Below are 114,672 nucleotides of genomic sequence, written 5' to 3'. Positions count from 1 at the left end.
CCATGGCGTTGCTGTGTGTGAGCCTGATCGCGCCCCAGGCTACCCTGGCCGATACCGCGGCTCCCGACCAGCCGCCCGCGGTCAGTGCTCCCGCCGCAACGCCGGGCGTGCCGGCTGGTACGCCCGATACCATCGAAGCCGCCGACCCGCGGGAGGCGTCCCTAGGCCTGGGCCATGACCTCTCCCCTTGGGGCATGTACCAGAACGCAGACGTTGTGGTTAAGGCAGTCATGATTGGCCTGGCCATTGCGTCCATCGTGACCTGGACGCTGTGGATCGCCAAAGGGCTGGAGCTGCTGGGTGCCAAGCGCCGCCTGCGTCAGGAAATGGCTATCCTCAAGCGCGCCACCACCCTTAAGGCGGCCAGCGAAGCCACGCAGCAACCGGGCACCCTGACGCACCTGCTGGTACAGGATGCCTTAAACGAGCTGCAGCTGTCGGCCAACGCGCGTGACAAAGACGGCATCAAGGACCGCGTAAGCTTCCGCCTGGAGCGCTTGGTCGCCGCCTGTGGTCGCAAGATGAGCAGCGGCACCGGCGTGCTGGCAACCATCGGCTCTACCGCGCCCTTCGTAGGGTTGTTCGGCACCGTCTGGGGCATCATGAACAGCTTCATCGGCATTGCCAAAACCCAAACCACCAACCTTGCGGTGGTGGCCCCTGGTATCGCCGAAGCGCTGCTTGCCACGGCCCTGGGCCTGGTAGCGGCTATCCCTGCCGTGGTCATCTACAACGTGTTCGCCCGCTCGATCACTGGCTACAAGGCTCAAGTAGCCGATGCCAGCGCTGAAGTGCTGCTGCTGGTCAGCCGAGACCTGGATCACCAACCGGGCGAGCGCGCCAGCCAGCCCCACATGGTCAAGGCGGGTTAAGCCTTGGGCCTGCATCTTAAAGAAGGCGCCGACGAGCTCGCCGAAAACCACGAAATCAACGTCACGCCCTTTATCGACGTGATGCTGGTGCTACTCATCATCTTCATGGTGGCCGCGCCCCTGGCCACGGTAGACATCAAGGTGGACCTGCCCGCCTCGACCGCCAAGCCCGCGCCGCGCCCTGAAAAGCCGGTGTTCTTGAGCGTCAAGGCCGACAAGAGCCTATTCCTGGGCGAAGAGGCCGTGGACCGCGCCGCCTTGGGCCAGGTGCTGGACGCCCGTACCCATGGAAAGAAGGACACCACGATTTTCTTCCAGGCCGACAAAGGCGTGGATTACGGCGACCTGATGGAAGTCATGGACGCCTTGCGCGGCGCAGGCTATCTGAAAGTCGGCCTGGTGGGGCTTGAGACGGCAGGTAAGCAATGACCGCAGCCAGCCGTCCCTTGCCGGCCGCTGTTCGGTACGGCACCAGCCTGGCGGTGGTGCTGGCGGTGCATGCCTTGGCCATCGTAGTGGCGTTGAACTGGAAAAGCACCCAGCCAGTGCCGCCGCCACCGCCGGTGATGCTGATGGAGCTTGCGCCCTTGCCCGAGCCCGAGCCTGAGCCCGTGCCGCCACCGCCCGTGGTGCAGCCGCCCAAACCGGTGGAAGAACCGCCATTGCCCAAACTCGCCGAAGCGCCCAAACCTGTTATCGAGGTACCCAAGCCTAAACCCAAGCCCAAACCTCAGCCGCCCAAGCCCCAACCGAAGGTCGAGCCCCCCAAAGAGGTACAGCCTGTACAGGAGCCTGCGCCTGCTCGCCCGGCTGAACCCGTGAAGGCACCCACGCCGCCGCCTCCCGCACCCGCGGCAAGCAATACGCCTAGCTGGGAGGGTGAAGTGCTAGGGCGCCTGATGCGATCCAAAAAGTATCCGCAAGCGGCACGTAGCCGAGGTACCCAGGGTGAGGTAGTGGTGGCATTCACGCTGGACGGCCAAGGCCGTGTACTGGATGCCAATGTGGATAAGAGCTCGGGTAGCAACCTGCTGGATCGCGCCGCGCTGGCGGCAGTTCGGGCAGCACAGCCACTACCCGCCCCCCCCGCGAATAAACTGAGTAACGGCACTATCACCCTGCGGGTGCCCTTTAGCTTCAGCCTGACCAAGGGTTGAAGGGCCGCCGCCCCGGCAACTTATGTAACCGCCCGCATAACCCTTGGCGAGCACTGCCGCCAAGGGTTGCCGAAACAAGGTTGCGTTATCGATAACGTGCGTCTATGGGCGGCAGCCGCTATGCTGGGGCCGCAACCCCATGGACGCCCGTTATGACCCTCACAGAATTACGCTACATCGTCACCCTCGCCCAAGAGCAACACTTTGGCCATGCCGCCGAGCGATGCCACGTCAGCCAACCCACGCTGTCAGTGGGGGTCAAGAAACTCGAAGATGAACTGGGCGTACTGATTTTCGAGCGCAGCAAGAGCGCCGTGCGCCTGACGCCGGTGGGCGAAAGCATCGTGGCCCAGGCACAGAAGGTACTGGAGCAGGCCCAAGGCATTCGTGAGCTGGCGCAAGCAGGCAAGAATCAGCTCACCGCACCGTTGAAAGTCGGCGCCATTTATACCGTTGGGCCGTACCTGTTCCCGCATCTGATCCCGCAGCTGCATCGGGTTGCGCCGCAGATGCCGTTGTATATCGAAGAAAACTTCACTCACCTGCTCCGCGATAAGCTGCGCAACGGTGAGCTGGACGCGGTCATCATCGCCCTGCCCTTCAACGAAGCGGACGTGCTCACCCTCCCGCTGTACGACGAACCTTTCCAGGTGCTGATGCCCAGCGACCACCCCTGGACTCGCAAGGAAACCATCGACTCGGCCTTGCTCAACGACAAGAGCTTGCTGTTGCTGGGCGAAGGCCATTGCTTCCGCGACCAGGTGCTAGAGGCCTGCCCTACCTTGGGCAAAGGCGCCGAAGCCGCGCGGCATACCACGGTGGAGTCCAGTTCGCTGGAAACCATTCGGCACATGGTCGCTTCCGGGCTCGGGGTGTCGGTACTGCCGCTGTCGGCGGTACACAGCCATCATTACGCCCCTGGCGTGATCGAGGTGCGCCCGCTCACGCCGCCAGCGCCTTTCCGTACCGTGGCCATTGCCTGGCGAGCCAGCTTCCCACGGCCCAAAGCCATTGAAATCCTTGCTGATTCCATTCGTCTGTGCTCGGTGGTCAAGGCTCCAGCGGCACCGGCCAAAGCCTCGGTATGAGTGAACTCGCCAGCGTGCCGGTGACCGCCCTTAAAGGCGTAGGCGAGGCCATGGCGGAAAAGCTCGCCAGGGTGGGGCTGGAGACCGTACAGGACGTGCTGTTCCACTTGCCGCTGCGCTATCAGGACCGCACCCGTGTAATACCCATCGGCAGCTTGCGCCCTGGCCAGGACGCGGTCATCGAGGGGGTGGTCAGCGGTGCCGACATCGTCATGGGCAAGCGGCGCAGCCTGCTGGTGCGGCTGGGAGATGGCAGTGGCGTGGTCAGCCTGCGTTTCTACCATTTCAGCAACGCGCAAAAAGACGCCCTCAAGCGCGGTACCTCGCTACGCTGCTATGGCGAGGCGCGGCCAGGGGCATCGGGGCTTGAAATCTATCACCCCGAGTATCGCGCCCTGACCGGCGACGAGTCTCCCCCGGTGGAGCAAACCCTGACGCCGATCTACCCTCTGACCGAAGGCCTTACCCAACAGCGGTTACGGCAGTTGTGCCAGCAAAGCCTGGCCATGCTAGGGCCTAGCAGCCTGCCGGACTGGCTGCCTGACGAATTGGCCAAGGAATACCGCCTGGGCGGGCTTGGCGAGGCCATCCGCTACTTGCACCAGCCGCCTGCGGATGCCGATGTGGATGAGCTCGCCCTAGGCCATAACTGGGCCCAGGAACGGTTGATCTTCGAAGAGTTACTAACCCACCAACTGTCCCAGCAGCGGCTGCGCGAAAGCCTGCGAGCCCAACGTGCGCCGGCACTACCCGAGCCACGCACCTTGCCGGAACGCTACCTGGCTAACCTGGGCTTTGCCCCAACGGGCGCTCAGCGCCGTGTAGGCGCCGAAATCACCTACGACCTGAGCCAGGACGCCCCCATGCTGCGGTTGGTGCAAGGGGACGTAGGCGCGGGTAAAACCGTAGTGGCCGCGCTGGCGGCCTTGCAGGCAATCGAAGCGGGCTATCAAGTCGCATTGATGGCGCCTACGGAAATCCTCGCTGAACAGCATTTCGTCAACTTTCAGCGCTGGTTCGAGCCCTTGGGTATAGAAGTGGCCTGGCTCGCGGGTAAGCTCAAGGGCAAAACCCGCCAGGCAGCGCTAGAGCGAATCGCCAACGGCGCGCTGATGGTGGTCGGTACCCATGCGCTCTTTCAGCCTGAGGTGCGCTTTTACCGGCTGGCCCTTGCCATCATCGACGAGCAACATCGCTTTGGCGTTCAGCAGCGCCTGGCCCTGCGCCAAAAGGGCGTGGATGGCCGGCTCTGCCCTCACCAATTGATCATGACCGCCACGCCCATCCCCCGCACCCTGGCCATGAGCGCCTACGCCGACCTGGATACCTCGGTACTGGATGAGCTGCCCCCTGGGCGCACGCCGGTCAATACCGTATTGGTGGCCGACAGTCGCCGTATCGAAGTAATCGAACGGGTGCGTGCCGCCTGTGCCCAAGGGCGTCAGGCCTATTGGGTGTGCACGCTGATCGAGGAATCCGAAGAGCTTACCTGCCAGGCCGCTGAAACCACCTTCGAGGAATTGACCGGCGCCCTGGGTGAGCTGCGGGTTGGCCTGGTACATGGCCGCATGAAGCCCGCGGAAAAGGCCGAAGTGATGGCGCGCTTCAAGCAAGGCGAACTTCAGCTACTGGTGGCCACCACGGTGATCGAGGTTGGAGTAGACGTGCCCAATTCAAGCTTGATGATCATCGAAAACCCGGAGCGCCTTGGTTTGGCGCAGTTGCACCAATTGCGCGGGCGAGTGGGCCGTGGCAGTACCGCCAGCCACTGTGTGTTGCTGTACCACCCGCCCTTGTCGTTCATCGGGCGCGAGCGCCTGGGGATCATGCGTGAAACCAACGACGGGTTTGTGATTGCCGAAAAAGACCTTGAGCTTCGAGGCCCTGGTGAAATGCTCGGTACACGGCAAACGGGCCTGCTACAGTTCAAGGTAGCTGACCTGATGCGTGACGCCCACTTGTTACCCGCTGTACGAGACGCCGCGCAGCAATTGCTTGCACAATGGCCAAGCCATGTCACTCCGTTACTGGAGCGATGGTTGCGCCATGGGCAGCAATACGGCCAAGTTTAAGCAGGTTTCAGCTAACCACCCGCCAGTTTCCCGAAGATGCGTATACTGGCGCATTGTAAAATGTTCGGATACAGCCATGACTGAAGTTGCCCTGGAAGTAGCGACACCGCACGCTCCCGATGCCATCGAGCAATTGCTGCGCAAGCACGATATTCGTTACACCGAAGTCATTGAGCATCCTTTGCTCAACCCCGCGCGGCAAGTACAGGCGGTATTGCTTGGCGACGCGGTGGGCAACCTGCTGGTGCTGATACGCAAGGATGAGCTTCTCGACCTTACTCGCCTTGCTGAAGTCTGCGGGCGCACATTGACCGCCGTGCCAACCGATAAGCTTCGCCGCTTGCTGGACCCTTTGCGCCTGGGTGAGCTGCCTGGCCTGCCTTTGGCAATCAATGCGCCGTGCTTGTACGACGAACGTATTCTCGACATCGAGTTTGTGTTGGTGGCCTCCGGTCAGCCAGGGGTATTGCTGGAAATCTCCACCGAGCAGGATGGCTTGCGCAAAGCCCTGGTCAATGCCAGTTCGGCGCGGTTTGGCGAAACCATGAAGAACCCTTTGGTTCACGCAGGGCTTACCGGCCCGCTGGCAGCCATCTCTAAAGGCGTCCAAGCCTTCACTGCCCGCCGGATTCAACAGCGCCTCGAAGACACCATGGAAATCCCTCCGCTGGCGAGCACGGCGCAGAAGATCATCAAGCTACGGGTCGATCCGGATGCCAGTACCGACGACGTTACCGGGGTCGTGGAAACCGACCCGGCGTTGGCCGCACAGGTGGTGAGCTGGGCCGCATCGCCTTACTACGGCTCTGCGGGGAAGATTCGCTCGGTAGAAGACGCCATCGTACGGGTGCTGGGCTTTGACCTGGTCATCAACCTGGCGCTCGGGCTAGCGCTGGGCAAAACCCTTACCTTGCCCAAGGACAACCCGCAGCAGGCCACGCCCTACTGGCAGCAGTCACTGTACACCGCGGCAGTGGTCGAGGGCCTGACCCGGGCCATTCCTCGGGCGCAGCGACCTGAAGCCGGTCTCACCTACCTAAGTGGGTTGTTGCATAACTTTGGCTATCTGCTGCTGGCGCATGTGTTTCCGCCTCACTTCTCACTGGTATGCAGGCACTTGGAGGTCAATCCTCATCTGAGCCACTCCTACGTGGAGCAACACCTGCTGGGCATCAACCGAGAGCAGGTCGGCGCCTGGTTGATGGCCCACTGGGATATGCCCGAAGAGCTGGTCACCGCGCTGCAATACCAGAACGACCCCAACTACAGTGGCGAGAACGCTATCTACCCTAACCTGGTGTGCCTGGCGGTACGGCTGCTGCGCGGCCGTGGCAAAGGCTTTGGCGCTGAAGAGGACATCCCGGACGCCCTTCTGGAGCGTGTAGGCGTAACTCGGGAAAAAGCTCAGGACGTGGTCACCAAGGTTCTGGACGCGGAACAGCTACTGCGCGAACTCGCTCAACAATTTGGCCAGAGCTGACCATGCTCCACATGGGCGTGGATAGCCAACCAGGTTAGCCGCGCCATTGGCCTGTGGGGCCTGCGCCAACCTTTTTCAGGTTGGCGTCAGCGCTCCACATACTTTGCCTCCAACACTTCCAACCCTTATTCAGCCCAAGCTTTCACGAAGGTTTTTACCGGGTTTGAACGCAACCGTGTTGCTCGCCCTAATCCTGACCGGCTCGCCTGTCTGCGGGTTTTTGCCTGTGCGGGCACCGCGATGACGTTTTTCGAAGGTACCGAAGCCCACCAGGGTAACGTTCTCTTTGTCCACGGCCTGAGTGATCTGGTCCAGCAAAGCATTGAGCACGCGCTTGGCCACTTCTTGAGTGAGATCGGTCCGATCGGCGATAGCATTGGCGAGTTCAGATTTGCGCATATGATGTTGCCTCTTGTGTTTTATTGTTTTTATGCCCGGCCAAGCGAGCTGGCCAACCAGGTTAGATAGCCCAAGCCTAGCAGGCCCGCTAACGATGTGCGTGTGACCCCTGTCCACGCCGGGCTTATCGAGAATGGCACGCCCCAGGCACCTGCGCCAGAGGCGTGGACCGCTTTATCACGGTTATTTCGAGCTGATTGTGATGGATTCAGTGGCGAATCGGCCACAGCTCTAGCGCCGCAATATCGCCCTTAGATGATCTCGATCATCTCGAAGTCGGTTTTACCTACGCCACAATCGGGGCATAGCCAATCCTCAGGCACGTCTTCCCAGCGGGTACCGGCCGCCAAGCCTTCGTCGGGGCAGCCCAGTACCTCGTCGTAAATGAAACCGCAGACTACGCATTGCCATTTTTTCATACCGATCACCTTATCACGCGCCTAGATCGGGCCGACTAAAGCCCCTGACCTTCATGCTAAGCTCTAAAGCCTGCCAACCGCCATGCTCCCATACCGTGCCGCATTTCACACACGCTTCACATAAGCCTTCCTGGAAGGCCCACCTCGACTTCGCTGATTCTACCCAGCAGCGCTGGCTGTCCGACACCGGCTCGCTCACCCGCCGCCTTACGCACGTGGCTAACGGCAACTTCCAGGTGACGCCCATCAATGAAGGCTGGGCGGTGCTGCGCGACGATGAATGCGCAGCCCTGGGGCTGGCCTTGGGCGCGACAGGCTGGGTACGCGAGGTGCAGCTAAGGGGCAATGGTCGGCCTTGGGTCTTTGCCCGTAGCGTGGCGGGCCAGCAGGCCTTGGTACAGGATGGCTTCCCCATCGAGGCCTTGGGCACGCGATCCCTTGGAGAGCTGCTATTCGTGGACGGTGGTTTCAGCCGGGGCCCCCTAGAAGCGTGCTGTTATCCGCTTGCCTGGGTCCCAGGCTTGCCCCTGGAAACCGCCCCCCTGGCTCGACGCTCGCGCTTTGAGCGCGGCACGCTGAGCCTGCTGGTGACAGAAGTCTTTTTGCCTGAATTCTGGGCCACGCTGGCCGATCCGAAGGAAACCTACTGATGTACCTTCACTTGTTGCGCGCGCTCAATCGGCTACACCCTCGCGCCTGGGACTTCATCCAACTGAGCCGCATGGACAAGCCCATAGGTATCTATCTGCTGTTGTGGCCGACCCTGTGGGCCTTGTGGATCGCTAGCGAAGGCGCGCCCTCCTTGGGCAACCTGGTGATCTTCGTGCTGGGGGTGGTGTTCATGCGCGCCGCCGGGTGCGTGGTCAACGACTTCGCCGACCGCCACGTGGACGGCCATGTGCAGCGCACCGAGCAGCGGCCATTGGTCAGCGGCCGGGTGCGCGGGCGTGAAGCCTTGGTGTTTTTCGCGGTGCTGGTGACCTTAAGCTTCCTGCTGGTGCTGTGCACCAATGCAGCCACCATAGGGCTGTCGCTCGGCGGCCTGGCGCTGGCTGCCAGCTACCCCTTCATGAAGCGCTACACCTATTACCCACAGGTGGTACTGGGCGCGGCGTTCTCCTGGGGCATGCCTATGGCCTTTACGGCCGAGACCGGTCATGTGCCCTTGGCGGCGTGGTGGCTGTACCTGGCCAACCTGCTCTGGACCGTGGCCTACGACACTTATTACGCCATGACCGACCGCGAAGACGACCTGCGCATCGGGGTCAAATCCACCGCCATTCTGTTTGGCAATTCCGACCGCCTGATCATTGGCCTGCTGCAAGGCCTGGCTGTGGTAAGCCTGTTGTTGGCTGGTGCCCGTTTTGGCCTGGGAGGCTGGTTTTATACTGGCCTGGCCGTCGCGGTGGGTTGCTTTGCCTGGCAAAGCTGGCACGCCCGTCATAGGGAACGCATGGCCTGCTTCGAGGCGTTTTTACATAACCATTGGGCAGGGTTGGCGATCTTCGTGGGCATCGTGTTGGACTACGCGCTGCGCTAGGCTGTCATGTGACTGCAATATTTCCGTTATCTAATGCAGCGCAACATCCAGGACAGGCTTGAGGTAAACCATGGTTGGCAAAAGCATTCTGATCGTCGACGACGAAGCCCCTATTCGCGAGATGATCGCCGTCGCCTTGGAGATGGCAGGCTATGATTGCCTGGAGGCAGAAAACAGCCAACAGGCCCATGCGATCATTGTGGACCGTAAGCCAGACCTGATTCTGTTGGACTGGATGCTGCCGGGTACGTCTGGCATCGAGCTCGCCCGCCGGCTCAAGCGCGACGAGCTGACCGCCGCCACGCCCATCATCATGCTCACCGCCAAGGGTGAGGAAGACAACAAGATCCAAGGCCTGGAAGTCGGCGCCGACGATTACATCACCAAGCCTTTCTCGCCCCGCGAACTGGTGGCCCGGCTCAAGGCCGTGCTGCGCCGGGCAGGCGCTACCGATAACGAAACCCCCATCGAGGTCGGCGGCTTGCTGTTGGACCCGATCAGCCACCGTGTGACCATCGATGGCCGCCCGGCCGACATGGGGCCGACCGAATACCGCTTGTTGCAGTTCTTCATGACCCATCAGGAGCGGGCCTATACCCGTGGGCAGTTGCTGGACCAAGTATGGGGCGGCAACGTGTATGTGGAAGAGCGCACCGTGGACGTGCATATCCGCCGGCTGCGCAAGGCGTTAGGCGATGCCTACGAAAACCTTGTGCAAACCGTGCGGGGAACGGGGTACCGCTTTTCCACCAAAGCTTGACCCTGGCATGTGCGAAAGGATTGAACGCTAATTGAACCGGAACTGGCACGGCGTTCTGCTTCGCCATCTACTGCTGCTGGCTGCCGCCTGCCTGGTGCTAGGCCTGCTGACAGGCCACTATGGGCTGTGCCTGGCTGCGGGCCTTGGGGTTTACCTGGCCAATACCTTGCGCCACTTGCTGCGCCTGCAGTACTGGTTGCGCCATCACCCTGACCAGCCGCCCCCCGAGGGGCACGGCCTGTGGGGCGATGTATTCGACAACATCTACAATTTGCAGCGCCGGGACAACCGGGTGATAGCCAGGCTGCAAGGCGTTATCGACCGGGTTCAGGAATCCACCGCCGCCCTGCGCGACGCGGTGATCATGCTCGACAGCGATGGCAACCTGGAATGGTGGAATCGCGCCGCGGAAACGCTGCTGGGGTTGAAAACCCCTCTGGATGTGGGCCAGCCCATCGCTAACCTGGTTCGCCACCCGCGGTTCAAGGACTACTTTGACGCCGAGCATTATGCCGAACCGTTGGAAATGCCCTCCCCGCTCAACGACCGGGTACGCCTGCAGTTCATGATCACCCGCTACGGCAACAACGAGCATTTGGTGGTGGTGCGCGACGTAACGCGAATTCACCAGCTAGAGCAAATGCGTAAGGATTTTATCGCCAATGTTTCCCACGAGCTGCGCACGCCTTTGACGGTGATCACCGGTTACCTGGAAACCTTGCTGGACAATGCTGGCCACCTGAACCCCCGCTGGTTGCGCGCTTTGCAGCAGATGCAGCAGCAAGGCAGCCGTATGCAAACCTTGCTCAACGACCTATTGCTGCTGGCCAAGCTGGAAGCCACCGACTACCCCTCGGACAACCAGGCCGTCAATGTCACGGGCCTGCTGCGCAGCATCCTCAATGATGCCACGGCGCTGTCGGGCGAGCGCCATCACCAGCTGAGCCTCGACGCCACCCCAGGGTTGCGCATGAAAGGCAGCGAGCCAGAACTGCGTAGTGCGTTTTCCAACCTAGTGTTCAACGCGGTGAAATACACCCCGGACAACGGCCAGGTGCATGTGCGCTGGTGGCACGACGAGGCCGAGCTGCACCTAAGCGTTAAGGACTCGGGTATTGGCATCGAACCGCGACATATTTCGCGCCTTACCGAGCGTTTTTATCGAGTGGACTCGAGCCGCAGCTCCAGTACAGGCGGCACAGGCTTAGGGTTGGCGATCGTCAAGCATGTGCTGCTGCGGCATAAGGGCCGGCTGGAGATCACCAGCGTTCCAGGCAAAGGCAGTGTGTTCATTTGTCATTTCCCTATTGCCCAGTTGGCCTTGGCCGATGCTGACGACTGATCCGCTTTACTTCCTGTTTAGGGAATTGCCGCCCTCCGGCACTGGTCAATTCTCCAGCTAGTCGCTAAATTGCTTAATTCGCGCCGTTGTTGGCGCTTAACCTTTCCCTACACGGATCTCATACCTCTCCCAATGGACCCTTCCCCTGCTTTATCGCTGTCCGCCATATTCGCCGACTTCGGCATGATCCTTTTCGCATTCGTCCTGGTACTGCTCAACGGCTTCTTCGTTGCGGCGGAATTCGCCATGGTCAAGCTGCGCTCCACCAAAGTGGAAGCCATCGCGGAAAAAAACGGATGGCGTGGAAAAATTTTACGCACCGTACACAGCCAACTGGACGCCTACCTCTCGGCCTGTCAGTTGGGTATTACACTGGCATCGCTGGGCCTGGGTTGGGTCGGCGAGCCCGCCTTTGCCCACTTGCTGGAGCCATTGCTGGAAGCAGCGGGCGTGCAATCAGCTGAAGTGATTCGCGGGGCGTCGTTCTTTACCGCGTTCTTCGTGATTTCCTACCTGCACATCGTGGTAGGTGAATTGGCCCCCAAATCCTGGGCCATTCGCAAGCCAGAGCTGCTGTCGCTGTGGACGGCCGTGCCGCTGTACCTCTTCTACTGGCTGATGTACCCCGCCATTTGGATTCTCAACGCCAGCGCCAACGGTATATTGCGCATCGCCGGCCAGGGCGAACCTGGCCCGCATCACGAGCATCACTACAGCCGCGACGAGCTCAAGCTGATTTTGCACTCCAGCCGTGGCCAGGACCCTAGCGACCAAGGCATGCGTGTGCTTGCCTCTGCTGTGGAAATGGGCGAGTTGGAGGTAGTGGACTGGGCCAACTCCCGGGAAGACCTGGTTGTGCTCGAATTCAATGCGCCGCTGAAGGAAATCCTGGCGATCTTCCGCCGCCACAAGTACAGCCGTTACCCGGTGTACGACAGTGAGCGAGATGAGTTCGTAGGCCTGTTGCACATCAAGGACCTGCTGCTGGAGCTGGCAGCCTTGGACCACGTTCCGGCCTCCTTCAACCTGGCCGAGCTGACGCGCCCCTTGGAGCGAGTCTCTCGGCATATGCCCTTGGCCGAGCTACTGGAGCAGTTCCGCACCGGCGCCGCGCACTTTGCCTTGGTTGAGGAAGCCGACGGCAAGGTGATCGGTTACCTCACCATGGAAGACGTGCTGGAAGTACTGGTAGGCGATATTCAAGACGAACACCGCAAGGCCGAACGCGGAGTGCTGGCCTACCAACCAGGCAAGCTATTGGTGCGCGGCGATACGCCCCTGTTCAAGGTGGAGCGCCTGCTGGGCGTGGATTTGGACCATATCGAAGCCGAAACCCTGGCTGGGCTGATCTACGATAGCCTCAAGCGCGTGCCGGAAGACGAGGAAGTGATCGAGGTCGAAGGGCTACGCATCATCATCAAAAAGATGAAAGGCCCCAAGATCGTGTTGGCGAAAGTCCTGAAACTCAGCTGACGGTCACGGCTTGCCCAAGGCAAAATTCGGCAAGTGCTGCAATGGCTTGTCGAACGCATAAGGGATGGATTCCAGCCCCTGACCGTTGTTGCGTTGCACTACGAAATGCAGGTGCGGGCCGGTGCTGTTTCCGGTGTTGCCCGAGCGCCCAAGCGGTGCGCCTACGGCTACTCGGTCCCCTTCCTTGACCACGACAGAACCGCGCATCAGGTGCAAGTACACACCCATGGTGCCGTCTGCATGCAATATGCGCACAAAGTTGCCTGAGGGCTGAGCGCCACCGGCCCCTTGGTTATTCTCTATTTTCACCACTACCCCTGCCCGCGCGGCAATGATAGGCGTGCCCTCGGGCATGGCGATATCGATTGCGTAACGCCCTTTGAGGCCGGTGTGGCTGAAGGTGCCATTGGGCCCCTGGCTGATCCGGAAGGGGCCGCCTACCCAAGGAAAGGGATAGCGATAGGTTCCAGGGTTAAGAGAGGGGTCGCCCAGGGCGTAATGGAAGCTTGGCGTGCCGGCGATTGCTTGCCCGGCCTTGGCGGCCGTGAGGGTAATCAGGGTGACCTTGGTACGGGCCGGCACCAGGCGGCCAATGGTACGCGGTGGCACGCCAGCTACGTTGCGCATGCCTGACAAGCGCAGCTCTATCTGCACAGGTGCATACAGGTCGTTTTGTGCTTCATAGGTCACGGAGCCGGCCGCCCGGTGCGTATTCAAGCGTACATCGGCGGCCAGGGACTCGACCATGCGGTCTTCGAAGACCACTCGCCGCGCGCCACGGGTTACGCGGTCGGTGTAGTTGACCACGCCATTGGCGTCGACGAATTTATAGATAGCGGCGGCCTGCACGTGTGCGCAGGCTGCGGCGATCACGACAGCAAGGAAACAGCGCCAGCCCATCACGAGGGTTACCCCAGAAAGTTACCGCGGCCTAGCGTAGCAGCCACCGGCCCGCCACGCCGCTTGCAGCATCATGCCCCTGGTACGAAATGCTTCTGCGTGGTGCCACGGGCGATCAGGCGTGACAGGTAGTCGAGCTTTTGCGCGTCCTGGTCCACGAAGCGGAACGTCAATTGCAGCCACTCGCTATCGGGCTTGGTCTCCATGGCCACAATCGCATGCAGGTAGCCATTGAGCCGCGCAACGTCGTTATCGCCTTGTTCCAGGTCCAGCACCGCCTGCTCCAGTACCTGGGGCAAGGGCTCGCCGCGCTTGACCACCAGCAGAGCCTCTTTGAGGCTCAGAGCCTTGATTACACAAGACATATTGCCGCCGCCCGCCAGGCGCAGCTGGCCCTGGCCGCGCCCGCCCGTGGCGGTGGACGGAGGCCGCACCGGCGCCGAGGCCGCCGTCGCGGCAGGTGGCGCAGGCGCGGTACGAGGGGCTGGAGCCGCCGCGGGCGTGGCGACGCCTTCTGGCCGGTTGGCGGTCAGGGCAGCCAAGGAATCGTTGGCAAAGGCTGAAGCATTGGGGCGCGAGCCAGGGCCGCTCATCAACGACTCCAACTTGCCAGCCCGGTGCAGGGCTTTCTTGACCTTGGTCAACAGCTGTTCGTTGGTGAAGGGCTTGCCTACGTAGTCGGACACCCCCGCCTGGATCGCCTGGATCACGTTTTCCTTATCGCCCCGGCTGGTTACCATGATGAACGGAACGGTCTTGGTGCTTTCCTGTTCGCGGCACCACATCAGCAGCTCAAGGCCAGTCATTTCTGGCATTTCCCAGTCACACAGGATCAAGTCGTAAGTGTCCTTGGCAAGCATGGCTTGCGCCTTGCGACCGTGGACGGCGTCATCGATTTGCATGCCTGGGAAAGCGTTGCGCAAACATTTTTTAACCAGATCGCGGATGAAAGGCGCGTCATCCACCACCAGAACACTGACCTTGGCCATTAACGACTCCTGAAATTGGTCCAGACAGCATAGCTGGCGTCCACGCCACGATGCCTGTCTGGGCCCTGCACCTGCCAGGCAAGTGCCTAAAAATCTGTTCCCAGTATGAACGAAAACGCCCGGCGCGGGCCGGGCGTCGATCCTTGGGTAAACTTACTTATCGTCAGGACGGGGCAAAACATTAGCGCGTTCGGCATTGCGGCGAACTTCTTCTTTCATTCGCTCCAAGCCCAAGTGGCGCACATCGGTGCCTTGTACCAGGTAAATCACCAGTTCGGCGATGTTGCGGGCGTGGTCGCCGATACGCTCCAGCGAGCGCAACGCCCAGATCACGTTCAGCACCCGAGAAATTGACCGTGGGTCTTCCATCATGTACGTCACCAGCTCGCGCAACGCGGTCTTGTACTCACGGTCGATGGTTTTGTCGTATTGAGCCACGGCCAGGGCCAGGTCGGCATCAAAACGGGCGAACGCGTCTAGGGCATCACGCACCATCTTCAGCACCTGGTCGCCAATATGCCGCACCTCCACGTAGCCGCGGGGTGCTTCACCCTCTTCACACAGTTGAATGGCCCGGCGAGCGATCTTGGTGGACTCATCGCCGATGCGCTCCAGGTCGATCACCGACTTGGAAATACTGATAATCAAGCGCAGGTCCGAGGCCGCGGGTTGTCGACGGGCCAGAATGCGCAGGCATTCGCCATCGATGTTGCGCTCCATCTGGTTGATTTCGTCATCCAGGTCGCGCACTTGTTGGGCAAGGCCGGAGTCTGCCTCAATCAAGGCGCTTACCGCGTCGTTGACTTGTTTTTCCACCAGCCCGCCCATGGCCAGCAGGTGGCTGCGCACCTCTTCCAACTCGGCGTTGTATTGCTGGGAAATGTGATGGTTAAGGCTATGTTTATCGATCATGGTCAGGTCCTTGATTGCCGATGGAAGGGTTGGCGATAACGCTGGTGCTCCGCACGATCAGCCATAGCGCCCGGTGATGTAGTCTTCGGTTTGCCTTTTGCTGGGGTTAGTGAACATGCGGTCGGTGTCACCGAACTCGACCAGCTTGCCCATGTGCATGAACGCGGTGTAATCGGATACCCGGGCGGCCTGCTGCATATTGTGGGTCACAATGATGATGGTGAAGCGCGCCTTAAGCTCGTAGATCAGCTCCTCGACCTTAAGCGTGGAAATCGGGTCCAGGGCGGAACAGGGCTCATCCAGCAGTAGCACTTCAGGCTCTACCGCAATGGTACGCGCGATTACCAGGCGTTGTTGTTGGCCGCCCGAAAGGCCCAAGGCAGACTCATGCAAGCGGTCTTTCACCTCGTCCCAGAGTGCCGCGCCGCGCAATGCCCACTCCACGGCGTCATCGAGCATTCGTTTTTTCGTTACGCCCTGGATGCGCAGGCCATACACCACGTTCTCATAGAGGGTCTTGGGAAAGGGGTTGGGCTTCTGGAATACCATGCCTACACGGCGCCTGAGGTCGGCTACGTCTTCACCCTTGCGGTAGATGTCCTGCCCATGAAGGCTAACGGAGCCTTCCACCCGACAGCCATCCACCAAATCGTTCATGCGGTTGAAGGTGCGCAACAACGTGGACTTGCCGCAGCCGGATGGGCCGATGAACGACGTGACCCGGCGCTGCGCGATGTTCAGGGCTACGTCGAACAACACTTGCTGGGCACCGTAGTACAGGTTTAGCCCCCCCACGTCGAAGGCGATGTCTTCGTGGGCGATGTCCAGGCTCTGTTTCTTGCGGCCCAGTGCGGCCATGTCAAGGCGACGGCCTGGTGTGTGGTGTTGCATGGGAGGCTTCCTATGCTATCAACTGCTCATTGGCGGCCAAGCCGCCCAAGGCGTCAGGTATCGAGCGCGCGGTACTTCTCGCGCAAGTGGTTACGAATGGCGACGGCAGACACATTCAGCAAGGCGATGACCGCCACCAGCAGCAAGGCTGTGGCATAGACCAATGGCCGCGCCGCTTCCACGTTAGGGCTTTGAAAGCCTACGTCATAGATATGAAAGCCCAAGTGCATGATCTTTTGGTCCAGGTGCACGTAAGGGTAGTTGCCATCGACGGGCAGTGACGGGGCCAGCTTGACTACCCCGACCAACATCAGCGGCGCCACTTCCCCCGCGGCCCTGGCCACGGCCAGGATCAGCCCGGTCATGATAGCCGGGCTGGCCATGGGTAATACGATTTTCCAGAGGGTCTGCGCCTTGGTGGCGCCCAGGGCCAGGGAGCCTTCTCGCAATGAATGAGGTATACGCGCCAGGCCCTCTTCGGTGGCTACTATCACCACCGGCACCGCTAACAATGCAAGGGTCAGTGAGGCCCAGAGCAAGCCAGGCGTGCCCAAGGTGGGGGCAGGCAATGCTTCAGGGAAAAACAGCCGGTCGATGGAGCCGCCCAGCACGTAGACGAAAAAGCCCAGGCCGAATACACCATAGACAATAGCCGGCACCCCTGCGAGGTTGTTCACAGCGATGCGGATCAGCCGTGTCATCCAGCCCTGGTGCGCATACTCACGCAAGTACACCGCTGCCAGTACGCCAAAGGGGGTCACCAGCACCGCCATGATCAAGGTCATCATGACCGTGCCGAAAATGGCGGGAAACACGCCGCCCTCGGTGTTGGCTTCTCGAGGGCCGGTGCTAAGAAATGCCCACAGCTTGTTGAAGTAGAACCGGATTTTGGCCATTACGTCCATGGTGTTGGGGCGGTAGACCTGCACGATGCTGGCAAGGCTTACTTCCACCTGGCGCCCCATGGCGTCACTGAATAAAGCGCTGTCGCGATCGGCCAGGGTGCGCAGCTCATCAAGCCGCGCTTCCAAGGTTTGATAACGCGCATTAAGCGCGCCGCGCTCACTGGCAAGGTCGGCCTGGGCCGTGGCGGTCAGCGCGCCCTCCAGCTCCAGCTTGCGGCCATGCAGCCTGAGGCGCTCCAGGCTGTGGTTGATCCCGCCGACTTCGGTTTTTTGTAAATGCGTAAGTTCGGCCGCCAGGGCTTTGGTACGTGCCAAGCGTGCGTGCAGCGCCGACCAGGCACCCTCGCCTTCGGCGATCACATGCCCGGCTTGTTTGAGGCTCACCAGTCGCCCGTAGAAATTGCCCCATTCCCGGCGTTCTACCGTGATCACGTCCTCTGGGAACGTGGGGGCGGTCAGCCAGCGTTCGGCTACCCAGTGGAAATCCGGGCCGTTGAGGTCGCGGTTACCGGTCTTGAGCAATACCCGCGTATCAGCCTCGGAACTGCTTGAGGGCTTGTTAATAGCCTCTGGCTCAGGGCGGGGCCCTGGTTCGCGTTGTACTACTTCGCCAATCAAGCTCACGGGCGGTTGACCAGGCACTTGATAGGTCGCCTCAAGCACATCAGACGGCCAAAAGTGCCCCAAGCCACGGATGGCGATCAAGGTCAGCAGGCCCAGGGTCATGATCACCGCGACCGATACCGCGCCCGCGCTTAGCCATACACCCGGCGCGCCACTGCGCAGCCAGCTAGCCGTGGAGGGTTTGCTCACATCCCTGCCCCCGGTCATAGCGACGAGTACTGCTTGCGTAACCGCTGGCGAATCACTTCGGCCATGGTATTCATTGCGAAGGTAAACAGCAGCAGCACCAAAGCCGCCAGGAACAACACGCGATAATGACTGCCCCCAACTTCGGCTTCTGGCAGTTCGATGGCCACGTTGGCCGCCAGGGTACGCATACCCTCGAACAGGTTCATGTCCATCAGCGGCGTGTTGCCCGTGGCCATCAGCACGATCATGGTTTCTCCCACGGCACGGCCCATGCCAATCATCAAGGCCGAAAAAATCCCTGGGCTGGCGGTAAGCAACACTACGCGCACCAGGGTTTGCCAAGCAGTGGCACCCAGGGCCAGTGAACCAAACGTCAGGCTACGCGGAACGCTGAACACTGCGTCTTCGGCAATGGAGTAAATGGTAGGAATGACCGCAAAGCCCATGGCAGCGCCTACCACCAAGGCATTGCGCTGGTCGAAGTCGATGCCCAGGCGGCCGCTGAGCCATTGCCGCATGTCCCCGGCGAACAGGCAGCGCTCCAGCCAGGGGCTAAAGTACAAGGAAGCCGCGGCGATGAGCAGGATCACCGGCACCAGCAGCACGCTTTCCCACCCCTCGGGCAGCCGGTGTCGCAGGCTGGCGGGCAAGCGGCTCCAGCCCAACCCGGTAAGTAAAATGCCTAGCGGTGTAAGTGCCAGCAGGCTGAAGACTCCAGGCAGGTGGCCCTCTATATAAGGCGCCAGAAATAGCCCGGCGAAAAACCCAAGGATCACCGTTGGCAGCGCTTCCATCAGTTCGATGACCGGCTTGACCTTACGGCGCATGGCCGGGGCCATGAAGTAAGCGGTGTACACGGCGGCGGCCACCGCCAGAGGCGCGGCTAGGAGCATGGCGTAGAAGGCCGCCTTGAAGGTGCCGAACGCCAAGGGCGCCAGGCTGAGCTTGGGTTCGAAATCCGAGTTGGCGGCCGTGGACTGCCACACGTATTCCGGGCGGTCGTAATGCTCGTACCAGACTTTGTCCCAGAGGGCGCTCCAGGACACTTCCGGGTGGGGGTTGTCCAGCACGAACTTCAGCAAGGTACCGCCATGCTCGATCATCACCCGATTGGCCCGGGGCGACAGCGCAAGCACGCCACTGCCTTCGGCAACCTGCTCGGTCAATAAGGTGCGATGGGCCGTGGTATGGAATACCCCGAGCCGTCCTGTACGGTCGAGGGCCACGAAACCCTTGCGCCGCTGCTCGGGGCGGATCCGTTCGATCGGCGCCTGACCAAGCTGGAAGTCCCGGATGTGGCTTAGCCGCGGCTCGCCGTCCAGGTCGTGGCTCATAAACCATTGCCCCAAGCTGCCATTGGAGGCGCCGATCAGCAAAGAAACACCACCCACCAGTTGTGCGCTAGCGGTCACGCTGGCCTGGGCGTCTTCCAACAGCTTATAGCGACCATTGAGGGTGTGTTTTTCCAGGTCGAACACGTCCGCATGAGCGCGGCCATTGATAACGTACAACCAGCGCTGGCCAGGGTCTATATAAAGTGCCTGTACCGCCTCGGTCAGTTGCGGCAGCGCCACCCGCACAGGCAGTGCTGCGCGGGTGGTATCAAGCGGCGCGGCAATCAGGTTGAGCCGCGTGTTGTCCGACCCGGCCAGCAGCAGCCCGGTTTCGCTGGCGCTCATGGCGATGTGTTGCAAGGCGCCTCCTTGCTCATCGAGGGTGAACAACCGCTGGCCGTAAGGGTAATCCACCGAGGGTGTGACAGTTTTATGGTCATCGGGCCAAGCGGTCTGGTACAAGTGCCGGAAGACCAGTGCCTGCCCATTGGATAACCCCAGGGCCAATAGGCCCTTGCCAGGCTGATCTTGAGCCACGCTGGCTACAGTGGCGCCTGCGGGCAGTGGCAGGGTCAGGCGGCTAAGCACACTGCCATCCGTCGTGTCGAAGAACACGACCTCACCCTGGCGGGATATACGCATGGCTACCCGGTTCTGTTCTTCCAGTGTCAACAACACCGGTACCCCAGCGCTTTCAAGCCAAGCAGGGGTCAAGGCCGGACGCATCTGGAGGTTGGCCCCCTGAAACAGCGGGGCGACCACATAGGCCAGATAGAAGAAAATAAGGGTAATGGCACCCAGTACAGCCAGCCCACCAACCAATACATACCAGCGGGTAAAACGGTCGACGAGCGCACGTAGCCGGCGGTGGCGCTGCAAGGCCGGCGTGTTGAAATCAATGCGCGCCGGCGGCGTGCCTGACGTTACCTTGCGTACAGCCGGATCATTCATCCGCACACCCTAGCGGCGTTATATGACAGAAACATGACACCATCGTGACACTATCCCCCAGATTTTCGCAGCCAGTTCAAGGCACTTGAGGGTTAGCGGCGGCGCTTAACCCTATTCCAGCCAACACGGTATTGACCACACTTGCAGGCAAGGGAATGTAGCCATCTCTGATCACTATCTGTTGGCCGGTCTGGGAGAGCATCAGCTTGATGAACTCTGCTTCCAACGGCGGCAGGGGTTGGTTTGGCGCCTTGTTGACGTATACATAAAGGAAGCGCGCCAGCGGATAACTACCATTGACCGCGTTAGCCTCTGAATCCTCCACATAGGGGCCGTCCTCGGTTCGCGCCAGAGCAATGGTACGGATACTCGCCGTTTTGTACCCTACCCCGGAATAACCAATGCCATTAAGGGAGCTGCTGATGGCTTGCACCACCGAAGCAGAACCAGGCTGTTCATTGACGTTAGCCTTGAAGTCTCCTTTGCACAGAGCCTGTTCCTTGAAGTAGCCATAGGTGCCCGACACTGAGTTGCGGCCGAACAGTTGCAAGGGTTGAACGGCCAGGCTGCCCTGCACACCAAGGTCGCCCCAACGCCGAGCATCGGCTGGCGCGCCACACAGCCGGGTGGACGAAAAGATAGCGTCCAGCTGTTTAAGGGTCAGGCCCTGAATAGGGTTGTCCTTGTGCACGAACACCGCCAGGGCATCGATGGCCACGGCAATGGCCGTTGGCTTGTAGCCGTACTTCTGCTCGAACGCCTGCAGCTCCACGTCTTTCATCTTGCGGCTCATCGGCCCTAGGCTGGCGGTGCCTTCGGTCAACGCAGGCGGCGCGGTAGATGACCCCGCGGCTTGGATCTGCACGTTCACATTCGGGTAGACGCGTTGGAAGGCTTCGGCCCACAGCGACATCAGGTTGGCCAGGGTATCCGAGCCTACGCTGGTGAGGTTTCCCGATACGCCAGTGATTCGGGTATAGGCGCTCAACGCAGGGTCCACGGCAGCCTGAGCCTGGCTAGCCAACGCCACCGACAGCGTGAATACAGCCACCCGGCGCATAAAGCTCATGGAATGCTCCCGACGGCAGAACGCGCTCATTGGAAACCCGCCCTCATAGGCGGGGCGGCACACTTTATTAAAATCATGTTACAGATTAATGACGGCCCGCCTATCCCTGGTGCGCCTTAGCGACGTTGTGACTGCAGGTATAACCCCACGCAAAAGCCCAGTACGCACAGCCCGGCCACGTACCACGCCGCGCCCATAGGGTTGTTTTTCACCAGCAGGGTCACGGCCAAGGGGGTAAGCCCGCCGAAAATGGCGTAAGCCAGGTTGTAAGAGAACGACAGGCCGGTAAACCGTACCACCGCCGGAAAGGCTTTGACCATCACATAAGGCACGGCGCCAATCACGCCCACGCATAGCCCAGTGACCGCGTATAGCGGGAACAACCAGTCCGGGTGCGCCTGCAGGCTGTGGTAAAGCGTCCAGGAGGTAACGCCCAAGGCCAGGCTGCCCAGCATGAATACCTTGCCCGCGCCGAAACGGTCCGCCAACACGCCCGCGAGGATACAACCGAGGCTAAGGAACACGATTGCCAGGCTATTGGCCTGCAGTGCTACCTTGGCCGGGAAGCCATACAGGGTCTGCAGCAAGGTGGGCGTCATCAAGATCACCACCACGATGCCCGCCGACAGCAGCCAGGTCAGGAGCATGGACAACACTACCGCGCCCCGATGATCACGCAGTACACGCTGTAGCGGCAGTTCAGCGGCCAAGGCCTTGCGTTGCTGCAACTCGGCGAAAATAGGCGTTTCATGCAGCCAACGGCGCAGATACACCGACAGCAGCCCAAACACGCCACCCAAGATAAAGGGTATGCGCCAGGCGTAGGCCACTACTTCCTCAGGGGCGAACAGGCTGTTGATGGCCGTGGCTACCAGCGAACCAAGCAGTATCCCGGCGGTAAGACCGCAGGTCAGGGTGCCACAGGCATAGCCGATGTTACGCGCAGGCACATGTTCGGACACGAACACCCAGGCGCCTGGAACTTCACCGCCAATGGCCGCGCCCTGGATTACCCGCAGCACCAGCAGCAATACAGGGGCCGCAATGCCGATCTGAGCGTAGGTTGGTAATAAACCCATGCACAGGGTAGGGACTGCCATCATGAAGATACTCAGCGTGAACATCTTCTTGCGGCCCAACAGGTCACCGAAGTGCGCCATGACAATGCCCCCCAAAGGGCGCGCCAGGTAGCCCGCGGCGAAGATGCCGAAGGACTGCACTTGTTTCAACCACTCCGGCATGTCGGCAGGAAAGAACAACTTACCCACCACCACGGCGAAAAACACGAATATCACGAAGTCATAAAACTCCAGCGCGCCACCCAGCGCCGACAGCGATAAGGTCTTGTAATCATTACGGTTCAAGGGGCGCGTAGAAGGCGCGGCGCTAGAGGGCGCGAGGCTCATGTGGGGACTCTCTTATTGATCGCGGTCGGCAGCAGGCTTCGCCAGCCAGGAAAAGGCAGGCAGCATTGGAAGATAGCAAATTGCTTGCTGAATAAGATATATCTGTGATTGAACGGTTATGCACGAGCGGATGGGTCTATATACTGGGCTCAAAGGCGTTTACCGCCGATGCTCGCTACTTCAGTGCATCATCTTTTGAAGTCATGGGTCCGAGGCCCCCGGCATGATTGAACTCGAACAAGAAGATCCTATCCCCCAAGGCGACCTGGCCTTGCAAATTACCGCCCTACCTCGGGAAACCAATGGGTTCGGCGATATTTTTGGCGGGTGGCTGGTGTCCCAGATGGACCTTGCCGGTACTGCCATGGCCAGCAAGGTCGCCGGTGGCCGAGTGGCTACCGTGGCCATTGAGCGCATGGCCTTCCTCGTGCCGGTACCGGTTGGGGCGCAGCTTTCGTTCTATACCCAAACCCTGGAGATTGGCCGCAGCTCTATCCAGATGATGGTAGAAGTCTGGAGCGACGACCCGCTCTCCAGCGAATGGCGCAAGGTGACCGAAGCGGCTTTCGTGTTCGTGGCCATCGATGGCAGCGGCCGCACCCGTAGCGTGCCGCCACGTCGTTAAGGTAGCGCCCTAAAACTTGCGTAAGCGCTCGTGGTCCACGTCACACTCCCCCTTTTGATATCAAGGAAGCGATATGTCGACCCCCACGATCAAAATGCTCAAGCAAGGCGAGCTAGACATTTGGCAGATCGAAACCGCCACTGCCGAGCTGCTGGTTGCCGAACAAGGCGCCCAAGTGTTGAGTTATAAGCGCACCGGCGAGCAACCGCTGATTTGGCTAAACGGGCAGGCGGACTTCAAGCAAGGCAAACCGATTCGTGCGGGCGTACCTGTGTGCTGGCCATGGTTCGGCAACCTGGCGCGCAATCCAGAGCCCATCCAACAGATGCGCGAGAGTGACGACCCTGCCCCTTCCCACGGGCTGGTGCGCGCACGCACCTGGACCCTGGCCAAGCCTGAAGTCGAGGGTGACCAGGTCACCCTGACCTTCTCGCTGCCTGAAACAGACGGTCAATTGCCAGGCTGGCCGCACGCCGCGCGCCTGGAACTGAAAATCGTACTGGCCGATACCCTTAGCCTGGCACTGACCACCCTTAATCTGGGCGTCGAAACACTGCACCTGAGCCAGGCCTTGCACACTTACTTCGCGGTCAGTGACGTACGCCAGGTGGCCGTGGAAGAAGTAGCGGGCCTGGAATACATCGAAACCCTGGAGGACTGGGAACAGCGTAGCCAGGAGGGGCAGTTGGAAGTTACCGGCGAAACCGACCGAATCTACCTGCAAACGCCTCCGCGCCTAAGCATTGCCGACACTCAATGGAAGCGCCGCATTTTGATTGATGCCCAGGGCTCGGCCAGCACGGTGATCTGGAACCCCTGGATCGAGCGCGCGGCAGCATTGCCAGACATGGACAATGGCGGTTGGCAAGGTATGTTCTGCATCGAAACCGCCAACGTGTTGGGTGATGCCAAGGCACTGGGCCCCGGGGAGTCTCATACCTTGGCCGTGACCATTTCCAGCGAGGCATTGTAAGGATGCTTGCACCGCGCCCTGGGATGATTTACCGGGGCGCATGCTGCTTACAGGTCTTTGTCTTCCACCACGCGCACTTTATTGGCCTCCATGGCATAAGCCGCGTTGGCCAAGTCGTTGCTCACGTGTTCGACTTTCAAGGTCCCCATGGCCCACAGGGGCGTGTAGAGGTCGTCCAGCTTTAAACCCTTGGGGTAGCGAACGAGGATCAGCTGATTGGGAGGCGGTGGCGGAACATGGATGCAGGCACCAGGGTAAGGCACCAGGAAGAACAGCGTACTACGGCCTTTGGCGTCGGTTTCCAACGGTACCGGGTAGCCGCCGATACGGATCGTCTTGCCATCCATCGCAGCCACGGTTTTGGTGGAGTACATCACCGCCGGCAAGCCTTTGGGGTTCTTCAACCCACCTTTGGACGTGAAGGCGCCCGCGGACTCTGGGGTGTTGTGGTCGATTTCCGGCATAGCCTCCAGGGCTTTCTGGTCGGATGCGGGCATCAGGGCCAACCAGTCGGTTTCTGGTGGCTCTGCCCAGGCCAGGGCGCTGAGGGACAGTAAACACGCAAGTAACAAGGCGCGCATTAAAGCAGCTCCATGAACGGGGGCGCCATTGTAGGCGATGCAAGCATTATATCCACGCCCTGGGGTGTGGCGTTGCGCTGTCTGCCCCCGTTCGGCGAAGGTCAGTCCTTCTTGATCATGCCGTAGATCACCAGCAATACGATCGCGCCTACCAATGCGCCAAGGAAGCCAGCGCCCTCGCCTGCTCGGTAAATGCCCAGTGCCTGGCCACCGTAGGTAGCGGCCAGGGAGCCGCCGATGCCTAGCAGGATGGTCATGATCCAGCCCATGCTGTCGTCACCTGGTTTCAGGAAACGCGCCAGCAAGCCGACGATCAAGCCAATGATGATTGTTCCGATGATGCCCATGAAGTATCCCTCTCGATTGCAGGGCCGATGGCGTGGTCATCGGCGTCTTGCAATGAGAGGGCCGCTTGCGGCGTAGGTTCCGCTTCGCTCAACGTTCGATGAGCGCTTGCACCTGGGTAATGCCTAGTTGCAGAGTGGAACGGTCGGCGGCGCGCACGGTGGCGTGGCCCACTTTGCGGCCGGGCTTGAACGCCTTGCCGTAGTGGTGCAAGTGGCACCCTTCGATGACCACGGCCTGCTCCACGGGTGGAACCTCGCCAATAAAGTTGAGCATGGCGCTTTCACCTACCTTGGCGGTGGCGCCCAACGGCAGCCCGGCGATGGCACGCAGGTGGTTCTCGAATTGGCTGCACTCGGCGCCTTCGATGGTCCAGTGCCCGGAGTTATGAACCCGCGGGGCGATCTCGTTCGCCTTCAAGCCGCCGTCTACCTCGAAGAACTCGAAGGCAAGCACGCCGACGTAATCGAGCTTGTTTAATACCCTGCCTAGGTAATCTTCGGCGAGGCCTTGCAGCGGGTGATCGCTGCTGGCTACCGACAGCTTAAGGATGCCGGCTTCATGAGTGTTGTGAGAGAGCGGATAGAACCGGGTTTGCCCATCGCGGGCGCGTACCGCTACCAGGGAAACCTCACCGGTAAAAGGCACGAAGCCTTCCAGCAGGCAGGGTACGCTGCCCAGTTCGACGAAGGTACCGGCAACGTCTTCGAGGCGGCGCAGGACTTTCTGCCCTTTGCCGTCGTAGCCAAGGGTGCGGGTTTTCAGCACTGCTGGCAGGCCGATGCTCGCCACGGCGGCGTCCAGGTCTGCCTGGGATTGGATGTCTGCGAACGCCGGGGTGGGAATGCCCAATTCCTTGAAAAGGCTTTTCTCGAACCAGCGGTCACGGGCAATGCGCAGCGCTTCGGCGCTGGGGTACACCGGCACGAAACTCGACAGGAAAGTTACGGTTTCCGCGGGGATGCTTTCGAACTCGAAGGTCACTACGTCTACGGATTCGGCCAACTGGCGCAAGTGCGCCTCGTCGTGGTACTCGGCCTGCACATGCTTGCCTAGCACGGCAGCACAGGCGTCGGGCGCTGGGTCAAGAAACGAAAAGCGCATGCCCAAAGGCGTGCCGGCCAGGGCCAGCATACGGCCCAACTGGCCGCCACCGATAACACCGATCTTCATTGCGCTTATGCCTCGCGAGGGTCTGAGTTATCCAGCACGGTCGACGTTTGCTCGGTGCGGAAACGCACCAGCGCGTCATGGAACTGGGGATACTTGCCACCCAGAATGCTGGCGGCCAGCAAGGCAGCGTTGATCGCCCCGGCCTTGCCAATGGCGAGCGTGGCCACAGGTACGCCAGCGGGCATCTGTACGATGGACAGCAGCGAATCCACGCCCGAGAGCATCGAGGACTGAACCGGCACGCCCAGTACGGGCAAGTGGGTTTTGGCCGCGCACATGCCCGGCAGGTGCGCCGCCCCGCCCGCGCCCGCGATGATCACCTCAAGCCCGCGGCCTTCGGCTTCATCTGCGTACTGGAACAGCAGGTCTGGAGTGCGGTGCGCGGACACCACCTTTACTTCGTAGGGGATACCGAGCTTGTCCAGCATATCGGCGGTGTGGCTAAGGGTGGACCAATCGGACTTCGAGCCCATGATCACGCCAACCAGTGCACTCATCGTCGAGCCTCTTTATTTCGGGCGCCCATGGCGCGGCAGAAAACAAACAAGCCACGCATCGCAGCGTGGCTTGACTATAGGATCGCAGGCCGATCACCCACGGCCGGAGGCCGCGCAGTATAACCGAACACTTACCGATTGGGCTTATTTGTGACGGGCTACCGCTGTGCTCGATATGGCCGTTTCGCCGGCCTGAAAGCGCATTTTCCTTCAGACATGTTCGCGCCTTTGGTCTCACGGTCAATAAGCGGTTCTGGTTCGATGCTAGTGGGCGTCAACGCCCCCGACCAAGGATGGAAACTATGAAAACGAGCCTTATACGAACACTGGCTATCACTGTGTGCGGCGTGGCTGGGGCAACCTCTTTCAGCAGGCCAGCGCTTGCGGCCTTGCCCATTCGCCTGAACGTGGTGCTACATGACGACATACCTACGCCGCTTCGCGAACAGGTGGTGCCCGACTACCTGCAGCCGTGGATAGAGGAAATGCAAAACCAATTTGGTAGGCGCGTGGAGGTACAGGTCAGGCAGAACGTTCCAGGGGTTTCCGACCTGGATTACCGCAGTGAAGACCGGAAATCTTTGCTACGCGGCTTGAGCAGCTACTCTACCGTGTTTTGGCAACAACAAGGCACAGGCGAGTGGAACCACAGGCGGGACAAAACCTTATTGTTGGTCCGTGGTACTTACCTTCCAGACCCTGCTCAGGAAGAAACCGTGGGTGAGGCCCTTTTGCGAAATACCGCAGCCTGGGCCTCCCTCAAAACCTACTCCGCCGCTGGCCATGAGCTGGGCCATCTGTTTGGCGCCACTCATGAAAACGCCAAGGTGCTGCTTAACCCTTGGTTTTGCGAAACCTACGCCTACCCCTCTCGACACAACCTGCGTTCCAATTGCTATCGGTACAGCGACCAGAACCGCGAGGCCATCGCGGCCTACCTTTCAGAAGCCCCATGAGCCCCAAGCGCCGCTAAGCGGAGGCCTCCAGCTTTCGCCAAAGTAGCCGCACGCTGGCCTTGCGCACCAGTGAACAGCGGTACAGGCGGATTTCCAGGGGTACATGCCAATGGGCCGCCCCGCACACTACCAACTCGCCACGGTCGAGCTCGGCGGTTACGCTCAACCGTGGCACCCACGCCACCCCCAACCCTTGTAGCGCCATGGCTTTGAGGCTATCGGCCATGGCCGTTTCGTACACCGTGGTGTAACGCAGCCCACGCTGACGTAGCAAGGCGTTGACCGAACGCCCCAGAAATGCACCCGCGCTGTAGCCCAGCAGAGGCACGCTGGCCGCTTCGTCGAGGTTGTAGAGGGCACTGCCGTCGCTGGCTACCGAACTGACCGGTAGCATCTCGGTGGCCCCTAGGTGCAGGGAGGGGAAAATATCCGGGTCCATTTGCAGCGTGGCTTCCGGGTCGTAAAAGGCCAGCATGATGTCGCACCCCCCTTCCCGTAGCGCGTGGATTGCATCCCCCACGTTAGTCGCCACCAGGCGCGTAGCCATGGGCAGGCCTTCGTTGCGCAGGCGCGCGATCCAGCCAGGGAAAAACCCTAGCGCCAAGGAATGCGCGGCGGCTACTTGAATCACTTCACCCGGCCCACCCTCGAGATGGTGCAAGTGGCGCAATACTTCGCCTACCTGGTCCACTACGTTGCGCGCGGTGATCAGAAACAACTGCCCTGCCTCGGTTAGCTCCACTGGGGTTTTGCTGCGATTGACCAGGGTCAGCCCAAGTGCTGCCTCCAAGCTACGAATACGTCGGCTGAACGCAGGCTGCGTCACGAACCTGCGTTCGGCGGCCTGGGAAAAACTGCGGGTCGCGGCCAAGGCACTGAGGTCTTCCAGCCATTTGGTTTCAAGGTTCATGTCAGAGGCTTTCCTGTGGCTGGCATACGCTCGGTAGCGACCATTCGTCACACCCACCGTTATGCCGTTTGTGCATGGGCCAGCGAGCAACAGCATTGGCCCAGGTATGTTACCAAAGCGCAGTATTAGCAGCATTCCGGCGTTTGCCGGGTTCACTCAGAGCTGATCGCTATCATGTCCTGCGCTGCATCTTCACGGATCGAAAAAGACCTTCTTGGCACCCTGGAAGTCCCCGCCGACGCTTACTACGGCATCCAGACCCTACGGGCCGTGAACAACTTCCGGCTGTCTGGCGTGCCCCTTGCCCACTACCCCAAACTGGTAGTGGCGCTGGCCATGGTCAAACAGGCCGCCGCCGATGCCAACCGCGAATTGGGCCACCTGAGCGACAGCAAGCATGCGGCGATCAGCGAGGCCTGCGCGCGGATCGTGCGCGGGGACTTCCATGATCAGTTCGTGGTGGACATGATTCAGGGCGGGGCAGGTACGTCCACCAACATGAATGCCAACGAAGTGATCGCCAACATCGGCCTTGAGGCGATGGGCAAGCAGAAAGGCGAATACCAGTACCTGCACCCCAACAACGATGTGAACATGGCGCAGTCCACCAACGACGCCTACCCTACCGCGATACGCCTAGGGCTGCTGCTGGGCCATGACGCCCTGTTGGCCAGCCTGGACAGCTTGATCCAGGCCTTTTCCAGCAAGGGGCAGGAATTCGCCCATGTGCTGAAAATGGGCCGTACCCAGTTGCAGGACGCCGTACCCATGACGCTGGGACAGGAATTCCATGCATTCGCCAACACGCTGGGCGAAGACCTAGCGCGCTTGCGTACCCTGGCCCCTGAGTTGCTGACTGAAGTAAACCTGGGCGGCACCGCCATCGGCACGGGCATCAACGCCGATCCTCGCTACCAGCACTTGGCCGTGGCGCGCCTGGCTACCATCAGCGGCCAACCTCTGGTGCCGGCCGCCGACCTGATCGAAGCCACATCGGACATGGGCGCCTTCGTGCTGTTCTCCGGCATGCTCAAGCGCACCGCGGTCAAGCTGTCGAAGATCTGCAACGACCTGCGCCTGCTCTCTAGCGGCCCCCGCACCGGCATCAATGAAATCAACCTGCCCGCGCGGCAGCCGGGCAGTTCCATCATGCCCGGCAAGGTCAACCCAGTGATCCCTGAAGCTGTAAACATGGTGGCGTTCGAGATCATGGGCAATGACCTGGCGCTAACCATCGCCGCCGAGGGCGGGCAATTGCAGCTGAACGTGATGGAGCCGCTGATCGCCTACAAGATCTTCGATTCCATCCGCACCTTGCAGCGGGCCATGGACATGCTGCGTGAGCACTGTGTGGTGGGTATCACCGCCAACGAACAGCGCTGCCGCGAACTGGTAGAGCATTCCATCGGCCTGGTTACGGCCCTGAACCCCTATATCGGCTATGAAAATGCTACCCGCATTGCCCGCGCCGCCTTGCAAACCGGCCGTGGCGTGCTGGAGTTGGTACGCGAGGAAGCGTTGCTGGACGAGGCCATGCTGGCAGACATCCTGCGCCCCGAAAACATGATCGCGCCCCGGCTGGTACCGCTAAAGGCCTAGGCTTTGTACGAAAAGTCGGCGAGCGAAGGCTAGGCAAGGAAAAAACCGGCGAGGAAGCGGACTGGGCCCGCATCCGGGTTTACTGGGTGTAAATGAGCATTCCGAGCCGGTTTTTGACGCAGCATAGGCAAGCGCAGCCATTTTACGTACACAGCCTAACCCCTCACCAGGCTGAGGGACTAGACACCTCTCACCTTTTACGAGCCCCAGATTGGGGCTCTTTTTTTGCCAATAACACACACGCGAGATTGCGCTCGCGCCTACAGGTGATAGGCGCCGCGTAGCAGCGGGCCTTGGGCGCGACCGGGGCGCGACACAGTCGCGAGCAAGCTCGGCTGCTACAAAAACACCACCGTTCGGTTGATCTCGGAGCATTCCACTACCCTATTGCACCAAAGCTGTGCAGACGATTGCCGCTTTCGCGGGTATAGTTCGCCCTTTTTTTGCCGCGTGGCCTAGGCTGCCCGGTGGCACCAACACGAGGAAACAACATGCTCGGAGTCCTTAACGACTTTCTGTCCGGCAAAGTGCTGATCGTGCTGATCGTCGGCCTGGGTAGCTATTTCACGCTACGTTCGCGTTTCGTTCAGCTGCGTCACTTCCCTCATATGTTCAGTGTGTTCGCCGACAGTCTGCGCAACACCTCTAACCAGGTGAGCTCCTTCCAGGCGCTGATGCTCAGCCTGGCCGGCCGGGTCGGCGCGGGCAATATCGCGGGCGTAGGCGTGGCCGTCACCCTTGGCGGCCCTGGCGCGGTGTTCTGGATGTGGGTCACTGCACTCGTGGGAATGGCCAGCAGCTTCTTTGAGTGCTCGCTGGCGCAGCTGTACAAACGCTGCGATGAAAACGGCCAATACCACGGTGGCCCTTCTTTCTATATACAGCACGGGCTGGGCAAGCGTTGGCTGGGCATGGTCATGGCAGCGCTGCTGCTGCTGACCTTCGGCTTCGCCTTCAGCGGCCTGCAGGCCCACGCGGTAACCACCTCGCTCAACGATGCCTTTGGCTTCGATGTGATGTACTCGGGGGCAGCGATGGCCGTGCTGATGGCCTTGGTATTCATCGGTGGCATCAAGCGTATCGCCAAGGTAGCTGACCTGCTGGTACCCGTAAAAACACTGGCGTACATTGCCGTGACCGTTTACGTGATCGCAGTGCAGTTCGACCAGGTGCCCTTCATGCTGGCGACTATCGTCAAAAGCGCGCTAGGCATCGACCCAGTATTCGGCGGCCTGGTGGGCAGCGCCATCGTATTGGGTGTAAAGCGTGGCGTCTTCGCCAACGAAGCCGGCTTGGGCAGCGCGCCTAACGTAGCGGCGGTAGCCGAGGTGCATCACCCGGTGGCCCAAGGCGTGGTGCAGGCGTTCAGCGTATTCCTAGACACCTTCGTGATTTGCACCTGCACCGCATTGCTGATTTTGCTCTCCGGTGTGTACGGCACCAGCTTCGACGGCAATGGCATCGTTTTGGCGCAGGACTCCCTCGCCGCCGTGGTCGGCCCTTGGGGCAAGGTGTTCATCAGTGTGGCGCTGGCGTTGTTCGTGTTCACCTCCATGCTTTACAACTACTACCTGGGCGAAAACAACCTGCGCTTCCTCGGGGGCGGCAAGAAAATGATCATGGTCTATCGGGTGGTGGTGTTGGCCCTGGTGGTGTGGGGCGCGGTGGAAAACCTGGAAACGGTATTCGCCTTCGCTGACCTCACCATGACCCTGCTGGCCTTGGTGAACCTGACCGCGCTGTTCCTGTTATTCAAGGTTGGCCTGCGCCTGCTGCGCGACTACGATGCGCAACGCGCCGCAGGTGTGAAAACCCCCGTGTTCGACCCCCGTGCCTATGCCGACCTGGACCTAGACCCCAAGGCTTGGCCCGTTAACCCCGAGCCCACTTCCTCCGACAGGACCCGACCATGACCCACGCCCAGCCTGCCCGCCATATTCGCGTCCTGTACACCGGAGGCACCATCGGCATGCAGGCCACGGCTAATGGGCTGGTTCCCGCAGGCGGCTTCGAGGCACGCATGCGGGAGCGGCTCCACACCTCTGGGCTAGCCACTGCCACGTGGTCCTTCGAGGACATGCAACCGCTGATCGACAGTGCCAACATGTCACCGGCGTATTGGCAGCAGCTACGCCAGGCCATTACCCGGGCCGTGGACATAGACGGCAGCGATGCCGTGCTGGTCCTTCACGGCACCGATACGCTGGCCTATAGCGGCGCGGCCTTAAGCTTCCAGCTCATTGGCCTGCCAGCGCCGGTGGTATTTACCGGTTCGATGCTGCCAGTAGGCGCCCCCGAAAGCGACGCCTGGGAAAACCTTGAAGGCGCCATGAGCGCGCTCAGCGAGGGCATGGCCTCGGGCGTGTGGCTGCATTTTCACGGCCAGTCGATGCTGCCAACCCGTTGCGCCAAGGTGCGTAGCAGTGGCCGCAACGCCTTCGCGCCCCTCCAGCGTGACCAGGCTGAAGGCAGCGTAGCCCCATTGCCCGCGCAATTGCATTACCAGCAGCCCAAGGCATTGGCCCGCGTGGCAGCCCTGCCCTTGGTACCGGGCTTCGATCCTCAGTGGTTAAGCGCCTTGGTGGCCGATGGCGTACAGGCCATAGTGCTGGAGTGCTATGGCAGCGGAACCGGCCCCAGTGATGATCCGGCCTTTCTCCAGGCCTTGCGCGAGGCACGGGACCAAAGCGTGGTGATAGTGGCAGTTACCCAATGCCAGCAAGGCGGTGTAGAGCTGGGTGTTTACGAAGCCGGCAGCCGCTTGCGTGATGCTGGCGTAGTGGCCGGTGGCGGCATGACCCGTGAAGCGGCATTGGGCAAGCTGCATGGCTTGCTGGGCCTGGGCCTTAAGGCCGATGAGGTAGCGCGCTTGCTGGAAGTTGACCTGTGTGGAGAGTTGAGCGGCCTCACTCATCCTGTTTAAGGGGCAGGGAAACAGGCGCTTATTGGCTGGCGAGGATAGGCTGGATCAGCCCCATACCGCCCGCAGGCGCGCCAAGGCATGGGCGATTTCCACCTCGTTCACCCCCGCAAAACCCAGCACTAACCCGCTGGGCCTATCTACGGGCAACGCGCCATTCGCCGTCGGCTGATCGAACCAATAACTACTCAAGGGTTGGATGTCCACAGCCACCTCGGCCGCCAGGCTCACCAGCTCAGCCTCACGGGCACTATCGGCTACGTCTATCTTCACATGCAGGCCCGCGCTCACCTCGGGCATGGGCAAGCATCCGGGAATGGTCTGGGGCCATAGCGCTAGCAACGTGTCGCGGCGGCTGAGGGCTGCTTTGCGCATACGTCGTATATGCCGCTGAAAATGGCCACGCGCCATGAATTCAGCCATCACCCACTGGCTACTGACCTCTGAGTGGCGCATGTCCACGGCGCGGCGTTGCGCAAAGGCCGGGACCAAATGCCTGGGCAGCACCAAATAACCTAAACGCAGCGCTGGAAAAGCGACTTTCCCAAAGGTGCCGATATAGATCACACGCCCATTGCCATCGAGTGCCGCCAAGGGTGCCAAGGGGGCGCCTTTGTAACGGTATTCGCCATCGTAATCGTCTTCGAGAATCCAGGCCTCGTTAACCCGAGCCCACTCCAATAATTGAAGGCGCCGCGCCAGGCTCAAGGTCACTCCGGTTGGATACTGATGGGCAGGGGTGACATAAGCCAGGCGGCAATCCTTAAGAGCCTTTAGGTCATCGCAGCGTAACCCGTCCGCATCCACGCCTATGCCTACTACCTGAGCACCTACGCTGGCGAGTGCGTGACCGGCGGCCCGATAGCCAGGGTTTTCCATGGCGGCACAGTCGCCAGCCTGCAGTAGCAACTGTGCACAAAGGGTTATCCCCTGCTGTGCGCCGCAGGTGACTACTATCTGATCAGCTTCGCACGCCAGCCCCCGCGAGCTTCTTAGATAAGCGGCAATCATGTTACGCAGCGCTTGGCTGCCGACAGGGGCCTGATATCCGAGGGCGGACAGGTCGGGCTTGTGCCAGAAAGCGTTGTAAAGCTTGCCCCAAACGCTGAACGGGAACAGGTCGAAGGCAGGCAAACCCACTTGAAATGCCCGCGGCATGCCGGTACTGGGCAAGGCCAAAGAGGCTGCAAGGGCTTGCTTCAAGGCCGGTGTATAACTCAATGTACTGGATGGGCTTACAGCACTTTCTGTGGATAAGGCTGTGGGTAAGTACCCCTTAAAAGCTGTGGACAAACCTGTGGACGAATAGGGTCTGCGCTTCGGCTCTATCTCAGGGATAGCAGGCGTTATAAAGGTACCGTCGCCTACGCGGGCTTGCGCAAAACCTTCCGCCTGTAGCTGCTCATAGGCTTCGATCACGGCATTACGAGAAACGCCCAAGGCTCGAGCCAGATCACGGCTGGCCGGTAACCGGATGCCAGCCCCTAGCCGGCCATCAAGCACCCGTGCTCGAAGTTGCGCATAGAGTTGGCGAGCCAGCCCCTTACCTGTTTCAAGACGAATACCGGTAGGGTCGAACGGCATAGGCGTAGGCATGTATTGGCCCCTTCGAAAAGCTAGCTAATGGACCTTACAGCAGGCCAATACACACCCTAGCATGGCGACTTCTCGCTTATGCCCAACGGCGAAGGTTCATTGCCGATCAAGGAGCAACATTCATGAGCAGCATCGCAATACTTTCTCCCACAGCTAACGATCATGCTGCGTGGCATAGCTTGTGGCTGGCCTATCAAGGCTTTTATCAAGTCACTATCCCTGAAACCGTAAGCGAGGCCACCTGGAAGCGCATACTGGACCCGGCCGAGCCTATTCATGCCGCTTTGGCCTGGCGCGACGGGCAGGTTGTAGGCCTGGTGCACTGGATCTTTCACCGCTCCTGCTGGACGATTGAGAACTCCTGCTACCTTCAGGATCTAATCGTCGATGTGCGCCATCGGGGCTGCGGCATGGGGCGGCAGTTGATCGAGCATGTCTATGCCCAAGCCAGGGGTGCTGGCTGTACCAAGGTTCACTGGCTCACACATGAAACCAACGCCACGGCTATCGGGCTGTATGAGCAAATCGCCGAGCGGCCGGGCTTAATACAATTTCGAAAACCCCTTTAGGAGCCGCTATGGTTAACCCCGCAATGATATGGAAACCGGTCAAGGCCCCCATCGCTGAAACCACGGAAGGGGAATACATCCGCCTGGAGAAGCTGGTTCCGGCCCGCCACAGCGAAGACCTATGGAATGTACTGGTAGGGCCAGGCTCCGACCCGTTGTTCTGGGATTTTCTGCCCTATGGGCCTTTCAATGATCGGGAAACCTTCGACATCTGGTTGGACGGCTATGCGATCAGCAACGACCCCTTGGGGTTTTGCGTGGTGGACAAGCAAACCGGCAAAGCCGAAGGCGTACTTAGCTTAATGTCCATCGTGCCGGCCCATGGCCGTATGGAAATCGGTCACGTGGCCTTCGGCGCGACCATGCAGCGCTCGCCCAAAGGCACAGAAGCCGTTTACCTGCTGGCGCGCCAAGCCTTCGCGGCCGGTTATCGCCGATTGGAATGGAAATGCGACAACCGTAACGAGCGCTCTCGCCGCGCGGCTACTCGCTTTGGCTTTACCCCTGAAGGGGTGTTCCGCCAGCACATGATGGTGAAGAACCAAAACCGTGATACGGCTTGGTTTTCCATGCTCGACTCCCAATGGCCAGCCATCAAGGATGCCTTCGAAGCCTGGTTGGCGCCGGAGAACTTCAAGGACAGCAAGCAGGTAAAAACCCTGGAAGAACTGCGCGGGTAGGCATTCACGCCCGTAGGAGCGAGCGCTAGCTCGCGAATGGTCCGATCTGAAACGATGGGGTTGCCCTGCCCGCCCCATTCGCCAAATGGCGTTGGGTCCTACAGGGGTCAGGTCGGATAAAAAAAGGGAGCCGAAGCTCCCAGAGGTTAACTGCAAAGAAAGCCTTAGCCCTCGATTTCGATCAGCACGTCGCCTGGGGTCACGCGGTCCCCCTTGGCCACATGGACGGTACGCACGGTACCGGCCATGGGGGCCTGGATTTCAGTTTCCATCTTCATGGCTTCGGTAATCAATACGGCTTGCCCAGCCTTGACGGCATCGCCTTCCTTCACCAGCACTTCCACAATATTGCCTGGCATGGTGGTGCTCACATCACCTGGCGCGCTCGCTTGTTTGCGTTTGTTAGCGCCCCCGCCCACGAACTCATTGAGAGGCTCGAACACTACCTCTTCGGGCATGCCGTCGATGCTGAGGTAAAAATGCCGCTTGCCCTCGGCCTTAACGCCTACGCCGGTGATATCCACACGGTAGGTTTCCCCATGCACGTCGATCACAAACTCGGTAGGCACGCCCTCGCCTTGCGCCGATGCCACCGCCCCGGCTTCAGGAATGGGCAGCAGCACTTCTGGTTTCAAGGTGCCTGCTTTGCGTTCTTCGAGGTACTTGCGGCCAATGTCTGGGAACATGGCATAGGTCAGTACGTCTTCCTCGCTCTCGGCCAGCTCGCCGATTTCAGCGCGCAACTTGTTCATTTCGGGTTTGAGTAGGTCCGCCGGGCGTACGTCGATCACCTCTTCGCTGCCGATGGCTTGCCGCCGTAGTTTTTCGTTCACCGTGCCGGGCGCCTTGCCGTAACCGCCTTGGAGGTACAGCTTTACTTCGTTGGTGATGGTTTTGTAGCGCTCACCGGCCAGCACGTTGAAGAACGCTTGGGTACCGACGATCTGCGAGGTAGGGGTCACCAGCGGCGGGTAACCCAAGTCTTCACGCACGCGGGGAATCTCCGCCAGCACTTCATTCATACGGTTGAGCGCGCCCTGCTCCTTGAGCTGGTTGGCCAGGTTGGAGATCATGCCACCGGGCACCTGATTGACCTGAACCCGCGTATCCACTGCGGTAAATTCGCTTTCGAACTGGTGGTATTTCTTGCGCACGGCATAGAAATACAGGCCGATCTCTTGCAGCAGCGCAAGGTCCAGCCCGGTGTCGTATTCACTGCCCTTCAGCGCCGCGACCATGGACTCCGTACCCGGGTGGCTGGTCCCCCAGGCCAGGCTGGAAATGGCCGTGTCGATATGGTCCACGCCATTTTCCACAGCCTTGAGCTGACACATCGCGGCCAGGCCAGAGGTGTCATGGGAGTGGATAAACACCGGCAGCCCCTGCTCGGCCTTCAATGCACGGACCAATTCCCCAGTAGCAAAGGGCGTGAGCAGGCCGGCCATGTCTTTGATGGCAATGGAATCGCAGCCCATGGCTTCCATCTGCTTGGCCTGTTCGACGAAGGCCTGCACTGTGTGCACGGGGCTCGTGGTGTACGCCAGGGTGCCCTGGGCATGCTTGCCCGCAGCCTTCACGGCCTCGATGGCTACCCGCAGGTTACGGATGTCGTTCATGGCGTCGAAAATACGGAATACATCGACGCCGTTACCCGCCGCGCGCTCCACGAATGCACGCACCACGTCGTCGCTGTAGTGGCGGTAGCCCAGCAGGTTCTGCCCGCGCAACAGCATTTGCAAGCGCGTGTTAGGCAAGGCCGCGTGCAGCTGGCGCAAACGTTCCCAGGGATCTTCCTTTAGGAAGCGCACGCACGCATCGAAGGTGGCGCCGCCCCATACCTCCAACGACCAGTACCCCACGCTGTCGAGCTTGTCGCAGATCGGCAGCATGTCTTCCGTGCGCATGCGGGTGGCGAGCAAGGACTGGTGGGCGTCGCGCAGCACGGTATCGGTTACAAAGATTTTCTTGGGCATCTCTAAAGCTCCCTTGGGGCTTCAAGCTGCAAGTACAAGCTTCCCGTAAAAGCGCATCTGCTTTTACTTATGGCTTGTCGCTTACCTCTTGCAGCTTCTTATTTATAGGCCGGCGTGAGCGGCGATCGCGGTGGCAATGGCCAGGGCCAACTCTTCAGGCTTGCGCTTGATGGAGTACTCGGTGAGTTCCGGGTGGCTCTCCACGAAGCTGGTGTTGAACTCCCCGCTACGGAATTCCGCGTTGCGCAAGATCTCCTGGTAATACGCAGCGGTCGTCTTCACGCCCTGCACGCGCATGTCGTCCAACGCACGCAAGCCTCGGTCCAGTGCCTCTTCCCAGGTTAATGCCCACACCACTAGCTTCAGGCACATCGAGTCATAGAACGGCGGGATGGTATAGCCGGTATAGATAGCGGTATCGGTGCGCACGCCTGGCCCGCCCGGTGCGTAATAGCGGGTGATCTTGCCGAAGCTGGGAAGGAAGTTGTTTTTCGGGTCCTCGGCGTTGATCCGGAACTGCAGCGCGAACCCTCGATGCTGGATATCTTCCTGTTTGACCGACAGCGGCAGGCCAGACGCGATACGGATTTGCTCGCGAACGATATCCAGGCCTGTAATTTCCTCAGTGATCGTATGCTCGACCTGCACCCGGGTGTTCATTTCCATGAAGTACACCTCGCCCTCGGCGAGCAGAAACTCCACGGTACCTGCATTTTCGTACTGGACCGCATTAGCGGCGCGCACGGCCAGGGCGCCGATATAAGCACGCTGTTCGGGCGTGAGCTGAGGGCTTGGAGCGATTTCGATCAGCTTCTGATTACGCCGTTGAATAGAGCAGTCCCGTTCGAACAAGTGCACCACATTGCCATGGCTGTCGCCCAGGATCTGGGCTTCGATGTGCTTGGGATTGACGATGCACTTTTCCAGGAACACTTCAGCTGAGCCGAAGGCCTTGGTGGCTTCTGAAATCACCCTGGGAAACGCCTGCTCGAGTTCTTCACGGCTATTACAGCGGCGAATGCCCCGCCCACCACCACCGGAGGTAGCCTTAAGCATGACGGGATAGCCAATGCGCTCACCCTCGCGCAGCGCTTCTTCGATGTCCGCTACGTTGCCTTCAGTACCCGGCGTGACGGGAACGCCCGCAGCGATCATGGTGCGACGGGCTTCGGTTTTATCACCCATGCGGCGAATGACGTCTGCCGAAGGGCCAATGAACTTGATACCGCGCTGGGCGCAGATTTCCGCCAGTTCAGCGTTTTCGGATAAAAAGCCATACCCCGGGTGGAGCGCGTCACAGCCCGTTTCAACAGCGAGATTGACCAGTTTGCGTGGGTTGAGGTAGCCGGCCAGAGGCTCGGCGCCAATGTTATAGGCCTCGTCCGCGCGCTTTACATGCAGCGCGTGACGGTCAGCATCGGCATAGATGGCTACAGACCGAATACCCATTTCCGCGCAGGCCCGCACGATGCGAACCGCGATTTCACCCCGGTTGGCGATGAGGATCTTTTTTATCACTTGTATTCCCTCGTCCATTAGGCACGCCGTGCCCCATCGCATGACAGGCACGTTTTCACCCTAACGCTGTTCAGTGATAAATAATAATCAGAGTTTATTGGGTTACCCATTAGCAAAACCTTATAGTTATCGCCTGAGTGGAGAGGAACCCGGCCATGCGCAAATCACTTATGCGGCTCACACTGCGCCAATTACGGGTATTCAACGAAGTATGCGACCTGAAATCCTTTAGCCGTGCCGCTGAGGAAATGGCGCTTACCCAGCCTGCGGTCAGCCTGCAAATTCGCCAACTGGAAGAAGTGGTAGGCCAGCCTTTGTTCGAATACGTGGGTAAAAAGCTATACCTGACCGAAGCCGCGCAGGCCTTGCAAAGCGCCAGCCGGGATATTTTCGGGCGATTGGAGAGCTTCGACATGCAGCTCTCGGATTTACAAGGCTCCCTTCAGGGGCAGCTGAAATTGGCAGTGGAGTCCAGTGCTAAGTATTTCCTGCCGCATTTGTTCGCCGCATTCAAACGCAAGCACCCGGAAGTAAGCCTGGCCCTGAGCGTAGTCAATCGTGCTCAGGCGCTGCGGCGATTGGTGGACAACCGTGACGACTTGCTGATCATGTGTCAGGTGCCACAAGACATGGACTTGGACTTTCTACCGTTCTTGACCAATGACATCATTGCTGTAGCGCCACCCGGGCACCCGCTATGCGAAGCAAGGGCGTTGCACTTGCAGGCCCTGGAAGCCTGGCCGCTGCTGGTACGCGAGCAGGGTTCAGGCACACGCTTGGCGTGCGAAGCTTTTTTCAAGGAAAAACGCGTGCACTTTGGGCAAACGCTGGAGGTAGGTTCGGCAGAGGCTCAGCGAGAAGCCGTGGCCGCTGGGCTCGGGCTTGCCTTATTAGGCCAGCATGGAGTTGTAGGTGAGCTGCGCAGTGGTGCCTTAGTGGCGTTGCCTGTAGCCGAGTTGCCATTGCGGCGAAGCTGGTGCCTGGTGCGGGCAAAGGCCAAGCGGCCCTCGCCCGTGGCGGCGGCGTTCCTGACGTTCATCCGTGAGGAACGGGCCCAGGTTAGTAGCTTGGCTGAACGCTTCGCCCAGTCGTCATAGCCCCTGCATACAAGGTATGCAGTTCAGGAAAGTCGACGATTTCAGCCAGAAGCCGGCGCTCGTCGGTACGGCTTTCGATGGCGCGGCGAAACGCCATGCGCCGTGCATCTTCCTCTTGCCGCCGGGTTTTGCTGCTGCCAGGCCCTTCATAGGAACGCGCCATCCTGCCTTCTCCCAATGGTTTTTGCGGGAGCTACAGCATGGCAACAGGCCGTTACGCTTTTAGGGCAGCGCAATGACGGCCAGGTTACAGCGGTCAGCCCTCTTCAGGGTGCCTGATGGACTTGGAGGACAAGCGAAAGCCACGCAGGCTACGCTTGACGCTTTTGAGGTGATTGACCAGCGATGGCCCACGGGCCATGGCTACGCCCATGGCCAATACGTCGATTACCACCAAGTGGGCAATCCGCGAGGTTAGCGGCGTGTAGATGTCGGTGTCTTCATGTACGTCAACGGCCAGGTTGACAGTGGACAACTCGGCCAAGGGTGTTTGGCTAGGGCACAGGGTAATCAGCGAGGCCCCGGCCTCCCGCACCAGGTTGGCGGTGATCAACAGATCTTTGGAGCGGCCCGACTGTGAAATGCACACCGCCACGTCACCTGGCTGCAATGTGACCGCAGACATGGCTTGCATGTGCGGGTCCGAATAGGCCGCCGCCGTAAGCAGCAGGCGGAAAAACTTATGCTGGGCGTCCGCGGCCACTGCCCCTGAGGCGCCAAAGCCGTAGAAGTCAACCCGCCGCGCCTCGGCCATGGCCGTTACAGCCCGTTGCAAGGCGGCGGTATCCAGCCGTTCACGTACTTCCATCAACGTATGTAGCGTGGTGTCGAAAATCTTCAGGCTGAAGTCTGCGACAGCGTCGTTTTCATGAATGGCGAACTGGCCGAAGCTGGCGCCGGCGGCCAGGCTTTGGGCCAGCTTGAGCTTCAAGTCTTGAAAACCGGTACAACCGATGGCCCTACAGAAGCGCACGATGGTGGGCTCACTGATGCCCACGTGGTGAGCAAGGTCTGCCATGGAGCTATGCATTACGGCCGCGGGGTCGAGCAGTACGTGATCGGCGACCTTCAGCTCTGACTTGCGTAGCAGATGGCGGGATTGGGCAATGTGTTGCAGAAGGTTCAAAGGGCAAGACTCATTATGTGCGGGGCTAAGCCACGATTTTTTGTAGTTATACTACATGGGGTGCCACAGGCCCAGTCAAACAAGGGTCGTGCCCTCGCCCCGCTGGGTCAGCAACCAAAGTTGAAACTCCGCCGCCGGTGCGGGCCGCGCCAGCAGGTACCCCTGCACCTCGTCACAGCCCTGGGCCCTGAGCACCCGCAGTTGGTCCAGGGTTTCCACGCCTTCGGCGGTCACTTTTAGTCCCAGCCCATGGGCCATGGTAATCACCGCCTGGGTAATGGCGGCATCGGCGGTGCTGTCACCTAACTCCCGGATAAAAGCCTGATCCAGCTTCACGTAGTCCACCGGCAGGCGCTTGAGGTAGTTAAGCGCCGAATACCCCGTGCCAAAGTCATCAATGGCCAGCTTCACCCCCAGTTCGCGCAACTGCGCGAAGGTCGCGTGAATGGCGCTGGTGTTATCCAGCCATTGGCTTTCGGTAAGCTCCAGTTCCAGCAGTGGGGGTTCCAGGCCGCTTTCAGCCACTACCTGGCGGACCAGGCTTACCAGATTGCCGTAGCGCAGTTGTTGCCCAGAAAGATTCACCGACATGCGCAAGTCGCCCAGGCCTTGCCGCTGCCATTCCCGAGCCTGGCGGCAGGCGGTGCGCAACACGAATTCGCCGATGGCATTGATCTGGCCGGTTTCCTCGGCCAGCTCGATGAACGTATCTGGCGTGATCAGCCCTCGCTCCGGGTGGCGCCAGCGAACCAGTGCCTCAGCCCCCTGCAATACATCGCTGCCAAGGGCCAGCTTAGGTTGATAGAACACCTCCAGTTGCCCAAGGGCCAACGCCCGTCGCAGCTGGCTTTCCAGTTGCAGGCGATCATAAGCGTCAGCCTGCATTGATTGGGTGTAGAACTGAAAGCCATCCCCGCCCAGGCGCTTGGCCTGCTTCATGGCTACGTCAGCCTGGTTGAGCAACAAGGTCGCATCACGGGTGGTGTCAGGCAGCAGGCTGATGCCAATTGACGCGGTGATGATCAGTTCATGCTCAGCTACCCTTAGCGGCACGCGAATCTTGCTCAGCAGCCGGGTAGTAACCCTGATAAGGTTCGACAGGCTGGTATAAGCGTCGAACAACACAGCGAACTCATTGCCTGACAGCCGCGCAACGGTATCGGCTTCTGGTAGCGCGGAGCCGATACGTTTGGCCACCTTACGCAGCACTTGGTCAGCCGCGTCGTGACCAAAGCTTTCGTTAAGCAGCTTAAAGCGGTCCAAGTCGATGTGCAGCAGTGCCAGGCTACGGCCATTATGGCGAAGCCGCTGGGCGGCATCATGCAGCCGCTGCCGGAACAGGCCACGGTTGCCCAGGCCGGTCAACGCATCGTGGTAGGTCAGGTAGTGCAAACGCTCTTCGGACACCCGCCGCGAGGACAGGTCCGAGCAAAACACCACCACGCGGTTCACCATGCCCTGATCATCGGTGACCGCGCTCAGTTGAAGCCATTGCGGATACAGCTCCCCGTTATGCCGCGCCTCTATCACTTCCCCCTCCCAACCACCGCGCTCCAAGAGAGCCTGGTGGACCTGGGAAAACTGCCGACGCAGGTCGCGGCTACAGGGTAGCTCCAACAGAGGCGTGCCTAAACAACTTGAAGCCTGATAACCGGTTATACGGGTGAACGCGTGGTTCACCGCCAGCACTGAAAACTCAGCGTCCAGTACCACAATGCCTTCGCTCATGGCCTCGAACACCGTAGCGGCCAAACGCTGCTGCTCTTGCTGTTCTTTTAGTGGAGTGATCTCCCGACGGGTGCCTAGCATGCGTAGCACGCGACCGCCGGGCGTACGTTCTACCGCCTTGCCACGGTCTTCAACCCACAGCCAGCGGCCGTCACGGTGGCGTATCCGATATTCGACCCGGTAATCCTCGGTGCGGCCCTTGAGGTGGGCAATAAGCGTGCTTTTAAGCGTTGGTATATCGTCGGGGTGCAGGCGGGGCCTGAGGTGCTTGAGCAACACCGGCTGGCTTTGTTGGGCGATGCCGAACAGCTCTTCGAGCTGGGTGTGATGCACTTCATCGGTGCGAAGGTCCCAATCCCATAGCCCAAGCTCACTGGCCTCCAGCGCCAGGGCCAAGCGCGCCTGACTTTTGCTCAACGCCTGGTTGGCCTGGTCGAGCTGACGACTGCGCTGGGCTACATGTTCTTCCAGGTGGGCCTGAATGCCGCGCAGTTCTTGCTCGGCGGCACGCCTGCGTTCCATTTCGTCGGTCATTTCTCGATTGAGGCGGGAGATCACTGCCTGCTCTTCGCGCAGGCTGGCGATCAGGGCTTGGTTCTGGAACCGACGCAGCAGGCTACGCTCGATCAGCCGATTAACCTGCCACGCCACCACGCACAAAGAAGCCAGCAACATCAGCCCTAGCCACGCCCACCCTTGCTGATGCGCCCCGCCTTTGAAGTACAGCCAGAGTACGGGAGGCGCCAGGCAGGGCACCGCGAAACTCAGAAAAGCCGTGAAACTTACGGCATAAGCGATGCTGGCCGAAAGCGCGGCGGCACCGAGCAAGCCGAATATCCAGGCTTGTTGCAGAAAGCTTTCGAAGGGGGAGAGCAAAATGACTGCCCCGGCCAGGGTCAAGCCACTGGCGGCGGAACCCAACAGGAACATTCGCCGCCACACGGGTGCGGCTTGGCGGTTGGGCATGGCCGCGTCAAAGGCCGCCATTTGAATCACCCGTAAGGTAACCAGCGTCATGAGCCAGCCCAGCCACAGGCTGACCAACAGATGATAGCCCGGCGCCCACAGGATCCAGGAGCACACCAACCCGGTCAGCAGCATCAACAGCGTGGGCACCAGTGACCCCTGATAGAGCAGACGGGTACGTTCCCCCGTCAAACTGGCGGAAAAGTCAGTATCCAGCGCGCGCCGCACAGGCGCGAACCGCCCGGGCGAGCGGGGTTCGAAGGCCATAGGCATTTATTCTTGTTCAGACCTACTGATGCTTGGCAGCATACACAACATTTACCCGATTGCAGCTCATGGCGCTTTGCCCACCACGCCCCGCCATGCTCCGGGCCAATCTTTTGCGAACCAGTCGTAAGCGGCGTTTGCCCAAGGTCGGTCCGCACCCTAGAATGCCGCTATGCATGATGACCTCTCCCTTTTGCTTAATTCGCTCAACGATGCCCAACGCCAGGCGGTCGCCGCCCCCGTGGGCCGTCAGTTGGTCCTGGCCGGCGCTGGCTCCGGCAAAACTCGTGTGCTGGTGCATCGCATTGCTTGGCTGATGCAGGTAGAGCATGCCTCGCCGCATTCCTTGATGGCGGTGACCTTTACCAACAAGGCGGCAGCCGAGATGCGCCACCGCATCGAACAACTGCTGGCCATCAGCCCGGCCGGCATGTGGGTGGGCACTTTTCACGGCCTGGCGCACCGCCTGCTGCGGGCTCACTGGCAGGAAGCCAAGCTGCAGCAGAATTTCCAGATCCTCGATGGCGATGACCAACAGCGCCTGGTCAAGCGGGTGATCCGCGAGCTGGGCCTGGATGAACAACGCTGGCCCGCGCGCCAAGCACAGTGGTTCATCAATGGGCAGAAGGACGAAGGCCTGCGGCCAAAGCATATCCAGCCCAATGGCGATTTGTTCCTGGCTACAATGCGAGGCATCTATGAGGCTTACGAGGCTGCTTGTGAGCGCGCAGGGGTTATCGACTTCTCGGAATTGCTGCTACGCGCCCTCGACCTTTGGCGTGATAACCCCAGTTTGCTAGAGCATTACCAGCGCCGATTCCGCCATGTGCTAGTGGATGAGTTCCAGGATACCAACGCCGTTCAGTACGCCTGGCTGCGGCTTCTGGCCCAAGGCGGGCAAAGCCTGATGGTGGTAGGCGACGATGACCAGTCGATCTACGGCTGGCGTGGCGCCCGCATCGAGAACATTCGTCAGTACACCACGGACTTCCCAGACGCCGAGCTGATCCGCCTGGAGCAGAATTACCGCTCCACCGCAGGCATTCTTAATGCAGCGAACGCCCTGATCGCCAATAACAGCGGCCGCCTGGGCAAAGAGCTATGGACAGACGGCAGCGATGGCGAACCCATCAACCTGTACGCCGCGTATAACGAGCACGATGAGGCCCGCTATGTAGTGGAAACCATCGAAAGCGCGCTTAAGACCGGCTTGGCGCGTAGCGAAATCGCCATTTTGTACCGCTCCAACGCCCAATCCCGGGTACTGGAAGAAGGGCTGCTACGCGAACGCATCCCGTACCGTATCTACGGGGGCCAGCGCTTCTTCGAACGGGCAGAAATCAAAAACGCCATGGCCTACCTGCGCCTGCTGGATGGCCGCGCCAACGACGCGGCCTTGGAACGGGTGATCAACGTACCGCCCAGGGGTATTGGCGAGAAAACCGTAGAGGCTATCCGGGCACACTCTCGCCAGGCCGAAGTGTCCATGTGGGAAGCGATGCGCCAGCTGGTCGCGAACAAAGGGCTGACCGGGCGCGCGGCCAATGCGCTGCAAGCCTTTATGGACTTGATCGAAGACCTGGCCGCGCGTACCGAGCCAATGCCCCTGCACGTCATGACTCAAACCGTCATCGAGCAGGCGGGGCTTATCGTTTACCACCGAGAAGAAAAAGGCGAAAAAGGCCAGGCCAGGGTGGAAAACCTTGAAGAACTGGTCAGCGCGGCCCGTAACTTCGAACATGCCGACGGCGAAGAGGACCTCACCCCGCTGGCCGCCTTCCTTGGCCATGCCTCGCTGGAAGCTGGCGATACCCAGGCCGATGAGCACGAAGACAGTATTCAGCTGATGACCTTGCACAGCGCCAAAGGCCTGGAGTTCCCGTTCGTGTTCCTCGTGGGCCTGGAAGAAGGGCTGTTCCCTCATAAGATGAGCCTGGAAGAACCTGGCCGACTGGAAGAAGAGCGGCGCCTGGCTTATGTAGGTATCACCCGAGCCATGCAGCAACTGGTGATGACCTACGCTGAAACCCGGCGGCTGTACGGCAGCGAAACCTATAACAAGGTGTCGCGCTTCGTACGGGAAATTCCGGCCGAGCTGCTCAAGGAAGTGCGCCTGTCCAATAGCGTAAGCCGGCCTTTCGGTGGCACCGCCAAGCCCAACATCGGGAGCATCTTTGGCCAGGCAGGTATTCCAGAGACTGTCTTCAATCTCGGGCAGCGCGTACAGCATGCGGTGTTTGGCGAGGGTGTGATCCTCAACTTCGAGGGCGCCGGCGCACAGGCCAGGGTGCAGGTGAACTTCAGCGAAGGTAGCAAATGGCTGATGCTGGGCTATGCCAAGCTGGTGCCACTGGACTGATCGACGTCTCTCCTCCTCAAAACAAGGAAACTTCCTATACCGTGGTGGCCTCTTTCTTACAGAGTTCAGCCATGCGCTGTAGGACGTTTCCGTAAAAGCCGGAAACAATCTCCCGCTAGCTATCACCCCCACCCGCGTGCAACATGGTTCACGCTCTGTCCATAAAAGATGGGAATGCCTTCATGCAACGTTTTTTAAGTATCGCACTCGCGCTCTGCCTCAGCCTGTCGTTTAGCCTGGACGCCAGCGCGGCCAAGCGCTTCGGCGGCGGTCAATCCATGGGGGCCGCGCCTAGCCACCAAACGCGCCAAGCCGCGCCTTCTCAGCCCTCCGCTACCACCCCGGCACAGCCTGGCCGTGCCCCTGGCGCACCAAGCGGCGCTTCCCGCTGGTTAGGCCCACTGGCAGGTATCGCCGCGGGCGGCCTGCTGGCCTCCATGTTTATGGGCGACGGCTTCGAAGGCTTCCAGTTCCTGGATTTCCTGCTGCTGGCAGTAGTGGCGTTCGTAATCTTCCGCTTCATTTCGTCTCGCCGGCGCAAGCAGCAGCCGCAGGTCGCAATGGCGGGCCATCCAGCCTATCAACGTGAAGCGCAGCCCAACGCCATGCCTAGCTCGCCTTTCGGTGGCGCATCCGGGGCGGCACAGGTGCAGGCACCTATCCAGGCACCGGCCTGGTTCAACGAAGCCAATTTCCTGGGTGCGGCTCGCGAACACTTCATGGCCCTGCAAAAGCACTGGGATGCCAATGAAATGGATAAAATCGCCGAGTTCGTGACTCCGCAAATGCTGCAGTTCCTGCGCCAGGAGCGTGCGTCTTTGGGCGATGGCTACCAGTCCACTTATATCGAGAACCTTTCGGTACAGTTGGATGGCGTGGATGATCGCGCAGAAAAAACCATCGCAACCCTTACCTTCAGCGGCGTCTCCAAGGATTCGCGCTTCGACAAGGGTGAAGTCTTCAGCGAGAGCTGGAACATGGAGCGCCCTCAAGGCGAGAACCAGGCTTGGCTGATAGCAGGTATCCGCCAGAACGGCTAAGCTAGCACCGCTCGGCACCTAAACCCCGGATATTCTTATCCGGGGTTTTGCTTTTTGGGGTATGGATTAATATCGTGTGAGCACACCCGCCCTCGTTCTTAGGTAAAGGTCAGTCACCGTGGAAGAAGTCATTGAACAACTTCGGGAAGCCAACGAGCCAGTTCCAGTGCCCTTGGAGTTACCCGACGAAGATCAGTTGGTCGAGATCGAAGAGCAGCTGTTCATCAACATCCCCTTCGTGTTCAAGGAATTCCTGCTCACCGTTAGCGATGTGGTATACGGCAGCCTGGAACCCGTGACGGTCACAGACCCTCAGTCTCATACCTACTTGCCGGAAGTAGCGGCCACCGCCTGGGACCTTGGCGTTCCGCGGGAGCTGATCCCGATCTGCCAGGACGGCGATGACTACTACTGCGTGGAAGAAGATGGCACCGTAGTACTGTGGAGCGCGGAAGAAGAGCTGGTAACCGAAGACAGTTGGGAGTCGGTATGGCATTGGGCAAGGGACGTCTGGCTCGAGAGCTGAGCCAGACAGCCCCTTTGCGTGACTCAATGCTCCGCTGGCGTTCTCGGGCTGTCCAGGGTTTCCACCAGCGCGATTTGCATGCGTGCGTGAATCCTGATCAGCCACCGCCAGAACAGCGCCGCGAAGATGACCAACGCGGCGCCTACCACGATCAGCATTTCACGCGTGGGCAAAATACTGGAAGACAACGCGGCAAGCAGAAACAGTACCAGCCCCAGGAATACCACGGGGATGACTTGCGCCATTACCGATTGCAAGGCTTCGGTATATCGCCCGGCAACTTCCGGCTTCACGCCCGCCTGCACCAACAGCAACGACAACGCCCTGAGCTTGCGATACGCTGCAATCAGAAACGGCATGGACAACACCATGGCCATGGCACACAACACGCCCTTCTGGCCCTGTTCGCCTGACAGCCAGGGCGATAGCCACTGGCCTATAGGCACAGCGAAGTGCGCGCAGGTGAAGAAGATCGCTACCACCAAGGCCAGGTTAACGCTCACGTGCATCAGGATGCGCCGCACGATAGCCGCGAACGCTGCCCGCTGCCCCTGCAACCCGATGCTGCGCAGCCACTCGCCATAGGTGCCGAACACTCGGCTCAAAGGCGCGGGAATAAGGCGGCCCAAATGCACTGCCAGCGGGTCCGACGCCTTTATCAGGTAAGGCGTGAGCAGTGTAGTGATGGCCGAGACTGCCACGGCGACGGGGTAGAGGAAGTCACTGGTCACTTCCAAGGTCATGCCCAACGCGGCGATGATGAAGGAGAACTCGCCAATCTGCGACAGCCCCATTCCTACCTTGAGGGACGTGCGCCCGTCGTTACCTGCCAGGAACGACCCCAGGCTGCAAGAGATCACCTTGCCAAAGACCACCGCCGCGGTAATGGCAACGATAGGCACCGCATACTCCACCAACACGCGCGGCTCGATCATCAGCCCTATGGCCACGAAGAAGATCGCGCTGAACGTGTCCCGCAAGGGCTCGACCAGCCGTTCGATTTTACGGTGATGCCTAGATTCGGCCATGATCGCACCGATCAGGAACGCCCCCAATACCATGCTGTAGCCAAGCTTTACTACTAGCAGGCAGAAACCGAAACACAGCCCCAGTACCACTACCAAAAGCATTTCGTCGCTTTCAGCCTTGGCAACATAAGCCAGTAGTCGAGGCACCAATACAATGCCTATGACCAAGGCAACTACCATAAACAGCCCAAGCTTACCTACAGTCGCTAGCACTTCCCCAGAGCTTACGCTGCCACTGACGGCAATACCCGACAGCAACGCAATAATGCCAATACCCAGGATGTCTTCTACGATCAGCACCCCAAATATCAACTGGGCGAAGCGCTGATTCTTCATGTTCAGGTCATTAAGGGCTTTTACAATAATGGTCGTGGAGGAAATAGCCAGGATAGCGCCCAGGAACAACGCATCCATGGTGCCCCAGCCAAACGCTGTACCGATCTCGTAGCCCACCCAGATCATCAGGGTGATTTCCAACAATGCCGCCACAAAGGCTGTAGCCCCGACCTTGAACAGCTTGCCCAGGCTGAATTCCAGGCCAAGGCAGAACATCAGGAATATCACGCCCAGTTCAGCAAGAGTCTTGATAGTCTCTTCGTCGTGGATAAAGCCAAACGGCGGGGTATGCGGACCAATGATAAAGCCGGCTACGATATAGCCAAGCACTACGGGCTGTTTGAGACGGTGAAAAATCACCGTGACAATTCCAGCCACCAGCATGATCACGGCCAGGTCTTGAATGAAAGCGATAGCATGCACTTCCGTACACTCCGGTCGATAGGGAAAACCCCACCCTAACACCCCATGGAAGTTATCTACGGCTTAGCAATATGAGGAAACAGAAAGGCCGATAAAGCCAGCCAGTCTAGTTGTAAACGATAGTGACGTAAGCGCAGCGGCGCGCGTCTGCATTCAAACCCGAGCGGCTGTACCCGCGTTGCCGTTATCTCTAACTTACCCGTGAGCGCCCTATGGAACCTGGAAACGCCCAACTGACGATGACCGTTCTAATGACGCCCGATATGGCGAATTTCTCCGGTAATGTTCATGGCGGTACGTTACTCAAGTATCTGGACGAAGTGGCCTATGCCTGCGCCAGCCGTTATGCCGGCCGCTATGTGGTGACCCTGTCGGTGGACCAAGTGATCTTCCGCGAGCCGGTCCATGTGGGCGAGTTGGTGACCTTTCTGGCCTCGGTCAATTACACCGGTAATACCTCCATGGAAGTAGGCATCAAGGTGGTGACTGAAAACATCCAGCAGCGCAGTGTGCGGCACGCCAATAGCTGTTTCTTTACCATGGTCGCCATGGATGAGAACCGTAAGACGGTACCCGTCCCGCCCCGCACGCCACACACCAGCGAGGAAAAACGCCGCTTTGCCCAGGGGCGGCAGCGGCGTCAGATTCGGCAAGAGCTGGAACAGCGCTATCAGGACTTGAAAGCAGACGGCCTTTAGTTCGGTAACCGAATGGCCTCGAAGCGCACTCGCGGGTGCGCGATTCTGTCCTGGGCACGTACAGGCTGAAGCTCATAACTGGCACAGGCTTGGGTTTCAAGCATCACTTCGTGCACGGCCGCCGCGGTAAACTCGAAGGCGGCCACGGGCGGGTCACCCAACACCAAGCGAGACATAAACAACCCGGACGTAAGATCGCCTACCCCTACCGGTTGGCGCGGGAAGGCCAGCAACGGGCGGCGCAAGTGCCAGGTTTGCTCGGCGGTCACTAACAGCATTTCAAAGTGCTCTGGCTGCTTATCGCGATACGCCAGGTGCTTCACCATGACCATGCTAGGGCCCCGCTCGAGTAATGAGCGGGCCATGGCAACGCAGTTTTGCAGCGTGTCGGCGGTTTTCCCCAAAAAGGTATTAAGCTCCAGCTGATTCGGGCATAGCACGTCTGCCTTGGGTAGCGCTTCACGCAACAAAAAGTCCGTTACTTCCGGCGCCACTACGCAACCTTTTTCCGCATGGCCCATAACAGGGTCGCACAGGTACAGCGCACAGGGGTTGGCTGCCTTGACCACCCTCACGGCCTCCAAAATGGCATGGCCCTGCTGAGCGCTACCCAGATACCCACTTATCACACCATCACACTGGCCCAGCTCACCGATAGCGGCAATGCCGCGTACCAGCTCTGGTATCCGCTCAGCGGCCAGCACTTCTCCCGCCCACTGACCATACTGAGTGTGATTGGAAAACTGAACGGTGTTCAAAGGCCATACGTTCACTCCAATGCGCTGCATAGCGAAAACCGCGGCGCTGTTGCCCGCGTGGCCGAACACCACATGAGATTGGATGGCAAGTAAATGAGGGGTGCGTTTCATTAAATAGGTCCAGCGCATCAAAGGCAGTTACAGATGTCTAATAGTGCGTGAAAAGCGCGCTGTACGACAGACCGGGCAGGCAGTTAAGCTGATTGAGTCCAGATGGAGCGTTGTCGATGTTCACCCTTGAAAATCTTGCCGTGCTGTTGGTCATAGCGTGCGTTGGGGCCTGGTTTTGGCACAACCATGGGCTTAGAGAAAAAGCCTTGGTGAAAGTACGTAACCATTGCGGCAAGTTAGATGTGCTATTACTGGACGACAACGTGGCGTTCAGGCGCTTCGCTTGGGCCAGGGATGCCAACGGTCGCAAGCGTTTCGCCAGAATCTACGGCTTTGAATTTACGGTAACCGGTGAGCAACGCCACCCCGGCACCATTACCCAATTCGGCGCCCATTCGGCGCATATCGAACTGGCGCCCTACCCGTTCGAGATCAACACCCAGCCCACGGCCGAGATCATCGAGCTGAGTGAATGGCGTCAAACTCACAAGCGGACCAAGCCTTGATCACACTGCCCAGTAATAAAGCAATCGGCCCAGCCTTGTTCTAACTCGACCTGGTCTTGAGGCTGGGCAAAAATCAGCTCTAGCCGGTTGTCTTTGCGCCATTCACTGGCACGCCAGGCCAAGGGCTGGCCAGGCAGCAGGTTGGCGGACTTCCAGCCTTCCGAGGTGTGCAGGATAGCTTTTGCCCTGATCCAGGGCCAACCGAGTAGAAAGTGCTCTATCTTGCTCAGGTTCACTAAAGCCTGCGGAGGGACGTGCCAACTCGTCGCCCATTCTGTGGCAGCGGGAGCAACAGCAGGGCCTATAAGCGGTTGTCTACCAACCTTGTAGAGCGCGGATTGCGTTCTCGCTGCCTGCGCCACTTCAAAGCGTTCTGCCTGCCAGGGCAAGCGCCCTTGTGCTATCCACACAGCCGGGCGCTGAATCAGTGCCTCTACCTTGGCTCGGGCGCCTGCCGTTAAGTCGTCTGCCTTGTTGATTACCAAGGTACACGTCTCTTGCATGGCTTCGCGCACAAGGGGCGGAATGTCCGCTGCCTGGCTCAACGCCAAGCCGTCCAGCACCACGATAAACCCTTCAATTGATAACACTTTCGCCCAAGGCTCGGCCTTAAGCCGGTTCAGCAACGGCCGAGGGTGGCTTAAACCGGAAAGCTCTATCAACAACCGGTGCGGGCGCGCCTTACGCAGCAAGCGGCCAAGCGCTACCGTAAAAGGAGCGCCGTTTACACAACATACGCATCCGCCTGCTACCTCGGTGATGGTGACGGCGTCTTCGCCTGATGACAGCAACGCCGCATCTAACCCAAGGGCACCGAATTCATTCACCAGTACCGCCCAACGTTCATGGGGCGGGCGTTGCGTTAGCCAGTGCTGTGCGATACTGGTTTTGCCAGCACCTAAAGGCCCAGCGAGTACATAGGTAGGGATGTTTTCAAGCATGTTGGATTGGCGTAGACCGTCTCGTTTAGCAGCCATCGTTTGCTGCCTGCTTATACCAATGAAAGCCTGGGCACAGGCCTGCGTGGTGCATACCCAGGGCGAGCATGTGGATGTAAAGGTATGTCAGGAAAACCTCACCATACCGGAACGTCTGTTCAACGAAGGCTTCTGCCAGCCCCAGCTTAAAGAGCAAAAAACAGACGTCACCTACCGGGAACACTGCCCAACTGGCGCCTTTGGCATCTGCAGCGATGCGCATGTAGATAACATGCCGTACCGTCAGAATATTCATTACTACGGAGTGGTCTCAGACGGTCGCTATCTTAAACCCTTTTGCGAGCTACGCAGCCAAGGGCATTGGCAGGTCCCAGTGCCCTGATGTTCCACGTGGAACTATTGTCGAGGCTTCACGGAGCCACAGTTTGCGCCCAGCCATTTGGCCTGGGTATGCATGCTTCCGCGCTGGGTAGCACCTGTAGCGTTAAAGGTGCCTGCCACCTCCGTAGTGAATTCTCTATCGCTGAGGAAGGTTGCGGTGCCGGCACCCTGGGCTTTCGGGCAGGTGAACATAAATTTCCACACGTTGCCCGTTCTATCGGTAATACGCTGCGTGCAGCCGGATTTAGGGTCTTGCAGGGGGATGTCATTGGCTTTGACCTGCTCAGGCGTAAGGCACGAACGGATACCCTCCCCGCCGACGGTAATTCCCTGTTTAGCCAATACCTGTTCCATCATCGCGCGCTGCTCAGGGGGCAGCATCTGCAATTGACCAAGCATCTGTTTCATGTCCGGCATGGGTTTGCCCTCTACCTGCATGTTGCTGGTGGTCAGCTCCCATAAGCCAGGTTGAAGCATTTGTGCCTGTGCCGCCGAGGCCATACCCATCAGCCCAAGCAACGCGATGCGTCCGATAATTCTCATAACCTGCTCCTCAACTGTGCCTGGGTTAGACGCTATCAGCGTGGATACGTTGCAGCTTTGCGGGTGCACATTTACCGCAGCGGGCAGTCATAACACCATTACCGCCAGGATGCACAGGCTTTACATGGACACACATAGCACCGCGTTTTTTGGGTTCTTGCTTGCGATCATTCATAGCCTGGGGGCCATTGCTGCCATTCATGCGCTGCTTACCGTGCGCACGGCTCAGGGTGCGATCGCGTGGGCGATGTCGTTGTTCTTCATCCCCTATTTCACACTACTGCCTTACCTAGTATTTGGCCGTAGTACCTTTGACGAATACATTGCTGCCAGGCGCCAAGCGAACCGAGAAATGCAGGCTGCGATCGCTCATTTGAACTGGCGGCCCTGGGTCGAGGAAGCCATGGCCGCCAAGGCCTCGGAAGCCTACGCTGGCTTAAGGGCACTGCCCAGGCTTGGCCGTATGCCCTGCCTGGCCAATAACGCGGTGGGTTTGTTGATCAATGGCGAGGCCACCTTCCAACACATACTGGAAGCTGTCCGCGCTGCGGAAAAAGTCATTCTGATTCAGTTCTTTATTATTCATGACGATTTGATAGGCCGCCGCTTACAGGCCGCGCTGCTGGAAAAGGCGGCCGAAGGTGTAGCGGTACATGTATTGTTCGACCGTATTGGCAGCCATGCCCTGCCCCGCCGTTATGTGGACACCTTGAGGCGTGGTGGAGTCGAGGTCCATGCCTTCGCCGCGGGCCGCGCAGGCCTGAATCGCTTTCAAGTGAATTTCCGCAATCACCGCAAGATTGTAGTGGTGGATGGCAAGATCGGCTTTCTCGGCGGGCACAACGTAGGGGACGAATACCTTGGCGACCTCCCGCCCCTGAGCCCCTGGCGAGATACCCATGTGTGGGTAACCGGCCCAGCGGTGGCTTGCTTGCAGGAAAGCTTTGCTGAAGACTGGTTCTGGGCATCCCGAGAGTTGCCACCTTTATTGCTACCGGATGCTTACCCGGAAGAAGGCGCCTTGTGCCAAGTGCTACCTACAGGCCCTGCAGACCCACAAGAAACCTGCGCCTTATTCTTTATAGAAGCTATCAACAGTGCCAAGCGGCGCTTATGGATTACCACGCCTTATTTTATTCCAGACGAGGCCGTGTTCGCGGCATTGCGCCTGGCGGTGATGAAAAACGTGGATGTGCGGATACTCATCCCCTCCCGGCCAGACCACAAAATTGTCTATGCCGCCTCAAGCTTGTATGCCAGTGAAGCCGTGCGCGCGGGTATCAGGATTTTCCGCTACCAACCCGGGTTCTTGCATCAGAAGGTAGTGCTGGTAGATGACGACATCAGTGCCATCGGTAGCGCCAATCTGGATAACCGATCATTCCGGCTAAACTTCGAAGTGATGCTTCTGACCATCGACACCACATTTACGGCGCAAGTCGCCGCCATGCTGGAGCAAGACTTCGCTCAGTCTAACGAGATGACCATTGCCGATAGCAAGAATACCCATAGGCTACAAAAACTAGGCATGCGGGTAGCGCGGCTGATTTCACCGGTGCTGTAGCCTGCCTTTTATAGATGAAGCTGTACCGCCGCCAGCGCCGCGATCAAGGCCGGTCAAGAACAGGTACTCAACGTCACCTGCGCCCTTGGAATACACTAAAGCGCCCTCATAGACTGCTATATCCAACATCCCCAAGGGGTAGAACGACCATGACGACTCAAACCGAAACCGCCCTTCTCGCTGGCGGCTGCTTTTGGGGCATGCAAGACCTCATTCGCCGCTACCCGGGCGTGCAGCAAACGCGCGTAGGCTACACCGGCGGCGAAGTGCCCAACGCCACCTACCGCAATCATGGTAACCATGCCGAAGCCATCGAAATCATCTTCGACCCGGCAGTGATCAGTTATCGGCAAATCCTTGAGTTCTTTTTTCAGATCCACGACCCGAGCACACCCAACCGTCAAGGCAATGACCTGGGCCCCAGCTACCGCTCCGCGATCTATTACTTGAGTGACGAGCAACGTGAGGTGGCTGAAGACACCATCGCCGATGTGAATGCCTCCGGGCTATGGCCTGGCGCTGTGGTAACCGAGTTGGAACCGGCCGGAGCATTCTGGGAGGCGGAGCCTGAACATCAGGATTACCTGGAGCGCATCCCCAACGGCTATACCTGCCACTTCATCCGGCCGAATTGGAAACTGCCAAAGCGAGCCTAAGGCCTGGGCTACCGTTGTCACACTCCGGTAGCAGTAGCCGAGGTGTTCGCGGCTCCCAGCAACTCGACGGCACGCTGCCTGTTTGCTTCACCCGGGATCATGGGAATGATCATGATCTGGTTTGTTTGATAGGCGGCAGCAAGGTGTTCCAGCTGCTTGAACGCCGATGCCGCATCACCGATAACCACCCGCGTGCGGTTGATCGCAATGCGTTCCCGTTCTTCATAGCTATAGCCAGCCGTGTTGATACGTTCTGGTGGCAACAGCGCCTTGGCAGGCGCCATGGACTCCGCCCGCAGCAGCCATTCGTCAAAGCTGAGGGCTAAGGTGTGTGCCTCATCAGTAGTGTTGGCCACCACGGCAAACACCGCAACAATGACGCTCGGCGTAGCGTGCAAGGTCGAGGGCTTGAAGGCTGTACGGTAGTGCTCGGCCGCTCGGATCCCCTGCTCATGATGAGGGTTAATGAAATGCGCGAAGGTAAACCCCAGGCCTTCACTGGCCGTTAGCTCAGCAGTACTGCCACTGGCGCCCAGTACATGAAGTTCGGGAAGCTGCGAAATCTTCGGGAAGGCCTGGATGGCCGAGCCTGAATAATCCTCCTGCGAGCCATCACCGATCAAATAATCCTTGAGCCCTCGCAATTTCACCGAGAATGGCAGTGCGCGGCCCTTCTCGTCATTCAGCGCCTGATTTACCCGCTGATCCGCGCCTGGCGCGCGACCGACGCCGAGGTCGATCCGCCCTGGGTACAGGGCTTCTAGAACCCGCGCCGTTTCCGCGACTTTATAGGCGCTGTAATGGGGCAGCATGATGCCACCCGAACCTATCCGGATAGTCTGCGTGTGCGCAGCGATCTGCATCATCAGCAACTCTGGGTTGCTCCCCGCCTGAACGTAGGATTGGTGGTGTTCCGCTACCCAGTACCGCTCGTAACCTGCCGATTCCGCGGTGCGTGCCAAGCGAGTAGTGGCCCACAAGGCGTTACCGGCCGTGCCGCCCTCATCCACGGGAGAATGGTCCAGTATGCTGAGTCTCATGGCGTTACCTCTACGATAACGGCGGTAGCTCGAACGCAACTACCGCCGATGTGATTATTGGCGGCGCATCATCAGTAAGGCGACGATGATGGCAAGCCCGGCAATAAGGCTGGCAATAACGCCGATCGAGTTCAGGCCGAAGTGGCCGATGCCGATCCCGCCCAAAATCGCCCCCAAGCCTATGCCGGCGTTTGCCGCCGAGATGTTCAGGCTGGCCGCCAAGGCCTGAGCCTGCGCACCGGCCTGCATGACTCGCACCTGGCACACCACGAACAGCGCGGTGTAACCAATGCCCCACGCTGCCAGTGCAATGATCAGCCAAATGTGCTGAGAGGCCAACGGCACGGCCGCAAGCATCCCAAGGCTTACCACCACAAGAAACACCACCATCGCCAACAACGGCTTACGGTCTACCATGCTGCCGCCCAAATGGTTGCCGATCATGCCGACCGCGCCAAAGCCCATCAGCCACCAGCCAACTTGCCCACCCGCGATACCGCCCAGGCGTTCAAGGATGTCGGCCAAGTAGGTGTAAGCCGTGAACAAAGCGGTAAAGCTTAAAACCGACAGCAGCAGATGCGCCAAGAAGCGTGGCTCACGCAAGATCGCCGTTTGCTTTTGGTCAGGGTTTTTAGCACCGGAGCCTGGTAACTTGGGCATTACCACATGCATCAGCACGCCAATAAAGAGCGAAATTGCTGCCAGAATCCAGAAGCTGCCGCGCCAGCCCACGGAATCCGCAGCCAAGGTGCCTAGTGGTACGCCAAATACCAAGGCAGCGGTGATGCCCAGATAAACTCGCCCAACCGCTTTGCCTGACTGCCCAGGCCCTGCAAGCTGCCCAGCCGTCTCGCTGGCAGTACCCCAAAACACGGGTAGCGCCAAGGCAGGAATAAAGCGCGCCAATGCCAACACCCAGATATTGGTAGAAACCGCCGCCAACACGTTGGAGGCAGCGAACACCATCAAAATCAAGGTGAACAGCTTCTTACGCTCTACATGAGCGAGCTTGGCGGTGAGCACCGGCCCGAACAGCATTACCGTAAAGGCGAACAGCGTAACGACCTGGCCCGCCAATGCAATGGAGATGTTCAGCTCACGAGAAAGCGCAGGCAGCAGGCCTACGATCAAGAATTCAGTGGTGACGATGATAAAGGCTGCAACCGCCATGATCAGGATCTGTAGCCCTGACTTGGAGGTTTCGACCGGAGCCGTTAGGCCGCTTGCCGTGGAAAACTGCATAAAACGTACTCCAGAATATTTCCCCTAGATTATTAGAGAAATATCTACCTATCTGAGCTAGTTCCTACACAATGAATGGAAATTAATTCACTAATGGAGTAGCCGTGTTCTCTTCTGAGCGCTTAAAGGGCATCGACGTGTTTGTCATCGTGGCCGACCTGGGTAGCTTTACCGCAGCCGCTGACCGGCTGAACCTGACCAACTCCGCTGTAAGCAAAAGCGTGGCGCGCCTTGAAGGGCGATTGGGGGTGAGGTTGTTTCAGCGTACTACCCGGCGCCTGTCGCTCACCGAAGCAGGCGAGACCTTTTACCGGACCTGCACCGGTGTACTGGCAGACTTGGAAGAAGTCGAAACATCACTCACCTCGACCCACCCCGAGCCTCAAGGCAAGGTGCGTATCGATTTGCCGGCCTCCTATGGGCGCCTCCATGTGTTGCCGTTGATTCTCGAATTCATGAAGCAGTATCCACGGCTGTCTCCGCATATCTCGTTCGCGGACCGCTATGTGGACCCCGTACACGAAGGCATCGACATCGTTGTAAGGATCGGGGGCTCGGATGCCTGGCCAGCGGCAGTGGGCCACCAGTTTCTCGGCAATCCCAAGCTGATTTTCTGCGCCTCACCCGACTACCTTCGGCAATACGGGCAGCCTGAGTCGGAGGCGGACCTGGACGGCCATTTGTGCGTGGGTTATGGGCAGAATGACGGCATGGCAATCCCCTGGTTTTTCAAAGGCCGCCAAAAGGGCGAGATGGAGCGCAGGATCATGCACCCGCACATTGCAGTGGGTGATGGCGAAGGTGAAGTAATGGCGGTATTGGCCGGCATGGGTATCGCCCAATTACCGACCTGGTTGGTGCAGGCGCACCTGGATAGCGGGCGTTTGGTAGAGGTGCTGCCCCACCTGGCTACACCCGGCCTTCCCATCAATTTGCTGTGGCTCAAGAGCCGGGAGGCGCTGCCAAAAATCAGTGGATTGATCGCTTATCTGGGGGAAAATCTTACCCCTTCCGGCCGGCCCCCTGCTCCACTGTGAGAGGCAAAAATGCCCTGGCCGGTATCGCTAATACCTCGTGCACTCGTCTTGACCTGCACGGCTATGGGCGTAATAAAAACTTGAACGCCCGTGCCAGGTGGTTGCTCTCACTTGTTTCAAGAACCATTCTGAGAGGGCATCACCCGTGATCGAGATCAACAGTTACACCACCGTAAAACGACGGGCGCGCGTTCCGCATGAGATCTTCGCAACCTACTGGCGTGACGTGCACGGCCCGCTCTGCTCTCGCCTCCCCGGCCTTGGGTTATACATCCAACACCACTTCTCCAGGGCTCAGGATGCACACCTCTGGCCGCTAGCCGATGGCATTACCGAGATCGCTGACTACGAACTCGACGGCGGCGTGGAAATCGGTTTTGCCAACGCCAGCGACCAAAAGCGCTTCCAGGACGCGAGCCCGATTCTGTTCTCGGACGAACAAAACATGTTCGACGAAACCCTGGCGTATGACTTGCCGAACGGTTCTGCCACGGTCGTAAACACGTTAAGTGATCAAACCTTCAACGGCACCGACCGTATGGACCGCATTCACATCCACTTCAGCCCGCGCAACAGCCTTGAGCAGTTGAACGACTACCTGGCCAATGATCTGGCAAATGCCTTACGCCAGTCGGAAGCGGTGCTAAAGCTTCGCCTGCATTTGGGCATACCCTTCAACAACGATGGCATGCATCCGCCCGCGCCCAACGTTGCTCACTTCGCCAACCCCGCCCGTGCCGAGTTGGCCATGATGGAAATCGCCTTCGAAACCCCATTGGCCAGGCGCCAGTTCTTCGAAAGCCAGGCGTTCCAAGACACCCTCAACGGCCAGGCTGAACAGGTGGCCCAGCTCAAGGCATTTGCGGTGTCGGGGCTGTATACCTACGTGAACGAAGGGCAGCTCACCACCGCCGGGTTGCGCGGCAGCCGGGCGGCGGAATTGATTGATTATTTGGGGGCGGTTAACCAGCGCAAGGACGATGTTGAGCAGTTGATGTTGAAGGGCGCTTTGGCTAAGTGAGTTGGGACGAGTAGATTCTGCAGGGATGCAGATGTTCAAGCGAAGTTGGTCCTTCCTTGCCGATAGTTGGCAAACAAGGACCCTTCCCACCTCTCACTCCACCGTAACCGACTTAGCCAAGTTACGCGGCTGGTCCACATCGGTGCCTTTGAGCACCGCCACATAGTACGAAAGCAACTGCAATGGCACGGTATAGAGGATGGGGGCCAGGGCGTCGCTGACGTGAGGCATGGCAACTACCGTGGTGCCGGGGCCGTTGCTTAATTGGGCTTGTTCGTCCGCGAACACGACCAGTTCGCCGCCGCGGGCGCGAACTTCTTGCAGGTTGGACTTGAGCTTTTCCAGCAAGGCGTTGTTCGGCGCTACGGTGACTACCGGCATGTCGGCGTCTACCAGGGCCAGAGGGCCATGCTTGAGTTCGCCTGCGGGGTAGGCTTCAGCGTGGATGTAGGAAATTTCCTTGAGTTTCAAGGCGCCTTCCATGGCCACGGGGAATTGGGCGCCACGACCGAGGAACAGGGTATGGTGTTTCTCAGCGAATAGCTCTGCTACTTTTTCCACGGCGGCATCCATGGCCAGGGCTTCGCCCAGGCGTACGGGCAAGCGGCGCAGTTCTTCTACCAGGTGGGCTTCGCTACCGGGTTCCAGCGTTCCTTGAGTTTGCCCTAGGGCCAGCGTCAGCAGCATCAGGCCCACCAATTGGGTGGTAAAGGCTTTGGTGGAGGCCACGCCGATCTCAGGCCCGGCTTGGGTCAGCAGGGTAAGGTCAGACTCGCGCACCAGGGAGCTGATGCCCACGTTACAGATGGCCAAACTGCCTACGAAGCCCAAGGCCTTGGCATAACGCAGCGCGGCCAGGGTGTCTGCGGTTTCACCGGATTGGGAGATGGTCACGAACAGGGTGCCGTCCGGTACCACCACCTTGCGGTAGCGGAATTCACTGGCTACCTCCACCTGGCAGGGAATGCCGGCCAGGCCTTCGAGCCAATAGCGAGCGACCATGCCGGCATGGTAACTGGTGCCACAGGCGACAATCTGTACATTACGTACGCGCTTGAACAGCGCTGGCGCCCCAGGCCCAAAGGCTTCGACCAATACCTGCTCATTGCCCAAACGGCCTTCGAGGGTACGTTGCACTACCTTGGGTTGCTCATGGATTTCTTTAAGCATGAAGTGGCGGTATTCGCCTTTGTCCGCGGCTTCGGCGCCTTCGTGATATTGCACCGCTTCGCGCTCGACCGGTTCACCGCTCTGGGCCCATATCTGGATGTTGTCCTGGCGGATCTGGGCGATGTCGCCCTCCTCCAGGTACATAAAGCGGTCGGTGACCTGGCGCAGCGCGAGCTGGTCGGACGCCAGGAAGTTTTCCCCAAGGCCCAGGCCGATTACCAGGGGGCTGCCGCTGCGAGCGGCGACCAGCGTGTCCGGTTCGGTGAGGCTGATGGCAGCCAAGCCGTACGCGCCGTGGAGCTGGCGAACGGCGGAACGTAATGCTTCTATCAGGCTACCGCCGGTTTGCAGTTCCCGGTGCAGCAGGTGGGCGATCACTTCGGTATCGGTGTCCGAGGTGAATACATAGCCCTGAGCAGTCAGCGCGGCGCGCAGGGCTTCATGGTTTTCGATGATACCGTTATGGACAACCGCAAGGTTGCCGGAGAAATGCGGGTGCGCATTGCGTTCGTTAGGCGCGCCATGGGTGGCCCAACGGGTATGGGCAATGCCCAAGCGGCCGGTTATAGGCGCTTGCTGCAGCAGGGCTTCAAGCTCGCTTACCTTGCCGGAACGACGGCGCCGTTCCAGGCTGCCGGTGTTGGTCACCAGGGCCACGCCTGCGCTGTCGTAGCCCCGGTATTCCAGGCGCTTGAGGCCCTCGATCAGAATCGGGGAAATGTTACGTTCAGCGATAGCGCCAACGATGCCGCACATAGGTTCACTCCTGGCTAGGGGCCACGCAGATCAGCCGAACGCCGCGTGCCTGAATGAGATCGCGTGCCTCAGTGGGCAGGCGATCGTCGGTGATAAGGGTATGGATGCTGCCCCAAGGCAACTCCAGATTGGGAATGCGACGGCCGAGCTTGTCTGCTTCGGCTACTACGATCACTTCTCGGGCCGCTTCAGCCATTACGCGACTTAGCCCGAGCAGCTCATTGAAGGTGGTGGTGCCACGGTCTAGGTCCAGGCCGTCCGCACCGATGAACAGCTGGTCAAAATCGTAGGAGCGCAGCACCTGTTCGGCGACTTGCCCTTGGAAGGATTCTGAGTGTGGGTCCCAGGTACCGCCGGTCATCAGCAGTACGGGCTCAGGCTCGAGCTCTCTGATGGCCGTGGCGACTTGTAGGGAGTTAGTCATCACCACCAAGCCAGGCTGTTTGCCCAGGTGCGGGATCATCGCGGCAGTGGTGCTGCCGCTGTCGATAATGATACGAGCGTGTTCTTTGATCAGCGACACAGCCGTTTTAGCAATGGCTAGCTTATGAACCGAAACTTTTTGGCCGGTGTCGGCAATGAATTCTTGGGGTACGGGAACAGCCCCACCATAGCGACGTAATAACAAACCGTTGGCCTCCAAGGCACTCAGGTCCTTGCGAACCGTCACCTCGGAGGTTTGAAAGTGCTTGGCCAGGGCATCAACGGTAACCTCGCCCTGCTCTTGGAGCAACGCGAGGATCAAATGCCGACGCTGGGGCGTGTTACGTTTCGTCATGGGGCTTAAAGCTTTCGTTTCGAAAGTTAATGCGCGCATTCAACGTTCAAAATGATGGTCTGTCAACCCATGACCTTGGTAGCTTAGGTTTTTTTCTTCACTGGGCGCTTCCAGCCTTCGATATTGCGCTGGCGGCCTCGCGCTACACCCAACTGCTCGGCGGGGATGTTCGTGGTGATAGTGGACCCCGCCGCGGTAGTTGCGCCGTCGCCAATACTGACTGGGGCCACCAACGCACTGTTGGAACCGATAAACACATCCTCACCCAACTCGGTCCGCCATTTGTTGGCGCCATCGTAGTTGCAGGTAATGGTGCCAGCGCCGATGTTGGTACGCGCGCCTATGGCGGCGTCCCCTAAATAGCTCAAGTGGCCAGCCTTTGCCCCTGGGCCCATGTGGGCGTTTTTCAGTTCAACGAAGTTACCCACATGGGCTTTTTCCCCCAGCACGGTACCTGGGCGCAAGCGCGCGAACGGGCCGGCATCGGCACCCTCCCCAACCGTCGCGCCTTCCAGGTGCGTGAACGGTTTGATGATTGCCCCACGCTTAAGCACGGAATCCCGGATGACCACGTTGGCGCCGATTTGAACGTCGTTTTCGATTACTACCCGGCCTTCCAGCACCACGTTCACATCGATCAGCACATCACGGCCTGCGATGACCTCTCCGCGCACATCCAGGCGGGCCGGGTCTCGCAGGGTCACACCTGCAGCCATCAGGCGCTCGGCCTCGCGCTGCTGGTAGTAGCGTTCCAACTGGGCCAATTGACGGCGGTCATTGGCGCCCTGGACTTCCATGGGTTCGGCAGCGGTTTCGGTCACCACGTCTAAACCGTCGGCCACGGCCATGGCGATAATATCGGTCAGGTAATACTCGCCCTGAACGTTGTTGTTTGACAGCCGCGCCATCCAGCCTGCCAGTGCCTCAGTGGGCACCGCCAGAATGCCGGTATTGCCTTCACGCACCTGCCGCTGTGCATCAGTGGCATCTTTATGTTCGACGATGGCTTCGACCTTGCCTTGCTCGTTGCGAATGATCCTCCCGTAACCAGTAGGGTCGGCTAGCTCGACGGTCAGCAAGGCAACTTGAGTATTGCTTGCCTTGGCCAGCAGGGCTTGCAAGGTCGCGGGCTGAATCAGCGGAACGTCGCCGTAGAGCACCAGCGTGGTTGCCGACGCCAAGCCTGGCTGAGCCTGGGCAACGGCATGACCCGTGCCCAGTTGCTGATCCTGCAGTACGAAGTGGATATCTTCAGCCTTGAATGCTTCCCGTACTTTTTCTGCCCCATGGCCGATCACCACATGAATACCCACAGGCGACAGTTCGCGCGCGCTGTGGATAACATGCCCAAGCATGGAACGCCCGGCTACGGGGTGAAGCACCTTGGGTAGAGAAGAACGCATGCGCGTGCCTTGGCCGGCCGCGAGAATGACGATATCGAGAGACATGGATGCCTTGGGGATAAAAAAGAAAAAGGGTAGCCGAGGCTACCCTTTAACTCAATCGCGAAGAAAAACGATGAAGTTATCCACCGTACTTTTTGCGGATCTGTTGCACGGTACGAAGCTGAGCAGCAGCTTCGGCCAAGCGCGCCGCGGCTGCGCTGTAGTCGAAATCCGAACCCTGTTCGTGCAGTGCCTTTTCGGCTGCCTTCAAGGCTTCCTGAGCAGAGGCTTCATCAAGGTCGGCGGCGCGACGCACGGTATCGGCCAAGACCTTTACCACGTTCGGCTGCACTTCAAGGAAGCCACCGGAGATGTAGAACACCTCGGCTTCGCCACCTTGCTTGATCAAGCGAATCGGACCGGGTTTCAGGTCCGTGAGCAATGGCGCGTGGCCCGGGGAGATACCAAGATCACCCAGGTTGCCGTGCGCGATCACCATCTCTACCAGGCCGGAGAAAATTTCCCCTTCCGCGCTGACGATATCGCAATGGACAGTCATAGCCATCTACTTGCCTCAACCTTGAAGCGCCCGTTGCCGGGCGCCGGGATTACAGTTTCTTGGCCTTCTCGATCGCTTCTTCGATGCCGCCAACCATGTAGAACGCCTGTTCTGGCAGGTGGTCGTAGTCACCGTTGAGGATGCCTTTGAAGCCTGCGATGGTGTCTTTCAGGGAAACGTATTTACCCGAAGCACCGGTGAAGACTTCAGCAACGAAGAACGGCTGGGACAGGAAGCGCTGGATTTTCCGTGCACGGGAAACCAGTTGCTTGTCCGTTTCCGACAGCTCGTCCATACCGAGGATGGCGATGATGTCCTTCAGTTCTTTGTAACGCTGCAACACATACTGAACGCCGCGAGCGGTGTCGTAGTGTTCCTGGCCAATGACCAGAGGATCCAGCTGGCGAGAGGTGGAGTCCAGAGGGTCAACCGCAGGGTAGATACCCAGCGAGGCAATGTCGCGGGACAGTACCACGGTCGCGTCAAGGTGAGCGAAGGTGGTGGCTGGCGACGGGTCGGTCAGGTCGTCCGCGGGAACGTATACAGCCTGGATCGAGGTGATCGAGCCATTCTTGGTGGAAGTGATGCGCTCTTGAAGCACGCCCATTTCTTCCGCCAGGGTCGGCTGATAACCTACCGCCGATGGCATACGGCCCAACAGCGCGGATACTTCGGTACCGGCCAAGGTGTAACGATAGATGTTGTCGACGAACAGCAGAACGTCGTTACCTTCGTCACGGAATTTCTCGGCCATGGTCAAACCGGTCAGCGCAACGCGCAGGCGGTTTCCTGGTGGCTCGTTCATCTGGCCGTAGACCAAGGCTACTTTGTCCAGAACGTTGGAGTCTTTCATCTCGTGGTAGAAGTCGTTCCCTTCACGGGTACGCTCGCCCACGCCGGCGAACACGGAGTAACCACTGTGCTCGATGGCGATGTTACGGATGAGTTCCATCATATTTACGGTCTTGCCCACGCCGGCACCGCCGAACAGGCCAACCTTACCGCCTTTGGCGAACGGGCATACCAGGTCGATAACCTTGATACCGGTTTCCAGCAGTTCGTTGCCGCCAGCTTGGTCAGCGAACGATGGAGCAGCGCGGTGGATGGTCCAACGCTCTTCTTCACCGATCGGACCAGCTTCGTCGATGGGGTTGCCCAGCACATCCATGATACGGCCCAGGGTAGCTTTACCCACGGGTACCGCAATGGCCGCGTTAGTATCGACCACGTCCAGGCCACGCTTGAGGCCCTCGGTCGAACCCATCGCAATGGTACGTACCACGCCGTCGCCCAGCTGCTGCTGAACTTCCAGGGTAGTTTCAGCGCCTTGAACCTTCAGGGCGTTGTAGATGCTCGGTACGCTGTCGCGTGGAAATTCCACGTCGATAACGGCGCCGATGATTTGAACGATACGTCCGCTACTCATAGCTGGATCCTCTGAATATTTGAACCGTTAAACCGCGGCAGCGCCGCCGACGATTTCCGAGATCTCTTGGGTGATCGCAGCCTGACGCGCCTTGTTGTAGACCAGTTGCAATTCGCTGATCAAATCACCGGCGTTATCGGTGGCGTTCTTCATTGCGATCATCCGCGCCGCTTGCTCAGAAGCGTTGTTCTCCACCACTGCCTGGTATACCTGCGACTCCACGTAACGCACCATCAGGCCGTCAAGCAGCTCTTTGGCGTCGGGTTCGTACAGGTAATCCCAGTGATGCGTGAGCGCTTGATCCGGGGTTGCAACCAACGGTACCAACTGCTCCACCGTGGGCTTTTGCACCATGGTGTTCACGAACTTGTTGGACGCTACGCACAGGCGGTCGATACGGCCCTCTAGGTACGCATCGAGCATCACCTTGACGCTGCCGATCAGGTCGTTGATCGACGGCTCTTCACCCAGGTGGCTGATGGCCGCGACCACATTGCCACCGAAGCTGCGGAAGAACGAAGCGCCTTTGCTACCTACCACGCACAGGTCGATTTCCACGCCCTGGTCACGGTTGGCAGCCATGTCTTTGACCAGTGCCTTGAACAGGTTGGTGTTCAAGCCGCCGCACAACCCACGATCACTGCTCACCACGATGTAGCCGACGCGCTTGACGTCGCGTTCTATCATGAAGGCGTGGCGATATTCGGGGTTGGCATTGGCCAGATGACCGATTACCTGGCGGATGTGGTCCGCATAGGGGCGGCTAGCTGCCATGCGCTGTTGTGCCTTGCGCATTTTGCTGACCGCCACCTTTTCCATGGCGCTGGTAATTTTTTGCGTGCTTTTGATGCTCGCAATCTTGCCGCGAATCTCTTTTGCGCCTGCCATGTTTCACCTATCAGGTTAGCAAGCGGGGGCCTAAGCCCCCGCTGCGGCTTACCAGGTCTGGGTGGCCTTGAACTTCTCGATGCCCGCCTTGATACCGGCGTCGATCTCGTCGTTGAAGTCGCCCTTCACGTTGATCTTCGCCAACAGGTCGGCGTGATCGCGGTTGAAGTAAGCAATGAGCGCCTGCTCGAAGCTGCCGATCTTCGGGATTTCCACGTCAGTGAGGAAACCGCGCTCAGCGGCGTACAGGGACAATGCCATCTCAGCGATGGACATGGGCGCGTACTGCTTCTGCTTCATCAGCTCGGTTACGCGCTGACCATGCTCAAGTTGCTTACGGGTCGCTTCGTCCAGGTCGGAAGCGAACTGCGCGAACGCAGCCAGTTCACGGTACTGGGCCAGCGCGGTACGAATACCACCGGACAGCTTCTTGATGATCTTGGTCTGAGCGGCACCCCCTACACGGGATACCGACACACCGGCGTTCACTGCCGGGCGGATGCCGGAGTTGAACATGCCCGATTCCAGGAAGATCTGGCCGTCGGTGATCGAGATCACGTTGGTCGGTACGAACGCCGAAACGTCACCCGCCTGGGTTTCGATCAGCGGCAGCGCGGTCAGCGAGCCGGTTTTCCCAGTCACGGCGCCATTGGTGAACTTCTCTACGTACTCTTCGGAAACGCGCGATGCACGCTCCAGCAAGCGGGAGTGGAGATAGAACACGTCACCTGGGTAAGCTTCGCGCCCTGGTGGACGGCGCAGCAGCAGGGAGATCTGACGGTAGGCCACGGCCTGCTTGGACAGGTCATCGTAAACGATCAGAGCATCTTCACCGCGGTCGCGGAAGAACTCGCCCATGGTGCAGCCCGAGTAAGGCGCCAGGTACTGCAACGCGGCCGATTCGGACGCCGAAGCAGCAACGATGATGGTGTTGGCCAGTGCGCCATGTTCTTCGAGCTTGCGCACGATGTTGGCGATGGTGGACTGCTTCTGACCGATAGCCACATACACACAGAAGACACCGCTGTTCTTCTGGTTGATGATGGCGTCGATGGCCATGGCGGTCTTACCGATCTGACGGTCACCGATGATCAGCTCGCGCTGGCCACGGCCGACTGGAATCATGGCGTCGACTGCCTTGTAGCCGGTCTGCAGAGGCTGATCGACGGATTTACGCCAGATCACGCCCGGTGCGACTTTCTCGACCGCGTCGGTTTCGGTGTGGCCCAAAGGCCCTTTGCCGTCGACAGGGTTGCCCAAGGCGTCGACTACGCGGCCCAGCAGTGCCTTACCAACCGGCACTTCCAGGATACGGCCGGTGCACTTGGCGCTCATGCCTTCAGCCAGGGTGTTGTAGGGGCCCAATACTACGGCGCCTACAGAGTCCTGCTCCAGGTTCAGTGCCATACCGAACACGCCACCTGGGAATTCGATCATCTCGCCGTACATGACGTCGGTCAGACCGTGGATCCGCACGATACCGTCAGAGACGCTGACGACGGTACCTTCGTTGCGGGCCTGAGAGGTGACATCGAGTTGTTCGATGCGCCCCTTGATGATTTCGCTAATTTCGGACGGATTGAGTTGCTGCATTGCTCTGCTGCCCCTTCAAACTCAAGATTTCAGTGCTTCGGCAAGCTGCGCGATTTTCCCGCGCACCGAGCCATCGATTACCAGGTCACCGGCGCGGATAACGACACCACCGATCAGGCTGGCATCCTCCGCAGCGTGCAGTCGCACTTCCCGGCCGAGCCGTGCACTGAGAACCTTGGCGAGTTTGTCTTGCTGTTCTTGGTTCAATGCGAAGGCACTGGTGACTTCCACATCCACGGATTTTTCCTGTTCGGCCTTGTACAGGTCGAACAGCGCCGAGATCTCCGGCAACAGCTGGAGACGGTCGTTTTCCGCGGCAACGTGAATGAAATTACGTGCCTGTACATCAAACTTGTCACCGCATACCTGAATAAAGGCTGCGGCCTTTTCTGCGCTCGTCAGTCGCGGGGCCTTGAGCAATTGCCGCATGGTGTCGTCTTCCGACACCGTTGCAGCCAGGCCGAGCATGGCTGACCAATTGGCCAGTTGCTGGTGGGCCTGGGCATGCTCGAAGGCCGCCTTGGCGTAAGGTCGGGCCAACGTGGTCAGTTCTGCCATGATCGCCCTCGCTTAAATTTCAGCTGCCAGTTTATTGACCAGCTCCGCGTGCGCGTTTTGATCAACGGAAGATCCGAGAATCTTCTCGGCGCCAGTTACAGCCAGCAGGCCCACTTGGGCACGCAAGGCATCCTTGGCGCTGTTGAGTTCCTGCTCGATCTCCGCCGAAGCCTGTGCCTTCACACGGTCAGCTTCGACACGGGCCTGTTCACGGGCTTCGTCGACAATCTGGGTACCGCGTTTCTTCGCCTGCTCGATGATCTCGGCAGCCTGTGCCTTGGCATCACGCAGTTGTTGACCCGCTTTATCTTGGGCCAGTTCCAGGTCGCGAGCCGCACGGCTGGCAGCGTCCAGGCCGTCAGCGATCTTCTTCTGGCGTTCCTGCAGAGCCGCGATGACCGGAGGCCATACGAACTTCATGCAGAACCACACGAAAATGAAGAACGCAACGGACTGGCCTATCAGGGTTGCATTAATGTTCACGCCAACACCTCGCTCGTTCGTTGTACATCACACCACTCACTCGAAAAGGGAGTGATCAGCCGGCGATCTGACCAACGAAGGGGTTCGCGAAGGTGAAGAACAAAGCGATACCAACACCGATCATGGTTACGGCGTCGAGCAGGCCAGCGACGATGAACATCTTGACTTGCAGCATCGGAACCATTTCTGGTTGGCGAGCAGCGCCTTCCAGGAACTTGCCACCCAGCAGGCCGAAGCCTATAGCGGTACCCAGTGCGCCCAGGCCGATCAGCAGAGCAACAGCGATAGCGGTCAGACCAACTACAGTTTCCATCTTTCCTCCCGACTTTTTACGTCGTATTGGTTAGGTTTTCTTAGGTTTAAAGCAGTAAAGCAAAGTATCAGGAGCCGTCTCGGCACATGCCGGGGTGCGGCCCTCTCCCCCGGAAGCCTTCAGGCGACCGGAGAAGATATAAGACGCGCCAGACGAGCCTTAATGGTTATCTTCGTGCGCCATCGACAGGTAGACGATGGTCAGCATCATGAAGATGAACGCTTGCAGGGTGATGATCAGGATGTGGAATACCGCCCACGCCCACTGCAGCACCACACCCAGGCCACTGAGCCAGAGCAGGCCGCTACCGAACATCACCGCGATCAGGATGAACACCAACTCGCCGGCATACATGTTGCCGAACAACCGCAGTGCCAAGGAAATTGGCTTGGCGATCAAGGTGACGAATTCGAGCAGGAAGTTGACCGGGATCAGGAGGATCTGTACGGCAGTATTCTTGCTGCTGAACGGATGCAGGGTCAGCTCGCCGATGAACCCACCCAGGCCCTTGACCTTGATGCTGTAGAAGATGATCAGCGCGAAGACCGACAGGGCCATGCCCAAGGTCGCGTTCGGGTCTGTGGTAGACACGGCGCGGAAGGCGATTTCATGGTTGCCCGACAGCTTGGCGGCGATCTGTGGAATCCAATCCACCGGGATCAGGTCGATGGCGTTCATCAGGAACACCCAGGCGAAGATCGTCAGAGCCAACGGCGCAATCACGGCACTACGGCCATGGAAGCTGTCTTTCACGCTACCGTCGACGAATTCCACCAACACTTCGACGAAGTTTTGCAGGCCACCGGGTTGCCCTGACGTCGCCTTGCCCGCCGCGAGGCGGAACAACAAGACGAAGATCAAGCCGAGTGCCACGGACCAGCCGAGGGTATCGAGGTGGAAAGCCCAGAAGCCCATTGCCTTGGCTTCGGCGGCACTGTGGGCAAGGCCCCAGCTGCCGTCGGCCAGCTTGCCGAAGGTAAGGTTCTGAAGGTGGTGCTGTATATAGCCCGAAGCGGTTTCTGCTGCCATGGTTGCCTCAAACGCCCTAAGGTCTCGAAAATCTTGTTTTCATTAGCAGGGGTGCGAACCAATTGACCAACTGGGTCAAGAAGAACACGCCAAATAGCGCCAATGGCGCCAGTGGCTTTACCCCTACGAACGCCAGTGCGAACAGCACTGCCGTTAAAATCAGTTTGCCCGCCTCGCCGGCATAGAACGACCGGACGATGGCTTGTGCCGCTCGGGCTCCGCTAAAGCGAAAAGCCTTCGAGGCGAAATATATATTTGGCAACCAGCCAATCAGGCCCCCTATCAAGCCTGAATACCCACTAACCGCGCCGTGCCACTGCCAGAGCACCAAGGCCGCCACCAGCACTACGGCCAATTGGGCCAGCAGAACGGGGAACACTGGCCAGTGATGGAAGGGCATGCGGTTTGGCGTGCGGGTTTCCATCGATTTGCTCCTAGGGGTCGGCCGGCCGTACAACCACGACTTGGCATAAAATGTGCCGACAAAATGCGCGCAGAGTATAGGGGCGGTTCAGCCCCCGTTCAACTACCGAGGGCGCTTTTCCGACTGGCCGCTGAAAACTCAATTGTTTCAGCGAATGTGGGCGAGAACCCCCTGCAACTCATCCAGTGAGCTGTAGCGAATGACTAGCTGCCCTTTGCCCTTCTGCCCATGGCGTATCTGCACTGGAGAGCCCAGCCGCTCTGCCAGGCGCTGTTCCAGCCGAAGGATATCCGGGTCGGCGACGGGGGCGGTTTCAGACCGCTCGGTGGTGTTCAACCATTGGCGAACCAATGCTTCGGTTTGGCGCACGGTCAGGCCACGTGCGACAACATGTCGCGCGCCCTCAAGCTGTTTTTCTTCTGGTAGGCCAAGCAAAGCTCGCGCATGGCCCATCTCCAGGTCGCCGTGGGCCAGCATGGTTTTGATGCCTTCAGGCAAGGTAATCAGCCTGAGCAGGTTAGTGACCGTCGCCCGGGACTTACCTACGGCTTCGGCTACCTGCTGCTGGGTTAGCTGAAACTCTTGCTGCAAACGCTGCAAGGCAATGGCTTCTTCCAGAGGGTTGAGGTCTTCACGCTGAATGTTTTCGATCAAGGCCATGGCGATGGCGGTTTCGTCCGGCACTTCGCGGACCATGGCCGGGATACGTTCCTGGCCGGCCTGCTGGCTGGCACGCCAACGCCGTTCGCCTGCAATGATTTCGTAACGCCCCTCACCGATAGGCCGCACCACGATAGGCTGCATCACGCCCTGCGCCCGGATGGACTGAGCCAGTTCCTCAAGCGCTTGTGGGTCCATATCGCGCCGTGGCTGGTATTTGCCTCGCTGGATGATATCCAAGGGCAAATACTGCAGCTCTTTTTCGTTGAGCCTAACGGCCTGCGCTTCGAGCGCGGACGCGGTTGGGCCGCTCAGCAGCGCATCGAGCCCCCGACCGAGCCCTCGTTTCTTCACAGCCATTGGGTTTCCTTAAACCGCCGCAGCGGTACGAGCCTTGCGGCGTTGACGACGGACCATTTCGTTGGCCAGCTCCAGGTAGGCCACGGCCCCCTTGGACTGCTTATCGTACGCCAGTGCTGGCATGCCAAAGCTGGGCGCCTCGGCCAGGCGGATGTTGCGCGGGATCACGGTGTCGTACAACTGGTCGCCAAAGTGCTCCTTCAGCTGGGCGGACACGTCGTTGATCAAGCTCAGCCGCGGATCGTACATGGTTCGCAGCAAACCCTCGATCTTGAGGTCAGGGTTTATCTTCGCGCCAATGCGCTTGATGTTATCCACAAGGTCGCTCAACCCTTCGAGCGCGAAGTATTCGCACTGCATGGGGATAATTACCCCGTCGGCTGCAACTAGCGCGTTGAGGGTGAGCATCGACAGGGACGGCGGGCAGTCGATCAGAATGTAATCGTAGTTTTCGCGAACCGGTGCCAGGGCATTACGCAGTCGGCTTTCTTTCATCTGCATTTCAAGCAGTACCACCTCGGCCGCGGTGAGGTCACGGTTCGCGGGCAAAAGCTGGTAACCACCGTGCTCTGAAAACTGCATGGCCTCGTTCAGGGCGCATTCGCCGGTAAGCACGTCATAAACCGAGCGTTCTAACCCGTGTTTATCCACGCCGCTCCCCATGGTGGCGTTGCCTTGGGGATCGAGGTCGATCAACAGCACCCGCCGCCGGGTGGCGACCAGCGAGGCCGCCAGGTTGATACAGGTGGTGGTTTTACCGACCCCGCCTTTCTGGTTCGCGATTGCGAATACCTTAGCCATTGTCCCTCGTGTTCCCCGTCATGCCTTACGGCGCAGTATCAGTAGGTGCCTTTGGCCTTGGCAACCAGGTACGGCCAAGGCATGCGCGCTATCGATTTCAAAGTCAGGCGGCAATGCTACCAGTTCGTCCGCAGGATGCAGCCCCTTCATGGCCAACCAACGCGTATGGTTATCCCCAAGGTGGCGGGTCCAGGTACTGAAGTCTTCCAGGCTGCTGAACGCTCGGGACACAATCCCGTCATAGGGCTCAGCAGGCTGATACCCTTCCACTCGGCTGTGAATAACTTCAAGGTTAGCCAGCTTTAGTTCCAGTTTGACCTGGGTTTGAAAGCGGGTTTTCTTTCCGTTGCTGTCCAGGGTGGTCACAGACCTTTCCGGGAACAGAACCGCCAGCGGAATCCCAGGCATGCCCCCGCCGCTGCCCACGTCGAGCCAGCGCTTGGCGCTGCCAAGGTAGGGCACAATGCTTAGGCTATCGAGCAAATGCCTGGAAACCATCTCGTCTGGGTTACGTACAGCGGTCAGGTTGTAAGCCTTGTTCCATTTGATCAACAGCGCCAAATAACCGAGCAGTTGCGCTTCTTGGGTAGAGGTCAACTCGATACCCATTGCCTTGGCGCCTGTGGACAACTCCTGCCGCTGCCCGGCGGTAATTACTCCTGTCACAGGCTAGTCTCCACCTGACGAGCCGCGCCGCGTTTTTTCAAATGGATCATCAGCAGTGAGACAGCTGCCGGCGTTACACCTGGGATGCGCGAAGCCTGGCCAAGGGTCTCTGGCCGGGCTTGGCTGAGCTTGCTTTGAATTTCCTTCGACAATCCAGAAATGCTCAAGTAATCGATATCCACAGGCAGTTGTACGCTTTCGCTGGCTCGCAGCCGGTGGATATCTTCTTGTTGGCGCTCGATGTAACCCGCGTACTTGACCTTGATTTCGACCTGCTCGGCCACCTGTGGATCAATAGGTTCAGCGCCTGTCAGCTGGGTGAGGCTGGCGTAATCCACTTCCGGGCGGCTGAGCAGGTTAAGCAGGTGGTATTCGTGGGCAAGCGGGGTACCGTAATGCGCCGCTACCGCTTCACCCACTGCGGTACCGGGGCGTACCCAGGTAGTCTTGAGGCGCTGCTCTTCCCGTTCGATCGCCTCGCGCTTCGTGCAAAACGCCGCCCAACGGTCATCATCGACCAAGCCTAGGCGTCGGCCGGTTTCGGTAAGGCGTAGGTCAGCGTTGTCTTCACGCAGAATCAACCTGTATTCGGCGCGCGAGGTAAACATCCGATAGGGTTCTTGAGTGCCCAGGGTAATCAGATCATCCACCAATACACCAATGTAGGCCTCGTCGCGGCGCGGGCACCAAGCAGCTTCGCCCCTAGCCCGAAGCGCTGCGTTGGTACCTGCCAACAAACCTTGGGCACCGGCCTCTTCGTAACCGGTAGTGCCGTTGATCTGGCCTGCGAAAAACAAACCTTCGATAGCTTTGGTTTCCAGGCTGTATTTCAAATCCCGGGGATCGAAGTAATCGTATTCGATGGCATACCCGGGCCGCATGATATGGGCGTTTTCCATTCCACGAATCGAGCGCACGATCTGTAACTGAACGTCGAACGGTAGTGACGTTGAAATCCCGTTGGGGTACAGCTCGTGGGTCGTGAGCCCTTCAGGTTCGATAAATACCTGATGGCTATCTTTGTCCGCGAACCTGTGGATCTTGTCTTCAATGGACGGGCAATACCGAGGCCCGACCCCCTCGATCACCCCTGAATACATGGGGGAGCGATCAAGATTCGCGGCGATGATCTCGTGGGTGCGGGCATTGGTATGGGTAATCCAGCAACTCACCTGGCGAGGATGCAATGCGGCGTTACCCATGAACGACATCACTGGCGTGGGCGTGTCGCCAGGCTGTTCGGTCATTACCGAAAAATCCACCGACTTGCCATCGATGCGCGGCGGCGTACCGGTTTTCAAGCGGCCTACTCGCAGGGGCAACTCACGTAACCGTTTGGCCAGTGCAATGGACGGCGGGTCGCCAGCGCGGCCACCCGAGTAATTATCCAAGCCAATGTGGATAAGCCCACCTAGGAACGTGCCTGCGGTCAGCACTACGGATTCCGCTAGGAACCTTAGGCCCATCTGTGTCACCACGCCACGTACCTGATCCCCTTCGACGATCAAGTCATCACAAGCCTGTTGGAATATCCACAGATTGGGCTGGTTTTCCAGAATGTCGCGAATGGCTGCCTTGTACAACACACGATCGGCCTGAGCGCGGGTTGCCCGTACCGCTGGGCCTTTCCGGTTGTTCAGTACACGGAACTGAATCCCGCCCTTGTCGGTAGCCAGTGCCATGGCCCCGCCGAGGGCGTCGATTTCCTTGACCAAATGGCTTTTGCCAATCCCACCGATAGCGGGGTTGCAGCTCATCTGGCCCAAGGTTTCGACGTTATGGGTAAGCAGCAAGGTTTTGGTACCCATTCGCGCGGAAGCGAGCGCGGCCTCGGTACCGGCATGGCCACCGCCGATGACGATCACTTCAAAACGGGAAGGGAAATCCACCACGCACCTCGTGCCTGTTCATATGGGTAATTTGGGATAGCTGCGCAGTATAGGGAATGTAAGCCCTCGAATGAAACCGTCTGTGCAAAAAATAGCCAAGCCATGATCAGCGGCTGTTAACAAAAACATAAAAGAAAAGAGATTTATAAAAGCTTTGTTTTTATGTTTATTTTTAGTGGAGTCATCTTCTGTGGATAACTATCTCAAGCCCAGGCAGTATAAGGTTTCACGGGATGTGGAAAACTGTCGATAGGTAGGCTTGAGGTATCTGGGTAACCCCGAATAAGCTGTGCATAAATCGAAGGTTATACACATAGAGGTTTTATCTACCGGTATGAGGCCTGCTTATCCTGAGGGCTTAACCTGACTTTTCCACAGGGCTTATTTTTGCATTGGGTATAAAAAAACCGGCCAGAAGGCCGGTTTGAGATGAACTAACGTCGTTTATTTGCCGATGCAGAAGCTTGTAAAAATACGCCCCAGCAGGTCGTCAGAGGAAAACTCACCTGTGATCTCACCTAAGCACTGCTGTGCCTGGCGCAAATCCTCGGCCAATAGCTCCCCAGCAGCGGCCTGTATAAGCTGCTCGCGCCCATGTTCCAGGTAGGCCTGAGCTTGACGCAGTGCGTCCAAGTGACGACGGCGGGCACTGAAGCTGCCTTCTGCCGTTTGCTCATAACCTATGACGGCCTTCAGATGGTCACGCAGCAACGCCAGCCCTGACCCCGTGTCCAGCGCGCTCAATGTGAGCACGGCTTCTCCTGCGTCCTTCTGGAGCAGCCCAGGGGCTTCACCAGTCAGGTCGGCCTTGTTACGGACCACGGTAACCTTGCTCAAGGCTGGCGCGCTTTCCAGAAATTCGGGCCAGAGCACATGCGGGTCCACTGCCTCTGGGCTACTCGAATCCACTACCAGGAGAATGCGATCTGCATCCTGGATGGCTTTCAAGGCGCGTTCCACGCCGATTTTTTCAACCACATCTGCAGTGTTGCGTAGCCCAGCGGTATCGATAACGTGCAGTGGCATGCCGTCTATGTGGATATGTTCATGCAAGATATCCCGGGTAGTGCCGGCAATATCCGTCACGATGGCGGCTTCACGCCCTGCCAGCAAATTGAGCAGGCTTGATTTGCCTGCATTGGGGCGGCCGGCGATAACCAGGGTCATGCCATCGCGCACCAAGGCACCTTGACTGGCTTCGCGCAGCACCGTGGCCAGCGAAGCGCGAATCGTATCCAGACGTGACAGCACAAGCCCATCGGCCAGGAAGTCGATCTCTTCTTCCGGAAAGTCGATCGCCGCTTCGACGTAAATGCGTAGTTGGATCAGGCGCTCGGTCAGGGCGGTGACTTCCCTTGAGAACACACCTTGCAGAGAGCGCACGGCGTTGCGCGCTGCCTGTTCGGAGCTCGCCTCGATCAGGTCAGCGATTGCCTCTGCCTGGGCAAGGTCGAGCTTGTCATTGAGAAAAGCACGCTCGCTAAATTCCCCTGGGCGGGCCATACGGCAGCCAAGTTCGATACAACGGTTAAGCAGCATGTCCAGCACGACCGGCCCACCGTGGCCCTGCAGTTCTAGTACATCTTCGCCAGTGAACGAATGAGGCCCACGAAAAAAAAGCGCCAAGCCTTCATCGATTACGTTCCCCTGGCCTGTGTGAAACCCGCCATGGTGAGCGTAGCGAGGTTGTAGTTTGCGATGGACGATCTGATCTGCAATCGCTTCGGCGGCTGGCCCTGAGACCCGCACGATCCCTACTCCGCCTCTGCCTTGTGCGGTAGCGATAGCAACAATGGTGTCTTTGGAAAAGCTCATGAGTTATCCACGGCTAGGAGAAAGCAAAACGCCCCTATGAAGGGGCGTTTGCGTATAAGTGTAGCGGATCAGGCAGACGCTTTAGCGGTTGCCCGTTCGATGCTACGGGTAATGAACCACTGCTGCAGGATCGACAGCGTGTTGTTGGTGATCCAGTACAGCACCAGGCCGGCAGGGAACCACAGGAAGAAGAAGGTGAAGACGATAGGCATCAGCTTCATGACCTTCGCTTGCATCGGGTCCGGCGGCGCGGGGTTCAAACGCTGCTGAATGAACATGGTAGCGCCCATGATGATCGGCAGAATGAAGAACGGGTCCTTGATGGAAAGGTCGGTGATCCAGAACATCCAAGGCGCCTGGCGCATCTCGACGCTCTCGAGCAGTACCCAATACAGAGCGAGGAACACGGGCATCTGTACAACGATCGGCAGGCAGCCACCGAGCGGGTTGATCTTCTCTTTCTTGTACAGCTCCATCATCGCCTGAGACATTTTCTGGCGATCGTCACCGAATTGTTCTTTCAGTGTTGCCAGGCGTGGCGCAACGGCGCGCATCCGGGCCATGGACTTGTAACTGGCAGCCGACAGCGGGAAGAACAGAAGCTTGATCAATACCGTTAGGCAAATGATCGACCAGCCCCAGTTGCCCAGCAGGTTGTGGATATGTTTGAGCAGCCAGAAGATCGGTTGCGCAATGAACCACAGGAAGCCGTAATCGACCGTCAGTTCCAGGCCTGGGGACAGCTCTTTGAGACGGCCTTGGATTTTCGGGCCGGCATACAGCGTGGCGGTGGTTTCAACCTTGGCGCCAGGTGCGGCGGTCAGGGTTGGGCCGGTGAAACCTACGATGTAGTTACCCTGGCTGTCTTTGCGGGTCATTACGTTGTTGCTATCGCCACTGGCAGGAATCCATGCGGTTACAAAGTAATGTTGCAACCAGGCAACCCAACCGCCCTGCACCGTTTCCTTGAATTGGCCTTTATCGATGTCCTTCATTGGGACTTTCTTGTAAGGCTCGGAAGTTGTCCACAGTGCGGCACCTAGGTAGGTGGCGGTACCGGTGGCGGTGCTGGAAGACGGATCGGAACTCGCGTCGCGCTTAAGCTGAGCGAACAGGTTACCTACCCAAGCTTGATTGCTCTGGTTGTCGATCAGGTAGCTAACGGTGAGATCATACTCGCCACGCTTGAGGGTGAAACGTTTGATGTAGTTGACGCCATTCTGGCTGTACGACAGGTCTACGACCAAATCTTCCTGCCCTTCGGCCAGTTGATAACTAGGCTTTGCAGAACTGTACAACGGGCGACCGGACGCCTGAACGTCGGGACCATTGGCGCCAGTCAGGCCGCTTTGGGCAAGATAGGTGCGTTCTGAACCGTTATCAAACAGCTGGAAGGGTATTTCTGGATGATCCTGGCGCCGTGGATATTGAGGCAGCGTTAGCTGCACGATATCACCGCCTTTTGGATCGATGGCCAAGTCCAGCACATCGGTACGGACGCGAATCAATTCCTGGCTAGTGGCCGTGGTTGCGGGAGCAGTGGCCAAGGGGGCATTGGTATCAGGCACGTCGGACGTTGTCGCATTGGCTCCGGGTGCTTGAGGCAGATCCGAAGGAATGGTCGCCTGAGTCGCCACGCTCGGGGTCGGCAACGCCGCTTGCCCGTAGTCCTGGTTCCACTTCAACACCAGAACGTAGGCCACGACTGCCAGGGCGCCCATCAGGATCGTACGTTTTATATCCATGATTACTCGGCTATCGAATTATTACGAAGGGTGGACACGGGCGGGACCGGATCGAAGCCGCCTGCATTCCAAGGATGGCAGCGCCCCAGCCGGCGAACGGTCAGCCAGCCCCCACGCCACACGCCGTGTTCGGTGATGGCTTCTTGGGCATAACAGGAGCAACTGGGATAGAAACGGCAATGGCTGGCCATCAGTGGGCTAATGGCGTAACGGTAAAACTGGATCGGTAGCAGGACCAGTTTACGCATCTTGGCTGTGCTGTTCCTTGGGTTCGGTATGGACAACTGGCCGGTTTCGGGCCAGACGCTTCCAGAGCTTGACGAAATGCTGATGCAGCTCGGCGTTTTCGATGTCGCCCAGCCCCTTTCGGGCAACGATGACAAGGTCCCAGCCAGCCAGGGTTTCCTGGTGACGGCGAAAGGAATCACGAATCACGCGTTTTATGCGATTGCGCTGCACTGACAGCTTGACGCTTTTCTTGCCGATCACCAGCCCGAGGCGTGGATGATCGAGCTGGTTGTCCTTGGCAAGGATCAGGAGATGCTTCCCCGGGACCTTACCGGTCGGGGAGTCAAAGACTGCCTTGAATTGCTTCGGAACGAGCAGTCGCTTGTCCCGGCTAAAGTCCTGACTCACCTACCTGTGCCAGCAAATCAGACAGCCAGACGCTTACGGCCCTTGGCGCGGCGACGCGACAGGACTGCGCGACCGTTCTTGGTTGCCATGCGAGCACGGAAACCGTGGGTACGAGCGCGCTTGATGGTGCTGGGTTGGAAAGTACGTTTCATGGAAGGTTACCTGGTTGGCGGCCTGGGCCCCAATGGCCCGGTTTTCAAGAGACCGGCGATTCTAGTGAAAGCCTGGGCGTAGGTCAATTTCCGACCAGCTTTTCCTTACATATGGTAACGAGGTTTATGAAAGGCAGGGTGGTGCTGAAATAGAAATAAAAAAGAAGGCATATAAAAAGCTTTTTTGTAGAGCTTATAAAGCTTGAGGAGGCATTTCGTTGTGGATAACCTTTCCCAGCCCACCAACCACAAGGGTTTCAAGGCGCCAAAAGGTTGTCCACAACTCGCCTACAAGGTGTTAGGTTTGTGGATAAAACCTGTGCACAAGAGAAGTAGATATCCACAGGCTGCTTATCCACAGGTTTTAAGCTCAGGTAGTGCACTGCCCTTAGGTTGAGTTGTCCACAAAGCTTAAGAAGGTGGTTTACGCGAACAAGTGGGGTTTTTGAAGGTGGTGCGTGGGCTGTATTGCCCTATGGTGTGGATAACTTCTTAGGGGCTAGGTACAATGGCCCACGCTTCCTTGCCCATCGGGCTTATCTATCTCAGGGGATTCCTGTGTCAGTGGAAATCTGGCAGCAGTGCGTGGAATTGCTCCGCGAGGAACTGCCTGCTCAACTGTTCAATACCTGGATACGTCCGCTTCAGGCCGAAGTGGAGGGCGACGAGCTTCGTATCTACGCGCCTAACCGGTTTGTGCTGGACTGGGTAAATGAAAAATACCTGGGCCGTTTGCTCGAGCTGATGTCCGATCGTACAGAGGGCGCCGCGCCAGCGTTGTCTTTGCTGATCGGAAGTCGGCGTAGTTCTACTCCGCGTACTGCCGCAACCGCGCCCTTGGCGGCCTCCGCGGCGCCTCCAGCAACCGCGGTACCGGCGGCACAACCACCTGCTCCGCCTGTTGCCCTGGCTGCGGCTCCGGCTTCGAGTGATCCAGAACCGTCAAGAGACAGCTTTGATTCGATGACCGCGCCGGCCAGCACTCGTGGAGAATCGCGCAGCGTTCAGGTTGAAGGGGCGCTCAAGCACACTAGCTACCTCAATCGCACCTTTACCTTCGAAAATTTCGTTGAAGGTAAATCCAACCAGTTGGCACGGGCTGCTGCATGGCAAGTGGCGGACAACCCAAAGCATGGCTATAACCCCCTCTTTCTATATGGCGGGGTTGGCTTGGGTAAGACGCACTTGATGCATGCCGTGGGTAACCACCTGCTGAAAAAAAACCCCAATGCCAAGGTCGTCTACCTGCATTCGGAGCGCTTCGTTGCGGATATGGTCAAGGCGTTGCAGCTCAATGCAATCAATGAGTTCAAGCGTTTCTATCGCTCGGTGGACGCGCTCCTGATCGACGATATTCAGTTCTTCGCACGGAAGGAGCGTTCCCAAGAGGAATTCTTCCATACCTTCAATGCGTTGCTGGAAGGTGGTCAACAGGTCATCTTGACCAGTGACCGCTATCCAAAGGAAATCGAAGGGCTGGAAGAACGTCTCAAATCGCGGTTTGGCTGGGGCCTTACCGTTGCAGTCGAGCCACCCGAGCTGGAAACCCGCGTTGCCATTCTCATGAAGAAAGCTGACCAAGCAAAGGTAGAGCTGCCCCATGACGCAGCGTTCTTCATTGCCCAGAGGATCCGCTCCAACGTCAGAGAGCTTGAAGGTGCTCTCAAGCGCGTCATCGCTCACGCCCACTTCATGGGGCGGGACATCACCATCGAGTTGATTCGCGAATCTCTGAAAGACTTACTTGCCCTGCAGGACAAGCTGGTGAGTGTGGATAATATCCAGCGTACCGTAGCCGAATACTACAAAATCAAGATCTCCGATCTGCTATCCAAGCGTCGATCTCGATCCGTAGCCCGGCCCCGGCAAGTGGCCATGGCGTTATCCAAAGAGTTGACTAACCATAGCCTTCCGGAAATCGGTGATGTATTCGGTGGTCGAGACCATACCACCGTGCTTCACGCTTGCCGAAAGATCAATGAATTGAAGGAATCTGACGCGGACATTCGCGAGGATTACAAGAACCTGCTGCGTACGCTGACTACTTGACGCGCGCGCGGCCGCCACGAAAGGCCAGGAACTGACCCCCATGCATTTTTCCATTCAACGTGAGGCTTTGCTCAAGCCACTGCAACTGGTAGCCGGTGTAGTGGAACGTCGTCAGACACTGCCTGTACTGTCCAACGTGCTGTTGGTGGTTCAGGGGCAACAGTTATCTTTGACCGGCACTGATCTGGAGGTTGAGCTCGTAGGGCGAGTGCAGCTGGATGAAGCCGCCGAGCCAGGTGAAATCACAGTTCCCGCACGCAAGCTTATGGATATTTGCAAAAGCCTGCCTAACGATGCTTTGATTGATGTGCGTCTAGACGAGCAGAAGCTAGTCGTTAAAGCTGGGCGTAGCCGTTTTACGCTGTCTACATTGCCGGCAGATAACTTCCCTACCGTCGAGGAAGGTCCTGGTTCGCTGACCTGCACCTTGGCGCAAGGCAAGCTGCGTCGGCTCATCGAGCGCACTGGCTTCGCCATGGCCCAGCAAGACGTACGTTATTACCTCAATGGCATGCTGTTGGAAGTGTCCACAGGTGTGATTCGAGCAGTCGCCACGGACGGTCACCGCCTCGCGATGTGTTCAATGACCGCTGAGCTTGGCGAGGCCGATAAACATCAGGTCATAGTACCGCGTAAGGGTATCCTCGAACTGGCTCGGCTGCTGACCGATCCCGATGGAACGGTAAGCATCGTATTAGGAATGCATCACATCCGCGCGACCACCGGCGAATTCACCTTCACCTCGAAGTTGGTAGACGGTAAGTTTCCGGATTACGAGCGAGTACTCCCTAAAGGGGGTGATAAGTTCGTGCTCGGGGATCGCCAAGCGCTGAAGGAAGCCTTCAGCCGTACTGCTATTTTGTCCAACGAGAAATACCGTGGGATTCGCTTGCAGCTCGATAGTGGTCAGCTAAAGATTCAAGCCAACAACCCCGAGCAGGAAGAAGCAGAAGAAGAGATTGGCGTGGATTACACCGGTGGTGCCCTGGAGATCGGCTTCAATGTTAGTTATCTGTTGGACGTGCTAGGCGTGATGACGACTGAGCAGGTTCGTTTGGTGGTGTCTGATTCCAACAGCAGCGCCTTGCTTCAGGAAGCCGATAACGACGACTCCTCGTACGTCGTGATGCCGATGCGCCTTTGATCGCTGCTTAATGTCACTTTCTCGTGTGTCCGTCACTGGGGTGCGTAACCTGCATCCCGTGACCCTGCTACCTTCCCCCCGTATCAACATTCTCTATGGCGATAATGGCAGTGGAAAGACCAGTGTCCTTGAGGCAATACATCTACTCGCCCTCGCGCGCTCATTTCGCAGCACACGCCTTCAGCCGGTTATCCAATACGACCAGCCCGCCTGTACGGTATTTGGTCAGGTAGCCTTAGCGTCAGAACGTTCTTGCGCCTTGGGTGTGAGCCGCCAGCGGGATGGAGAGTTTCTTATCCGTATCGACGGGGAGAACGCCAAAAGCGCTGCGCAGCTGGCTGAAGTGCTTCCACTGCAGCTGATTAACCCTGACAGTTTCCGACTGTTAGAGGGCACGCCCAAGATCAGACGCCAGTTCTTGGATTGGGGTGTGTTCCACGTGGAACCTCGTTTCCTAATCGCATGGCAGCGCCTCCAGAAGGCCCTGAAGCAACGTAACTCCTGGCTTCGCCATGGTACACTTGATGCAATGTCACAAGCCGCCTGGGACCGCGAACTGACCCTAGCAAGCAGCCAAATTGATGACTACCGGCGGGCCTATATCTTCGCTCTAAAGCCGGTCTTCGAGCATATCCTTGCTCAGTTGGTTGAGTTACCCAACCTCACCCTCAGTTACTATCGAGGGTGGGACAAAGATCGCGAGTTGGCTGACGTGCTTTCCTCGTCATTGATACGAGACAGGCAATTGGGGCATACCCATGCAGGACCACAACGCGCAGATTTGCGCCTTCGTCTAGGTCAGCACAATGCCGCAGAGATACTTTCAAGAGGTCAGCAAAAGCTTGTGGTATGCGCGTTGCGTATTGCCCAAGGCCATTTATTAGACCAAGCCCGTCGGAGCCAGTGTGTCTACCTGGTTGACGACCTGCCCTCCGAGCTAGATGAGCAGCACCGCAAAGCATTATGTCGGTTGCTCGAAGAACTGAACTGCCAGGTGTTTATCACCTGTGTTAACCACGATTCACTGATTGAAGACTGGCTCGGGGAGACACCCGTTTCGTTGTTCCACGTGGAACATGGCCATATTAGTCAGACTGCGCAACATCAGGAGTGAAGCATGAGCGAGAACCAGACGTACGACTCCTCCAGCATTAAAGTGCTAAAAGGCCTGGACGCGGTTCGTAAGCGCCCTGGTATGTACATCGGCGATACGGACGACGGCAGTGGCTTACACCACATGGTGTTTGAGGTGCTGGATAACTCGATTGATGAAGCCCTGGCCGGGCACTGTGATGACATTACTGTCACTATCCACCCTGACGAATCTATTTCGGTCCGCGACAATGGCCGTGGCATTCCTGTAGATGTACACAAGGAGGAAGGTGTATCCGCAGCCGAGGTCATCATGACCGTGCTGCACGCCGGCGGTAAATTCGATGACAACTCCTACAAGGTTTCCGGTGGGCTTCACGGCGTAGGTGTATCCGTAGTGAACGCGCTTTCTGAATCTCTTCTGCTGACTGTTCGCCGCAGTGGCAAAATCTGGGAGCAGCACTATGTACATGGGGTGCCCGAGGCGCCCATGGCAACCGTGGGCGACAGCGAAACCACCGGTACGGAAATTCACTTCAAGCCATCGGCTGAGACTTTCAAGAATATTCACTTCAGCTGGGATATTCTGGCAAAGCGTATTCGCGAGCTGTCTTTCCTTAACTCGGGTGTTGGCATCCTGCTGAAGGATGAGCGCAGCGGTAAGGAAGAGTACTTCAAATATGAAGGCGGCCTGCGTGCCTTTGTGGATTACCTGAATACGAACAAGACCACGGTGAATCAGCAGGTCTTCCATTTCAATGTTCAGCGTGAAGACGGTGTAGGCGTGGAAATCGCCCTGCAATGGAATGACGGTTTCAACGAAAATCTGCTGTGCTTCACCAACAACATTCCTCAGCGCGATGGCGGTACACACCTGGTAGGCTTCCGCTCCGCCCTTACCCGTAATCTGAATACCTACATTGAGCAAGAAGGCCTAGCAAAGAAGAACAAAGTGTCGACGACGGGTGACGATGCGCGGGAAGGCTTGACCGCGATCATCTCTGTAAAAGTGCCAGACCCTAAGTTCAGCTCCCAGACCAAAGACAAGCTGGTGTCTTCGGAGGTGAAAACAGCCGTGGAACAGGAAATGGGTAAGTACTTCTCTGACTTCCTGTTGGAAAATCCCAACGAAGCCAAGGCTGTAGTCGGCAAAATGATCGATGCCGCCCGCGCTCGTGAAGCTGCTCGTAAAGCACGGGAAATGACCCGTCGAAAAGGCGCATTGGACATTGCCGGCCTGCCAGGGAAATTGGCGGACTGCCAAGAGAAGGACCCTGCCCTTTCCGAACTGTACCTAGTGGAGGGCGACTCTGCCGGGGGGTCAGCCAAGCAAGGCCGTAACCGCAAGACGCAAGCCATTCTGCCGCTCAAGGGTAAAATCTTGAACGTAGAAAAGGCGCGTTTCGACAAGATGATCTCCTCGCAGGAAGTGGGCACCCTGATTACCGCGCTCGGCTGCGGTATCGGGCGTGAGGAATACAATATCGAGAAATTGCGCTACCACAACATCATCATCATGACGGATGCGGACGTCGATGGCTCCCACATCCGTACTTTGTTGCTGACGTTCTTTTTCCGGCAACTACCGGAGCTGATCGAACGTGGCTACGTGTATATTGCCCAACCACCCCTATACAAGGTGAAAAAGGGCAAGCAGGAGCAGTACATCAAGGACGATGAGGCCATGGAGGAGTACCTCACTCAAACCGCCCTGGAAGACGCCAGCCTGCATTTAGGTGAAGAGGCACCCGGTATTAAGGGTGAAGCGCTTGAGCGCCTGGTAAACGATTACCGGATGGTGATGAAAACCCTCAAGCGCCTTTCTCGCCTGTACCCTCAGGACATCACAGAACACTTCGTCTATGTGCCTCCAGTGTCCCTTGAGCAACTGGGCGACCATACCGCAATGACGGAGTGGCTCGAAGGCTTTGCCAAGCGTCTGCAGCGTTCTGAGAAGTCTGGGTTGGCGTACAAGGCTTCATTGCGTGAGGACAAGGAGCGCAGTGTATGGCTGCCCGAGGTAGAGATCGTATCTCATGGCTTGGCTAGCTACGTGACCTTCAACCGTGACTTCTTTGGCAGTAATGACTACCGAACTGTTACCGCCCTGGGGGCTCAGCTTAACGGTTTGCTAGAGGCCGGTGCCTGGGTACAGCGCGGTGAACGGAAGAAGCCGGTAGGTGAGTTCAAGGAAGCGCTGGACTGGCTGATGACGGAAACCGCCAAGCGTTACAGCATTCAACGATACAAAGGGCTGGGTGAAATGAACCCTGATCAGCTGTGGGAAACGACGATGGACCCAAGCGTGCGTCGCATGCTTAAAGTAACCATTGAAGATGCCATTGGCGCTGACCAGATCTTCAACACCTTGATGGGCGATGCCGTAGAACCTCGGCGTGACTTTATTGAAAGCAACGCATTGGCAGTGTCCAACTTGGACTTCTAATCGCGTGTAGAAAACCCCCGAGTGCTATAAATCGCGCTTGGGGGTTTTTATTGCTTACCGGAAAGCAAACGAGGGGTATGGCGCCCTCCCCTTCTGCTATCTGTCTAAAGCATCAACGACGGTTGTTCAGATCGCTACGAATGACGGCTTCAGGCTTGCCTGGCCAGGTACCGGTGATATCGATGTACATATTACCCAGCGGCCATTGAGCCAGAGGCAGGTCCCAGTTGAAGGTCTGCTTCACATTATTGATCAGGCCCAGGAATGTTAGCTCAAGCGTAATCTGCGTGGCCCCTAGTGGGATATTGGCAAAGCTGCCAGACAAGCCCCCGCTGATGACTACCTCCGGTTCGGTCTTACGCACTCCGTCAACCGTGTAGTGAAGGGTTGCTCGGGTAGTGTAGGTGGTGACTTTACTGGCCTTGCTGTCCAGATGGATGGCTAGGCCATTCACCCTACCCCGCCAGGCTGGAAGAACCGTAGTACCTTCGAACGAGGAAAATGAATAGGCCAATGGGATAGGCGATTGCGCAGCTTGCCCTTCAGTGGCCGGCCATACATGCTTATCCACAGAGCGCGTGGCACGGCTGTAGTCGTAGCTGGCTTTTACCGAGCCCTTAGGGCCCGCTTCGCCTAGAAGCGCATGCAGGGCATCTGCGGAGCCTCCTAGCGTGTAGGTGGAATCACGGTCGTTAGCGCCAATATTGACGCCGGACTGTGCATAGATCACTTGGGTGATAACCCCAAAACCTTGAGCAATCTTACCGCTCTGAGCAAAGCCGACCTTCTTCGCTTCGCCCAAAAGCCAATCGTACTGATCGCTCAACGCCCCCAGATTGCTAACGGTGGCTTCTTTAGCGATAGCGAACTCAGACGCAAGGCTGTCTTTGTTTTCAAACTTCCAAACGAATTCCACTTCAGGGCTGATACGCAAACCAGTGTGAGGGTCCACAATGCTTGCTTGGCCCTTGGCTTCTCCCTGATGACGGCTTACACCTTCACTGCTCAGCTTCCAAGTAGCAGGAATGATATCTTCCTGCACTTCAACGGTGGGCAGCTTGGAGGAGACAAGTTTGAAGGCCCCTGTGGAGGGGTCAACGAAGCCCACGGCACCCGGCTGAACGTGTGAGGCCAAAGCCCAATTGCCCCATAGGTTGGGGCGGCTCTGGCGGATAAGGTCGGTAAAGCGATTGTTCCAATCAGACATACGGTGCTCCATGCATTTTCAGTGGAGCGCAGAGCCTAATCGGATCGCCACGGCTATCCGAGCTGGAAGCTATTCCGCGGTCTCAGTCACCGATGACCAGCCCATTGGGTGGTAACGGCAACGCGGTTTTATAGCGTACCTGTTTGAGGGCAAAGCTCGAGCGGATGTTCGCAACACCTGGAAAACGGGTGAGGTGGTTAATAATAAACCGCTCCAGCGCGTGGATATCAGGTACCAGTACTCGGATCAAATAGTCTGCGTCCCCACTCATCAAGTAGCACTCCATTACTTCTGGCCGTTGGGAAATAGCCTCCTCAAAGCGTGCGAGTGCTCCGTCCACTTGCTTTTCCAGGCTGACGTGAATGAACACGTTTACATGCAGGCCGAGCATCTCGGGCGCAAGCAAGGTGACTTGTTGTTTGATCAGGCCGAGTTCTTCCATGACTCTCACCCGATTAAAACAAGGGGTTGGGGATAAGTTTGCAGACTTGGCCAGTTCTGCATTGGTAATTCGAGCATTGTCTTGAAGCGCGTTGAGAATCGTAATGTCAGTGCGGTCCAGCTTGCGCATGGTTGCGTCCCTGTGAAATTTCTTTGCTAGGCGACCTGAAAACAGAAGGGTGTAGGCTTTTTGCCATTACTCGCTAGCTACTGTTAAGAACGATTTATACAATGTGGTACGTAATACATTATTTATAATAGAACCCATATTTAGGGCGGTTAACTTGAAATTACAGTATGAATAGTACGAAATGCTATAAAAAGAAGTCGATTTGGCACGGCCTTTAGAATCCTGAGCCTTTTCAGATCAGCGTTAATCAATACCATGGGACGCTGCGAGAACAACAGCGACGGGTGAAGCAAATGAAATACCTTGCCCACCGTATAAGGGGCTCGTGAATCAAATCCTGGAGTAACAGGAAGGATAGTTATCCCCAAGCAGCCAAGCTGAGGATAGGCGTTCAGATATGCTCTGTTAGGGCATGGAAAGTCAGCGCAACCTATGCTGTGGATAACGGACGCAGCTTCGCGACTTGTTTCGCCAAGATGACGCCTATGGTCCGAAAGGCGCTATAAACGGTAGCGGGAGCCGGAAGAGCGGCTATATTCATCCGATCAGCAACAGAACAGGCGCGCGAGCGTGGTGAAGCGTGCGGGAGGGATTAGGCGCGTAAACCGGCGATAGGCCGAAGAGACCGTCTGCTAGCTCGGTAGGCCTCGAACGAGGCAGGCCTGGGGTACTTATTGGATAGCAAATGAACCCTTCTGGGGGCGCTTAATCCGCGCCCGCAGAAAAAGTTATGCACGTTTTTCAGCCCATTATAAGGCGAAAAAAACCGCTTATTTTTCAGTGGCCTATAGCCAGGTTAAGGCGGTCTCTGACAAAACTACGCACAAGTTATCCACAAAATTAAACAAGTTTACCGGTGTCGATTGGGGTGGCGTCTACAAGCCAACCCATTTGGCGTTGAGTATTGGTTATCCAGGCCGCGGCACGGTCGTTGAGTTCAGCTGTGGCGCGGGGGCCAGTGCCTTCTGCGAACAAGGGCGCGCCTATTACCACATCAATCACGCCCGGGTGCTTGCTCCAGCCTTCCTTTGGCCAAAACTTGCCAGCGTTGTGGGTGATAGGTAATACCGGCAGATTGGCATTGACCGCCAGAGCTGCACCACTTCGAGTGAATTTACCCACAGTGCCGAACGGCACCCGGGTGCCCTCGGGGAAAATTAGTACCCACACGCCATCCTTGAGCAGCACATCCCCCTTGCTGGCGACTTGGCGCAAGGCCTCCTTGGGGTTATCTCGGTTAATTGCGATAGGTCGCAGCATGGCCATGGCCCAGCCAAAGAAGGGCACATACAGTAGTTCCTTCTTAAGCACCTGGCTCAGCGGCTGAAAATAAGCCGACAAAAAGAAGGTTTCCCAAGTGCTCTGATGGTTGGAGAGGATCACACAGGGTGTAGGTGGAACATTGTGCTCGCCGGTAATCCGAACCTGTATGCGCAGAAATACCCGGGTAAGCAGTAAAGCGAAGCGGCACCAGTACACATTGATAAAACGGTAGCGCGCGGGAAACTTAAGGAAGGGGCATACGAAAAAGCCCAAGCTGCACCAGATCAGCGCGCTTAGGCCAAGTAATACATAAAACACAGCGATTCGAATGGCCAGCCATGGGGACATATGATGGTTACCGTGCGGAGCCAGCTCCGGGAAAGTGACCCTGCACCGGAGGCGCGAGGATCAGTGGGCGGTGTTAGAGGTCAATAACGCCTCTGCCACCGCAGCCAGGTTGTTGAATTCAAGCGTGCCATCGGGCAATACACCAACGGCGGTTTTCTTACCTTTGCCCGTGTTCACCAATACGGGTTGAGCACCGGCGGCAACCGCCGCGGCCAAGTCGCTCGCACTGTCACCTACGAACCACACGCCATCCAAAGCCACGCCATAATGCTGCGCAATGGCCTGGAGCATGCCCGGTTTGGGCTTGCGGCATGCACAGGCTTCAGTAGGGCCATGCGGGCAGTGGACCACCAAGCCCAGTTCGCCCCCCTGGCTCCCTACCAGCGCCCGCAGGTGCGCATGCATGGCCTCCAGGGTTGCCACCGAGTAATAACCCCGAGCGATGCCGGACTGGTTAGTCGCGACTGCCACAGCCCAACCGGCCTTGCTCATGCGAGTGATCGCCTCTACCGAACCAGGAATGGGTACCCATTCCTCCACTGATTTGATATAGGCGTCCGAGTCCTCGTTGATGACCCCATCTCGGTCAAGGATGATCAGCTTCACGAATTAGCCCAGGAACGAGATATCAGCCACACCTAGGAACAGCCCACGCAGCCTTGCCAGCAAGGCATAACGGTTGGCGCGTACCTTGGGGTCCTCGGCGTTGACCATAACCGCCTCGAAGAAGGCATCCACAGGTTCACGCAATGCGGCCAGGCGGGCCAGGGCTTCGTTGTACTGACGGGCTTTAGCCATGGGTTGCACGGCATGGTCAGCCTGCTGAATGGCCGAATACAGCGAGAACTCATGAGCGTTATCGAAGTATTTAGGTTCCACAGTGCTGGCTACCGCGCCTTCGGCCTTGCTTAAGAGGTTCGACACCCGCTTGTTGACCGCGGCAAGCGCTTCGGCCTCCGGCAACCGGCGGAACGCCTGTACTGCCTGAACACGCTGGTCGAAGTCCAGCGCCGAGCCCGGCTTAAGCGCACGCACCGCCAGGTAGCTGGCGACGTCCACGCCTTCGTCCTCGTAACGAGCGCGCAGGCGGTCGAAGATAAACTCCAGCACTTGCTCGCCCAGTACGTTGTTATCTACCTTGGTGCCATAGAGCGAAACAGCAAAGTTCACGGTTTCAGTCAGGTCCAATTCGAGCTTTTTCTCAATCAGGATACGCAGCACGCCCAAGGCCGCGCGACGCAAAGCGTAGGGGTCTTTGCTGCCAGTAGGCAGCATGCCAATACCAAAGATACCGGTCAGGGTATCGAGCTTGTCAGCGATGGCAACGGCCGCGCCGGTCAGGGTTTGCGGAAGCTCCGCCCCTGCCCCGCGAGGCATGTATTGTTCGTTCAACGCTTGCGCGATATCGGTCGGCTCGCCATCGTTGAGCGCGTAGTAGTAGCCGGCAACGCCTTGCATCTCCGGGAACTCGCCAACCATCTCGGTGGCCAGGTCGCACTTGCTCAACAACCCGGCACGGCCGGCACGTTGGCCGTCACCGCCGATACGCGAGGCAATGTAAGCGGCAAGCCTGGATACCCGCTCGGCTTTGTCGTACACACTGCCCAGCTGGGCTTGGAATACCACATTCTGTAGGCGAGCGTTGAAGCTTTCCAGGGTTTGCTTTTTGTCTTGGTTGAAGAAGAACTCTGCGTCGGTCAGGCGCGGGCGCACTACCTTCTCGTTACCCTCAACGATCTGTTGGGGGTCCCGGCTTTCGATATTGGCGACGGTGATGAAACGCGGCAGCAGCTTGCCGTCCGCGTCCAGCAGGCAGAAATACTTCTGGTTGTCCTGCATGGTGATGATCAAGGCTTCCTGGGGAACCTGCAGGAAACGCTCTTCGAAAGAACATACCAGTGGTACGGGCCACTCTACCAAAGAGGCGACTTCGTCCAGCAAGGCCGGGGGCACGATGGCCGTGCCTTCTTGCTGCACGGCAAGTTCGGCTACGCGCTTACGGATGATTTCTCGCCGCTCGTTCAAGTCCGCCAGTACATAGGCTTTGCGAAGGTCTTGCGCGTAGCTGGCCGGCGAGCTGATACGCACGGCCTCCGGGTGATGGAAACGATGGCCGCGGGACTCTCGACCAGCCCGCTGGGCCAGCAACGTGCAGTCCACTACCTGATCGCCGAGCAGCATGACCAACCACTGAGTCGGGCGCACGAACTCGTCTTTGCGAACGCCCCAGCGCATGCGCTTGGGAATTGGCAGATCGTTGAGGGAATCTTCCACGATAGTGGGCAGCAGGCTGGCCGTTGGCTTACCGGTGATGGTCTGGCTAAAGCGCAGCTTTGGCCCGCTTTGGTCTATCTCGCTGATGTCCACGCCGCATTTGCGGGCAAAGCCCAAGGCAGCCTGGGTAGGCTTGCCTTCGGCGTCGAAAGCCGCCTGGCGGGGTGGGCCGTCCAGGTTTACGCTGCGGTCGGCCTGCTGAACATCCAGCCCGCTTACCAGCACCGCAAGGCGGCGTGGGGCGGCGTAATAACGGCTAGCGGTGTAGTTGAGCCCAGCGCCTTGCAGGCCCTTCTGGATGCCTGCGAGGAAAGCTTCGCCTAGGGTCGCCAGGGCTTTGGGTGGCAGTTCTTCAGTGCCCAGTTCGACCAGAAAATCTTGCGCACTCATTGTGCAGCCTCCAGCTTAGCCAACACTTCGTCTCGCAACTGTGGGGTTGCCATGGGGAAGCCCAGGCGTGCCCGTGCCTGCAAGTAGCTCTGCGCCACGGCCCGGGCCAAGGTGCGCACACGCAGGATGTAGCGTTGCCGCTCGGTCACGGAAATGGCGCGCCGGGCGTCCAGCAGGTTGAAGGTATGGGAGGCCTTCAGCACCATTTCATAGGTAGGCAATGGCAGTTGCAATTCGATCAGGCGGTTGGCTTCGCTTTCATAGAAATCGAAGAGTTCGAACAGCTTCTCGACGTTGGCGTGTTCGAAGTTGTAGGTCGACTGTTCCACCTCGTTCTGGTGGAACACGTCGCCGTAGGTCACCTTGCCGAACGGGCCATCCGTCCATACCAGGTCGTAGACCGAATCCACGCCTTGCAGGTACATGGCCAGGCGTTCCAGCCCGTAGGTGATTTCACCAGTGATGGGGTAACATTCGAGGCCGCCCACTTGCTGGAAGTAGGTGAACTGGGTCACTTCCATACCGTTGAGCCACACTTCCCAACCCAGGCCCCAGGCGCCCAGGGTAGGCGATTCCCAGTTGTCTTCCACGAAGCGTACATCGTGGACGGTAGGGTCCAGGCCGATGCGTTCGAGCGAACCCAGGTACAGCTCCTGGAAGTTTTCGGGGTTGGGCTTGAGCACCACTTGGAACTGGTAATAGTGCTGCAGGCGGTTAGGGTTCTCGCCATAACGGCCATCACCAGGGCGGCGGCTGGGCTGCACATAGGCGGCGTTCCAGTTCTCTGGCCCTACGGCGCGCAGGAAGGTGGCGGTGTGAAAGGTGCCAGCGCCTACTTCCATATCGTAAGGCTGAAGCACCACGCAACCTTGCTCGGCCCAGTACTGTTGCAGGGCCAGAATCAAGTCTTGGAAGGTACGCACGGCTGGCGTAGGCTGGTTCACAAATTCACCTGTATCTTGGGCTGCGAATATAAAGAGCGGGAGTATAACCTGAATCGCCTCGCTCACTAAGCCATGGCGAAAAGTGGCTGCGTTCACTGCCCTTCCCACTGCCTCACGCCTGGAGCCCCATGCCACGTTGCCTTTGGTGTACCGCCGACCCACTTTACCAGGCCTACCACGACCTCGAATGGGGTATTCCTCTGCATGATTCGCAGCGGCTGTTTGAGCTATTGGTACTCGAAGGCTTCCAGGCGGGGCTGTCGTGGATCACCATTCTGAAAAAGCGCCAGCGTTACCGCGAAGTGCTGTTTGGCTTTGATCCGCAGCGCCTGGCACGCATGACGGATGTGGAACTTGAAGAGCGAATGCAGGATGCCGGTATCATCCGCAATCGCATGAAACTCAACGCCGCCCGTCAGAATGCACAGGCGTGGCTGCGCTTGGAAAACCCCGTGGCGTTTCTCTGGGCCTTCGTGGGCGGTAGCCCCCTGATCAACCATTTCGCCAGGCATGCGGATATCCCCACTCAAACCCCGCAAGCCCAGGCCATGAGCAAGGCCCTAAAGAAGGCAGGTTTTAGCTTCGTGGGGCCGACCATTTGTTATGCCTACATGCAGGCCAGCGGCATGGTCATGGACCACACTACCGATTGCGACCGCTACGCGGCGCTCAGTACGCCACCTGCCGCCTGAGCTTGCCAGGGCCAGCTGGGTTAGAATGGCCGGCTTCTCACCTAGGGAGTGACCTGTGGAAAAGTTCAAGGGCGTCGTGATGGTAGGCGTGCTCAAAGCGTTCGCGCGCCTGCCATGGGGCGGCGTGCAATGGGTGGGCGCGGCCATCGGCTGGCTGATGTGGAAGGTGCCAAACCGTTCCCGCGAGGTGGTACGGATCAACCTCGCCAAATGCTTCCCGGACATGCCCGCGGCGGAGCGCGAGCGCCTGACCGGGGCGGCACTGAAGGACATTGGCCGCTCTTTCACCGAAAGTGCTTGTGCGTGGATCTGGCCGGCGGAGCGTTCCCTTGCATTGATCCAGGATGTCGAAGGGCTGGAGGTGCTGCAGCAAGCGCTAGCGAGCGGCAAGGGCGTGGTAGGCATTACTAGCCACCTGGGTAATTGGGAAGTACTCAACCACTTTTACTGTAACCAGTGCAAACCGATCATTTTCTACCGGCCGCCCAAGCTCAAGGCGGTGGACGAGCTGCTGCAAAAGCAACGCGTGCAGCTAGGCAACAGAGTGGCGGCTTCCACCAAGGAAGGCATTCTTAGCGTCATCAAGGAAGTGCGCAAAGGTGGCCAAGTGGGCATCCCGGCGGACCCTGAACCGGCGGAATCCGCCGGTGTGTTCGTGCCCTTCCTCGGTACCCAGGCGCTGACCAGCAAATTCGTGCCCAACATGCTGGCCGGTGGCAAGGCCGTGGGCGTGTTCCTGCATGCGGTACGCTTGCCCGATGGTTCTGGCTTCAAGGTAATGCTCAAGGCAGCGCCCGAAGCCATGTACAGCACAAACGTGGAGGAGTCCGCGGCCGCCATGAGCAAGGTGGTTGAAGACTATGTACGGGCGTACCCCAGCCAGTACATGTGGAGCATGAAGCGTTTCAAGAAGCGCCCGCCAGGTGAGGCGAGGTGGTATTGAGGCTCGGCGCTTAGCGGCAGTCTCCCAGCGCTGTGAGCAAAGGCTCGAGCCACGCCTCATAATTGCGCCAGCGCTGCACCGAGCGGGTGTAAAGAGGCTCACGTACCTGAGTTACGCTAGCGGTGCGAACGCTGCGTGTGTTGCGATGGAAGTCCAGGCAGGCGTCATCCCAGGGCAGCCCGCAGAACTCAAGCAGGCGCGCGGTTTGCCCGGGAAGATCGGCGACTAGCTCTTCGTAACGCACTTCCAGCATTCGGCCTGCCGGCATCACGTCATGCCAATGCTTCATCAAGCGAGCATAGTGACGGTAATGCAAGCCCAGCTCGACCAGGTCATAGGTAGCTTCCTGGTGCTCGCTGAACAGCCGAGTAAAGCACGACAGGCAGGTATCTACAGGGTCGCGGCGCACATGCACGATTCGCGCGCGTGGCAACATTGCTGGAATCAAACCGGCGCCCATGTAGTTGGCCGGTAGCTTATCGGTAATGCGTATTGCGTCCGGGCCGTGACGGCGCAGGCGCTCTACGTACTCTCGCCCTCGTGTGCCAAGGTCGCTGGTCGTAGCCTGTGCCAGGTTGAGGGGGTAGGGTTGGGCTGGCTGCCCGGGCAAGGGCATTTGCAGCAACCGCATCAGGTCATGCAGCTCACCGGCACCGCTGACCTGCGGGTGGCTGGCGAGGATCTGTTCAGTAAGGGTGGTGCCGGAACGGGGCATGCCAAGCACGAAGATCGGCAGCTCGCTAGGGTCGCCGTTGCCTTCCAGTGAACGTAACCGCGGCGCGTCGAAGTGCTGGATGATCGCTTCGATACGTGCCTCGTCGGCCTCGCTGCTGTAGTCAAAGGTTGCACGCTTGAGGCGGGCGCCTTGTTCGAAGTGGGCGAAGGCGCGCGCGTAGTCGCCTAGTTCGTCGTAACCCTTGCCTAATCCATAGCATAGGGCGATGCGCCGGCCGGGGCTGGCCTGGATGGCCCCGGCCAATAGCGCCTCCATGCGAATGAGGTTGTCATCACCAGGGCGCGCCTTGCGTGCCTGCGCCAGGTGATACCGGGCACCATGGTGTTCAGGGGCCTGGGCCAGCGCTTGTTCCAACAGGTTGATCGCTTCGGGTTGATGGCCGCGCTCCAGCGCCAAGCTGGCGAGCCCCACCAGGGCTTCGGTGCAGCCCGGCTGCAAGACTAACGCCCTTCGCAGGGCGTGCTCGGCGCGTTCGGCGTCCCCCTCTTCAGCCGCCAGGGTGCCTAATTGGCACCAGCCTTCAACACTGTTTGGGCTATGTGCCAGCCCAGCTTCCAATAGGTGCAGGGCTTGCTCACGCTGGTCCAGCTCGGCCAGACAGCGGGCCAGCCCGACAGTGGCCTTGATGTGCCCCGCGCGCAATTGCAAAGCGTGCTCCAACAGACTACGCGCCTGCGCCGGGCGCGCTTGGCGCAGGCGGGCCAAACCCAGATTGCACAGCGCATCCGCGCTGTTCGGCGCTAGCTTGATGGCCTGTTCCAATACCTGGACCGCCTCATTGAGGCGTTCCGCTTGCATCAACACGGCGCCTAGGTTGGACAGTGCTTCGGCGTAGTCCGGGCGACATAGCAGCGCTTGCCGATAGCCGCCAATGGCGGCCTCCAACTGTCCACGGGCATGGGCGATACTGGCTAGGTTGTTAAGGGAAGGCGCCATCGTTGGCTGCAAGCGCAGGGCAGTGCGATGGCACGCCTCGGCCTGGTCCAGTTCTCCCACATCGAACCAGGCCAGGCCCAGATTGCTGTGCGCCGAGGCCAATGCAGGCGCCAGTGCTACCGCGCGTTCTCCATAGGCCACCGCCTGGCGCGGTTGGCCCTGCTGGCGGAGCATTTCCGCGAGATTGCTGTGCAGCAGCGGTGCATCAGGCGCGTCTTCGATCAGCCGGACCATGGCCTGCAAGGCCTCAGCCGCCTGGCCATGGCGATAGAGGTGCAGGGCTCGTTCATGGCGCACTTCCAGCGACGGTTCTTCCGGGCGTGCCGAGCGTAGAATGCCCAGCGCATAGCGGTACAGCCGTTCCACACTGGCGTCCAGGCTTTCCCGGTGAGTATCAAGGCGTAGCTCGGGCGTGGCCGGGGCTTCGTAGGGCGCGTTGACCCCGGTGAACCCGGCAAGCTCGCCGGCACGGGCGCGCCGGTAAAGGCCCTTGGGGTCCCGCGCCTCACAGGTGGTCAGGTCCGCCGCCACGTGGATCTCATGAAACCTGGGCGTGGCCCGCCGGGCGCGTTCGCGATCAGCACGGTAAGGGGAAATCAGCGAAACGATACACAGCAGGCCAGCGTCGGCGAACAGCGCCGCCACCTCGGCGGTTCGCCGGGCGTTTTCAGCGCGGTCTTTCGGGTTGAAGCCCAGGTCCGCGTTCAAACCCGTACGCAGTCGGTCACCATCGAGTAGGTAGCAGGGATAGCCGGCCGCCTTCAGACGGGCCGCAACCGCCTCGGCGAGGGTGGTTTTACCGGCACCGGAAAGCCCGGTCAGCCACAGTACGGCCCCCTGAGCAGGGGCGGAAATGGGTGAAGACGTGGTCACGAGGGCAATCGCTCCGGTCGCGAGGCGGTGCGGGCATGGCCGTTCGGCTTGGATGGAGTGAAGCAGTTGGAGAAAGTGGTCGACTGCCTCTTCTGACCAGGGCTGCGGTTATCCATAAGCTACCCTGCGTGCTGGGGTGATGAAGCAGTGGTATAAGGCTTCCCACATAACTTGTCAAAGCTATGTATCGGTTTGCTTACAGTACCTGAGAGACCCCGTCAGCAAGCCTTCCCAACGCGTCGAGCGCTGGGTTCTCCTAGAAGAAACTCAGCCCTACATGGAATAACTTTTCCACATCGCGGATGTACTTTTTATCCACAACGAACAGGATGACCCGGTCACCGCTCTCTATAACGGTGGTGGCGCGGGCAATGATCACATTCTGGCCGCGGATGATGGCGCCGATGGAGGTGCCTGGGGGCATGGTGATTGCCTCCAGTGATCGACCCACCACCTTGCTAGAGCGGGCATCGCCGTGGGCGATCGCCTCGATGGCTTCCGCCGCGCCGCGCCGTAGTGAATGTACGCTGACGATATCACCCCGCCGCACATAGGCGAGCAGGCTGCCAATGGTGGCCAACTGAGGATTGATGGCAATGTCGATCTCGCCGCCCTGCACCAGGTCCACGTAGGCCGCATTGTTGATCAGCGTCATCACTCGGCGCGCGCCAAGACGCTTGGCCAGCAGCGAGGACATGATATTGGCTTCGTCATCGTTGGTCAGGGCCAGGAAAATATCCGCATCGGCAATGTTTTCTTCCACCATCAGGTCCCGGTCCGAGGCACTGCCCTGGAGCACGACCGTACTGTTAAGGGTGTCGGACAAGTACCGGCAGCGTGCCGGGTTCATCTCGATGATCTTCACTTGGTAGTGGCTTTCGATGGCCTCGGCCAAGCGTTCACCAATATGCCCACCACCAGCGATCACTACCCGCTTGTTATTGACATCCAGCCGTCGCAATTCGCTCATCACTGCCCGAATATCGGCCTTTGCGGCGATGAAGAACACTTCGTCGTCGGCCTCGATCACCGTGTCACCACGGGGCAGGATGGCCCGATCACGGCGGAAAATCGCCGCCACGCGGGTTTCTACATTTGGCATGTGATGGCGGATTTGGCGCAGTTGCTGACCCACCAATGGGCCACCGTAATAAGCCCTTACCGCTACCAGCTGTGCCTTTCCCCCGGCGAAGTCGATCACCTGCAGGGCGCCAGGGTGCTCGATCAGCCGCTTGATGTAGTGGGTAACTACCTGCTCGGGGCTGATCAGTACGTCCACCGGGATGGCTCCGTTGGAGAACAGCTCACCATTGTTCAGGTAGGCGGCCTCTCGCACCCGGGCAATGCGCCGGGGCGTGTGAAACAGGGTAAAGGCTACCTGGCAAGCCACCATGTTGGTTTCGTCACTGTTGGTGACTGCCACCAGCATGTCGGCATCGTCCGCGCCCGCTTGGCGCAGTACCGAGGGGAAGGAGGCTTTACCCTGAACGGTACGGATGTCTAGGCGGTCGCCCAGTATGCGCAACCGCTCGCCGTCGGTATCCACGATGGTGATGTCATTGGCTTCGCCAGCCAGGTGTTCAGCCAGGGTTCCACCCACTTGGCCAGCGCCCAGGATGATGATTTTCATGGATCAGGTTCGCTCAGCCGCGGCAATTTTCATCAGTTTGGCGTAGTAGAAACCATCGTGCCCGCCGTTTTGGGGAAACAACTGGCGACCATGGGCCTGGCGTTCGCCGGCCTCCAAGGGCAAGTCGAGCTCTCGGGCGCCGGGAGTACGCGCCAGGAAGGCCGCAATGTTGTCGCTGTTTTCCCTAGGCAATACCGAGCACGTGGCATAAAGCAAAATGCCGCCAACCTCCAGCGCACGCCACATGGCGTCCAAAAGCTCCCCTTGCAAGGCCGTTAGCGCGGGAATGTCATCAGCCTGTCGAGTCAGCTTGATGTCCGGATGACGGCGGATAACGCCCGTTGCCGAGCATGGGGCGTCGAGCAAGATGCGCTGGAACGGCGTGCCGTCCCACCAGGCGGCGGTGTTTCGACCATCGGCCGCGCGCAGTTCTGCGCTCAGCCCTAGCCGGGCCAGGTTTTCCTCTACGCGCCCCAAGCGTTTGGCCTCCAGGTCGATACCCAGTACATAGCCCAACCCGGGCGTATGTTCGAGCATATGGCAGGTTTTGCCCCCAGGGGCACAACAAGCGTCTAGTACACGCTGGCCAGGCTTAAGCTCCAACAATTCCGCCGCCAGTTGCGCGGCTTCATCCTGCACACTTACCCAGCCCTGTGCGAAGCCGGGCAAGCCGGTTACGTCCGCGGCATTGGCCAAGGTAATGCCGTCAGGGCTGAAGAGGCACGGCGTTGCGACTACGCCGGCTTCTGTAAGCAATGCAAGATAGGCATCACGCGTATGGTGGCGTTGGTTGACCCGCAAGGTCATGGGTGGGTGTTCATTGTTGGCGGCGCAGAGGGCTTCCCATTGGCTCGGCCATGCGGCCTTGAGCGCCTTTTGCAGCCAGCGCGGATGCGCCGTGCGTACTACGGGGTCCCGTTCCAGGCTCACCAGGAGGCTCTCACCCTCACGCTGGGCTCGCCGCAATACCGCGTTGAGCAAACCCTTGGCCCAAGGTTTTTTGAGCGCATCGGCACACCCAACGGTTTCGGCAATGGCGGCATGGGCGGGTATGCGCGTGTAGAACAGCTGGTAAAGGCCGATCAACAACAAGGCGTACACGTCAGCATCCGCGGCCTTGAAGGGTTTTTGCAACAGTTGTTCGGCCAGCAAGGCCAACCGTGGCTCCCAGCGCGCGGTACCGAACGCCAGGTCTTGGGTGAGGCCTCGATCACGCGCCTCTACCCGGTCCAGTTGCTGGGGTAGCGCGCCATTGAGTGACGCCTTGCCATTAAGCACGGAGGCCAAGGCCCGTGCGGCCGCCAACCTCGGGCTCATTGACCCAATACCAAGCCGGGGCTGAAGACTTCACGTCGACTGTTATAAAGGTCAGCGAACGCTAGCGGCTTGCCCCCTGGCAGTTGCAGGCGGGTGAGGCACAGGGCGCCCTGGCCACAGGCCACGATCAGCCCCTCCTTGCTGGCCGAACGGATTTCACCTGGCGCGCCTGTGCCTTGCGTAACGTGCGCGGCCAGTACCTTCACGGTGTCCTGGTTCAACGTGCTGTGGCACACCGGCCACGGGTAAAGGGCGCGTATTTGGCGTTCTAGCTCAACGGCGGGCCGAGACCAATCGAGTCGGGCTTCTTCTTTATTCAGCTTGTGCGCATAGGTGGCCAAAGCGTCGTTTTGAGCCTGGCCTTCAAGAGTGCCAGCGGCCAAGCCCTCGATGGCTTCAAGCACTGCGGGCGGGCCTAGCCGGGCCAGGCGGTCATGCAGGCTGCCGCCGGTGTCATCCGCGCTGATTGGGGTACTGACCTTAAGCAGCATCGGCCCGGTGTCCAGGCCTGCCTCCATGCGCATCACCGTAACGCCACTTTCCTGGTCGCCCGCCTCCACGGCCCGCTGGATAGGGGCAGCGCCGCGCCAACGGGGTAGCAAGGAGGCATGGCTGTTGATGCAGCCCAGCCGAGGAATATCCAACACCGCTTGAGGGAGGATCAACCCATAGGCCACCACGACCATCAAATCAGGTGCCAGGGCTGCCAGTTCAGCCTGGGCATCAGCGTTGCGCAGGGTGCCAGGTTGATAAACCGGAATGTCATGGCGCTGCGCGAGTTGTTTCACCGGGCTAGGCATCAGCTTTTGACCACGGCCGGCTGGTCGATCGGGCTGGGTATAGACGGCCACTACCTGATGAGCACTGCCTAACAGCGCCTGCAAGTGCTCGGCGGCGAATTCGGGGGTACCTGCGAAGATAAGGCGCATGGGTTCTCGCTTAAATGAAAAGGGCTTGCCGAAGCAAGCCCTTGGGCGCTAGTGACTTGGGCCTGTCAACGAGAACAGCCCTAGCCGCGTGCCTAGTTCTTTTCGACAGCCTGGCGGTGCTGTTTTTCGAGTTTTTTCTTGATTCGATCACGCTTGAGCGTGGACAGGTAATCCACGAACAATTTGCCATTGAGGTGATCGCATTCGTGCTGAATGCACACGGCCAACAAGCCTTCGGCGATGATTTCGTACGGGCTGCCGTCCCGATCCAGCGCCTTGACCTTGACCTTTTGCGGGCGATCTACGTTTTCGTAGAACCCCGGCACGGACAGACAGCCTTCCTGGTATTGGTCCATTTCGTCCGTGAGGGATTCGAACTCAGGGTTGATAAACACCCGTGGCTCGCTACGATCTTCGCTCAGGTCCATTACCACCACACGCTTGTGGACGTTTACCTGAGTCGCGGCCAGGCCGATGCCCGGTGCTTCGTACATGGTTTCAAACATGTCGTCGATCAGCGTGCGCAGCTCGTCGTCCACAACCGTGACCGGCTTGGCATGGGTACGCAGGCGCGGGTCCGGAAATTCGAGGATGTTTAAAATAGCCATATGCTTTAGTGCTGCACTGTAAGGTAAAGTCAGTGGGAAGGGCGCGGAGCGCTTGTTGAGCAGCCATGCTCATGGAAAGCCCTAGGGTGGCATGTGCGTTCACCATGCCAACGGGGTTTGACGATGCGTACATGATAAAGGGATTCACGGCATGAGGAAATCATTACTCGCCCTGCTGCTATTGGCCGGCGCCAGCCTGGCCTATGGCGATGACTTGCTTCGCGATGGCCATCCGCAGCGGTATACCGTGGTAAAGGGCGACACGCTCTGGGACATTGCGGGGAAATTCCTTAACCAGCCGTGGCAATGGCCGCACATCTGGCACGCCAACCCTCAGGTGGCCAACCCTGACCTGATCTACCCAGGCGATTCGCTGGTGCTGGGCATGGTCAACGGTCAGCCGCAGCTATTCCTGGAGCGCGGCCAGTCCCGGGGCACCATCAAGTTGTCCCCCCATGTACGTGCCACGCCAGTGGCAGAGGCCATTCCCAGCATTCCTTTGGGCGCCATCAATGCCTTTCTGATCAACAACCGGATTGTCGACGAGTCGTCGGCTTTCGACGCCGCGCCTTATATCGTGGCAGGCAATCAGGAGCGCGTGCTCAGCGGCATGGGGGATCGTATCTACGCCCGTGGCCAGTTCGAACCTGGCCACGCGGTGTATGGGATTTTCCGCCAAGGCAAGGTCTATACCGACCCCAATACCCAGGAAGTACTAGGCATCAATGCCGATAACATCGGCAGCGGCGAGGTGGTTGCCACTGAAGGCGATATCGCGACCCTGAACCTGCAGCGCTCCAATGCCGAAGTTCGTGTGGGGGACCGTTTGTTCACCAGCGAAGAACACCCCGTCAATTCCACGTTCTTTCCAAGCCCACCACAGGTCCCGATCGAAGGCCGAATCATCGACGTCCCCCGAGGTGTAACGCAGATTGGCAAGTACGACGTGGTCACCATGGACAAGGGTCAGCGCGACGGTTTGCAGGAAGGCAACGTACTGGCCATTTATAAAACAGGCGAAACTGTCCGCGACCGGATTACCGAAGAACAAGTGAAGGTCCCAGACGAGCGTGCTGGCTTGGTGATGGTGTTCCGTAGTTACCAGAAACTGAGCTATGGTCTGGTATTGACCGCCACGCGCTCACTGGCGGTACAGGACAAAGTGCGTAACCCGTAATACCGCAAGGAAAGTTACCAACATAGTTATCCACAGGGCTTGCACAGCTCTGGGGAGGCCCGATCAAGGATGATCATATGCACCTTTTTTCTTCATGTACCGTTTCGCCCGCTCGTTCGCCCGCTGAACTCGAAGCCCGCTTGCGCCTGCATCGTTTGCCCGATACCGGCCCAATACATTTTCGTTTACTTATGGAAGCCTTTGGCTCAGCCAGTGCTGCCCTTAGTGCTCCAACATCGGCCTGGCAGTCATTGGGTCTCACATCCACTTCAGCGCAAGCCCGGCGTAGCGCTCGAGTACGTGATGCCGCCAGTGCGGCCTTACGCTGGCTGGAAGCCCCGGGCCAGCACCTGCTGGCTTTCGACGATCCCGGCTACCCTGCCTTGCTCAAGGAAATCCCCAACGCGCCGCCCTTGTTATTCATCAAGGGTAGTCCTCAGATATTGGAGCGGCCGCAGCTGGCGATGGTCGGTAGCCGCCGTGCGTCTGCCCCTGGGTTAGATACCGCCAAGGCCTTTTCACGCAGCCTGGCCAGTGCTGGTTTCGTGATTACTTCAGGCCTTGCCTTGGGCATTGACGGGGCCGCGCACCGGGCCGCGTTGGAGGTCCAAGGCGCTACCGTGGCGGTGCTAGGCAGTGGCTTGGAAAATATTTATCCACAACGCCATGTTGGCCTGGCGCGCAAGATTGTAGAGCACGGGGGCGCGTTGGTATCGGAATTCCCGCTGGACATGCCGCCCACCCGCGAGACCTTTCCTCAGCGCAATCGCATCATCAGTGGCTTGTCGCTGGGTGTGCTGGTGGTCGAGGCCAATATTGCCAGTGGGTCGCTTATCACCGCCCGCCTGGCCGCCGAGCAGGGCCGCGAAGTGTTTGCTATCCCGGGATCAATCCACCACCCGGGCATGAAGGGCTGTCATCAGTTGATTCGTGACGGAGCTCAGTTGGTCGAGACCGTGCAGCATATTCTTGAAGGCTTGCGAGGTTGGCAGGGGGCGGCTCCGTTAGCGGAACCCGAGGTGGGGGCACATGACGGCCACCCGTTACTGCGCAGCCTGCTAGCCGCCCCCCAAAGCGCGGAGCAGTTGGCGCAAAGCCTGGGCACGCCACTGCCAAAGGTATTGGCGGCACTTACTGAGCTGGAGCTTCAAGGCCTCGCGGTTTGTGAGACAGGGCGTTGGTTTGGGCGCCCTGGCTAGTTACACTTCGCCTGAGCCCAGGCGCGCAGGAGTGTAATGATGAAGAGCAGTTGGCGAGTGCAGCAAGCTGCCCGGGAAATCCGTGCTGGCGCGGTGATCGCATACCCTACCGAAGCGGTATGGGGGCTGGGGTGCGATCCCTGGAATGAAGAAGCCGTGTATCGACTGCTGGCGATCAAGGGCCGCTCCGTGGATAAGGGCATGATTCTGATTGCCGACACTATTCGGCAGTTCGACTTTCTCCTTAAGGACTTCCCTGAAGCCTGGCTAAACCAGATGGCCAGCACCTGGCCGGGCCCCAATACCTGGCTGGTGCCCCATCAGAACCTGTTGCCGGAGTGGATTACCGGCCAGCACGACAGCGTGGCCTTGCGGGTAAGCGACCATCCGTTGGTGCGCGAGCTGTGCGCCCTGGCCGGCCCGGTGGTGTCAACGTCCGCCAACCCCCAGAGCCGCCCGCCCGCGCGTAGTCGATTGCGTGTAGAACAATATTTCCGAGGGCAGGTGGACGTGGTACTGGGCGGAGCGCTGGGCGGCCGCAAGAGCCCGAGCGTGATTCGCGACTTGCGCAGCGGTGAGGTAGTGCGGCCTTGAGAAGATACGCCGCGACGCGTATTCAAGGCTTATATTCGGTCATACCGCCTGTAGCAGCCGAGCTTGCTCGCGACCAGTTCCAATACGGTAGTGTGGCCGGTCGCTGGCAAGCCAGGCTGCTACGGTGTGGCCTATATGTTCCCGTAGCAGCCCAGCTTGCTCGCGACCAGATTCAATACGATGCTGAGACGGTCGGGGCAACGCGTTTGGCGCCAAGGCCTGCTGCTACGAGATGTATGGCTCCACTTGCGAGGTGAGAGCCAAGACGCTATCTACGAGCAGCCTTAGGGCAGCAGAATGGTAGACCCTGTGGTCTTGCGCCCTGCCAGGTCCTTGTGGGCCTGGGCCGCCTCCTCAAGCGTGTATCGCTGGTTGATGTCCACCTTCACCTTGCCGCTGGCCAGCATGTCGAACAGTTCATCGGCCATGCCTTGCAAGGCGCCAGGTACGGCATAGGTACCCAAGGTTGGGCGGGTGACGTACAACGAGCCCTTGCTGGCCAGCACCCCCAGGTTCACCCCGGAAACCGCGCCGGAGGCATTGCCGAAGCTCACCAAGAGGCCACGGGGTGCCACGCACTCCAAAGAGGTTTCCCAGGTGTCCTTGCCTACACCGTCGTACACCACCGGGCATTTTTTCCCGTCGGTCAGTTCCAGTACGCGCTTGGCAACGTCTTCTCGGCTGTAGTCGATCACTTCCCAGGCACCCGCGGCCTTGGCTTTTTCAGCTTTTTCGGCAGACCCCACCGTACCGATCACCTTGGCCCCTAGCGCGGCGGCCCATTGGCACGCCAACAAACCTACGCCCCCCGCGGCGGCATGAAACAGGATGGTTTCCCCGTTTTGCAGCCGATAGGTTTGGCGCAGCAGGTATTGCACCGTCAAGCCTTTAAGCATCACGGCCGCGGCCTGCTCGAAGCCGATGGCCTCGGGCAGTTTCACCACGGCAGCGGCGGGCAGTACGTGGACGTCGCTGTAGGCACCCAAAGGCCCGCCTGCATAGGCCACGCGATCGCCTACCTGTAAAGCCGTGACCTCGGCCCCGACCGCCTCCACTACCCCAGCGGCTTCTGTGCCTAGCCCAGAGGGGAGCGCCGGGGCGGGATACAAACCGCTGCGAAAGTAGGTATCGATGTAATTCAGGCCAATGGCATGGTTGCGTACGCGTACATCCTTAGGGCCGGGCTCTGGGGGCGTGAACGTCACAAGTTCGAGCACTTCCGGGCCACCGTTGCTGGAAAACTGAATGCGCCTTGCCATTGGTTTGTATCCTCGTGTGAGTGATGAATACCTATCGGACGCCTTCCATAGACCGGCGTCAACTCCCGCCGACAATGCCGATGGTATGCTACGCGGCGATTTTCAATGGCCGTCGTTACGGCGGCTTGGCGTATTCGTGCACGAGGTAACCGATGAACACTCGCACCGAGGCCGTGAAGGCCTACCTGCTCGACCTGCAAGATCGCATTTGTGCCGCGCTGGAAGCAGAAGACGGGGGCGCACGGTTCGTCGAAGACGCCTGGGCGCGACCGGCCGGTGGTGGTGGCCGTACTCGAGTCATCGACAACGGCACGGTGATTGAAAAAGGCGGGGTCAATTTCTCTCATGTGCATGGCGCTGGGCTGCCCCCTTCAGCCAGTGCTCACCGTCCAGAACTGGCCGGGCGCTCTTTCGAGGCCCTGGGCGTGTCGTTGGTGATGCACCCACACAATCCCCATGTGCCTACTTCCCATGCCAATGTCAGGTTCTTCATTGCCGAACAGGAAGGCGAGGAGCCGGTGTGGTGGTTCGGTGGTGGCTTCGACCTGACCCCTTACTATGCGTACGAAGAAGACTGCGTGCATTGGCACCGCGTGGCGGAACAGGCCTGCGCGCCTTTTGGCAAGGACGTTTATCCAGCGTACAAAGCCTGGTGTGATCGCTATTTCCATCTCAAGCACCGCAATGAGCCGCGGGGCATTGGCGGGCTGTTCTTCGACGACCTCAACAGTTGGGATTTCGATACCAGTTTCGCGTTTATGCGGGCCGTGGGTGATGCCTATATCGAGGCCTGGTTACCCATTGTAAAGCGGCGCCGAGAAACCCCCTGGACCGAAGCGCAAAAGGAATTCCAAGCGTATCGCCGTGGCCGGTACGTCGAGTTCAACCTGGTCTATGACCGTGGCACCTTATTCGGGCTTCAGTCCGGTGGCCGTACCGAGTCGATCCTGATGTCCTTGCCGCCTACCGTACGTTGGGGCTATGACTGGAAACCTGCGCCAGGCAGCGAGGAAGCCCGCCTGACCGACTACTACCTGCAGGACCGTGACTGGCTGGGGCTGGGCCAACCCGCGGGTATCCAACCTTGAAGGGCGCCGATATGGACCAGTACGTTGTATTCGGTAACCCCATTAACCATAGTAAATCCCCTTATATTCACCGAATGTTCGCCGAGCAAACCGGCCAGGCCATGGCGTACAGCACCCTGCTTGCCCCTTTGGACGGCTTTGCCGCCACGGCCCAAGCGTTCTTCGAGCAGGGCCGTGGGGCTAACGTCACGGTGCCGTTCAAGGAAGAGGCTTGGCGTTTGTGCGATGAGTTGACCCCACGGGCACGCCGCGCGGGCGCGGTGAATATGCTTAGCCGTCTCGAAGGGGGCGGCCTGCGGGGCGACAATACAGACGGTGAAGGCTTGGTAAGGGACTTGCTACACAACTGCGGGGTTAACCTGGCCGGTGCCCGCATTCTTCTGTTGGGCGCGGGCGGCGCGGCTCGCGGTGTGATCGAGCCTCTGTTGGAACAGCGGCCACAGGCCCTGGTCATCGCCAACCGTACCGTGGAAAAAGCGCAGGCCCTTGCGGCGATCTTTTCCCCCTTGGGGCCGGTTACCGCCCTGCCATTGGAGGCTTTGAGCGCGCCCATGGATGTGATCATCAATGCGACCGCCGCTAGCCTGGCAGGCGAGGCGCTGGCGCTGCCAGCCGGTTTGATCACCCCTGGCCACACGGTGTGCTACGACATGATGTATGGCAGTGCTCCCACGCCATTCGGGGCCTGGGCGGTCGAGCAAGGCGCTGCCAAGGCGCTCGACGGCCTTGGCATGCTGGTCGAGCAAGCCGCCGCGGCCTTCCGTTACTGGCGAGAAGTCGAGGTGGACACTTCGCCAGTGCTGAGCGCGTTGCGTCAGGGGTTATAGGGTATAGCCGGCGACTATAATTTGCCGGTAACCGCCGGTAATGCATCCTGGCCATCAAGGGTTTTCACGCCCGCCAGCCACTTTTGCAGCACGTCGGGGTGGGCCTTGAGCCAGGCCTTGGCGGCATCGGCGTTACTGATCTTCTTGTCCGCCACGCTGGCCATGATTGCGTTTTCCATGTCCTGGGTGAAGGTCATTTGGGTGAACAGCTTGGCCACTTCCGGGCACGCCTGGGCATAGCCGTTACGCGTCAGGGTGTACACGCTGCCGCTGGCGCCAAAGTAAGCCTCTCCACCGGTGAGGTAATGCATCTTGAGTTTCACGTTCATGGGGTGAGGGGTCCAACCCAGGAATGCGATAAAGCGCTTGGATTTTACCGCGCGGTTCACTTCGGCAAGCATGGCTTGCTCGCTGGACTCCACCAGCTTCCATTGGCCCAGGTCGAAGTCGTTCTTCTTGATGATGTCTTGGATCGACTGGTTCGCTGGCGCGCCGGAACCGATACCGTAGATCTTCTTGTCGAACTTGCCGGCAAAGGCATTAAGGTCTTTGAAGTCATGCACGCCAGCCTCGTACACATAATCAGGCACCGCGAGGGTGAACTCAGTGCCCTGCAGGTTTTCGGTCAGGCGGGTTACCTTGTTAGTGGCTACGAATTGATCGTGAAAGCCTTGCTGCGCAGGCATCCAGTTACCCAGGAACACGTCTATCTGGCCATCGCGCAGGCCGCCGTAGGCAATGGGTACGGCCAAGGCATCGACCTTGGTTTTATAGCCCATGGCATCAAGCACGATCCCCGCCATGGCATTGGTAGCGGCGATGTCACTCCAGCCGGGGTCCGCCATTTTCACTGGGCTGCAACTGTCCGCGCCTTGAGCCGCCAGGCTGGTAATACCGAGGCCAACGATCAGCAATGCTGTGGATAGCGTTTTCATGGTCTTCCCCTTGATTCTGGTTTAGTTGGCAGGTTGTGGAAAACGCGCCTTACGTTCCAGATCGTCCAGGTCGATATGGTTGCGCATGTATTGCTGACTAGCGTCCACCAGCGGCTGGTGGTCCCAGCTCTTCAGCTTGCCCAACGCTAGCGCCTGGCCTACAACGCGTCGGCGGCGCTGGCTGGCCAGTACCTGGCGGTGGATGGTCGGTATATCCCACTTGGCTCGCGCATCGGCCATGAACTGAGCGAACACCTGGGCATGGCCCGGTGAGTCAGCCAGGTTTTCACGTTCCTCAGGGTCGTTGCGCACATCGAAGAACAAGCACGGGTCGGCTTCGCTGTAGATTAGCTTGTAATCGCCACGGCGGATCATCATCACCGGGCTGATGGTGCCTTCGGCCATATACTCGCCAAATACCTCATCGTGACCGCCCAGGCCTTGCAGGTGGGGCATCAGGGACCGACCGTCCAAGTGCAACCCTGCTTGCGGAGCGCCACCGGCGAGCGCTACCAGGGTGGGCAAAAGGTCCGCGGTAGAAACCGAGGCCGCTACGCGAGAGGGTGTGAACTGGCCAGGGGCCCACACCAGCAAGGGTACCCGCGCGGCCATTTCGAACCAGTGCATTTTGTACCAAAGCCCGCGTTCGCCGAGCATGTCCCCATGGTCACCGCTGAACACGACTACCGTATCGTCCAGCAAGCCTGTTTGCTCAAGTACTTCAAGCAACTTGCCCACCTGATCGTCGATGTAACTGCAAGCCCCGAAATAAGCACGGCGTGCGTCAAGGATTTTTTCCTCCGGCAGTGGTTTGTCCCACAAGTCATACACCTTCATCAGGCGAGTGGATTGAGCATCTTGATCAGCATGAGGCGGTACGTATTGGGGTAGTGGAATATCGCTGTCTTCGTAGCGGTTCCAGTAAGCCTCGGGGATGGTGTAAGGGTCGTGCGGATGAGTCATGGACACCGTCAGGCAAAACGGCTGGCCATCGCCTTTGCGTACATGGTCGTACAGGTACTGCCGCGCTTTGAACACCACTTCGTCATCGAAGTCCAGTTGATTGGTTCGCACACAGGGCCCGGCTTGAAGTACCGAGGCCATGTTGTGGTACCAGCTAGGGCGGGTGTCAGGTTCATCCCAGTTCACTGACCAGCCATAGTCGGCGGGATAGATATCACTGGTCAGGCGTTCTTCGAAGCCATGCAGTTGGTCTGGCCCGCAGAAGTGCATTTTCCCCGACAGCGCCGTGTGATAACCCAACCTGCGCAAATAGTGGGCATAGGTTGGAATATCCCCAGGGAAGTCTGCCGCGTTGTCATAAGCGCCAATCTTGCTAGGTAACTGCCCACTCATCAGGGTAAAACGCGAGGGCGCGCACAGTGGACTGTTGCAATAGGCAGACTCGAACACCACCCCACCCTCGGCCAGGCGAGACAGGTGCGGCATCTTTACTGGCGAAGGCTGATAGAACGGCATTAAGGGCGCGGCCATCTGGTCAGCCATGATGAACAGAATATTCTTGCGTTGTACGGTGGTCGGGCGTTCCATAGGCCTGCCTTATGCCAGGTTGCTTTGCCTCAGCATGCAAGCGCTGGCTGTTTGGGTAAATCCCGCTCCAGCTAATGACTAGGATAAGCACAGGTTATGTTTGCAGCGCTTGGTGAGCTTTCCCTGGACACGCTTCGTACGTTCGAAGCGGCAGCCCGTCATTGCAGCTTTACCGCAGCGGCGATGGAGCTGGGTACCACTCAGCCAGCCATTAGCCAGCAAATCAAACGGCTGGAAGGGCAATTGAAGCTGCGCCTGTTCGACCGGGTGTACCGGGGCATTGCGCTGACCGAAACCGGGCACCGCCTGTACCAACAGGTTGCTGAAGGCTTGCACTGCATCGAAGGCGGGCTATTGGAAGCGGCCAGTCATGGGCACCATGAGGTACTGCAAGTGGCTACGGACTTCGCTTTTGCGGCGTACTGGCTGATGCCCCGCCTGCATCGCTTCCACCAGGCCCATCCCCAGGTTGATGTGAGTATCGTGACTAGCGAGCGTACTCAAGCCATGCTGCGCAGCGATACCGATATCGCTATTTTGTTCGGCGATGGGCGTGTTCCGGGCCATGGCAAAAGCCAATGGCTGTTCAACGAAGAGGTATTTCCAGTGTGCAGCCCTGGCTTGCTTAAAGGGCATGCACTACCGCTGCCCCCGGCCACCCTGCGTAACCTGCCTTTGCTGCATTTGCGAAGCAGCGCGGGCAACCGCTGGTTCGATTGGGCCGGGTTGTTTCAAGCCTTGAACATCCCTTCGGCGCCTGCGCCTGGCCAACTGCGCTTCGACAATTACACCTTGCTGATCCAGGCCGCTATCGGCGGCCAAGGGGTCGCCATCGGCTGGCGGCACTTGGTAGATGACCTGATAGAGCAAGGCTTGCTGTGCCGCCCGGTAGCGGCCAGCGTACGTTCAGCCTTGGGTTACCACTTGGTATTGCCGCCCCGTAAACGCCGAGGCCGCATGATAGACCGCTTCGTAGAGTGGTTGATGGCGGAGCAGGCGGTATGAGTCAAAGCAAAAGTGCGCCCTTCGCCATCGAGGCACGGGCCTTTCGCCTGGCCCGGTGGTTCAGCCATAACTTCTGGGTGCTACGGGGGCCTGAAGGGCAATGGCTGGGTGAGCTGCATGGCCTGGCCACGGACCGCCGCACTGGGCGCCCGGTGCCTATTGGTTACGTGCGTCGGCACAGGCTACGAGCTTGGCACTTTTCCCCTGCCCTGGCAGTGACCCTATGCAAGCCAGGGCAGCCTGCCGTGAGGGTATTTGAAGGAAAGGAAGCGGTTGTGCGTGAGCGCTGGGCGCAGGCGCTGGACTGCATTGGGCCGATCAACCGGCTGGACCTGCCCTACCCCGCCGGAGGCATTGGGCTATGGCGCATGCCCTGCAACAGTAATTCGGTCTTCCGTTGCTTTGCCCAGGCCATGGGCTTGCTGGTGCCTCGCTTTCCTGGCCTATGGCAACCAGGCCTAGACTGCCCGATTGCCCTGGCCCCAAAGCGCTAAAATCGACAGGGACACTGTACCCACAACATTTTTTATCTAGGCGCTACGTGCGCCGCGTACACCTTCGGCCAATTCGCCACACAGGGCCAATACGTCGTTTACCGCCTGCCGCGCATCGGCCGCCTTGGCGATTTTGTCTACCAGGGCCGAACCCACCACTACACCATCAGCCAGGCGCGCGATGGCCGCGGCCTGTTCGGGCGTGCGTATGCCAAAGCCTACGCTGACAGGCAATGTAGTGTGCTTGCGCAAGCGCGCCACTGCAGCCGTAACCTGTTCACTGGTGCCGGACCCTGCACCGGTAACACCGGCCACGGACACGTAGTAAACAAAGCCAGAGCTACGCTCCAACACCCTTGGCAGACGGCTGTCATCGGTGGTGGGGGTGGTCAGGCGGATAAAGTCGATCCCGGCGGCCTGAGCTGGCGTAGCCAATTCGGCGTCGTGTTCGGGCGGCAAATCCACCACGATCAGGCCGTCGACCCCAGCTTCACGCGCCTGCGCTACAAAGGCCTCCACGCCAAAGCGGTGAATAGGGTTGTAGTACCCCATCAACACGATAGGCGTAGTGTTGTCGCCCTGCCGGAACGCCCGGACCATTTCCAGGGTTTTCATCAGGGTTTGGCCTGCTTTCAAGGCGCGCAGGGTCGCTAGCTGAATCGCCACGCCATCAGCCATGGGGTCAGTGAAGGGCATGCCCAACTCGATTACATCCGCGCCGGCAGCCGGCAGGCCCTTGAGGATTTCCAGCGAAGCGTCATAGCCAGGGTCGCCAGCGGTGACGAAGGTCACCAGGGCAGCACGGCCTTCGGCCTTGAGGTCATCAAAACGTTGTTCAAGGCGGCTCATGCTTGCTTCTCCTGCTGGGCGGCCATATGGCTCATCACGGTGTGCATGTCCTTGTCGCCACGGCCAGACAAACAGATGACCATCAAGTGATCCTTGGGCAAGGTAGGGGCCAGGCGGATGGCTTCGGCAACGGCATGG

At 59.0% G+C, this 114,672-nt stretch carries 107 protein-coding genes (2 of these 107 running past the window's edge); 43 read left to right on the top strand and 64 right to left on the bottom strand.

Translation table 11 applies throughout. The features are described 5' to 3' along the window. The 6 genes from exbB to ACWKV4_RS14510 form a co-directional block, all read left to right on the top strand. Positions 1-872, top strand: partial view of a tonB-system energizer ExbB gene (gene exbB, locus ACWKV4_RS14535; RefSeq protein ID WP_483832789.1) — the 3' portion only. It extends 64 nt beyond the left edge of the window; 872 of the gene's 936 nt are visible here — the last part of the coding sequence; the start codon falls outside the window, past its left edge; the stop codon is at positions 870-872. A 3-nt stretch (positions 873-875) separates the two neighbouring features. Next, complete coding sequence (exbD, locus tag ACWKV4_RS14530; RefSeq protein WP_483832788.1) at positions 876-1,301, top strand: TonB system transport protein ExbD; 426 nt, start codon at positions 876-878, stop codon at positions 1,299-1,301. After that, entirely contained in the window at positions 1,298-2,029 is a 732-nt protein-coding gene (locus tag ACWKV4_RS14525; protein WP_483832787.1) for a TonB family protein, read from the top strand. Before exbD ends, ACWKV4_RS14525 begins: the two co-directional genes overlap by 4 nt. Before the next feature lie 152 nt (positions 2,030-2,181). Beyond that, positions 2,182-3,117, top strand: coding sequence for a LysR substrate-binding domain-containing protein (locus tag ACWKV4_RS14520; protein ID WP_483832786.1), 936 nt, complete (start codon positions 2,182-2,184; stop codon positions 3,115-3,117). Next, positions 3,114-5,189 carry an ATP-dependent DNA helicase RecG gene (gene recG, locus ACWKV4_RS14515; RefSeq protein ID WP_483832785.1) on the top strand — a complete coding sequence of 692 codons (2,076 nt, stop codon included), beginning with the start codon at positions 3,114-3,116 and terminating at the stop codon, positions 5,187-5,189. Before ACWKV4_RS14520 ends, recG begins: the two co-directional genes overlap by 4 nt. A 76-nt stretch (positions 5,190-5,265) precedes the next feature. Beyond that, the gene (locus ACWKV4_RS14510; protein WP_483832784.1) at positions 5,266-6,669 is read left to right on the top strand and encodes an aminoacyl-tRNA deacylase and HDOD domain-containing protein; all 1,404 of its coding nucleotides are present in this window, start codon (positions 5,266-5,268) and stop codon (positions 6,667-6,669) included. A gap of 129 nt (positions 6,670-6,798) precedes the next feature. Here ACWKV4_RS14510 and ACWKV4_RS14505 read toward each other — a convergent pair whose 3' ends face one another. Together ACWKV4_RS14505 and ACWKV4_RS14500 are read right to left on the bottom strand one after the other, a co-directional pair. Next, entirely contained in the window at positions 6,799-7,068 is a 270-nt protein-coding gene (locus ACWKV4_RS14505) for an HU family DNA-binding protein (protein WP_483832783.1), read from the bottom strand. Positions 7,069-7,319: 251 nt separating this feature from the next. Beyond that, on the bottom strand, positions 7,320-7,487 hold the full coding sequence (locus ACWKV4_RS14500) for a rubredoxin (protein WP_483832782.1): 168 nt from the start codon (positions 7,485-7,487) through the stop codon (positions 7,320-7,322). Between the two features lie 95 nt (positions 7,488-7,582). On the opposite strand from ACWKV4_RS14500, the gene ACWKV4_RS14495 reads away from it, so the two are divergent. The 5 genes from ACWKV4_RS14495 to ACWKV4_RS14475 all read left to right on the top strand — a co-directional run bounded on the left by ACWKV4_RS14495 (position 7,583) and on the right by ACWKV4_RS14475 (position 12,602). Continuing rightward, the gene (locus tag ACWKV4_RS14495) at positions 7,583-8,137 is read left to right on the top strand and encodes a chorismate--pyruvate lyase family protein (protein ID WP_483832781.1); all 555 of its coding nucleotides are present in this window, start codon (positions 7,583-7,585) and stop codon (positions 8,135-8,137) included. Next, a complete protein-coding gene (gene ubiA / locus ACWKV4_RS14490) occupies positions 8,137-9,027 on the top strand; it encodes a 4-hydroxybenzoate octaprenyltransferase (RefSeq protein ID WP_483832780.1) in 891 nt (296 codons plus the stop codon). The genes ACWKV4_RS14495 and ubiA overlap by 1 nt, the downstream gene beginning before the upstream one ends. 70 nt (positions 9,028-9,097) lie before the next feature. Then, the gene (gene phoB / locus ACWKV4_RS14485; RefSeq protein ID WP_483832779.1) at positions 9,098-9,787 is read left to right on the top strand and encodes a phosphate regulon transcriptional regulator PhoB; all 690 of its coding nucleotides are present in this window, start codon (positions 9,098-9,100) and stop codon (positions 9,785-9,787) included. Positions 9,788-9,818: 31 nt separating this feature from the next. Beyond that, positions 9,819-11,129 carry a phosphate regulon sensor histidine kinase PhoR gene (gene phoR / locus ACWKV4_RS14480; RefSeq protein ID WP_483832778.1) on the top strand — a complete coding sequence of 437 codons (1,311 nt, stop codon included), beginning with the start codon at positions 9,819-9,821 and terminating at the stop codon, positions 11,127-11,129. 132 nt (positions 11,130-11,261) lie between these two features. Beyond that, a complete protein-coding gene (locus ACWKV4_RS14475) occupies positions 11,262-12,602 on the top strand; it encodes a hemolysin family protein (RefSeq protein ID WP_483832777.1) in 1,341 nt (446 codons plus the stop codon). 3 nt (positions 12,603-12,605) lie between these two features. Here the strand turns inward: ACWKV4_RS14475 and ACWKV4_RS14470 are convergent, their stop codons facing one another. The 8 genes from ACWKV4_RS14470 to ACWKV4_RS14435 all read right to left on the bottom strand — a co-directional run bounded on the left by ACWKV4_RS14470 (position 12,606) and on the right by ACWKV4_RS14435 (position 22,772). Then, the gene (locus ACWKV4_RS14470; RefSeq protein WP_483832776.1) at positions 12,606-13,502 is read right to left on the bottom strand and encodes a peptidoglycan DD-metalloendopeptidase family protein; all 897 of its coding nucleotides are present in this window, start codon (positions 13,500-13,502) and stop codon (positions 12,606-12,608) included. Positions 13,503-13,573: 71 nt separating this feature from the next. Beyond that, positions 13,574-14,491: a response regulator gene (locus ACWKV4_RS14465; RefSeq protein WP_483832775.1), complete on the bottom strand. Its 918-nt coding sequence runs from the start codon at positions 14,489-14,491 to the stop codon at positions 13,574-13,576. A 153-nt stretch (positions 14,492-14,644) separates the two neighbouring features. After that, positions 14,645-15,403 carry a phosphate signaling complex protein PhoU gene (gene phoU, locus ACWKV4_RS14460; RefSeq protein WP_483832774.1) on the bottom strand — a complete coding sequence of 253 codons (759 nt, stop codon included), beginning with the start codon at positions 15,401-15,403 and terminating at the stop codon, positions 14,645-14,647. A 57-nt stretch (positions 15,404-15,460) separates the two neighbouring features. Continuing rightward, a complete protein-coding gene (gene pstB, locus ACWKV4_RS14455; protein ID WP_483832773.1) occupies positions 15,461-16,294 on the bottom strand; it encodes a phosphate ABC transporter ATP-binding protein PstB in 834 nt (277 codons plus the stop codon). A 53-nt stretch (positions 16,295-16,347) separates the two neighbouring features. Further along, positions 16,348-18,012, bottom strand: coding sequence for a phosphate ABC transporter permease PstA (gene pstA / locus ACWKV4_RS14450; RefSeq protein ID WP_483832772.1), 1,665 nt, complete (start codon positions 18,010-18,012; stop codon positions 16,348-16,350). 14 nt (positions 18,013-18,026) lie between these two features. Beyond that, entirely contained in the window at positions 18,027-20,297 is a 2,271-nt protein-coding gene (locus ACWKV4_RS14445; protein WP_483832771.1) for an ABC transporter permease subunit, read from the bottom strand. Positions 20,298-20,373: 76 nt separating this feature from the next. Beyond that, the gene (locus tag ACWKV4_RS14440) at positions 20,374-21,357 is read right to left on the bottom strand and encodes a phosphate ABC transporter substrate-binding protein PstS family protein (protein WP_483832803.1); all 984 of its coding nucleotides are present in this window, start codon (positions 21,355-21,357) and stop codon (positions 20,374-20,376) included. Between the two features lie 125 nt (positions 21,358-21,482). Further along, the gene (locus ACWKV4_RS14435) at positions 21,483-22,772 is read right to left on the bottom strand and encodes an MFS transporter (RefSeq protein WP_483832770.1); all 1,290 of its coding nucleotides are present in this window, start codon (positions 22,770-22,772) and stop codon (positions 21,483-21,485) included. A gap of 223 nt (positions 22,773-22,995) precedes the next feature. Between ACWKV4_RS14435 and ACWKV4_RS14430 the strand changes: the two genes are divergently transcribed. Both ACWKV4_RS14430 and ACWKV4_RS14425 read left to right on the top strand, forming a co-directional pair. Then, positions 22,996-23,397, top strand: coding sequence for an acyl-CoA thioesterase (locus tag ACWKV4_RS14430; protein ID WP_483832769.1), 402 nt, complete (start codon positions 22,996-22,998; stop codon positions 23,395-23,397). Positions 23,398-23,470: 73 nt separating this feature from the next. Continuing rightward, complete coding sequence (locus ACWKV4_RS14425; RefSeq protein WP_483832768.1) at positions 23,471-24,370, top strand: D-hexose-6-phosphate mutarotase; 900 nt, start codon at positions 23,471-23,473, stop codon at positions 24,368-24,370. 47 nt (positions 24,371-24,417) lie between these two features. On the opposite strand, the gene ACWKV4_RS14420 is transcribed toward ACWKV4_RS14425, so the two are convergent. The 4 genes from ACWKV4_RS14420 to purE all read right to left on the bottom strand — a co-directional run bounded on the left by ACWKV4_RS14420 (position 24,418) and on the right by purE (position 26,966). Next, on the bottom strand, positions 24,418-24,951 hold the full coding sequence (locus ACWKV4_RS14420; RefSeq protein ID WP_483832767.1) for a DUF3299 domain-containing protein: 534 nt from the start codon (positions 24,949-24,951) through the stop codon (positions 24,418-24,420). Between the two features lie 101 nt (positions 24,952-25,052). Next, the gene (locus ACWKV4_RS14415) at positions 25,053-25,298 is read right to left on the bottom strand and encodes a GlsB/YeaQ/YmgE family stress response membrane protein (protein WP_483832766.1); all 246 of its coding nucleotides are present in this window, start codon (positions 25,296-25,298) and stop codon (positions 25,053-25,055) included. Between the two features lie 88 nt (positions 25,299-25,386). Continuing rightward, entirely contained in the window at positions 25,387-26,469 is a 1,083-nt protein-coding gene (locus tag ACWKV4_RS14410; protein WP_483832765.1) for a 5-(carboxyamino)imidazole ribonucleotide synthase, read from the bottom strand. A gap of 5 nt (positions 26,470-26,474) precedes the next feature. Then, positions 26,475-26,966: a 5-(carboxyamino)imidazole ribonucleotide mutase gene (purE, locus tag ACWKV4_RS14405; RefSeq protein WP_483832764.1), complete on the bottom strand. Its 492-nt coding sequence runs from the start codon at positions 26,964-26,966 to the stop codon at positions 26,475-26,477. Between the two features lie 302 nt (positions 26,967-27,268). On the opposite strand from purE, the gene ACWKV4_RS14400 reads away from it, so the two are divergent. Further along, a complete protein-coding gene (locus ACWKV4_RS14400) occupies positions 27,269-27,922 on the top strand; it encodes a hypothetical protein (protein WP_483832763.1) in 654 nt (217 codons plus the stop codon). A gap of 13 nt (positions 27,923-27,935) precedes the next feature. Here ACWKV4_RS14400 and ACWKV4_RS14395 read toward each other — a convergent pair whose 3' ends face one another. Further along, positions 27,936-28,832 (bottom strand): LysR substrate-binding domain-containing protein, encoded by an 897-nt coding sequence (locus ACWKV4_RS14395; protein ID WP_483832762.1) that lies wholly within the window; start codon positions 28,830-28,832, stop codon positions 27,936-27,938. Positions 28,833-29,006: 174 nt separating this feature from the next. Here ACWKV4_RS14395 and ACWKV4_RS14390 point away from each other — a divergent pair, with 174 nt between their 5' ends. From ACWKV4_RS14390 to ACWKV4_RS14380, 3 genes are all read left to right on the top strand, one after another. After that, positions 29,007-30,431: an aspartate ammonia-lyase gene (locus ACWKV4_RS14390; RefSeq protein WP_483832761.1), complete on the top strand. Its 1,425-nt coding sequence runs from the start codon at positions 29,007-29,009 to the stop codon at positions 30,429-30,431. A gap of 491 nt (positions 30,432-30,922) precedes the next feature. Continuing rightward, positions 30,923-32,344, top strand: a complete 1,422-nt coding sequence (locus tag ACWKV4_RS14385) for an alanine/glycine:cation symporter family protein (protein ID WP_483832760.1) — start codon at positions 30,923-30,925, stop codon at positions 32,342-32,344. After that, the gene (locus ACWKV4_RS14380; RefSeq protein WP_483832759.1) at positions 32,341-33,354 is read left to right on the top strand and encodes an asparaginase; all 1,014 of its coding nucleotides are present in this window, start codon (positions 32,341-32,343) and stop codon (positions 33,352-33,354) included. The genes ACWKV4_RS14385 and ACWKV4_RS14380 overlap by 4 nt, the downstream gene beginning before the upstream one ends. 45 nt (positions 33,355-33,399) lie before the next feature. On the opposite strand, the gene pdxR is transcribed toward ACWKV4_RS14380, so the two are convergent. After that, positions 33,400-34,947 (bottom strand): MocR-like pyridoxine biosynthesis transcription factor PdxR, encoded by a 1,548-nt coding sequence (gene pdxR / locus ACWKV4_RS14375; RefSeq protein WP_483832758.1) that lies wholly within the window; start codon positions 34,945-34,947, stop codon positions 33,400-33,402. 122 nt (positions 34,948-35,069) lie between these two features. Between pdxR and ACWKV4_RS14370 the strand changes: the two genes are divergently transcribed. Next, positions 35,070-35,516 carry a GNAT family N-acetyltransferase gene (locus tag ACWKV4_RS14370; RefSeq protein ID WP_483832757.1) on the top strand — a complete coding sequence of 149 codons (447 nt, stop codon included), beginning with the start codon at positions 35,070-35,072 and terminating at the stop codon, positions 35,514-35,516. A gap of 8 nt (positions 35,517-35,524) precedes the next feature. Beyond that, complete coding sequence (locus ACWKV4_RS14365; protein WP_483832756.1) at positions 35,525-36,196, top strand: GNAT family N-acetyltransferase; 672 nt, start codon at positions 35,525-35,527, stop codon at positions 36,194-36,196. Positions 36,197-36,360: 164 nt separating this feature from the next. Here the strand turns inward: ACWKV4_RS14365 and oadA are convergent, their stop codons facing one another. Together oadA and ACWKV4_RS14355 are read right to left on the bottom strand one after the other, a co-directional pair. Then, the gene (gene oadA / locus ACWKV4_RS14360) at positions 36,361-38,169 is read right to left on the bottom strand and encodes a sodium-extruding oxaloacetate decarboxylase subunit alpha (RefSeq protein WP_483832755.1); all 1,809 of its coding nucleotides are present in this window, start codon (positions 38,167-38,169) and stop codon (positions 36,361-36,363) included. Between the two features lie 102 nt (positions 38,170-38,271). Next, positions 38,272-39,687 (bottom strand): acetyl-CoA carboxylase biotin carboxylase subunit, encoded by a 1,416-nt coding sequence (locus ACWKV4_RS14355; RefSeq protein WP_483832754.1) that lies wholly within the window; start codon positions 39,685-39,687, stop codon positions 38,272-38,274. 155 nt (positions 39,688-39,842) lie between these two features. Between ACWKV4_RS14355 and ACWKV4_RS14350 the strand changes: the two genes are divergently transcribed. Continuing rightward, the gene (locus ACWKV4_RS14350) at positions 39,843-40,784 is read left to right on the top strand and encodes a LysR substrate-binding domain-containing protein (protein ID WP_483832753.1); all 942 of its coding nucleotides are present in this window, start codon (positions 39,843-39,845) and stop codon (positions 40,782-40,784) included. Here ACWKV4_RS14350 and ACWKV4_RS14345 read toward each other — a convergent pair. The 3 genes from ACWKV4_RS14345 to ACWKV4_RS14335 form a co-directional block, all read right to left on the bottom strand. Continuing rightward, positions 40,747-40,947, bottom strand: a complete 201-nt coding sequence (locus ACWKV4_RS14345; protein WP_483832752.1) for a PA3496 family putative envelope integrity protein — start codon at positions 40,945-40,947, stop codon at positions 40,747-40,749. The genes ACWKV4_RS14350 and ACWKV4_RS14345 overlap by 38 nt on opposite strands. A 93-nt stretch (positions 40,948-41,040) precedes the next feature. After that, positions 41,041-41,910: a transcriptional regulator HexR gene (hexR, locus tag ACWKV4_RS14340; RefSeq protein ID WP_483832751.1), complete on the bottom strand. Its 870-nt coding sequence runs from the start codon at positions 41,908-41,910 to the stop codon at positions 41,041-41,043. A 75-nt stretch (positions 41,911-41,985) separates the two neighbouring features. Beyond that, positions 41,986-44,871, bottom strand: coding sequence for a putative bifunctional diguanylate cyclase/phosphodiesterase (locus ACWKV4_RS14335; protein WP_483832750.1), 2,886 nt, complete (start codon positions 44,869-44,871; stop codon positions 41,986-41,988). A gap of 172 nt (positions 44,872-45,043) precedes the next feature. Here ACWKV4_RS14335 and uvrD point away from each other — a divergent pair, with 172 nt between their 5' ends. The 3 genes from uvrD to ACWKV4_RS14320 all read left to right on the top strand — a co-directional run bounded on the left by uvrD (position 45,044) and on the right by ACWKV4_RS14320 (position 48,796). Continuing rightward, positions 45,044-47,230: a DNA helicase II gene (gene uvrD / locus ACWKV4_RS14330; protein WP_483832749.1), complete on the top strand. Its 2,187-nt coding sequence runs from the start codon at positions 45,044-45,046 to the stop codon at positions 47,228-47,230. Positions 47,231-47,412: 182 nt separating this feature from the next. Then, a complete protein-coding gene (locus ACWKV4_RS14325) occupies positions 47,413-48,270 on the top strand; it encodes a Tim44 domain-containing protein (protein ID WP_483832748.1) in 858 nt (285 codons plus the stop codon). A 118-nt stretch (positions 48,271-48,388) separates the two neighbouring features. Continuing rightward, positions 48,389-48,796, top strand: coding sequence for an SMI1/KNR4 family protein (locus ACWKV4_RS14320; protein ID WP_483832747.1), 408 nt, complete (start codon positions 48,389-48,391; stop codon positions 48,794-48,796). 23 nt (positions 48,797-48,819) lie between these two features. Here the strand turns inward: ACWKV4_RS14320 and ACWKV4_RS14315 are convergent, their stop codons facing one another. Continuing rightward, positions 48,820-50,583 carry a cation:proton antiporter gene (locus ACWKV4_RS14315; RefSeq protein ID WP_483832746.1) on the bottom strand — a complete coding sequence of 588 codons (1,764 nt, stop codon included), beginning with the start codon at positions 50,581-50,583 and terminating at the stop codon, positions 48,820-48,822. Between the two features lie 212 nt (positions 50,584-50,795). On the opposite strand from ACWKV4_RS14315, the gene ACWKV4_RS14310 reads away from it, so the two are divergent. Next, positions 50,796-51,281 (top strand): acyl-CoA thioesterase, encoded by a 486-nt coding sequence (locus ACWKV4_RS14310; RefSeq protein ID WP_483832745.1) that lies wholly within the window; start codon positions 50,796-50,798, stop codon positions 51,279-51,281. Here the strand turns inward: ACWKV4_RS14310 and pdxY are convergent. Beyond that, entirely contained in the window at positions 51,278-52,150 is an 873-nt protein-coding gene (gene pdxY, locus ACWKV4_RS14305) for a pyridoxal kinase PdxY (RefSeq protein WP_483832744.1), read from the bottom strand. The two genes, ACWKV4_RS14310 and pdxY, sit on opposite strands and share 4 nt — an antisense overlap. A gap of 116 nt (positions 52,151-52,266) precedes the next feature. Between pdxY and ACWKV4_RS14300 the strand changes: the two genes are divergently transcribed. Next, complete coding sequence (locus ACWKV4_RS14300) at positions 52,267-52,656, top strand: DUF3301 domain-containing protein (protein WP_483832743.1); 390 nt, start codon at positions 52,267-52,269, stop codon at positions 52,654-52,656. Here the strand turns inward: ACWKV4_RS14300 and ACWKV4_RS14295 are convergent. Continuing rightward, a complete protein-coding gene (locus tag ACWKV4_RS14295) occupies positions 52,635-53,633 on the bottom strand; it encodes a CobW family GTP-binding protein (RefSeq protein ID WP_483832742.1) in 999 nt (332 codons plus the stop codon). The two genes, ACWKV4_RS14300 and ACWKV4_RS14295, sit on opposite strands and share 22 nt — an antisense overlap. Before the next feature lie 22 nt (positions 53,634-53,655). Between ACWKV4_RS14295 and ACWKV4_RS14290 the strand changes: the two genes are divergently transcribed. Beyond that, positions 53,656-53,976, top strand: coding sequence for an NADH:ubiquinone oxidoreductase (locus ACWKV4_RS14290; RefSeq protein WP_483832741.1), 321 nt, complete (start codon positions 53,656-53,658; stop codon positions 53,974-53,976). A 14-nt stretch (positions 53,977-53,990) separates the two neighbouring features. Here ACWKV4_RS14290 and ACWKV4_RS14285 read toward each other — a convergent pair whose 3' ends face one another. Then, positions 53,991-54,518 carry a DUF3617 domain-containing protein gene (locus ACWKV4_RS14285; RefSeq protein ID WP_483832740.1) on the bottom strand — a complete coding sequence of 176 codons (528 nt, stop codon included), beginning with the start codon at positions 54,516-54,518 and terminating at the stop codon, positions 53,991-53,993. A gap of 124 nt (positions 54,519-54,642) precedes the next feature. Here ACWKV4_RS14285 and cls point away from each other — a divergent pair, with 124 nt between their 5' ends. Then, entirely contained in the window at positions 54,643-56,082 is a 1,440-nt protein-coding gene (gene cls / locus ACWKV4_RS14280; RefSeq protein WP_483832739.1) for a cardiolipin synthase, read from the top strand. A gap of 149 nt (positions 56,083-56,231) precedes the next feature. Next, positions 56,232-56,738, top strand: coding sequence for a peptide-methionine (S)-S-oxide reductase MsrA (gene msrA / locus ACWKV4_RS14275; RefSeq protein WP_483832738.1), 507 nt, complete (start codon positions 56,232-56,234; stop codon positions 56,736-56,738). 17 nt (positions 56,739-56,755) lie between these two features. Here msrA and ACWKV4_RS14270 read toward each other — a convergent pair whose 3' ends face one another. Next, positions 56,756-57,778: an MsnO8 family LLM class oxidoreductase gene (locus ACWKV4_RS14270; protein ID WP_483832737.1), complete on the bottom strand. Its 1,023-nt coding sequence runs from the start codon at positions 57,776-57,778 to the stop codon at positions 56,756-56,758. Between the two features lie 54 nt (positions 57,779-57,832). Next, positions 57,833-59,020: an MFS transporter gene (locus ACWKV4_RS14265; protein ID WP_483832736.1), complete on the bottom strand. Its 1,188-nt coding sequence runs from the start codon at positions 59,018-59,020 to the stop codon at positions 57,833-57,835. 104 nt (positions 59,021-59,124) lie between these two features. Here ACWKV4_RS14265 and ACWKV4_RS14260 point away from each other — a divergent pair, with 104 nt between their 5' ends. Together ACWKV4_RS14260 and ACWKV4_RS14255 are read left to right on the top strand one after the other, a co-directional pair. Then, on the top strand, positions 59,125-60,057 hold the full coding sequence (locus tag ACWKV4_RS14260; RefSeq protein ID WP_483832735.1) for a LysR family transcriptional regulator: 933 nt from the start codon (positions 59,125-59,127) through the stop codon (positions 60,055-60,057). A 145-nt stretch (positions 60,058-60,202) separates the two neighbouring features. Next, entirely contained in the window at positions 60,203-61,078 is an 876-nt protein-coding gene (locus tag ACWKV4_RS14255; protein ID WP_483832734.1) for an EthD domain-containing protein, read from the top strand. 93 nt (positions 61,079-61,171) lie between these two features. Here ACWKV4_RS14255 and glmS read toward each other — a convergent pair whose 3' ends face one another. The 21 genes from glmS to rpmH form a co-directional block, all read right to left on the bottom strand. Further along, positions 61,172-63,004 carry a glutamine--fructose-6-phosphate transaminase (isomerizing) gene (gene glmS / locus ACWKV4_RS14250; RefSeq protein WP_483832733.1) on the bottom strand — a complete coding sequence of 611 codons (1,833 nt, stop codon included), beginning with the start codon at positions 63,002-63,004 and terminating at the stop codon, positions 61,172-61,174. A gap of 4 nt (positions 63,005-63,008) precedes the next feature. Further along, complete coding sequence (locus tag ACWKV4_RS14245; protein WP_483832732.1) at positions 63,009-63,782, bottom strand: DeoR/GlpR family DNA-binding transcription regulator; 774 nt, start codon at positions 63,780-63,782, stop codon at positions 63,009-63,011. Between the two features lie 83 nt (positions 63,783-63,865). After that, positions 63,866-65,230 (bottom strand): bifunctional UDP-N-acetylglucosamine diphosphorylase/glucosamine-1-phosphate N-acetyltransferase GlmU, encoded by a 1,365-nt coding sequence (gene glmU, locus ACWKV4_RS14240; RefSeq protein WP_483832731.1) that lies wholly within the window; start codon positions 65,228-65,230, stop codon positions 63,866-63,868. 76 nt (positions 65,231-65,306) lie between these two features. Then, entirely contained in the window at positions 65,307-65,732 is a 426-nt protein-coding gene (locus tag ACWKV4_RS14235) for a F0F1 ATP synthase subunit epsilon (protein ID WP_483832730.1), read from the bottom strand. 43 nt (positions 65,733-65,775) lie between these two features. Further along, entirely contained in the window at positions 65,776-67,152 is a 1,377-nt protein-coding gene (atpD, locus tag ACWKV4_RS14230) for a F0F1 ATP synthase subunit beta (RefSeq protein WP_483832729.1), read from the bottom strand. Positions 67,153-67,179: 27 nt separating this feature from the next. Further along, on the bottom strand, positions 67,180-68,040 hold the full coding sequence (gene atpG / locus ACWKV4_RS14225; RefSeq protein ID WP_483832728.1) for a F0F1 ATP synthase subunit gamma: 861 nt from the start codon (positions 68,038-68,040) through the stop codon (positions 67,180-67,182). A gap of 48 nt (positions 68,041-68,088) precedes the next feature. Further along, positions 68,089-69,633, bottom strand: coding sequence for a F0F1 ATP synthase subunit alpha (gene atpA / locus ACWKV4_RS14220; RefSeq protein ID WP_483832727.1), 1,545 nt, complete (start codon positions 69,631-69,633; stop codon positions 68,089-68,091). A 21-nt stretch (positions 69,634-69,654) separates the two neighbouring features. After that, complete coding sequence (locus ACWKV4_RS14215; protein ID WP_483832726.1) at positions 69,655-70,191, bottom strand: F0F1 ATP synthase subunit delta; 537 nt, start codon at positions 70,189-70,191, stop codon at positions 69,655-69,657. 12 nt (positions 70,192-70,203) lie between these two features. Next, complete coding sequence (locus ACWKV4_RS14210) at positions 70,204-70,674, bottom strand: F0F1 ATP synthase subunit B (RefSeq protein WP_483832725.1); 471 nt, start codon at positions 70,672-70,674, stop codon at positions 70,204-70,206. A 55-nt stretch (positions 70,675-70,729) separates the two neighbouring features. Continuing rightward, complete coding sequence (gene atpE, locus ACWKV4_RS14205; RefSeq protein WP_003097235.1) at positions 70,730-70,987, bottom strand: F0F1 ATP synthase subunit C; 258 nt, start codon at positions 70,985-70,987, stop codon at positions 70,730-70,732. A 159-nt stretch (positions 70,988-71,146) separates the two neighbouring features. Then, on the bottom strand, positions 71,147-72,016 hold the full coding sequence (gene atpB / locus ACWKV4_RS14200; protein ID WP_483832724.1) for a F0F1 ATP synthase subunit A: 870 nt from the start codon (positions 72,014-72,016) through the stop codon (positions 71,147-71,149). A gap of 16 nt (positions 72,017-72,032) precedes the next feature. Then, positions 72,033-72,440, bottom strand: coding sequence for a F0F1 ATP synthase subunit I (locus tag ACWKV4_RS14195; protein ID WP_483832723.1), 408 nt, complete (start codon positions 72,438-72,440; stop codon positions 72,033-72,035). 147 nt (positions 72,441-72,587) lie between these two features. After that, the gene (locus tag ACWKV4_RS14190; protein ID WP_483832722.1) at positions 72,588-73,460 is read right to left on the bottom strand and encodes a ParB/RepB/Spo0J family partition protein; all 873 of its coding nucleotides are present in this window, start codon (positions 73,458-73,460) and stop codon (positions 72,588-72,590) included. Between the two features lie 9 nt (positions 73,461-73,469). Continuing rightward, entirely contained in the window at positions 73,470-74,261 is a 792-nt protein-coding gene (locus ACWKV4_RS14185; protein WP_483832721.1) for a ParA family protein, read from the bottom strand. Between the two features lie 18 nt (positions 74,262-74,279). Continuing rightward, positions 74,280-74,870 (bottom strand): 16S rRNA (guanine(527)-N(7))-methyltransferase RsmG, encoded by a 591-nt coding sequence (rsmG, locus tag ACWKV4_RS14180; protein ID WP_483832802.1) that lies wholly within the window; start codon positions 74,868-74,870, stop codon positions 74,280-74,282. A 53-nt stretch (positions 74,871-74,923) separates the two neighbouring features. Further along, positions 74,924-76,816 (bottom strand): tRNA uridine-5-carboxymethylaminomethyl(34) synthesis enzyme MnmG, encoded by a 1,893-nt coding sequence (mnmG, locus tag ACWKV4_RS14175; RefSeq protein WP_483832720.1) that lies wholly within the window; start codon positions 76,814-76,816, stop codon positions 74,924-74,926. A 444-nt stretch (positions 76,817-77,260) separates the two neighbouring features. Continuing rightward, complete coding sequence (gene mnmE, locus ACWKV4_RS14170) at positions 77,261-78,631, bottom strand: tRNA uridine-5-carboxymethylaminomethyl(34) synthesis GTPase MnmE (protein ID WP_483832719.1); 1,371 nt, start codon at positions 78,629-78,631, stop codon at positions 77,261-77,263. Positions 78,632-78,699: 68 nt separating this feature from the next. Next, complete coding sequence (gene yidC, locus ACWKV4_RS14165; RefSeq protein ID WP_483832718.1) at positions 78,700-80,376, bottom strand: membrane protein insertase YidC; 1,677 nt, start codon at positions 80,374-80,376, stop codon at positions 78,700-78,702. A 2-nt stretch (positions 80,377-80,378) separates the two neighbouring features. Beyond that, on the bottom strand, positions 80,379-80,624 hold the full coding sequence (gene yidD, locus ACWKV4_RS14160; RefSeq protein ID WP_483832717.1) for a membrane protein insertion efficiency factor YidD: 246 nt from the start codon (positions 80,622-80,624) through the stop codon (positions 80,379-80,381). After that, positions 80,617-81,012 carry a ribonuclease P protein component gene (rnpA, locus tag ACWKV4_RS14155; RefSeq protein WP_483832716.1) on the bottom strand — a complete coding sequence of 132 codons (396 nt, stop codon included), beginning with the start codon at positions 81,010-81,012 and terminating at the stop codon, positions 80,617-80,619. The genes yidD and rnpA overlap by 8 nt, the downstream gene beginning before the upstream one ends. A 17-nt stretch (positions 81,013-81,029) precedes the next feature. Continuing rightward, positions 81,030-81,164: a 50S ribosomal protein L34 gene (gene rpmH, locus ACWKV4_RS14150; protein WP_002551315.1), complete on the bottom strand. Its 135-nt coding sequence runs from the start codon at positions 81,162-81,164 to the stop codon at positions 81,030-81,032. Positions 81,165-81,722: 558 nt separating this feature from the next. Here rpmH and dnaA point away from each other — a divergent pair. From dnaA to gyrB, 4 genes are read left to right on the top strand one after another with little or no spacing between them, the layout of a single operon-like run. Further along, entirely contained in the window at positions 81,723-83,213 is a 1,491-nt protein-coding gene (gene dnaA / locus ACWKV4_RS14145) for a chromosomal replication initiator protein DnaA (protein ID WP_483832715.1), read from the top strand. 40 nt (positions 83,214-83,253) lie between these two features. Then, positions 83,254-84,357, top strand: a complete 1,104-nt coding sequence (gene dnaN / locus ACWKV4_RS14140; protein WP_483832714.1) for a DNA polymerase III subunit beta — start codon at positions 83,254-83,256, stop codon at positions 84,355-84,357. Positions 84,358-84,367: 10 nt separating this feature from the next. Further along, complete coding sequence (recF, locus tag ACWKV4_RS14135; protein WP_483832713.1) at positions 84,368-85,471, top strand: DNA replication/repair protein RecF; 1,104 nt, start codon at positions 84,368-84,370, stop codon at positions 85,469-85,471. A gap of 3 nt (positions 85,472-85,474) precedes the next feature. Then, positions 85,475-87,895, top strand: a complete 2,421-nt coding sequence (gene gyrB / locus ACWKV4_RS14130; RefSeq protein ID WP_483832712.1) for a DNA topoisomerase (ATP-hydrolyzing) subunit B — start codon at positions 85,475-85,477, stop codon at positions 87,893-87,895. Positions 87,896-88,007: 112 nt separating this feature from the next. Here the strand turns inward: gyrB and ACWKV4_RS14125 are convergent, their stop codons facing one another. The 6 genes from ACWKV4_RS14125 to glyQ form a co-directional block, all read right to left on the bottom strand. Next, positions 88,008-89,102: a hypothetical protein gene (locus tag ACWKV4_RS14125; RefSeq protein WP_483832711.1), complete on the bottom strand. Its 1,095-nt coding sequence runs from the start codon at positions 89,100-89,102 to the stop codon at positions 88,008-88,010. An 82-nt stretch (positions 89,103-89,184) separates the two neighbouring features. Beyond that, positions 89,185-89,673: an Lrp/AsnC family transcriptional regulator gene (locus tag ACWKV4_RS14120; protein ID WP_483832710.1), complete on the bottom strand. Its 489-nt coding sequence runs from the start codon at positions 89,671-89,673 to the stop codon at positions 89,185-89,187. Positions 89,674-90,513: 840 nt separating this feature from the next. Next, positions 90,514-91,284, bottom strand: coding sequence for a lysophospholipid acyltransferase family protein (locus ACWKV4_RS14115; protein WP_483832709.1), 771 nt, complete (start codon positions 91,282-91,284; stop codon positions 90,514-90,516). A 60-nt stretch (positions 91,285-91,344) separates the two neighbouring features. Further along, a complete protein-coding gene (gene gmhB / locus ACWKV4_RS14110) occupies positions 91,345-91,890 on the bottom strand; it encodes a D-glycero-beta-D-manno-heptose 1,7-bisphosphate 7-phosphatase (protein ID WP_483832708.1) in 546 nt (181 codons plus the stop codon). Positions 91,891-91,893: 3 nt separating this feature from the next. Continuing rightward, positions 91,894-93,948, bottom strand: a complete 2,055-nt coding sequence (gene glyS / locus ACWKV4_RS14105) for a glycine--tRNA ligase subunit beta (RefSeq protein ID WP_483832707.1) — start codon at positions 93,946-93,948, stop codon at positions 91,894-91,896. Next, positions 93,945-94,892: a glycine--tRNA ligase subunit alpha gene (gene glyQ, locus ACWKV4_RS14100; protein WP_483832706.1), complete on the bottom strand. Its 948-nt coding sequence runs from the start codon at positions 94,890-94,892 to the stop codon at positions 93,945-93,947. Before glyQ ends, glyS begins: the two co-directional genes overlap by 4 nt. A gap of 128 nt (positions 94,893-95,020) precedes the next feature. Here glyQ and ACWKV4_RS14095 point away from each other — a divergent pair, with 128 nt between their 5' ends. Further along, on the top strand, positions 95,021-95,584 hold the full coding sequence (locus ACWKV4_RS14095; RefSeq protein WP_483832705.1) for a DNA-3-methyladenine glycosylase I: 564 nt from the start codon (positions 95,021-95,023) through the stop codon (positions 95,582-95,584). A 55-nt stretch (positions 95,585-95,639) separates the two neighbouring features. Next, the gene (locus ACWKV4_RS14090) at positions 95,640-96,527 is read left to right on the top strand and encodes a lysophospholipid acyltransferase (RefSeq protein ID WP_483832704.1); all 888 of its coding nucleotides are present in this window, start codon (positions 95,640-95,642) and stop codon (positions 96,525-96,527) included. A gap of 10 nt (positions 96,528-96,537) precedes the next feature. Here the strand turns inward: ACWKV4_RS14090 and cysC are convergent, their stop codons facing one another. The 5 genes from cysC to def all read right to left on the bottom strand — a co-directional run bounded on the left by cysC (position 96,538) and on the right by def (position 103,556). Continuing rightward, positions 96,538-99,072 (bottom strand): adenylyl-sulfate kinase, encoded by a 2,535-nt coding sequence (gene cysC / locus ACWKV4_RS14085; RefSeq protein WP_483832703.1) that lies wholly within the window; start codon positions 99,070-99,072, stop codon positions 96,538-96,540. A gap of 256 nt (positions 99,073-99,328) precedes the next feature. Then, on the bottom strand, positions 99,329-100,702 hold the full coding sequence (gene trkA, locus ACWKV4_RS14080; RefSeq protein WP_483832702.1) for a Trk system potassium transporter TrkA: 1,374 nt from the start codon (positions 100,700-100,702) through the stop codon (positions 99,329-99,331). A 3-nt stretch (positions 100,703-100,705) separates the two neighbouring features. After that, the gene (rsmB, locus tag ACWKV4_RS14075) at positions 100,706-102,019 is read right to left on the bottom strand and encodes a 16S rRNA (cytosine(967)-C(5))-methyltransferase RsmB (RefSeq protein WP_483832701.1); all 1,314 of its coding nucleotides are present in this window, start codon (positions 102,017-102,019) and stop codon (positions 100,706-100,708) included. Further along, positions 102,016-102,948, bottom strand: coding sequence for a methionyl-tRNA formyltransferase (fmt, locus tag ACWKV4_RS14070; protein WP_483832700.1), 933 nt, complete (start codon positions 102,946-102,948; stop codon positions 102,016-102,018). The genes rsmB and fmt overlap by 4 nt, the downstream gene beginning before the upstream one ends. Positions 102,949-103,040: 92 nt before the next feature. Beyond that, positions 103,041-103,556, bottom strand: a complete 516-nt coding sequence (def, locus tag ACWKV4_RS14065; RefSeq protein WP_483832699.1) for a peptide deformylase — start codon at positions 103,554-103,556, stop codon at positions 103,041-103,043. A gap of 151 nt (positions 103,557-103,707) precedes the next feature. Here def and ACWKV4_RS14060 point away from each other — a divergent pair, with 151 nt between their 5' ends. From ACWKV4_RS14060 to tsaC, 3 genes are all read left to right on the top strand, one after another. After that, positions 103,708-104,733, top strand: a complete 1,026-nt coding sequence (locus ACWKV4_RS14060; RefSeq protein WP_483832698.1) for a LysM peptidoglycan-binding domain-containing protein — start codon at positions 103,708-103,710, stop codon at positions 104,731-104,733. A 77-nt stretch (positions 104,734-104,810) separates the two neighbouring features. After that, entirely contained in the window at positions 104,811-105,932 is a 1,122-nt protein-coding gene (dprA, locus tag ACWKV4_RS14055; RefSeq protein ID WP_483832697.1) for a DNA-processing protein DprA, read from the top strand. Between the two features lie 39 nt (positions 105,933-105,971). Further along, the gene (tsaC, locus tag ACWKV4_RS14050; RefSeq protein ID WP_483832696.1) at positions 105,972-106,526 is read left to right on the top strand and encodes an L-threonylcarbamoyladenylate synthase type 1 TsaC; all 555 of its coding nucleotides are present in this window, start codon (positions 105,972-105,974) and stop codon (positions 106,524-106,526) included. Positions 106,527-106,810: 284 nt separating this feature from the next. Here tsaC and ACWKV4_RS14045 read toward each other — a convergent pair whose 3' ends face one another. Continuing rightward, positions 106,811-107,785, bottom strand: coding sequence for an NADPH:quinone reductase (locus tag ACWKV4_RS14045; RefSeq protein ID WP_483832695.1), 975 nt, complete (start codon positions 107,783-107,785; stop codon positions 106,811-106,813). A gap of 152 nt (positions 107,786-107,937) precedes the next feature. On the opposite strand from ACWKV4_RS14045, the gene hemF reads away from it, so the two are divergent. Next, a complete protein-coding gene (gene hemF, locus ACWKV4_RS14040) occupies positions 107,938-108,873 on the top strand; it encodes an oxygen-dependent coproporphyrinogen oxidase (RefSeq protein WP_483832694.1) in 936 nt (311 codons plus the stop codon). Positions 108,874-108,884: 11 nt separating this feature from the next. Further along, entirely contained in the window at positions 108,885-109,700 is an 816-nt protein-coding gene (gene aroE, locus ACWKV4_RS14035; RefSeq protein ID WP_483832693.1) for a shikimate dehydrogenase, read from the top strand. A gap of 14 nt (positions 109,701-109,714) precedes the next feature. On the opposite strand, the gene choX is transcribed toward aroE, so the two are convergent. Both choX and betC read right to left on the bottom strand, forming a co-directional pair. Next, positions 109,715-110,635, bottom strand: a complete 921-nt coding sequence (gene choX / locus ACWKV4_RS14030; RefSeq protein WP_483832692.1) for a choline ABC transporter substrate-binding protein — start codon at positions 110,633-110,635, stop codon at positions 109,715-109,717. A 21-nt stretch (positions 110,636-110,656) separates the two neighbouring features. After that, positions 110,657-112,186, bottom strand: a complete 1,530-nt coding sequence (betC, locus tag ACWKV4_RS14025; protein WP_483832691.1) for a choline-sulfatase — start codon at positions 112,184-112,186, stop codon at positions 110,657-110,659. A gap of 96 nt (positions 112,187-112,282) precedes the next feature. Between betC and ACWKV4_RS14020 the strand changes: the two genes are divergently transcribed. Both ACWKV4_RS14020 and ACWKV4_RS14015 read left to right on the top strand, forming a co-directional pair. Continuing rightward, the gene (locus tag ACWKV4_RS14020; protein WP_483832690.1) at positions 112,283-113,191 is read left to right on the top strand and encodes a choline sulfate utilization transcriptional regulator; all 909 of its coding nucleotides are present in this window, start codon (positions 112,283-112,285) and stop codon (positions 113,189-113,191) included. Further along, positions 113,188-113,685: a hypothetical protein gene (locus ACWKV4_RS14015; RefSeq protein ID WP_483832689.1), complete on the top strand. Its 498-nt coding sequence runs from the start codon at positions 113,188-113,190 to the stop codon at positions 113,683-113,685. Before ACWKV4_RS14020 ends, ACWKV4_RS14015 begins: the two co-directional genes overlap by 4 nt. Positions 113,686-113,721: 36 nt before the next feature. Here ACWKV4_RS14015 and trpA read toward each other — a convergent pair whose 3' ends face one another. Beyond that, positions 113,722-114,534, bottom strand: a complete 813-nt coding sequence (gene trpA / locus ACWKV4_RS14010; RefSeq protein ID WP_483832688.1) for a tryptophan synthase subunit alpha — start codon at positions 114,532-114,534, stop codon at positions 113,722-113,724. Beyond that, positions 114,531-114,672 carry the final stretch of a tryptophan synthase subunit beta gene (gene trpB / locus ACWKV4_RS14005; protein ID WP_483832687.1) on the bottom strand. 1,079 nt of this gene lie beyond the right edge of the window, so the window shows 142 of its 1,221 coding nt (coding positions 1,080-1,221); the start codon falls outside the window, past its right edge; the stop codon is at positions 114,531-114,533. Before trpB ends, trpA begins: the two co-directional genes overlap by 4 nt.

The sequence above is a fragment of the Pseudomonas artemisiae genome (assembly GCF_057128685.1).
Note: the sequence above shows the minus strand (reverse complement) of the source record. Positions and strands in the feature narration are given on the sequence as shown.

Coding starts and splice junctions, on each gene's coding strand:
- hemF (WP_483832694.1), top strand. CDS start 107,938: ATGAACACTCGCACCGAGGCCGTGAAGGCCTACCTGCTCGACCTGCAA.
- ACWKV4_RS14435 (WP_483832770.1), bottom strand. CDS start 22,772: ATGAGCCTCGCGCCCTCTAGCGCCGCGCCTTCTACGCGCCCCTTGAAC.
- choX (WP_483832692.1), bottom strand. CDS start 110,635: ATGAAAACGCTATCCACAGCATTGCTGATCGTTGGCCTCGGTATTACC.
- ACWKV4_RS14390 (WP_483832761.1), top strand. CDS start 29,007: ATGTCCTGCGCTGCATCTTCACGGATCGAAAAAGACCTTCTTGGCACC.
- betC (WP_483832691.1), bottom strand. CDS start 112,186: ATGGAACGCCCGACCACCGTACAACGCAAGAATATTCTGTTCATCATG.
- pdxR (WP_483832758.1), bottom strand. CDS start 34,947: ATGCCTACGCCTATGCCGTTCGACCCTACCGGTATTCGTCTTGAAACA.
- aroE (WP_483832693.1), top strand. CDS start 108,885: ATGGACCAGTACGTTGTATTCGGTAACCCCATTAACCATAGTAAATCC.
- ACWKV4_RS14190 (WP_483832722.1), bottom strand. CDS start 73,460: ATGGCTGTGAAGAAACGAGGGCTCGGTCGGGGGCTCGATGCGCTGCTG.
- atpD (WP_483832729.1), bottom strand. CDS start 67,152: ATGAGTAGCGGACGTATCGTTCAAATCATCGGCGCCGTTATCGACGTG.
- purE (WP_483832764.1), bottom strand. CDS start 26,966: ATGAGTGCACTGGTTGGCGTGATCATGGGCTCGAAGTCCGATTGGTCC.
- ACWKV4_RS14395 (WP_483832762.1), bottom strand. CDS start 28,832: ATGAACCTTGAAACCAAATGGCTGGAAGACCTCAGTGCCTTGGCCGCG.
- ubiA (WP_483832780.1), top strand. CDS start 8,137: ATGTACCTTCACTTGTTGCGCGCGCTCAATCGGCTACACCCTCGCGCC.
- atpB (WP_483832724.1), bottom strand. CDS start 72,016: ATGGCAGCAGAAACCGCTTCGGGCTATATACAGCACCACCTTCAGAAC.
- ACWKV4_RS14335 (WP_483832750.1), bottom strand. CDS start 44,871: ATGGCCTTCGAACCCCGCTCGCCCGGGCGGTTCGCGCCTGTGCGGCGC.
- cls (WP_483832739.1), top strand. CDS start 54,643: ATGGACACACATAGCACCGCGTTTTTTGGGTTCTTGCTTGCGATCATT.
- ACWKV4_RS14510 (WP_483832784.1), top strand. CDS start 5,266: ATGACTGAAGTTGCCCTGGAAGTAGCGACACCGCACGCTCCCGATGCC.
- recF (WP_483832713.1), top strand. CDS start 84,368: ATGTCACTTTCTCGTGTGTCCGTCACTGGGGTGCGTAACCTGCATCCC.
- ACWKV4_RS14270 (WP_483832737.1), bottom strand. CDS start 57,778: ATGAGACTCAGCATACTGGACCATTCTCCCGTGGATGAGGGCGGCACG.
- ACWKV4_RS14290 (WP_483832741.1), top strand. CDS start 53,656: ATGAAAGCCTGGGCACAGGCCTGCGTGGTGCATACCCAGGGCGAGCAT.
- ACWKV4_RS14345 (WP_483832752.1), bottom strand. CDS start 40,947: ATGGCGCGTTCCTATGAAGGGCCTGGCAGCAGCAAAACCCGGCGGCAA.
- ACWKV4_RS14310 (WP_483832745.1), top strand. CDS start 50,796: ATGGAACCTGGAAACGCCCAACTGACGATGACCGTTCTAATGACGCCC.
- glyS (WP_483832707.1), bottom strand. CDS start 93,948: ATGAGTGCGCAAGATTTTCTGGTCGAACTGGGCACTGAAGAACTGCCA.
- atpE (WP_003097235.1), bottom strand. CDS start 70,987: ATGGAAACTGTAGTTGGTCTGACCGCTATCGCTGTTGCTCTGCTGATC.
- ACWKV4_RS14120 (WP_483832710.1), bottom strand. CDS start 89,673: ATGCGCAAGCTGGACCGCACTGACATTACGATTCTCAACGCGCTTCAA.
- ACWKV4_RS14520 (WP_483832786.1), top strand. CDS start 2,182: ATGACCCTCACAGAATTACGCTACATCGTCACCCTCGCCCAAGAGCAA.
- trpA (WP_483832688.1), bottom strand. CDS start 114,534: ATGAGCCGCCTTGAACAACGTTTTGATGACCTCAAGGCCGAAGGCCGT.
- pstB (WP_483832773.1), bottom strand. CDS start 16,294: ATGCAACACCACACACCAGGCCGTCGCCTTGACATGGCCGCACTGGGC.
- ACWKV4_RS14265 (WP_483832736.1), bottom strand. CDS start 59,020: ATGCAGTTTTCCACGGCAAGCGGCCTAACGGCTCCGGTCGAAACCTCC.
- rpmH (WP_002551315.1), bottom strand. CDS start 81,164: ATGAAACGTACTTTCCAACCCAGCACCATCAAGCGCGCTCGTACCCAC.
- ACWKV4_RS14445 (WP_483832771.1), bottom strand. CDS start 20,297: ATGAATGATCCGGCTGTACGCAAGGTAACGTCAGGCACGCCGCCGGCG.
- ACWKV4_RS14425 (WP_483832768.1), top strand. CDS start 23,471: ATGTCGACCCCCACGATCAAAATGCTCAAGCAAGGCGAGCTAGACATT.
- trkA (WP_483832702.1), bottom strand. CDS start 100,702: ATGAAAATCATCATCCTGGGCGCTGGCCAAGTGGGTGGAACCCTGGCT.
- uvrD (WP_483832749.1), top strand. CDS start 45,044: ATGCATGATGACCTCTCCCTTTTGCTTAATTCGCTCAACGATGCCCAA.
- yidD (WP_483832717.1), bottom strand. CDS start 80,624: ATGCGTAAACTGGTCCTGCTACCGATCCAGTTTTACCGTTACGCCATT.
- ACWKV4_RS14295 (WP_483832742.1), bottom strand. CDS start 53,633: ATGGCTGCTAAACGAGACGGTCTACGCCAATCCAACATGCTTGAAAAC.
- msrA (WP_483832738.1), top strand. CDS start 56,232: ATGACGACTCAAACCGAAACCGCCCTTCTCGCTGGCGGCTGCTTTTGG.
- ACWKV4_RS14195 (WP_483832723.1), bottom strand. CDS start 72,440: ATGGAAACCCGCACGCCAAACCGCATGCCCTTCCATCACTGGCCAGTG.
- ACWKV4_RS14430 (WP_483832769.1), top strand. CDS start 22,996: ATGATTGAACTCGAACAAGAAGATCCTATCCCCCAAGGCGACCTGGCC.
- ACWKV4_RS14420 (WP_483832767.1), bottom strand. CDS start 24,951: ATGCGCGCCTTGTTACTTGCGTGTTTACTGTCCCTCAGCGCCCTGGCC.
- ACWKV4_RS14300 (WP_483832743.1), top strand. CDS start 52,267: ATGTTCACCCTTGAAAATCTTGCCGTGCTGTTGGTCATAGCGTGCGTT.
- ACWKV4_RS14475 (WP_483832777.1), top strand. CDS start 11,262: ATGGACCCTTCCCCTGCTTTATCGCTGTCCGCCATATTCGCCGACTTC.
- phoB (WP_483832779.1), top strand. CDS start 9,098: ATGGTTGGCAAAAGCATTCTGATCGTCGACGACGAAGCCCCTATTCGC.
- tsaC (WP_483832696.1), top strand. CDS start 105,972: ATGAAGAGCAGTTGGCGAGTGCAGCAAGCTGCCCGGGAAATCCGTGCT.
- ACWKV4_RS14215 (WP_483832726.1), bottom strand. CDS start 70,191: ATGGCAGAACTGACCACGTTGGCCCGACCTTACGCCAAGGCGGCCTTC.
- ACWKV4_RS14365 (WP_483832756.1), top strand. CDS start 35,525: ATGGTTAACCCCGCAATGATATGGAAACCGGTCAAGGCCCCCATCGCT.
- ACWKV4_RS14095 (WP_483832705.1), top strand. CDS start 95,021: ATGCCACGTTGCCTTTGGTGTACCGCCGACCCACTTTACCAGGCCTAC.
- phoU (WP_483832774.1), bottom strand. CDS start 15,403: ATGATCGATAAACATAGCCTTAACCATCACATTTCCCAGCAATACAAC.
- ACWKV4_RS14185 (WP_483832721.1), bottom strand. CDS start 74,261: ATGGCTAAGGTATTCGCAATCGCGAACCAGAAAGGCGGGGTCGGTAAA.
- ACWKV4_RS14410 (WP_483832765.1), bottom strand. CDS start 26,469: ATGAAGATCGGTGTTATCGGTGGCGGCCAGTTGGGCCGTATGCTGGCC.
- yidC (WP_483832718.1), bottom strand. CDS start 80,376: ATGGATATAAAACGTACGATCCTGATGGGCGCCCTGGCAGTCGTGGCC.
- def (WP_483832699.1), bottom strand. CDS start 103,556: ATGGCTATTTTAAACATCCTCGAATTTCCGGACCCGCGCCTGCGTACC.
- atpA (WP_483832727.1), bottom strand. CDS start 69,633: ATGCAGCAACTCAATCCGTCCGAAATTAGCGAAATCATCAAGGGGCGC.
- ACWKV4_RS14465 (WP_483832775.1), bottom strand. CDS start 14,491: ATGGCCAAGGTCAGTGTTCTGGTGGTGGATGACGCGCCTTTCATCCGC.
- dprA (WP_483832697.1), top strand. CDS start 104,811: ATGCACCTTTTTTCTTCATGTACCGTTTCGCCCGCTCGTTCGCCCGCT.
- ACWKV4_RS14020 (WP_483832690.1), top strand. CDS start 112,283: ATGTTTGCAGCGCTTGGTGAGCTTTCCCTGGACACGCTTCGTACGTTC.
- gyrB (WP_483832712.1), top strand. CDS start 85,475: ATGAGCGAGAACCAGACGTACGACTCCTCCAGCATTAAAGTGCTAAAA.
- ACWKV4_RS14525 (WP_483832787.1), top strand. CDS start 1,298: ATGACCGCAGCCAGCCGTCCCTTGCCGGCCGCTGTTCGGTACGGCACC.
- ACWKV4_RS14245 (WP_483832732.1), bottom strand. CDS start 63,782: ATGACGAAACGTAACACGCCCCAGCGTCGGCATTTGATCCTCGCGTTG.
- ACWKV4_RS14380 (WP_483832759.1), top strand. CDS start 32,341: ATGACCCACGCCCAGCCTGCCCGCCATATTCGCGTCCTGTACACCGGA.
- ACWKV4_RS14370 (WP_483832757.1), top strand. CDS start 35,070: ATGAGCAGCATCGCAATACTTTCTCCCACAGCTAACGATCATGCTGCG.
- ACWKV4_RS14285 (WP_483832740.1), bottom strand. CDS start 54,518: ATGAGAATTATCGGACGCATCGCGTTGCTTGGGCTGATGGGTATGGCC.
- ACWKV4_RS14350 (WP_483832753.1), top strand. CDS start 39,843: ATGCGCAAATCACTTATGCGGCTCACACTGCGCCAATTACGGGTATTC.
- ACWKV4_RS14470 (WP_483832776.1), bottom strand. CDS start 13,502: ATGGGCTGGCGCTGTTTCCTTGCTGTCGTGATCGCCGCAGCCTGCGCA.
- ACWKV4_RS14115 (WP_483832709.1), bottom strand. CDS start 91,284: ATGTCCCCATGGCTGGCCATTCGAATCGCTGTGTTTTATGTATTACTT.
- oadA (WP_483832755.1), bottom strand. CDS start 38,169: ATGCCCAAGAAAATCTTTGTAACCGATACCGTGCTGCGCGACGCCCAC.
- atpG (WP_483832728.1), bottom strand. CDS start 68,040: ATGGCAGGCGCAAAAGAGATTCGCGGCAAGATTGCGAGCATCAAAAGC.
- ACWKV4_RS14440 (WP_483832803.1), bottom strand. CDS start 21,357: ATGCGCCGGGTGGCTGTATTCACGCTGTCGGTGGCGTTGGCTAGCCAG.
- glmU (WP_483832731.1), bottom strand. CDS start 65,230: ATGTCTCTCGATATCGTCATTCTCGCGGCCGGCCAAGGCACGCGCATG.
- recG (WP_483832785.1), top strand. CDS start 3,114: ATGAGTGAACTCGCCAGCGTGCCGGTGACCGCCCTTAAAGGCGTAGGC.
- ACWKV4_RS14385 (WP_483832760.1), top strand. CDS start 30,923: ATGCTCGGAGTCCTTAACGACTTTCTGTCCGGCAAAGTGCTGATCGTG.
- rsmG (WP_483832802.1), bottom strand. CDS start 74,870: ATGGGTATCGAGTTGACCTCTACCCAAGAAGCGCAACTGCTCGGTTAT.
- ACWKV4_RS14015 (WP_483832689.1), top strand. CDS start 113,188: ATGAGTCAAAGCAAAAGTGCGCCCTTCGCCATCGAGGCACGGGCCTTT.
- glmS (WP_483832733.1), bottom strand. CDS start 63,004: ATGTGCGGCATCGTTGGCGCTATCGCTGAACGTAACATTTCCCCGATT.
- ACWKV4_RS14325 (WP_483832748.1), top strand. CDS start 47,413: ATGCAACGTTTTTTAAGTATCGCACTCGCGCTCTGCCTCAGCCTGTCG.
- ACWKV4_RS14415 (WP_483832766.1), bottom strand. CDS start 25,298: ATGGGCATCATCGGAACAATCATCATTGGCTTGATCGTCGGCTTGCTG.
- ACWKV4_RS14045 (WP_483832695.1), bottom strand. CDS start 107,785: ATGGCAAGGCGCATTCAGTTTTCCAGCAACGGTGGCCCGGAAGTGCTC.
- pdxY (WP_483832744.1), bottom strand. CDS start 52,150: ATGAAACGCACCCCTCATTTACTTGCCATCCAATCTCATGTGGTGTTC.
- rsmB (WP_483832701.1), bottom strand. CDS start 102,019: ATGAGCCCGAGGTTGGCGGCCGCACGGGCCTTGGCCTCCGTGCTTAAT.
- mnmE (WP_483832719.1), bottom strand. CDS start 78,631: ATGAGCTTTTCCAAAGACACCATTGTTGCTATCGCTACCGCACAAGGC.
- ACWKV4_RS14125 (WP_483832711.1), bottom strand. CDS start 89,102: ATGTCTGATTGGAACAATCGCTTTACCGACCTTATCCGCCAGAGCCGC.
- ACWKV4_RS14060 (WP_483832698.1), top strand. CDS start 103,708: ATGAGGAAATCATTACTCGCCCTGCTGCTATTGGCCGGCGCCAGCCTG.
- ACWKV4_RS14400 (WP_483832763.1), top strand. CDS start 27,269: ATGAAAACGAGCCTTATACGAACACTGGCTATCACTGTGTGCGGCGTG.
- ACWKV4_RS14505 (WP_483832783.1), bottom strand. CDS start 7,068: ATGCGCAAATCTGAACTCGCCAATGCTATCGCCGATCGGACCGATCTC.
- fmt (WP_483832700.1), bottom strand. CDS start 102,948: ATGCGCCTTATCTTCGCAGGTACCCCCGAATTCGCCGCCGAGCACTTG.
- dnaN (WP_483832714.1), top strand. CDS start 83,254: ATGCATTTTTCCATTCAACGTGAGGCTTTGCTCAAGCCACTGCAACTG.
- ACWKV4_RS14235 (WP_483832730.1), bottom strand. CDS start 65,732: ATGGCTATGACTGTCCATTGCGATATCGTCAGCGCGGAAGGGGAAATT.
- ACWKV4_RS14500 (WP_483832782.1), bottom strand. CDS start 7,487: ATGAAAAAATGGCAATGCGTAGTCTGCGGTTTCATTTACGACGAGGTA.